The organism is Hyphomicrobium sp. GJ21 (assembly GCF_001006785.1).
Taxonomy (GTDB): Bacteria; Pseudomonadota; Alphaproteobacteria; order Rhizobiales; family Hyphomicrobiaceae; genus Hyphomicrobium_B.
Window position 1 is genome coordinate 114081 of the sequence record NZ_CDHO01000001.1, and the last position, 110074, is coordinate 224154.

General features: G+C 61.5%; 117 protein-coding genes (2 of these 117 only partly in view). 45 read left to right on the top strand and 72 right to left on the bottom strand.

The genetic code is table 11. From position 1 onward, the window contains the following. A protein-coding gene (locus HYPGJ_RS00530; RefSeq protein WP_046845404.1) for a carbonic anhydrase crosses the window boundary here: on the top strand, nt 1-330 show its 3' portion. The gene continues 309 nt to the left of window position 1, outside the view; the window shows 330 of its 639 coding nt (coding positions 310-639); its start codon lies beyond the left edge, outside the window; the stop codon is at nt 328-330. Nucleotides 331-362: 32 nt separating this feature from the next. On the opposite strand, the gene HYPGJ_RS00535 is transcribed toward HYPGJ_RS00530, so the two are convergent. The 5 genes from HYPGJ_RS00535 to ccmA form a co-directional block, all read right to left on the bottom strand. Further along, nucleotides 363-953, bottom strand: coding sequence for a DsbE family thiol:disulfide interchange protein (locus HYPGJ_RS00535; RefSeq protein ID WP_083983984.1), 591 nt, complete (start codon nt 951-953; stop codon nt 363-365). A gap of 4 nt (nt 954-957) precedes the next feature. After that, nucleotides 958-1128: a heme exporter protein CcmD gene (gene ccmD, locus HYPGJ_RS00540; RefSeq protein WP_046845406.1), complete on the bottom strand. Its 171-nt coding sequence runs from the start codon at nt 1126-1128 to the stop codon at nt 958-960. 1 nt (nt 1129) lies between these two features. Next, nucleotides 1130-1885, bottom strand: a complete 756-nt coding sequence (locus HYPGJ_RS00545; protein ID WP_046845407.1) for a heme ABC transporter permease — start codon at nt 1883-1885, stop codon at nt 1130-1132. A gap of 296 nt (nt 1886-2181) precedes the next feature. After that, nucleotides 2182-2847, bottom strand: coding sequence for a heme exporter protein CcmB (ccmB, locus tag HYPGJ_RS00550; RefSeq protein WP_013217203.1), 666 nt, complete (start codon nt 2845-2847; stop codon nt 2182-2184). Continuing rightward, nucleotides 2844-3467, bottom strand: a complete 624-nt coding sequence (gene ccmA, locus HYPGJ_RS00555) for a heme ABC exporter ATP-binding protein CcmA (protein WP_046845408.1) — start codon at nt 3465-3467, stop codon at nt 2844-2846. Before ccmA ends, ccmB begins: the two co-directional genes overlap by 4 nt. 234 nt (nt 3468-3701) lie before the next feature. Between ccmA and acnA the strand changes: the two genes are divergently transcribed. Together acnA and HYPGJ_RS00565 are read left to right on the top strand one after the other, a co-directional pair. Further along, nucleotides 3702-6416, top strand: a complete 2715-nt coding sequence (acnA, locus tag HYPGJ_RS00560; protein WP_046845771.1) for an aconitate hydratase AcnA — start codon at nt 3702-3704, stop codon at nt 6414-6416. 262 nt (nt 6417-6678) lie between these two features. Further along, a complete protein-coding gene (locus HYPGJ_RS00565; protein WP_052750745.1) occupies nt 6679-7452 on the top strand; it encodes a DUF1223 domain-containing protein in 774 nt (257 codons plus the stop codon). Nucleotides 7453-7473: 21 nt separating this feature from the next. Here HYPGJ_RS00565 and HYPGJ_RS00570 read toward each other — a convergent pair whose 3' ends face one another. After that, nucleotides 7474-9555 carry a M3 family metallopeptidase gene (locus HYPGJ_RS00570; RefSeq protein WP_046845409.1) on the bottom strand — a complete coding sequence of 694 codons (2082 nt, stop codon included), beginning with the start codon at nt 9553-9555 and terminating at the stop codon, nt 7474-7476. A 471-nt stretch (nt 9556-10026) separates the two neighbouring features. On the opposite strand from HYPGJ_RS00570, the gene HYPGJ_RS00575 reads away from it, so the two are divergent. After that, entirely contained in the window at nt 10027-10392 is a 366-nt protein-coding gene (locus HYPGJ_RS00575; RefSeq protein WP_244465988.1) for a DUF2794 domain-containing protein, read from the top strand. Nucleotides 10393-10464: 72 nt separating this feature from the next. Here the strand turns inward: HYPGJ_RS00575 and HYPGJ_RS00580 are convergent, their stop codons facing one another. From HYPGJ_RS00580 to HYPGJ_RS00590, 3 genes are all read right to left on the bottom strand, one after another. Beyond that, complete coding sequence (locus tag HYPGJ_RS00580) at nt 10465-11232, bottom strand: Bax inhibitor-1/YccA family protein (protein WP_046845410.1); 768 nt, start codon at nt 11230-11232, stop codon at nt 10465-10467. 107 nt (nt 11233-11339) lie between these two features. After that, on the bottom strand, nt 11340-13922 hold the full coding sequence (locus tag HYPGJ_RS00585) for an FtsX-like permease family protein (RefSeq protein ID WP_046845411.1): 2583 nt from the start codon (nt 13920-13922) through the stop codon (nt 11340-11342). Then, complete coding sequence (locus HYPGJ_RS00590) at nt 13919-14674, bottom strand: ATP-binding cassette domain-containing protein (protein ID WP_046845412.1); 756 nt, start codon at nt 14672-14674, stop codon at nt 13919-13921. The genes HYPGJ_RS00585 and HYPGJ_RS00590 overlap by 4 nt, the downstream gene beginning before the upstream one ends. A 74-nt stretch (nt 14675-14748) precedes the next feature. Between HYPGJ_RS00590 and HYPGJ_RS00595 the strand changes: the two genes are divergently transcribed. Next, nucleotides 14749-15450, top strand: a complete 702-nt coding sequence (locus tag HYPGJ_RS00595) for an arylesterase (protein ID WP_046845413.1) — start codon at nt 14749-14751, stop codon at nt 15448-15450. 43 nt (nt 15451-15493) lie between these two features. Beyond that, nucleotides 15494-16066 (top strand): RNA 2',3'-cyclic phosphodiesterase, encoded by a 573-nt coding sequence (gene thpR / locus HYPGJ_RS00600; protein WP_046845414.1) that lies wholly within the window; start codon nt 15494-15496, stop codon nt 16064-16066. Nucleotides 16067-16091: 25 nt separating this feature from the next. On the opposite strand, the gene HYPGJ_RS00605 is transcribed toward thpR, so the two are convergent. Then, nucleotides 16092-17069, bottom strand: a complete 978-nt coding sequence (locus HYPGJ_RS00605; RefSeq protein WP_046845415.1) for an NADPH:quinone oxidoreductase family protein — start codon at nt 17067-17069, stop codon at nt 16092-16094. Between the two features lie 152 nt (nt 17070-17221). Here HYPGJ_RS00605 and HYPGJ_RS00610 point away from each other — a divergent pair, with 152 nt between their 5' ends. Then, entirely contained in the window at nt 17222-17728 is a 507-nt protein-coding gene (locus tag HYPGJ_RS00610; protein WP_046845416.1) for an RNA methyltransferase, read from the top strand. Continuing rightward, nucleotides 17728-18237 carry an invasion associated locus B family protein gene (locus HYPGJ_RS00615; RefSeq protein WP_046845417.1) on the top strand — a complete coding sequence of 170 codons (510 nt, stop codon included), beginning with the start codon at nt 17728-17730 and terminating at the stop codon, nt 18235-18237. The genes HYPGJ_RS00610 and HYPGJ_RS00615 overlap by 1 nt, the downstream gene beginning before the upstream one ends. A gap of 42 nt (nt 18238-18279) precedes the next feature. Here the strand turns inward: HYPGJ_RS00615 and HYPGJ_RS00620 are convergent, their stop codons facing one another. The 3 genes from HYPGJ_RS00620 to HYPGJ_RS00630 form a co-directional block, all read right to left on the bottom strand. Then, the gene (locus HYPGJ_RS00620) at nt 18280-18918 is read right to left on the bottom strand and encodes a Smr/MutS family protein (protein WP_046845418.1); all 639 of its coding nucleotides are present in this window, start codon (nt 18916-18918) and stop codon (nt 18280-18282) included. Further along, nucleotides 18915-20075, bottom strand: coding sequence for an MltA domain-containing protein (locus HYPGJ_RS00625; protein ID WP_046845419.1), 1161 nt, complete (start codon nt 20073-20075; stop codon nt 18915-18917). The genes HYPGJ_RS00620 and HYPGJ_RS00625 overlap by 4 nt, the downstream gene beginning before the upstream one ends. Nucleotides 20076-20266: 191 nt before the next feature. After that, a complete protein-coding gene (locus HYPGJ_RS00630; protein ID WP_046845420.1) occupies nt 20267-21022 on the bottom strand; it encodes a Tim44/TimA family putative adaptor protein in 756 nt (251 codons plus the stop codon). A gap of 289 nt (nt 21023-21311) precedes the next feature. Here HYPGJ_RS00630 and HYPGJ_RS00635 point away from each other — a divergent pair, with 289 nt between their 5' ends. Both HYPGJ_RS00635 and secB read left to right on the top strand, forming a co-directional pair. Next, nucleotides 21312-21842, top strand: a complete 531-nt coding sequence (locus tag HYPGJ_RS00635; protein WP_052750746.1) for an FxsA family protein — start codon at nt 21312-21314, stop codon at nt 21840-21842. Between the two features lie 108 nt (nt 21843-21950). Beyond that, nucleotides 21951-22457: a protein-export chaperone SecB gene (gene secB / locus HYPGJ_RS00640; RefSeq protein ID WP_013217221.1), complete on the top strand. Its 507-nt coding sequence runs from the start codon at nt 21951-21953 to the stop codon at nt 22455-22457. A 21-nt stretch (nt 22458-22478) separates the two neighbouring features. On the opposite strand, the gene dnaQ is transcribed toward secB, so the two are convergent. Genes dnaQ through HYPGJ_RS00665 form a run of 5 tightly spaced genes read right to left on the bottom strand, consistent with a single transcriptional unit; the run spans nt 22479 to nt 26130 of the window. Then, nucleotides 22479-23192: a DNA polymerase III subunit epsilon gene (gene dnaQ / locus HYPGJ_RS00645; protein ID WP_046845421.1), complete on the bottom strand. Its 714-nt coding sequence runs from the start codon at nt 23190-23192 to the stop codon at nt 22479-22481. Between the two features lie 38 nt (nt 23193-23230). Next, entirely contained in the window at nt 23231-23848 is a 618-nt protein-coding gene (gene coaE / locus HYPGJ_RS00650; protein ID WP_046845422.1) for a dephospho-CoA kinase, read from the bottom strand. Further along, on the bottom strand, nt 23842-24678 hold the full coding sequence (locus tag HYPGJ_RS00655; protein ID WP_046845423.1) for a shikimate dehydrogenase: 837 nt from the start codon (nt 24676-24678) through the stop codon (nt 23842-23844). Before HYPGJ_RS00655 ends, coaE begins: the two co-directional genes overlap by 7 nt. Further along, complete coding sequence (locus HYPGJ_RS00660; RefSeq protein ID WP_046845424.1) at nt 24675-25286, bottom strand: Maf family protein; 612 nt, start codon at nt 25284-25286, stop codon at nt 24675-24677. The genes HYPGJ_RS00655 and HYPGJ_RS00660 overlap by 4 nt, the downstream gene beginning before the upstream one ends. Next, nucleotides 25279-26130, bottom strand: coding sequence for a pyruvate, water dikinase regulatory protein (locus HYPGJ_RS00665; RefSeq protein WP_013217226.1), 852 nt, complete (start codon nt 26128-26130; stop codon nt 25279-25281). Before HYPGJ_RS00665 ends, HYPGJ_RS00660 begins: the two co-directional genes overlap by 8 nt. 432 nt (nt 26131-26562) lie before the next feature. Here HYPGJ_RS00665 and hemE point away from each other — a divergent pair, with 432 nt between their 5' ends. The 3 genes from hemE to rho all read left to right on the top strand — a co-directional run bounded on the left by hemE (nt 26563) and on the right by rho (nt 29635). Then, nucleotides 26563-27633 carry a uroporphyrinogen decarboxylase gene (gene hemE / locus HYPGJ_RS00670; RefSeq protein ID WP_083983985.1) on the top strand — a complete coding sequence of 357 codons (1071 nt, stop codon included), beginning with the start codon at nt 26563-26565 and terminating at the stop codon, nt 27631-27633. A gap of 16 nt (nt 27634-27649) precedes the next feature. Beyond that, nucleotides 27650-28159, top strand: coding sequence for a protoporphyrinogen oxidase HemJ (hemJ, locus tag HYPGJ_RS00675; protein ID WP_046845425.1), 510 nt, complete (start codon nt 27650-27652; stop codon nt 28157-28159). 210 nt (nt 28160-28369) lie between these two features. Continuing rightward, nucleotides 28370-29635 carry a transcription termination factor Rho gene (gene rho, locus HYPGJ_RS00680; protein WP_013217229.1) on the top strand — a complete coding sequence of 422 codons (1266 nt, stop codon included), beginning with the start codon at nt 28370-28372 and terminating at the stop codon, nt 29633-29635. Nucleotides 29636-29736: 101 nt separating this feature from the next. Here rho and HYPGJ_RS00685 read toward each other — a convergent pair whose 3' ends face one another. Both HYPGJ_RS00685 and HYPGJ_RS00690 read right to left on the bottom strand, forming a co-directional pair. Then, complete coding sequence (locus HYPGJ_RS00685; RefSeq protein WP_046845776.1) at nt 29737-30699, bottom strand: sterol desaturase family protein; 963 nt, start codon at nt 30697-30699, stop codon at nt 29737-29739. Nucleotides 30700-30772: 73 nt separating this feature from the next. Further along, nucleotides 30773-32809: a thioredoxin domain-containing protein gene (locus HYPGJ_RS00690; protein WP_046845426.1), complete on the bottom strand. Its 2037-nt coding sequence runs from the start codon at nt 32807-32809 to the stop codon at nt 30773-30775. Between the two features lie 74 nt (nt 32810-32883). Between HYPGJ_RS00690 and mnmE the strand changes: the two genes are divergently transcribed. From mnmE to coaA, 7 genes are all read left to right on the top strand, one after another. Further along, a complete protein-coding gene (gene mnmE, locus HYPGJ_RS00695) occupies nt 32884-34197 on the top strand; it encodes a tRNA uridine-5-carboxymethylaminomethyl(34) synthesis GTPase MnmE (RefSeq protein ID WP_244465959.1) in 1314 nt (437 codons plus the stop codon). A 191-nt stretch (nt 34198-34388) separates the two neighbouring features. After that, nucleotides 34389-36260: a tRNA uridine-5-carboxymethylaminomethyl(34) synthesis enzyme MnmG gene (gene mnmG / locus HYPGJ_RS00700; RefSeq protein WP_046845427.1), complete on the top strand. Its 1872-nt coding sequence runs from the start codon at nt 34389-34391 to the stop codon at nt 36258-36260. Continuing rightward, nucleotides 36260-36919, top strand: a complete 660-nt coding sequence (gene rsmG, locus HYPGJ_RS00705) for a 16S rRNA (guanine(527)-N(7))-methyltransferase RsmG (RefSeq protein ID WP_046845428.1) — start codon at nt 36260-36262, stop codon at nt 36917-36919. The genes mnmG and rsmG overlap by 1 nt, the downstream gene beginning before the upstream one ends. Nucleotides 36920-36923: 4 nt before the next feature. Continuing rightward, nucleotides 36924-37772 (top strand): ParA family protein, encoded by an 849-nt coding sequence (locus tag HYPGJ_RS00710; RefSeq protein WP_013217235.1) that lies wholly within the window; start codon nt 36924-36926, stop codon nt 37770-37772. Between the two features lie 60 nt (nt 37773-37832). Further along, nucleotides 37833-38711, top strand: coding sequence for a ParB/RepB/Spo0J family partition protein (locus HYPGJ_RS00715; RefSeq protein WP_013217236.1), 879 nt, complete (start codon nt 37833-37835; stop codon nt 38709-38711). A 110-nt stretch (nt 38712-38821) separates the two neighbouring features. Continuing rightward, entirely contained in the window at nt 38822-39154 is a 333-nt protein-coding gene (locus HYPGJ_RS00720) for a phosphoribosyl-ATP diphosphatase (protein ID WP_046845778.1), read from the top strand. Next, nucleotides 39151-40158 (top strand): type I pantothenate kinase, encoded by a 1008-nt coding sequence (coaA, locus tag HYPGJ_RS00725; RefSeq protein WP_046845429.1) that lies wholly within the window; start codon nt 39151-39153, stop codon nt 40156-40158. The genes HYPGJ_RS00720 and coaA overlap by 4 nt, the downstream gene beginning before the upstream one ends. A 162-nt stretch (nt 40159-40320) precedes the next feature. On the opposite strand, the gene HYPGJ_RS00730 is transcribed toward coaA, so the two are convergent. The 5 genes from HYPGJ_RS00730 to leuS all read right to left on the bottom strand — a co-directional run bounded on the left by HYPGJ_RS00730 (nt 40321) and on the right by leuS (nt 46121). Further along, nucleotides 40321-40596 carry a hypothetical protein gene (locus HYPGJ_RS00730; protein WP_013217239.1) on the bottom strand — a complete coding sequence of 92 codons (276 nt, stop codon included), beginning with the start codon at nt 40594-40596 and terminating at the stop codon, nt 40321-40323. A gap of 194 nt (nt 40597-40790) precedes the next feature. After that, a complete protein-coding gene (locus HYPGJ_RS00735) occupies nt 40791-41786 on the bottom strand; it encodes an adenosine kinase (protein WP_046845779.1) in 996 nt (331 codons plus the stop codon). A 64-nt stretch (nt 41787-41850) separates the two neighbouring features. After that, nucleotides 41851-42894 carry a DNA polymerase III subunit delta gene (gene holA / locus HYPGJ_RS00740; RefSeq protein ID WP_046845430.1) on the bottom strand — a complete coding sequence of 348 codons (1044 nt, stop codon included), beginning with the start codon at nt 42892-42894 and terminating at the stop codon, nt 41851-41853. Nucleotides 42895-42937: 43 nt separating this feature from the next. Beyond that, entirely contained in the window at nt 42938-43492 is a 555-nt protein-coding gene (locus HYPGJ_RS00745; protein WP_244465960.1) for a hypothetical protein, read from the bottom strand. 4 nt (nt 43493-43496) lie between these two features. Continuing rightward, nucleotides 43497-46121, bottom strand: a complete 2625-nt coding sequence (leuS, locus tag HYPGJ_RS00750) for a leucine--tRNA ligase (RefSeq protein ID WP_046845780.1) — start codon at nt 46119-46121, stop codon at nt 43497-43499. A gap of 261 nt (nt 46122-46382) precedes the next feature. Here leuS and HYPGJ_RS00755 point away from each other — a divergent pair, with 261 nt between their 5' ends. Further along, nucleotides 46383-47531, top strand: coding sequence for a Fic family protein (locus HYPGJ_RS00755; RefSeq protein WP_046845432.1), 1149 nt, complete (start codon nt 46383-46385; stop codon nt 47529-47531). A 58-nt stretch (nt 47532-47589) separates the two neighbouring features. Here the strand turns inward: HYPGJ_RS00755 and HYPGJ_RS00760 are convergent, their stop codons facing one another. After that, nucleotides 47590-47994 (bottom strand): heme-binding protein, encoded by a 405-nt coding sequence (locus HYPGJ_RS00760; RefSeq protein ID WP_013217245.1) that lies wholly within the window; start codon nt 47992-47994, stop codon nt 47590-47592. 129 nt (nt 47995-48123) lie between these two features. On the opposite strand from HYPGJ_RS00760, the gene HYPGJ_RS00765 reads away from it, so the two are divergent. Beyond that, nucleotides 48124-48804: a YggS family pyridoxal phosphate-dependent enzyme gene (locus HYPGJ_RS00765; protein WP_083983986.1), complete on the top strand. Its 681-nt coding sequence runs from the start codon at nt 48124-48126 to the stop codon at nt 48802-48804. 133 nt (nt 48805-48937) lie between these two features. Further along, nucleotides 48938-49870 carry a hypothetical protein gene (locus HYPGJ_RS00770; protein ID WP_046845433.1) on the top strand — a complete coding sequence of 311 codons (933 nt, stop codon included), beginning with the start codon at nt 48938-48940 and terminating at the stop codon, nt 49868-49870. 100 nt (nt 49871-49970) lie between these two features. Here the strand turns inward: HYPGJ_RS00770 and ppk2 are convergent, their stop codons facing one another. Further along, complete coding sequence (gene ppk2 / locus HYPGJ_RS00775) at nt 49971-50894, bottom strand: polyphosphate kinase 2 (RefSeq protein ID WP_046845782.1); 924 nt, start codon at nt 50892-50894, stop codon at nt 49971-49973. A gap of 109 nt (nt 50895-51003) precedes the next feature. Beyond that, on the bottom strand, nt 51004-52029 hold the full coding sequence (locus HYPGJ_RS00780; RefSeq protein ID WP_046845434.1) for an aldo/keto reductase: 1026 nt from the start codon (nt 52027-52029) through the stop codon (nt 51004-51006). Nucleotides 52030-52374: 345 nt separating this feature from the next. Between HYPGJ_RS00780 and HYPGJ_RS18595 the strand changes: the two genes are divergently transcribed. Continuing rightward, nucleotides 52375-52950: a hypothetical protein gene (locus HYPGJ_RS18595; RefSeq protein WP_083983987.1), complete on the top strand. Its 576-nt coding sequence runs from the start codon at nt 52375-52377 to the stop codon at nt 52948-52950. A gap of 57 nt (nt 52951-53007) precedes the next feature. On the opposite strand, the gene HYPGJ_RS00790 is transcribed toward HYPGJ_RS18595, so the two are convergent. After that, nucleotides 53008-54024 (bottom strand): MBL fold metallo-hydrolase, encoded by a 1017-nt coding sequence (locus HYPGJ_RS00790; RefSeq protein ID WP_046845436.1) that lies wholly within the window; start codon nt 54022-54024, stop codon nt 53008-53010. 78 nt (nt 54025-54102) lie between these two features. On the opposite strand from HYPGJ_RS00790, the gene HYPGJ_RS00795 reads away from it, so the two are divergent. From HYPGJ_RS00795 to HYPGJ_RS00805, 3 genes are all read left to right on the top strand, one after another. Continuing rightward, a complete protein-coding gene (locus tag HYPGJ_RS00795; protein WP_046845437.1) occupies nt 54103-54897 on the top strand; it encodes an AraC family transcriptional regulator in 795 nt (264 codons plus the stop codon). A 250-nt stretch (nt 54898-55147) separates the two neighbouring features. After that, the gene (locus HYPGJ_RS00800; RefSeq protein ID WP_052750748.1) at nt 55148-57886 is read left to right on the top strand and encodes a DNA translocase FtsK 4TM domain-containing protein; all 2739 of its coding nucleotides are present in this window, start codon (nt 55148-55150) and stop codon (nt 57884-57886) included. 178 nt (nt 57887-58064) lie between these two features. Next, nucleotides 58065-58808 (top strand): outer-membrane lipoprotein carrier protein LolA, encoded by a 744-nt coding sequence (locus tag HYPGJ_RS00805; protein WP_244465961.1) that lies wholly within the window; start codon nt 58065-58067, stop codon nt 58806-58808. Between the two features lie 325 nt (nt 58809-59133). Here the strand turns inward: HYPGJ_RS00805 and HYPGJ_RS00810 are convergent, their stop codons facing one another. Both HYPGJ_RS00810 and HYPGJ_RS00815 read right to left on the bottom strand, forming a co-directional pair. Continuing rightward, complete coding sequence (locus HYPGJ_RS00810) at nt 59134-59658, bottom strand: cyclic nucleotide-binding domain-containing protein (RefSeq protein WP_046845439.1); 525 nt, start codon at nt 59656-59658, stop codon at nt 59134-59136. 183 nt (nt 59659-59841) lie between these two features. Beyond that, complete coding sequence (locus tag HYPGJ_RS00815) at nt 59842-60528, bottom strand: response regulator transcription factor (RefSeq protein WP_013217256.1); 687 nt, start codon at nt 60526-60528, stop codon at nt 59842-59844. Nucleotides 60529-60748: 220 nt separating this feature from the next. Here HYPGJ_RS00815 and HYPGJ_RS00820 point away from each other — a divergent pair, with 220 nt between their 5' ends. Continuing rightward, complete coding sequence (locus HYPGJ_RS00820) at nt 60749-61195, top strand: L,D-transpeptidase family protein (RefSeq protein WP_244465962.1); 447 nt, start codon at nt 60749-60751, stop codon at nt 61193-61195. A gap of 130 nt (nt 61196-61325) precedes the next feature. Here HYPGJ_RS00820 and HYPGJ_RS00825 read toward each other — a convergent pair whose 3' ends face one another. The 3 genes from HYPGJ_RS00825 to tesB form a co-directional block, all read right to left on the bottom strand. Further along, entirely contained in the window at nt 61326-62807 is a 1482-nt protein-coding gene (locus HYPGJ_RS00825) for an ammonium transporter (protein ID WP_046845440.1), read from the bottom strand. Nucleotides 62808-62857: 50 nt separating this feature from the next. Continuing rightward, nucleotides 62858-63196, bottom strand: a complete 339-nt coding sequence (locus HYPGJ_RS00830) for a P-II family nitrogen regulator (RefSeq protein ID WP_013217259.1) — start codon at nt 63194-63196, stop codon at nt 62858-62860. A gap of 216 nt (nt 63197-63412) precedes the next feature. After that, nucleotides 63413-64309, bottom strand: coding sequence for an acyl-CoA thioesterase II (gene tesB, locus HYPGJ_RS00835; RefSeq protein ID WP_046845441.1), 897 nt, complete (start codon nt 64307-64309; stop codon nt 63413-63415). A 114-nt stretch (nt 64310-64423) separates the two neighbouring features. Between tesB and HYPGJ_RS00840 the strand changes: the two genes are divergently transcribed. After that, on the top strand, nt 64424-65668 hold the full coding sequence (locus tag HYPGJ_RS00840) for an FAD-dependent monooxygenase (protein WP_046845442.1): 1245 nt from the start codon (nt 64424-64426) through the stop codon (nt 65666-65668). A 1-nt stretch (nt 65669) separates the two neighbouring features. On the opposite strand, the gene rimM is transcribed toward HYPGJ_RS00840, so the two are convergent. The 5 genes from rimM to HYPGJ_RS00865 all read right to left on the bottom strand — a co-directional run bounded on the left by rimM (nt 65670) and on the right by HYPGJ_RS00865 (nt 69657). Beyond that, nucleotides 65670-66227 carry a ribosome maturation factor RimM gene (gene rimM, locus HYPGJ_RS00845; protein ID WP_046845443.1) on the bottom strand — a complete coding sequence of 186 codons (558 nt, stop codon included), beginning with the start codon at nt 66225-66227 and terminating at the stop codon, nt 65670-65672. Between the two features lie 26 nt (nt 66228-66253). Next, a complete protein-coding gene (locus HYPGJ_RS00850) occupies nt 66254-66613 on the bottom strand; it encodes a hypothetical protein (RefSeq protein ID WP_046845444.1) in 360 nt (119 codons plus the stop codon). A 133-nt stretch (nt 66614-66746) separates the two neighbouring features. Further along, complete coding sequence (gene rpsP, locus HYPGJ_RS00855) at nt 66747-67115, bottom strand: 30S ribosomal protein S16 (protein ID WP_046845445.1); 369 nt, start codon at nt 67113-67115, stop codon at nt 66747-66749. 41 nt (nt 67116-67156) lie between these two features. Then, nucleotides 67157-68737: a signal recognition particle protein gene (ffh, locus tag HYPGJ_RS00860; protein ID WP_046845446.1), complete on the bottom strand. Its 1581-nt coding sequence runs from the start codon at nt 68735-68737 to the stop codon at nt 67157-67159. Between the two features lie 359 nt (nt 68738-69096). Next, nucleotides 69097-69657, bottom strand: coding sequence for an acyloxyacyl hydrolase (locus HYPGJ_RS00865; protein WP_046845447.1), 561 nt, complete (start codon nt 69655-69657; stop codon nt 69097-69099). Between the two features lie 510 nt (nt 69658-70167). Between HYPGJ_RS00865 and dapF the strand changes: the two genes are divergently transcribed. The 6 genes from dapF (at nt 70168) to HYPGJ_RS00895 (ending at nt 75529) form a co-directional block, all read left to right on the top strand. Further along, entirely contained in the window at nt 70168-71037 is an 870-nt protein-coding gene (dapF, locus tag HYPGJ_RS00870) for a diaminopimelate epimerase (protein ID WP_046845448.1), read from the top strand. Nucleotides 71038-71093: 56 nt separating this feature from the next. Beyond that, on the top strand, nt 71094-72353 hold the full coding sequence (gene mtaB, locus HYPGJ_RS00875; protein ID WP_046845785.1) for a tRNA (N(6)-L-threonylcarbamoyladenosine(37)-C(2))-methylthiotransferase MtaB: 1260 nt from the start codon (nt 71094-71096) through the stop codon (nt 72351-72353). After that, the gene (gene ftsY / locus HYPGJ_RS00880) at nt 72350-73516 is read left to right on the top strand and encodes a signal recognition particle-docking protein FtsY (RefSeq protein WP_046845449.1); all 1167 of its coding nucleotides are present in this window, start codon (nt 72350-72352) and stop codon (nt 73514-73516) included. Before mtaB ends, ftsY begins: the two co-directional genes overlap by 4 nt. Nucleotides 73517-73537: 21 nt before the next feature. Beyond that, the gene (locus HYPGJ_RS00885) at nt 73538-74200 is read left to right on the top strand and encodes a septation protein IspZ (protein ID WP_013217270.1); all 663 of its coding nucleotides are present in this window, start codon (nt 73538-73540) and stop codon (nt 74198-74200) included. Between the two features lie 9 nt (nt 74201-74209). Further along, nucleotides 74210-74812, top strand: a complete 603-nt coding sequence (locus tag HYPGJ_RS00890) for a septation protein A (RefSeq protein WP_046845450.1) — start codon at nt 74210-74212, stop codon at nt 74810-74812. A 324-nt stretch (nt 74813-75136) separates the two neighbouring features. Further along, nucleotides 75137-75529 (top strand): MarR family transcriptional regulator, encoded by a 393-nt coding sequence (locus HYPGJ_RS00895; protein ID WP_244465963.1) that lies wholly within the window; start codon nt 75137-75139, stop codon nt 75527-75529. Between the two features lie 57 nt (nt 75530-75586). Here the strand turns inward: HYPGJ_RS00895 and HYPGJ_RS00900 are convergent, their stop codons facing one another. After that, on the bottom strand, nt 75587-76615 hold the full coding sequence (locus tag HYPGJ_RS00900; protein WP_046845452.1) for an aspartate-semialdehyde dehydrogenase: 1029 nt from the start codon (nt 76613-76615) through the stop codon (nt 75587-75589). Nucleotides 76616-76801: 186 nt separating this feature from the next. Between HYPGJ_RS00900 and HYPGJ_RS00905 the strand changes: the two genes are divergently transcribed. After that, nucleotides 76802-77260, top strand: coding sequence for a hypothetical protein (locus tag HYPGJ_RS00905; RefSeq protein WP_046845786.1), 459 nt, complete (start codon nt 76802-76804; stop codon nt 77258-77260). Nucleotides 77261-77319: 59 nt separating this feature from the next. Here HYPGJ_RS00905 and leuB read toward each other — a convergent pair whose 3' ends face one another. The 18 genes from leuB to HYPGJ_RS00995 all read right to left on the bottom strand — a co-directional run bounded on the left by leuB (nt 77320) and on the right by HYPGJ_RS00995 (nt 92694). Then, nucleotides 77320-78435, bottom strand: coding sequence for a 3-isopropylmalate dehydrogenase (gene leuB / locus HYPGJ_RS00910; RefSeq protein WP_046845453.1), 1116 nt, complete (start codon nt 78433-78435; stop codon nt 77320-77322). A gap of 158 nt (nt 78436-78593) precedes the next feature. Continuing rightward, complete coding sequence (locus tag HYPGJ_RS00915; protein ID WP_046845454.1) at nt 78594-79190, bottom strand: DUF4337 domain-containing protein; 597 nt, start codon at nt 79188-79190, stop codon at nt 78594-78596. 30 nt (nt 79191-79220) lie between these two features. Then, nucleotides 79221-79883: a 2,3-bisphosphoglycerate-dependent phosphoglycerate mutase gene (locus tag HYPGJ_RS00920; RefSeq protein WP_244465989.1), complete on the bottom strand. Its 663-nt coding sequence runs from the start codon at nt 79881-79883 to the stop codon at nt 79221-79223. Nucleotides 79884-79936: 53 nt separating this feature from the next. After that, on the bottom strand, nt 79937-80737 hold the full coding sequence (gene dapB, locus HYPGJ_RS00925; protein ID WP_046845456.1) for a 4-hydroxy-tetrahydrodipicolinate reductase: 801 nt from the start codon (nt 80735-80737) through the stop codon (nt 79937-79939). Nucleotides 80738-80880: 143 nt separating this feature from the next. Beyond that, nucleotides 80881-81408 (bottom strand): inorganic diphosphatase, encoded by a 528-nt coding sequence (gene ppa, locus HYPGJ_RS00930; RefSeq protein WP_046845457.1) that lies wholly within the window; start codon nt 81406-81408, stop codon nt 80881-80883. Between the two features lie 119 nt (nt 81409-81527). After that, on the bottom strand, nt 81528-82007 hold the full coding sequence (locus tag HYPGJ_RS00935) for a GNAT family N-acetyltransferase (protein WP_244465964.1): 480 nt from the start codon (nt 82005-82007) through the stop codon (nt 81528-81530). A gap of 164 nt (nt 82008-82171) precedes the next feature. Then, on the bottom strand, nt 82172-82648 hold the full coding sequence (locus tag HYPGJ_RS00940; RefSeq protein WP_013217281.1) for a phasin family protein: 477 nt from the start codon (nt 82646-82648) through the stop codon (nt 82172-82174). Between the two features lie 248 nt (nt 82649-82896). Further along, nucleotides 82897-84201, bottom strand: coding sequence for an AAA family ATPase (locus HYPGJ_RS00945; protein WP_046845459.1), 1305 nt, complete (start codon nt 84199-84201; stop codon nt 82897-82899). A 133-nt stretch (nt 84202-84334) separates the two neighbouring features. Beyond that, nucleotides 84335-84592 (bottom strand): PepSY domain-containing protein, encoded by a 258-nt coding sequence (locus HYPGJ_RS00950; protein WP_046845460.1) that lies wholly within the window; start codon nt 84590-84592, stop codon nt 84335-84337. Between the two features lie 93 nt (nt 84593-84685). Next, complete coding sequence (typA, locus tag HYPGJ_RS00955; protein ID WP_046845461.1) at nt 84686-86524, bottom strand: translational GTPase TypA; 1839 nt, start codon at nt 86522-86524, stop codon at nt 84686-84688. A 141-nt stretch (nt 86525-86665) separates the two neighbouring features. Further along, on the bottom strand, nt 86666-87445 hold the full coding sequence (locus HYPGJ_RS00960; protein ID WP_046845462.1) for a hypothetical protein: 780 nt from the start codon (nt 87443-87445) through the stop codon (nt 86666-86668). A gap of 164 nt (nt 87446-87609) precedes the next feature. Then, nucleotides 87610-88344: a site-2 protease family protein gene (locus HYPGJ_RS00965; protein ID WP_046845463.1), complete on the bottom strand. Its 735-nt coding sequence runs from the start codon at nt 88342-88344 to the stop codon at nt 87610-87612. Between the two features lie 56 nt (nt 88345-88400). Continuing rightward, entirely contained in the window at nt 88401-88928 is a 528-nt protein-coding gene (locus tag HYPGJ_RS00970) for a hypothetical protein (protein WP_046845464.1), read from the bottom strand. A gap of 2 nt (nt 88929-88930) precedes the next feature. Beyond that, entirely contained in the window at nt 88931-89137 is a 207-nt protein-coding gene (locus tag HYPGJ_RS00975) for a TOBE domain-containing protein (protein WP_013217288.1), read from the bottom strand. 32 nt (nt 89138-89169) lie between these two features. Continuing rightward, the gene (gene aguB / locus HYPGJ_RS00980; protein ID WP_046845465.1) at nt 89170-90030 is read right to left on the bottom strand and encodes an N-carbamoylputrescine amidase; all 861 of its coding nucleotides are present in this window, start codon (nt 90028-90030) and stop codon (nt 89170-89172) included. Next, nucleotides 90030-91058 carry an agmatine deiminase family protein gene (locus HYPGJ_RS00985; protein WP_046845466.1) on the bottom strand — a complete coding sequence of 343 codons (1029 nt, stop codon included), beginning with the start codon at nt 91056-91058 and terminating at the stop codon, nt 90030-90032. The genes aguB and HYPGJ_RS00985 overlap by 1 nt, the downstream gene beginning before the upstream one ends. 148 nt (nt 91059-91206) lie before the next feature. Next, entirely contained in the window at nt 91207-91422 is a 216-nt protein-coding gene (locus HYPGJ_RS00990) for a hypothetical protein (RefSeq protein ID WP_046845467.1), read from the bottom strand. Between the two features lie 42 nt (nt 91423-91464). Next, nucleotides 91465-92694, bottom strand: a complete 1230-nt coding sequence (locus tag HYPGJ_RS00995; RefSeq protein ID WP_013217292.1) for an argininosuccinate synthase — start codon at nt 92692-92694, stop codon at nt 91465-91467. 442 nt (nt 92695-93136) lie between these two features. Between HYPGJ_RS00995 and HYPGJ_RS01000 the strand changes: the two genes are divergently transcribed. Beyond that, a complete protein-coding gene (locus HYPGJ_RS01000; RefSeq protein WP_046845468.1) occupies nt 93137-93916 on the top strand; it encodes a hypothetical protein in 780 nt (259 codons plus the stop codon). A gap of 39 nt (nt 93917-93955) precedes the next feature. On the opposite strand, the gene HYPGJ_RS01005 is transcribed toward HYPGJ_RS01000, so the two are convergent. The 6 genes from HYPGJ_RS01005 to hslV form a co-directional block, all read right to left on the bottom strand. Continuing rightward, complete coding sequence (locus HYPGJ_RS01005) at nt 93956-94465, bottom strand: hypothetical protein (RefSeq protein WP_244465965.1); 510 nt, start codon at nt 94463-94465, stop codon at nt 93956-93958. 220 nt (nt 94466-94685) lie between these two features. Next, entirely contained in the window at nt 94686-95345 is a 660-nt protein-coding gene (locus HYPGJ_RS01010) for a hypothetical protein (protein WP_046845470.1), read from the bottom strand. Nucleotides 95346-95445: 100 nt separating this feature from the next. Further along, entirely contained in the window at nt 95446-96651 is a 1206-nt protein-coding gene (gene rlmN, locus HYPGJ_RS01015; protein ID WP_046845471.1) for a 23S rRNA (adenine(2503)-C(2))-methyltransferase RlmN, read from the bottom strand. A 239-nt stretch (nt 96652-96890) separates the two neighbouring features. After that, entirely contained in the window at nt 96891-98198 is a 1308-nt protein-coding gene (hslU, locus tag HYPGJ_RS01020) for an ATP-dependent protease ATPase subunit HslU (protein ID WP_046845472.1), read from the bottom strand. After that, on the bottom strand, nt 98195-99283 hold the full coding sequence (locus tag HYPGJ_RS01025) for a hypothetical protein (protein ID WP_046845473.1): 1089 nt from the start codon (nt 99281-99283) through the stop codon (nt 98195-98197). Before HYPGJ_RS01025 ends, hslU begins: the two co-directional genes overlap by 4 nt. Nucleotides 99284-99302: 19 nt before the next feature. Continuing rightward, nucleotides 99303-99875, bottom strand: coding sequence for an ATP-dependent protease subunit HslV (gene hslV / locus HYPGJ_RS01030; protein WP_046845474.1), 573 nt, complete (start codon nt 99873-99875; stop codon nt 99303-99305). 237 nt (nt 99876-100112) lie between these two features. Between hslV and hisB the strand changes: the two genes are divergently transcribed. From hisB to hisH, 3 genes are read left to right on the top strand one after another with little or no spacing between them, the layout of a single operon-like run. Then, nucleotides 100113-100703 carry an imidazoleglycerol-phosphate dehydratase HisB gene (gene hisB, locus HYPGJ_RS01035; RefSeq protein ID WP_244465966.1) on the top strand — a complete coding sequence of 197 codons (591 nt, stop codon included), beginning with the start codon at nt 100113-100115 and terminating at the stop codon, nt 100701-100703. A gap of 54 nt (nt 100704-100757) precedes the next feature. Beyond that, complete coding sequence (locus tag HYPGJ_RS01040) at nt 100758-101246, top strand: DUF2628 domain-containing protein (RefSeq protein WP_046845475.1); 489 nt, start codon at nt 100758-100760, stop codon at nt 101244-101246. Between the two features lie 12 nt (nt 101247-101258). Continuing rightward, nucleotides 101259-101912, top strand: a complete 654-nt coding sequence (hisH, locus tag HYPGJ_RS01045; protein ID WP_046845476.1) for an imidazole glycerol phosphate synthase subunit HisH — start codon at nt 101259-101261, stop codon at nt 101910-101912. Nucleotides 101913-102079: 167 nt separating this feature from the next. On the opposite strand, the gene HYPGJ_RS01050 is transcribed toward hisH, so the two are convergent. From HYPGJ_RS01050 to HYPGJ_RS01060, 3 genes are all read right to left on the bottom strand, one after another. Further along, the gene (locus HYPGJ_RS01050) at nt 102080-102436 is read right to left on the bottom strand and encodes a hypothetical protein (protein WP_046845477.1); all 357 of its coding nucleotides are present in this window, start codon (nt 102434-102436) and stop codon (nt 102080-102082) included. A gap of 214 nt (nt 102437-102650) precedes the next feature. Next, complete coding sequence (locus HYPGJ_RS01055; protein ID WP_046845478.1) at nt 102651-103019, bottom strand: hypothetical protein; 369 nt, start codon at nt 103017-103019, stop codon at nt 102651-102653. Nucleotides 103020-103208: 189 nt separating this feature from the next. Further along, nucleotides 103209-103523 carry a hypothetical protein gene (locus HYPGJ_RS01060; protein WP_046845479.1) on the bottom strand — a complete coding sequence of 105 codons (315 nt, stop codon included), beginning with the start codon at nt 103521-103523 and terminating at the stop codon, nt 103209-103211. Between the two features lie 291 nt (nt 103524-103814). Between HYPGJ_RS01060 and hisA the strand changes: the two genes are divergently transcribed. From hisA to HYPGJ_RS01075, 3 genes are read left to right on the top strand one after another with little or no spacing between them, the layout of a single operon-like run. Beyond that, nucleotides 103815-104543, top strand: coding sequence for a 1-(5-phosphoribosyl)-5-[(5-phosphoribosylamino)methylideneamino]imidazole-4-carboxamide isomerase (gene hisA, locus HYPGJ_RS01065; protein WP_046845480.1), 729 nt, complete (start codon nt 103815-103817; stop codon nt 104541-104543). After that, entirely contained in the window at nt 104540-104764 is a 225-nt protein-coding gene (locus HYPGJ_RS01070) for a hypothetical protein (protein WP_013217307.1), read from the top strand. The genes hisA and HYPGJ_RS01070 overlap by 4 nt, the downstream gene beginning before the upstream one ends. A gap of 51 nt (nt 104765-104815) precedes the next feature. Then, entirely contained in the window at nt 104816-106399 is a 1584-nt protein-coding gene (locus HYPGJ_RS01075; RefSeq protein WP_013217308.1) for a peptide chain release factor 3, read from the top strand. Between the two features lie 22 nt (nt 106400-106421). Here HYPGJ_RS01075 and HYPGJ_RS01080 read toward each other — a convergent pair whose 3' ends face one another. After that, nucleotides 106422-106733 (bottom strand): hypothetical protein, encoded by a 312-nt coding sequence (locus HYPGJ_RS01080; protein WP_046845481.1) that lies wholly within the window; start codon nt 106731-106733, stop codon nt 106422-106424. Nucleotides 106734-106906: 173 nt separating this feature from the next. Between HYPGJ_RS01080 and hisF the strand changes: the two genes are divergently transcribed. Next, nucleotides 106907-107683, top strand: a complete 777-nt coding sequence (hisF, locus tag HYPGJ_RS01085) for an imidazole glycerol phosphate synthase subunit HisF (RefSeq protein WP_046845482.1) — start codon at nt 106907-106909, stop codon at nt 107681-107683. Between the two features lie 146 nt (nt 107684-107829). On the opposite strand, the gene nth is transcribed toward hisF, so the two are convergent. After that, the gene (gene nth / locus HYPGJ_RS01090; RefSeq protein WP_046845483.1) at nt 107830-108591 is read right to left on the bottom strand and encodes an endonuclease III; all 762 of its coding nucleotides are present in this window, start codon (nt 108589-108591) and stop codon (nt 107830-107832) included. A 60-nt stretch (nt 108592-108651) separates the two neighbouring features. Between nth and HYPGJ_RS01095 the strand changes: the two genes are divergently transcribed. Continuing rightward, nucleotides 108652-109149, top strand: a complete 498-nt coding sequence (locus tag HYPGJ_RS01095) for a DUF2244 domain-containing protein (protein WP_013217312.1) — start codon at nt 108652-108654, stop codon at nt 109147-109149. Between the two features lies 1 nt (nt 109150). Here HYPGJ_RS01095 and HYPGJ_RS01100 read toward each other — a convergent pair whose 3' ends face one another. From HYPGJ_RS01100 to leuD, 3 genes are all read right to left on the bottom strand, one after another. Next, nucleotides 109151-109363, bottom strand: a complete 213-nt coding sequence (locus HYPGJ_RS01100; protein WP_013217313.1) for a hypothetical protein — start codon at nt 109361-109363, stop codon at nt 109151-109153. 4 nt (nt 109364-109367) lie between these two features. After that, nucleotides 109368-109763: a VOC family protein gene (locus tag HYPGJ_RS01105; protein WP_046845787.1), complete on the bottom strand. Its 396-nt coding sequence runs from the start codon at nt 109761-109763 to the stop codon at nt 109368-109370. A 91-nt stretch (nt 109764-109854) separates the two neighbouring features. Beyond that, nucleotides 109855-110074: the end of a 3-isopropylmalate dehydratase small subunit gene (gene leuD / locus HYPGJ_RS01110; protein ID WP_046845484.1), read on the bottom strand. It continues 389 nt past the right edge of the window; only the last 220 of its 609 coding nucleotides appear in the window; its start codon lies beyond the right edge, outside the window — the gene reads right to left on this strand; its stop codon occupies nt 109855-109857.

A 110074-nucleotide genomic window follows, 5' to 3' on the forward strand; every position in this document is an offset into this window, starting at 1 on the left:
GGGCATTCCGGCTGCGGTGGCATCAAGGCGGCCTGGGACGAGAAAGCCGCCGTGCAGACGGAAGCTCATTTCGTCTCGCGCTGGATGTCGATGCTGGACGAAGCGCGTTTGGCCGTTCAGCGCAACAATCCGGATGCCTCGCCTGAGTTCAAACAGCGTGCGCTCGAGCAAGAAGGCGTCATGCAGTCGCTGAAAAATCTGCGGACGTTTCCGTTCGTGCGCGAGCGCGAGGAGAAGGGCTTGCTGCAGCTGCACGGCGCGCACTTCGACATCGCGACGGGCATGCTCACCGTCTATGACAACGAGACGAAGAAATTCCAGTCGCTCTGAGTTGAGTTTTTCGTCGGACGGCGCCCGGTCGATCAGGACCCGGACGCTGTCGAGCCCGCCTCCGCGCGGGCTTTTTCTATTGCGGGAAGCAATTTCGACGTCAACGCGCCTTCGGAAATCGGACCGACGTGCTTATAGACGATCTGGCCTTTGCCGTTCACGACGAATGTCTCGGGCGTTCCGTAGACGCCCCAGTCGATGGCGGCCCGGCCCGAAGCGTCCGTGCCGACGGCCGTATAGGGATTGCCGAAGCGGCCGATAAACCGGCGCGCCGCGTCCGCGCGATCCTTATAGTTGATGCCGTAAATGTCGACGTTCGCCATGCTTTTCAGCTTTTCGAGGAACGGATGCTCCTCGATGCAGGGCACGCACCACGATGCCCAATAGTTGACGACGGAAACCTTGCCCTTGGCGAGGTCGGCGCTGGCGAAGCCGCCTTCAGGTTGCCCGTTCGCGGATTCCAAACCCTCGATGGGCGGGAAGACGCCCTGCGGAACCTGCCGGCCGACAAGCGTCGAGGGAAGAAGCGACGGATCGCCGGTGCGCAGCGCGATCGCGAAAAAACCCGCGACAGCGGCAAAAAGCAAAACCGGCAACAGACGTAGAAATTTCGATCGGTTCACAGTCTTACTCCACGGCGCCTGCCGAGCGGCGTCTCGCGCCACGCTTTTCGAGTTCCTCCATCGCGGCGGCTTGCCTTTTGCCATCGAAGACGAGCCAGGCGATGAGGGCCGCGACGACGACGGTCACGGCGGCATAGGAAATCCAGATGAAGGCGGCGTGCGGTCCGAGGTCCATGCTAGGTCGCGGACCCCGATGATGCGAGCCGGTCACGGCCGGCGACGACCTGCGCGCGCATCGCCTTCACGCGGCGGCGCATAATCTCGTTACGCATGGCCTTAAGATGCATGGCGAAGAACAGCAGCGTAAATCCCAGCGCCATGATGATCAGCGGCCAGCGCATGCTCGGATCGACGGTCGATGTGAAATCGGTCGATGGCTGATGCAGCGTGTTCCACCAGTTGACCGAAAATTTGATGATCGGAAGGATCGTGACGCCGACGAGCGCGAGCACCGCCGTCAGCTTGGCGGCGGCCGATTCATCTTCGAGCGCGGCGCGGAGCGCCATCAATCCGAGATAGAGGAAGAACAGGATCAGCACTGACGTCAGGCGCGCGTCCCAGACCCAATAGGTGCCCCACATCGGCTTGCCCCAGAGCGACCCCGTCAGCAGCGCCAGGAACGTAAAGGCGGCGCCGATCGGCGCGGCGGCCTTGGCGGAAACGTCGGCGAGCGGATGCCTGAACACGAGAAGCCCGAAGCTCGATACGGCGATCAGGCCGTAGATCATCATCGAGAGCCACGCGCAGGGCACGTGGATGTACATGATGCGCACCGTCTCGCCCTGCTGATAGTCGGCGGGCGAGTCGAAAAATGACAGGTAAAATCCGACGGCAATCAAGACGGCGGCCGCGGCCCACGCCCACGGAAGCACTCTCGCGGAGAGCCCCATGAAACGGGTCGGGTTGGCCAGTTGCTGCGTCAGCGTTTGCATGATCGGGGATGTAAGCCTTTCACCATTTTTAAGCAATGAATGGCTGGCCTAGCGAGACTTAAAAATCTGAAACATTGCTATGTGAGCAGAGATCAGAAATAGCACAGTCAGGTGCCAGGGTAGTCCGGCGTTTATCAACGCGATAGCGACCTCGGCGTACACCGTAAAGCCCAAGCAATTCGACATCGGAAGCCTCCATCTAGCCCTCGGTGGATCCCAGGTTAAGGGACGGACCGAGGTGTCAACCGGAGGCGAGCCTGCGGCCGAGATGGTTGCCGGCCAAAACGTGCCGACAATTATTGAAGTTGTATGCGGAGGGCGGCGGCGGCGGCGATGGGTCCGAGGACGACGGCGGCGAGCGATATCGCCGTCAGGATCAGAAACGCCGCGCCGATACCGGAAGGTCCCATCGTGGCGCTGACGGCCGATATGCCGAAAATCAGGGTCGGGACATAAAGCGGCAGCACGACGAGCGCCAGCAGCAAGCCTCCGCGCCGGGCCTTCACCGTCAATGCGGCGCCGATGGCTCCGAGGAAACTGACCGCCGGGGTTCCGGCGAGCGTCGTTGCAACGAGGACCGGATAGGCCCCAAGGTCGAGGTTGAGCAAAATCCCAAGCACCGGCGCGAGCAGTGCCAGCGGGATGCCGGTCGTCAGCCAATGCGCCAACGCTTTTGCGGCGGCGACGAGTTCGAGCGGCAGGCGTCCGGTTGCGAGGACGTCGAGTGTGCCGTCCTCATAGTCGGCTTCGAAAATGCGGTTGAGCGACAGCAGCGCTGCCAGCAGCAGCGCGATCCACAGAATGCCGGCCGCAATGCGCGCCAGCAGATTGAGGTCCGGCCCGAGGCCCAGCGGCATCAGCGAGACGACGACGAGAAAGAATCCCAGCGCCGTGCCGATCGCACCGCCTTCGCGGACGGCCAATCGCAGGTCGCGGCGAACGAGTGCCCAGAAGCTCGTCACGCGGCCATCCTTTGGGAAGCGATTGTCAACGTGCGGGCGCGCTCCAGCGCCAGCGGCACGTGCGTCGCGACGATCGCTAGGCCACCCGCGCGCGTATGATCGTTGACTGCGGCCACGAGCCGGTCGGACGACGCGATATCGAGCGATACGGTCGGCTCGTCGAGAAGCCAGAGGGCACGCGGCGCGAGCAAAAGACGCGCGAGGCCGAGCCGCCGCCGTTGTCCGGCCGAAAGATAAGCCGCCGGAAATTCCACGAGATCTTCCAAACCGAAGTGATGAAGCGCGCGCTCGATCCGCTCGGTCTTGGCCGCTTGTTCGCCGAGATACTCCGCCCAGAAGGCAGCGTTTTCGAAAACCGTCATGCTCGACTTGATGGCGTTGGCGTGACCGACGACGTGCGCCTGCTCCGTGATCGTCAGTTCACCGTCGCCGCCGTCGAGCCGGACCGTGCCGCTCGCGGGGCGGATGAAGCCTGCGATCGTTCGGAGCAAGGTCGTCTTGCCCGCGCCGTTGGCTCCCGCAAGGACCAGAGTTTCTCCCTCGGAAACCGAGAACGACAGGCCATCGATAACGATGCGGCCGCCCCGCTCTATGACCAAGTCTTCGGCAATGAGTTGCACAGGGACGGTTTCCGTGACTGCAAAATGAACAAGGGCTGCCGCATTTTGCCTGCGACGCCATCGCCAAAACGTGAAGGGGTTCACTTTTTTGAAGGATTATATAAAAGGCACGTTGTATCCTTCGCTAGCGCAAAAGCGGGGATCGCGCGGCATCGTCAGCGATGTCGCGGGATGTCCTCGATCCGCCGGCACTCCGGCGGCGCAGCCCTTCGTCCTAACTTCGGAGGCCTGACCTTGAGCGCACTCACACCTACATCCAACGACAGCTTCAACTGCCGCAAGACCCTCACTGTCGAGGGCAAGCCCTACGTTTACTATTCGTTGCCCGATGCCGAGGCCAACGGCCTCAAGGGCATTTCCAAGCTCCCTTACTCAATGAAGGTTCTGCTCGAGAACCTGTTGCGTCATGAGGACGGACGCACGGTTACGAAAGCCGACATCGCGGCCATGGCCGATTGGCTCGATAACAAGGGCAAAAAGGAAAAAGAGATTGGCTTCCGTCCGGCACGGGTCCTGATGCAGGACTTCACCGGCGTTCCGGCCGTCGTCGATCTCGCGGCGATGCGCGACGGCATGACGAAGCTCGGCGGCGATCCGTCCAAGATCAACCCGCTGGTGCCGGTCGATCTCATCATCGACCATTCGGTCATCGTCGATGAGTTCGGGACACCGAAGGCGCTCGCCGACAACGTGGCGCTGGAATACGCGCGCAACGGCGAACGCTATAACTTCCTGAAATGGGGCCAGGGCGCGTTTCATAATTTCCGCGTCGTGCCGCCCGGCACCGGCATCTGCCATCAGGTCAATCTCGAATACCTGGCGCAGACGGTGTGGACGAAGCAGTTGCCCGACGGCTCGACGGTTGCCTATCCCGACACACTCGTCGGCACCGACAGCCATACGACGATGGTCAACGGCCTTGCCGTGCTCGGCTGGGGCGTCGGCGGCATCGAAGCGGAAGCTGCGATGCTCGGTCAAGCGCAGTCGATGCTCATTCCGGAAGTCATCGGCTTTCGTCTGACCGGCAAGCTCAACGAAGGCGTGACAGCGACGGACCTCGTCCTGACCGTTACGCAGATGCTGCGCAAGAAAGGTGTCGTCGGCAAGTTCGTCGAGTTCTACGGGCCCGGCCTCGACAGCATGACGCTCGCCGACCGGGCGACGATCGGCAACATGGCGCCGGAATACGGCGCGACGTGCGGGTTCTTCCCGGTCGATTCCGAGACGATCAACTATCTCACGATCTCCGGTCGCGATGCGCATCGCATTGCGCTCGTCGAAGCCTACTCGAAGGCGCAGGGCCTATTCCGCGAGTCGGGCTCTGCCGATCCGGTGTTCAGCGATACGCTGGCGCTCGATCTCGGCGACGTGGTGCCGTCGATGGCAGGACCGAAACGGCCCGAAGGCCGGCTCGCGCTCGGCGACATCAAGAGCGGGTTCGAGACCGCGCTGGCGTCGGAATACAAGAAGCCGGGCGAGCTCGAGAAGCGCATTCCGGTCGAAGGCAAAGCCTACGACATCGGGCATGGCGACGTCGTCATCGCCGCGATCACGAGCTGCACGAACACGTCGAACCCCAGCGTTCTGATTGCAGCCGGGCTTCTCGCCCGCAATGCCGTCGCGCGCGGATTGACGAGCAAGCCGTGGGTGAAAACATCGCTCGCGCCAGGGTCGCAGGTCGTCGCCGCCTATCTCGCGCAGTCGGGGTTGCAGACCTATCTCGACAAGATCGGTTTCAATCTCGTCGGCTTCGGCTGCACCACCTGCATCGGGAACTCGGGGCCGCTGGCGCCGGAGTTGTCGAAGGCGATCAACGATAACGGCATCGTCGCCGCTGCGGTTCTTTCGGGCAACCGCAACTTCGAGGGACGCGTCAGCCCCGACGTGCAGGCGAACTATCTCGCCTCGCCGCCGCTCGTCGTCGCACATGCGCTGGCGGGGACCGTGCTCAAGGATCTGACGAAAGATCCGATCGGAACGGGTAGCGACGGCAAGGCCGTCTATCTCAAGGAGATCTGGCCGACGACGCAGGAAATCCAGAAGTTCATCGCCGAGAACATCACGCGCGACATGTTCAAGGCGCGATACGCGGACGTGTTCAAGGGTGACACAAACTGGCAGTCGATCGCGATCGGCGGCGGGCTCACCTACGGCTGGAACGGCGAGTCGACCTACGTTCAGAACCCGCCCTACTTCCAGAGCATCGCGCGCGATGCGAAGCCGGTCGGAGATGTCGTGAATGCGCGCATCCTCGGGCTGTTCGGCGACAAGATCACCACCGACCACATCTCGCCCGCGGGATCGATCAAGACGTCCAGCCCGGCCGGACGCTATCTGCTCGATCACGGCGTGCAGCCCGTCGACTTCAACCAGTACGGTACGCGGCGCGGCAACCACGAAGTCATGATGCGCGGCACGTTCGCCAACATCCGCATCAAGAATGCGATGGTGAAAGACGCCAACGGCAACGTGAAGGAAGGCGGCCTGACGATCCATTATCCGTCGGGCAAGGAGATGGCGATCTACGATGCCGCCATGCTCTACGAGCAGGAGAACGTGCCGCTGGTCGTGTTCGCCGGTATCGAATACGGCAACGGCTCCTCGCGCGACTGGGCGGCGAAGGGAACGAACCTGCTCGGCGTGCGCGCCGTCGTTGCGCAGTCGTTCGAGCGCATCCATCGTTCGAACCTCGTCGGCATGGGTGTCGCGCCGTTCACGTTCCAGGATGGCACCTCGTGGCAGACGCTCGGGCTCAAGGGCGACGAGACGGTCACGATCCGGGGCCTCGCCAAAGTGAAGCCGCGCGAGACCGTCAATCTGTCGATCACGCGGGCCGATGGAACGTCGTTCGACGTGCCGGTGCTCTGCCGTATCGATACGCTGGACGAGATCGAGTACTTCAAGAACGGCGGTATTCTGCATTACGTGCTGCGCAATCTGGCGGCGTAAGCAGGTTTTCACCGACAACGATAAACAAAGGGGCGCGCCGCGCCCCTTTTTGCTGCCAGCGCCGCCGCGTTAAGATGAATACCGTGCTCCTCACCCGTTCGTGACAGGGCTTTCCGGGCTTTCACTTTCTGGCCGTCACGCTAGAGAGTAAGAAAGATCAGGGGTGACAGCATCACCTCGCTGGGGTTTTCCGATTGCGGAAAGGCTTCAGCTCTTTGTTTTGTCGTGCTTCCCGTACGAAGCACGATTAGGGCGAGCAGAAATGCGTTTTCGCGATAGTCTTCTGGCAGCAATCCTGGCGCCCGTGTTCGCCATCGCCACCGCGTCGTCTCTCGCAGCTCAACCCGCTGGCGAGGAGGGGCAGACCGCCACGCCCGTGCGAGCTGTCGTCGAGCTGTACACGAGCCAAGGTTGCTCATCGTGCCCGCCGGCGGATGCGCTACTCGACAAGCTTGCGGCTGACCCGTCGATCATCGCGCTGACGTTCCCCGTCGATTACTGGAATTATCTCGGCTGGAAAGACACGTTCGGTTCGCCGCGCAACAGTGAGCGGCAGCGCAACTATGCCCGCGCCCGTGGCGACGGCGCCATCTATACGCCGCAAGCGATCGTCAACGGCGAAGTTCACGTCAACGGCGCATCGGAAGCCGAAATTCAGAGCGCGATCGAGCGGACGTCGGACAAGGTCGGACCGCGGCACATTCCGATCCGTTTCTGGCAGGAGCGGAACACGCTGAACTTCGCGCTCGGCGGAGAGGAAGCCGGGCACGGACCGCGCGAGGCGACGATCTGGCTTGGCGTCGTGCAATCGTCCGGCACGGTCGACGTCAAGGACGGCGAGAACCAGGGCAAGCAGCTTACCTACAAGAACATCGTGCGCGAGCTGACGCCGATCGGAATCTGGAAGGGACAGCCGCTTGCGATCCAGCTTCCGCGCGCTGCATTGATGCAGGCCGAAGTGCAGAAGATCGTGGTGCTTCTGCAGGAGGACCGCAGCGGCCCGATCATCGGCGGAACGCTCGCGGGCCTCTGGTGATCACGATCGGCGGCGGGCGACCTAGGCCGCCAAGCCGCGCTTTTTCAACAGCCCATCGATCTTCGGCGGACGCCCACGGAACGCGACATAAGCCGCATGCGGATCGCGGCGATTGCCCGCTGAATAAATAAACTCATAAAGCTTTTTCGCGGTCGGACGATGGAACACGTCGCCTGCTTCCTCGAATGCTGCGAACGCATCGGCGTCCATCACTTCCGACCACAGATAGCTGTAATAGCCTGCCGCATAGCCGGACATGATGTGCATGAAATGCGGGATGCGGTGGCGCATCACGATCTCGTCCGGCATGCCGATGTCTTTCAGCGTTTCGCGCTCGAAGCCTTCGACGTCGCCGATCGGATTGCCGTTGGCCGAATAGAGCGCCATGTCGACCAGCGCCGACGACGTATATTCGACCGTCGCAAAACCCTGATTGAAATTGCGCGCGGCGAACAGGCGATTGCGCAGCGCTTTCGGCATCGGTTTGCCGGTCTTGTAGTGCAGCGCGTGCTTTTCGAGCACTTCCGGCGTCGACAGCCAATGCTCGTAAAGCTGCGAAGGCAGTTCGACGAAATCGCGCGAGACGGCGGTTCCGGAGATCGACGGATAGCTGACGTCCGACAACAGGCCGTGCAGGGCGTGGCCGAATTCGTGAAACAGCGTGCGCGCGTCATCGAATGACAGCAGAGCAGGTTCGCCGTCGGCGCCCTTGGCGAAGTTCAGAACGTTGATGATGACCGGCGACTGGCCTTTCGCCAGCTTATGCTGCGAGCGGAACGCCGACATCCAGGCGCCAGACCGCTTCGAGGGTCGCGCGAAATAATCGCCCATGAAGATGCCGACGTGATCGCCGGACTTGTCCAGGACTTCCCACACCCGGACTTCGGGATGATAGCGCGGCAGGTCGGTCCGTTCCTTAAATCGCAGGCCGAACAGCCGCGTCGCGCAATCGAATGCGGCGCGGATCATGTTGTCGAGCTGCAGGTACGGCCGGAGCTTCGACTCGTCGAAATCGAATTTGGCTTTGCGGACCTTCTCGGCGTAGTAGCGCCAGTCCCACGGCATGATCAGCGAGTTATCGCCGCTCGCGCGGGCTTCGGCGAGAAGCGCATCGTGTTCTTCGCCTGCGCGCTTGACGGCTTTGCGCCAGACACCTTGCAGCAGATCGTCGACCGCGTCCGGCGTTTTCGCCATCGTGTCCTGCAGGCTGAACTCGGCGAAGGATTTGAATCCCATCAGCCGCGCATATTCGCTGCGGAGCGCGACGGCCTCGGCGACGATCTGACGGTTGTCGGTATCGCCGTCATGGGCGCCGCGCTTGACCCAGGCTTCGAAGGCCTGCTCGCGCAGATCGCGCCGGCTGGAAAACGTCAGAAAGCCTTCGACGCTGGAGCGCGCCAGCGTAATCATTCCCTTGCCTTCGACCTTGGCATCGGCGGCGGCACGTTCGGCGCTTTCCTGCAGCGTCGACGGAAGGCCTGCGAGATCGGTTTCGTCTTCGAGAACGAGCCGCCAGGACTGCTCGTCCTTCAGAACGTTCTGCATGAACTGCGTGACGAGCGTCGCGAGGCGGGCGTTGATTTCCTTGACGCGCGATTTTTGCGCTGGCGACAGGCGCGCTCCGGCGCGAACGAATTCGAGATGATGGCGTTCCAGCACGCGGCGATCTTCGTCGCTGAGCTTCAGCGACTCACGGCGCTCGTAAAGGTCGGCGATCCGCTTGAACAGACGCTTGTCGAGGAGAATGCGCGTTTCATGCGCCGCGAACCGCGGAGCCATGTCGCGCGCGACTTCCTGCAATTCGGGCGTCGAGTCGGAGCCTTCGATATTCCAGAAAACGGAAGCAACGCTGGAGAGCTGCCAGCCGCTTTTCTCAAGGGCCAGAATCGTATTTGCGAATGTCGGCTTGGCCGGATTCGACGCGATCTTTTCGATCTCTTCCTTGTGCTGACGAAAGGCGGCTTCGAGCGCGGGCTTGAAGTGGCGAGCTTCGATTTTGTCGAATGGCGGAAGCCCGAACTCGCTATTCCATTTGGCCGTCAACGGGTTGATTGCAGACTTGGGCGGCGCCTTGGCGGCCGGTTTCCGTGCACGTGCTATCATCCTGCGATCGCTATCCATTTTCGCTTCAGCGTAACTTGATATAATCACAGTTTTTCTCGTTATCTCAAATAACGATCCTGTAATGGGACACGAAAAAAGGGCCGGATCGATCCGGCCCTTGAGGGGTATCTGGCAGGGATTGTCTTGGACGGGGAAGCCAAGACAGGAGAAGGTCATCAGGAGGGTTGCCGAGACCTAGCTCCGAAACTGTGGCCCCGGGGGGCTGGGGGGCTGAGTGTCCAGAGCCGGTCGTGAAGCAAGGTCTCGGTCAACCGTTATCTCTATCGCGTTTTAATACGGCGGATTGTGGCCAGTTGGTCGTCGCGAATTTGTCGGATGCGAGGTAATTCGGTGCAAAGGAGTCTCTACAAGCTGTCGCAATAAGCTGGCTCTTGCTTTCGCCAGGTATTGGGGCGATCCTCAGAAAAGGTCAGCAACGGACGACTCGATTTGAGCGAGACAACCGATCCGATAGTTTTCCGCCCGCGACGCGCGGGGCATCACGCGGCTCCGGAAACGCACGGTTCCGAGCCAAACCGGCCGACTTCCTTCGACAGGCATGAGCTTGCCGCCATCCTTGACCTTTACGGGCGCAAGGTCGCGTCCGGCGCATGGCGCGATTACGCGATCGATCTGTTGCGCGACAAAGCCGTTTTTTCCGTCTACCGGCGCTCGTGCGAATATCCGCTCTACCGGATCGAGAAGGATTTGCGTCTCGCGCGCAAGCAGGGCGCCTATAGCGTCATCGCGGCGGGCGGCCTGATCATGAAGCGCGGACACGATCTCAAACGCGTGCTCAGCGTGCTCGAAGACAGACTTGATCTCGTCAATTCCTGAGCGGCGACAGAGACCGGATACAAAAAAGGCCCCGAAAATCGGGGCCTTTCGCATTCTATATCTCGTCTGACGTTAGTTGCTGTTGCTGTTCATCAGACCCAGGATGTTCAGGATGTGGATGAACATCGTGATGAACGAACCGTACAGCATGAACGCACCGAAGATCGAAGAGCGCTTCAGGGCATCCTCGCTGCCGTAGGACGCGTTCTCAATGTACATCGACTTGATCGCCTGCGTCTCAAACGCCGTCATGACCGAGAAGAGCAGCACGACGACCGACGAGATGAGCAGGCTGACGGTCTTGCTCGTGCCGGGGTCGGTGACGAAGAAGAAGCTCACCAGCATCGCGATGATCAGGCCGATCGACGCCATCGACAGGAAGCCGCTCCAGCCGGTCATGTCCTTCTTGGTCGTGTAGCCGATGAGGCTCGTCGCCGCGAACGTTGCCGCCGCGATGAAGAAGGCCTGACCGATCAAGCCCGAAAGGCCGCGCGCGACGAACATTTCGATCATCGGCGAGATCAGGACGCCCCAGAGTGCGCAGTAGGCCCAGAAGGCGCCGTGCGCGAGCGCAGTGCTACCCGAGAAGAACAGGCGGGGGGCAAACCAGCCCAGGCCCAGAAGCGCGGCGAAGATCACCCACTTCATCGGTCCAAGCGCGATTGCCTGCATGACGGCCGGGTTGGCCATCAACAGCATCACGACGACAGCGGTGCCGGCCACGCCGAGAGCCATGTAGTTGTAGGTGCCGAGCATGAAGGAGCGCAGCCCCTGGTCTAATGCGCCGGATGTTCTCGCGCCGCCGATTGGCCCAGTCGGACGCGTAAAAACTTCAGCCATTGTCGTAAAATCCTCGTTTGAAGCGGCGCAAATCCGCCGCACCTGCGCAAGATATGATCTCAGTAGGCCAAGCTTTCAAGGCCTATGAAAACCGAGAGTTTAATTTTTTACTCCGTCCGGAGATATGGCACGGGAGGTGCCCTCAGCACGGCCCAGGTGCCGATGCCGCCGAACGCCGTAATCATCAGGGCGGCGACGGCGAGCGTCTCCAAAACGGCATTCACCGAGAAAACGAAGTCGATCTCCATGATCCAGGTGACCGCGACCCACGCGATCAGGCCGCCGAGAGCGATGGCGACGAGTGCCGCAAGCAGCGCCAGCAGCGCATATTCAAACGCGTGCGCCTTCAGAATCTGGCGCCGGCGAGCGCCGATCGTCTTCAAGATCACGGCTTCCAGGATGCGGCGGCGCTGAGCCGTCGCGAGGGCTCCCGCGAGCACCAAAGCGCCCGCCGCCAGAGTCACGCTGCCTGCCGCCTGGACGGCAATCATGACTTTGGCGAGGATCTTGTTGAACTGGTCGATGGCGTCGCGCACGCGGATCGCGGTGACGGATGGATAGGCTTTGCCCATGTCGCGCACCATTGCGGTTTCCGCCGATCGCGACGTTCCTGCCGGCAGCCGCACGGTCGCCAGCATGTTGTGCGGAGCGCCCTGCAGCGTGTTGGGCGAAAAGACCATGATGAAGTTGAGCGCCAGGCTCTCCCAATTGACTTCGCGCAGGTTGGCGACTTTCGCCTCGACGTTGCGGCCGAGGACGTTGACCGTCACGCCGTCGCCGATTTCGAGGCCAAGCTTTTTGGCGAGATCGCGTTCGAACGAAACCAGCGGCGGGCCTTGATAGTCCTTCGCCCACCATGTGCCAGCGGTCAGCGTCGAGCCCTCGGGAATTGCGTCGGCGTAACTCAGGCCGCGGTCGCCATTGAGCACCCACTGGGCGTCGGCCGGGACTTTCGCCTGTTCGACCGGCGTTCCTTTGATCGCGACGAGGCGGCCGCGCAGCATCGGTGCATCGATGAGCTTCGTGCCGGAAATGTCGCTAAGGATTTTGGCTTTCACCGCATCGAACTCGTCGGGCGGGATGTCGAGCAGGAAGTAATCCGGTGCTTGCTCGGGAAGGCGATCATTGAGATCCGACACGAGCGAAGCATTCGCCAACGCAACGGCGACCAGCAAGGACAGGCCTGTTCCGAGCGATAGAATGACGGAGCGCGTCAGGCCATCGGGGGCGGCGATGTTGCGCAAGGCCAGCGCGAGCTCCGGCGACTTCGGCCGTGGAACCCGTCTGACGAGACGCGCGATGGCGCCGCCAAGCCATCCGAAAACCGAGAGCATCACCACAAGGCTGATCGCAATGTAGACGGCGATGTAATGCGGCTCGGACGTCGCGACGGCAACGGCGAACAACAGGGCTGCCAATGATACGGTCGCGACGACGATCGAACGGCGCGGCCAGCCGGTGACCGCGTTGATCGAGTCCCGGAAAAGAACGGCGGCGCGGACGTTTTCGACGCGGCCCAACGGCCAAAGCGCAAAGATGAGCGCCACCAGCAAGCCATAGAGCGCCGCGAGGCCGAGGCTCTGGGGCGAAACTTCGATTCCGGTGCGGACGGGCAGCAGGTCGCCATAGAAGTTCTCGACCAGCGGCGGGACGGCGACGCCGAGCGCGAGTCCAATGGCGATACCGATCGCGCTCATCAGGATGATCTGCACCAGAAAGATGCCGATGATCTGCGTGCCGGACGCTCCGAGGCTGCGCAGCGTGGCGACAACCTTCACGCGTTTGTCGATGAAGGTTGCGACGGCGCTGGCGATGCCGACGCCGCCGACCAGAAGCGAGGCCAGCCCGATCAGAATCAGGAACTGGCGCAGGCGATCCAGCGTGCGCGTGATCTGGGGAGAGGGATCGTAACGGTCGAGACTTGTAAAGCCAGCCGCCGGCATTTTCTGCTCGACGGACTTGCGCAGGTTCGCAAGCGTTTCCTTGTCCGACGGCGCATCGGGCGGAAGTTTGACCGCGTAGCGCCAGCGGATGAGCGTTCCGGGTTTCACGAGCGCGGTTTTATCGAGCGTCGCGAGCGAAACGAATATGCGCGGGCCGTACGTCAGGCGATCCGCAACGGCATCGGGCTCGGCTTGCAACACGCCCGTAACGTCGATCTCGGCTTGCCCGACGCGAAAACGATCCCCGACCTTCAGGCCCAGGCGTTCGAGAAGCATTGGGTCGACGACGGCGCCGTTGTCGACGATGGCTTCGCGGAAGGATTTGCCGCCTTCGATCGTCGTCTCGCCAGAGAGCGGATAGGCGGCGTCGACGGCTTTCAGCTCCGCCAGAGCCTGATCCGATCCATCGAGACGGCGCGCCATCGTGCGCAATGTCGACGTTTCGCTGACGCGACCGAGATTTTGGAAGTTCGACCGCTCGTCGGGCGTGGCGCGGATGTGCATGCGCGCGAACGTGACATCGCCGCCGAGAATGGTTTCGCCCTGGCTTGCAAGGCCCGCGCGCAAGGCGTCGGCAAGGGCTCCGACGGCTGCGATCACCATTACACCTAGCGCGAGGCAGGCGATGAAGATGCGAAAGCCCTTGAGCCCGCCGCGCAACTCGCGCACGCCGAGTTTCAGGACGGTTTTCAAGCTTGCCCAGCGAGACGGTGCGAGGGTTGCGCGCGGATCCAAAACAAGCGTCACGGCGACACCGCGCGAACGGCCGCGGACCGAGTCGATTCATCAGACGCAACGGACCCGTCGGACATGCGGACGATGCGGTCGGCCATGTGCGCCAGGCGATCATCGTGCGTGACGATCACCAGCGTTGCGTTGCGACGGCGACGCAGACCAAACAGAAGATCGACGATCTGGCGACCAGTGCCGCCGTCGAGATTGCCGGTCGGCTCGTCGGCGAAAATGATGCGCGGTTCGCGGACCAAAGCGCGGGCGATGGCGACACGCTGTTGTTCGCCGCCCGAAAGCTCGGCGGGATAATGTTCCATGCGTGCCGCGAGGCCGACTTCCTTCAAAAGCTCGCGCGCGTTCTTATAAGCATCCGCTTCGCCCGCCAACTCCATCGGCAAGGCGACGTTCTCGAGGGCGGTCATCGTCGGTACGAGATGGAACGACTGGAAGATGATGCCCATCTCGGCGCCGCGAAGCACGGCGAGATCGTCCTCCGACAATCGCGTCAGCTCACGCCCTGCAATCGCGACCGAGCCGCTGCTCGCGCGTTCGAGGCCCGCCATCACCATCAGGAGCGAGGTTTTTCCGGAGCCCGAAGGACCGACGATCGCCGCCGGCTGCCCGGCCGGAATATCCAATGAAACGCCGCGCAGGATGTGTACCGGGCCGGCTTTGCTCGTCAGCGTCAGATGCACATTGTCGAGTTGAATAATGGAATCGCTCAAATTCTGGTCGCCTTGCTCAATGCGCATGCTGGATTTTGTCATTATCCGGGACTTGTCACTCGGAAATCGAAGCTCTACGTCAGATCAATGATTTGCGTGAACGGTGGGGCCGAAAAATGAACGTGCGCCACAGGCTTCGAACGGCTCCGGCGTTGGTCGTGACATTTGCCCTCTCAATTCTGGTGGCTGTTGGCGTGGCGGCGATCGTCGCGCCGTTTTCGGTGTCGGCCGACGAGGCGCAACCCATCACCCTCGTCGCGTTCGGCGATAGCCTTATGGCAGGCTACGGCGTCAAGGCCAGCGAGTCGTTTCCGGCGCAGCTTCAAATGGCGCTTCAGGCGAAGGGCTACAAGGTCACCGTCGTCAATGCTGGCGTTTCGGGCGACACGACGGCGGATGGCCTTCGCCGATTCGACTGGGCGATGCAGCCGAAGCCGGACGGCGTCATCCTCGAACTCGGCGCCAACGATGCGTTGCGCGGGATCGATCCCAAGGAACCCAGCGCCAATCTCGACAAGATGCTCGCTTCGCTCAAGTTGCTCGACGTGCCCGTTCTTCTCACCGGCATGAAGGCGCCGAACAATTGGGGCGATGATTACGTCAAAGCGTTCGACGCGATCTATACCGGCCTCGCCTCCAAATACGATGTCCCGCTGTATCCGTTCTTCCTCGACGGCGTGGCGCTGGACCCGGGGTTTTCCCAGCCGGACGGGCTGCACCCGACGGCGAGCGGCATCGGCGAAGTCGTCAAACGCATTCTGCCCGACGTGGAAGCGCTGGTTCAGCGTATCTCGCAGCGGAAGACGGCGGCAAAATAGCCGTCACCGTTCTTTCGCTATTCTGCAGCTAAGGAGGTTCCCGATGCCTCGCCTTTTCACCGCCATCGAGATCCCCGACGAAATTCGTGACGAGCTTCATCGTCTGCGTTTGCCATTGCCCGGCGCGCGATGGATTTCGCCTGAAAACTATCACATCACGCTCAGATTCGCGGGCGACATCGATAATGCCAAGGCGCGCGAGTTCATCGCCAATCTCGCGAGTATCGACGTCGATGGTTTCGAGCTTCGGATTACCGGGCTCGGCGCATTCGGCGGCGATGATCCGCATTCGATCTGGGCCGGCATCGAGCCCAATGCGAAACTCGACGATCTTGCGCGGGCACATGAGAAGGCCGCGCGCAACGCTGGTCTTGCGCCCGAAACGCGGACCTTCCGTCCGCATGTGACGCTGGCGCGCCTCAAGCATTCGAACGCGGAGGCGGTGGCGCGGTTTCTGTCGCGGTACAGCGGATACCGGTCCGAGCCGTTCTTCGTGACGCGCACATTGTTGATGTCGTCGCGGCCGAGCGTCGGCGGCGGGCCGTATGGGATCGAAGATCGCTTTCCCGTGCGCGGAATGGAATTTCTGAGCGAGGACGGCGAAGCGAACTGGTGATCGCGATAATTAGCGTGCGTGTTGCTTAGTCGATCGTCAGCACGACTTTGCCCGTTGCTTCGCGACGCTCCAGCACGCCCAGCGCTTCGATGATCTGCTCGAGCGGGTAGGTCGCGTGGATGCGCGGCGAAAGCTGGCCCGCCGCGACCCAGTCGAGAAGCTGGCGCATGTTGGCGCGGTGGCGATCCGGATCGCGGCGCACCGACTCGCCCCAGAACACGCCCGCCATCTCCGCGCCGCGCAACAGAAGGAGATTGAGCGGTATCTTCGGAATTTCTCCCGCCGCGAAACCGACGACGAGGAAACGTCCCTGCCAAGCGAGTGCGCGAACCATCGGTTCGGCGGCTTCGCCTCCGATGCAATCGTAGATGACATCGGCACCGTTTCCGGCCGTCCGCGTGCGGATTTCCGATTTCAGGTCGCTGCCGGGAAAAATGATGGCTTCGTCGGCACCGGCCCGCATTGCGATTTCGCATTTCTCAGCAGACGAGGCGACGGCAATGACGCGGGCGTTCATGAGCTTGGCGATTTCGATGGCCGCCTGTCCGGCGCCGCCGGCCGCGCCGGTGACGACGACGGTCTCACCATCCGACAAGCGGCCGCGATCGCGCAGGCCATGCATCGCCGTGCCGTAGGTGACGGAAAGCCCAGCCGCGACCGCCAAGGGCACATCGTCGGGAACGGGAATGAGCGCCTGCGCGTCGACCGCGATTTTCTCCGCAGCCCCGCCCCAGTTCACATACGCCATCACACGTTGACCGGGCGCGACGCCCGAAGAGCGATCGGCCACAGCCTCGACCACGCCCGCGATTTCGGCGCCGGGCGCGAACGGCAGCTCGGGCTTGAACTGGTACTTGCCGCGCGTGATGAGCGTATCGGCGAAGTTCAGCCCGACAGCTTTGACGTTGACCAGTGCCTGGCCCGGTTTAAGCACAGGCTCCGGCAGTTTTTCGATGACGAGGCTCTGCGGACCATCAAGGCTCTTGCAAAGAGCTGCCTTCATATGTGACGTCCCTTGCCGCTAGAGCCTTCCGCGTTTCGTTGAAACGCTGCTCGACTCTAGCTTTTTGTTTGTCGTGCTTCTTTTCGGAAAACCGGTTCCCGCTTTTCCGGAAGCACTCTAGACACATCTCTGACACACACGAGCGCGAGGCAATGTCAAGAAACGCAACGACTTGGCCACCGCATCCGAAGGGCTATTTCGCCATCGGAGCCGAACGCATGTCAAAGTCGCTCAATCTTGGCAACCTGATGCGATCGGCACATGCGTTCGGGGCGAGTTTTACCTTCACCGTCGGCGCGACCTACAAGGCCGTGGAGGCGCACGCCGATACGTCCAAGAGCCAATTGCATCTGCCGCATTACAACTGGGGGACGCTCGACGACATGGCGCTGCCGGGCGGCTGCAAGCTGGTCGGGATCGAGCTTCTGGACGGTGCAATCGACTTGCCGAGTTTCCGGCATCCGTTGCGCGCCGCTTATGTGCTCGGGCCCGAACTCGGATCGCTGTCGGAGCCGCTGGTCGAACGCTGCGACTATGTCATCAAAATCCCCACGCGCTTTTGCATCAATGTTGCGATGGCCGGTGCCATCGTGATGTATGACCGCGTTAAATCTCTGGCACGTTTCGCCGATCGTCCCATCGGCGAAGGGGGACCTTGATGCACGGACCGCGGAGCATTCTCGCGGCTTTATGCTTTTTCGTCGCCGCCGCATCGTCGCAGCTTCAGGCCGGGACGATGGCGCGCGTCGACACGTTCGGAGATTGGGAGCTGCTCACGGATACCGAGACGCCGCATCTCTTTTGTTTCGTCACGAGCGAGGCGAAGTCGAGTACGTCCGATAATGCTCAACGCGAGACGCCGCGCGCGTATATCTCCGCATGGCCGAAGGATGGAATCCGAAGCGAAGTCAGCTTCCGCATGGGATTTCAGATCAAGAAGAGCGCGCAGGGGACGGCGTCCGTCGGCGCAGGTGGATTTACGCTATTCGGATCGAACGACCGCGCCTTCGTCTCGGACTCGACACAGGAATTGAAGCTCATCGAAGCGATGCGCAAGGGCAGCTCGATGACCGTCATGATCGCATCCGATCAAGGAACGGTGACGGATACGTATTCGCTGTCAGGTGTCGGCGTCGCGCTGCAGAAGCTGCAGGAAACGTGTTTCTGACACGATCGCGCTAGATCTTTGTTCCACTTTTTCGGAGGTGCTCTAGACGCGGTGCCGGGCGCGGAGATGCACGTAGATCGCGCCTTCGCCGCCGTGCTGGATCGCGGCCGTCGTGTAGCTGACGACGATGGTGCGAACGTCCGGCTCTTCCAGCCAGCGGGGAACATTGCGTTTCAACACGCCGCGTTCATTCTCCGGATTGTGATAGCCCGCCTCGGCCGCCGAGCCGGGCTTGCCCTTGCCGGTGATGACGAGCACGAAGCGCAGACCCCGGCTCTGACAGCGGAACAGAAATGCGCGGAGCGCGGCGTGCGCCTCGCTTTGGCGGAGACCGTGAAGATCGACACGCGCCTCGATCTCGGTACGGCCGCCGCGTATCTTACGCACGTGTTTGCGGTCGAAGTCCGAAAGATCCGGCGCAACTCGGCGCGCGGGCGCGATGGGAGCAGCCGGTGCAGGCTTGACGTTTTCGTGCTTCAAGACCTGCGATTTGTGCGCGTGGTCCTGTTTCGGCGGCGCCTTGGCTTTCGGAGGCTCGGTGGTCGCGCGTTCGCTGACATGCAAGCGACCCTTGGCGCGTTTCAGCGGCTCGATCGTGGCGGCTGCGTATTTCCAAACGGCGTCATCGTCGTCGTCGGATGCGTGGTCTTTGCGGCCGCCTTTGCCGTGCGGCTTCTTCACGGCGCGCTGCCCGCGGCTTGAGGTTTCGCGGCGTCGCTGACCGGCAATAAAACGATGAAATGGCCTTTCTGCTTGGTCACGCCCGCGAGACGGCCCGCCTCATCACCCGAGCCGAAATAGATGTCGCCTCGCTCCGGTCCCTTGATCGCGGAGCCGACGTCGTGGGCGATCATCAGCCGGTGGAAGCCGCCGGTTTTCGTTGCGTGCGTCAGCTCCGGAGCATCGACGAAAATCGGAGTTCCGAGCGCGTAGAAGGACGTATCGACCGCAAGACTGCGCCGGGGCTGCAACGGAATGTTGTTTGCGCCGATCGGACCTTTGCCATCGTCGCCGGTCAGCTCGCGGAAGAAGACATACGATTCATTCTTCCACATCACGGAGCGGGCGCGTTCGACGTTGGCGCGCAGCCATTGCTTCAGAGCCTGTAGCGACATGACCTCGGCGCTGATTTCGCGCGATGCGATCAGCGCGCGGCCGATCGACGTGTAGGGGTATCCGTTCTTGCCATCGTAGGACACGCGCACCTTCTCGCCGCCGGGCAACTCAACGCGTCCTGAGCCTTGCACCTGCATGAAGAACACGTCGACGGGGTCTTTGAAGTACATCAGCTCGAGGTCTTGGCCCGCGAGCCCGCCCTGCTCGATCTCGGCGCGGGTCGGAAAGGGTTCGAGCCCGCGTTCCGTTTTGCGCATATGCGTCGGCGCAGAGGACTTGGCTCCGCGCTCGCTTTCCGCGACCATGTTCACGAGATCGGGCGGGCGGCGGTAGATCGGGATGGGGAATTCGGCTGTGCGGACGCGCGAGCCCTTGAGCAGCGGTTCGTAATAACCGGTCAGCAGGCCCGCGCCTTTTGCGCCGGCGACGCGATGTGGACGGAAGTGGCGTTCAAAGAAGGCGCGCGCTGCCTTGCGCGTGCGAATGCCGGCAGCCTCGTCCTGGGCAAGAGCCAGTCTGCAGACCTCTAGGAGATGCTGCTTGTAGGCGGGTTCGCCGGCTTTCGGGCCGGATGCCGACGTGCTCAACACCGGACCACACGAGGCGATAAAGGCCTTCCAGGCAGCAAGATGATCGTCATCCGCCCAACCGGGGATGTCGCTGAACGCTATAGGATCGAAGTTCACCGCGTTCGTCTGCATGGGAATCGATGTTCCGGCCATCGCGGGCTCGGCGCCAGGATGAAATCCGGCTGAGCTTATCAGAATTGCGGCCGCGGACGGGAGACCGGCGCGCCTCCACCGGGGCGATTGGCACCTTGCGATGGTCATGACGCGCCCCCAGTGTCCGCGCCGCTATGCCCAATAAAACTTGGGCGGCTCACTGAGTGCGCCGCCCAGAGTTCGATTCTGATCTAATTCGGGGCCTGTGTCGCGACCAATCGCCAGTTTGGATTGCCGCGCGCCTTTGCAGACGAGATGTCCCGGCTGAAAATCCAGATGTCGGTCACGTCCTTGATCTTCTGCGCATCGCCCGCGATGACCTCGCCGGCCTTGTCGCGCGTCGCGGAGATCAGTTCGCTGATGAAGCGCACGGTCAACGCGGCAGTGCCGTTCTTGACTTCGGCGTCGACAATGTCGGCCTTTTTGATGCCGACGAACTGCTGATCCAGCACCTCGCCGCGCGCTTCCCGATCCGCGATCGCAGAGCTGAACCCGTCAAAGACGTCCTTGCTCAGCAAATCCTTCAGCATACGGCGATTGCCCTCGGCAAACGCGGACACGATCATTTCGTAGGCGCGGCCGGCGCCGGTCACGAAGGATTCCGGATCAAATTCGGGGTCCAGCTTAGCCACTTCGAGGAGGCCAGCGGTGACATCCGGATTGCTGACAGGATAGGCATTGATGCGCGTTTCGGCCGAAGGCCCTGCTGCTTCGGCGGCAGGCGCGGCCGGGGCCGCATCGCGATCGCGCCGCGGCATCGTAATGACGTCGGCTGACGGGGCGTCGGCTCCAGCGCGCTGGCTGGCCTCCCGTTCGCGGGCGCGCAGACGCTCAACGCGCTGCTCATCGTCGTCCGTACGGTGGCCGAGCACGCTTCTCAGCTTGATGATCGCCGCAACCGCCACAATAAGCGCGATCAGCGTGATAAGGTCAAATTGGCCAGACATTCTTAAGGCTTGAGCCTCCGGTATCGTGGCGGGCTAAAGTGTCACGTCGAACTGCCCGAGTATGGCTTCGTATCTAAGGCCTCGCGGCCGACTTTTGAAGGTTTGACTCTATAACAGTTGTCGAGCGTGAAGTCTCGCAGGGGGACTTTGCTCGGATCTTTTACCGCTTGGCAGCCACTTATGGCGAATGTGGTGAATAGCGTTGAAAACGCGCAGGTCGCCCCCAGGTCAGACAGTGGCTCGGCCGCCCCATCCGCGCTAAGGTGCCGCAATGTATTGGCGAGAGCTGATGTCTCAACCCTTTAAAATTGCGATCATCCTACTTTTTGCGGCCTTTCCCCTTGTGGAGATCGGCCTGCTCATCCGGCTTGGCCGCGTCATCGGGATCGGCTGGCTCGCCGTCATCATCATCGGCACGGCACTGCTCGGGACGTATGTGATCCGCAGGGTCGGGCTGTCGGTGTTCGAGCGGGCGCTGTCGCGGCTCGGTTCGGAGCGCAAAGGCGTGTCGCCGCTGTTCGACGGCTTCGTCCAGGTTCTGGCGGGCGTGTTGCTCATCTTTCCCGGCGTGATCTCCGACGCGATCGGACTGACGCTGCTGGTGCCGCCGGTTCGCAGGGCGTTGATCCGCACCGGTTTGCTGAAGCTCGTCACGCTTTTTCATTATCAGGCCGAGGTCGATCGCGGCTCGTTTCACGCCGCCGAGGGCGACGCTCAGGAAGAACCGGACGGAATCGTGATCGAAGGCGAGTACGAACGCCTCAGCGAGAAACCGCTCAGGCAAGGGCGCTCAGTGCAGCAACGACGCTATCGCTCGTGAGATCCGATCCGACGTTTTGTTGGCGCGACTGTAAAAGCACGCGTTGCGCGCGTGGGGCCAGCGTGCTAGCCAGCCGCCTTTGACGGGCGGGAAGCATAAGAGGACAACATGGCTGAAAACGGTAGCTCAGGAAACGGCTCGGCCGAAGCAGTTGCGGCGGAAGGCCAGCAGCCGATTCAAGCCAAGATCGTCAGCCAGTACATCAAGGATCTGTCGTTCGAGAACCCGAACTTCCGCAAGCTCATCACGAGCCCGGGCGATCAGCCGAACCTCAAGGTCGAGGTCAACGTCGGCGCCCAGCGCATCGAAAACGATCTTTTCGAGTCGGCGATCGAGTTCAAAGCGACGGCGTCGAACAATCTCGGCACGATTTATGTTCTCGAGACCGTCTATGCGGGCGTTCTGAAAATCGAGAGCATTCCGGAGCAGGCGCTCGAGCCGTTCCTGCTGATCTCCGGCCCGACCATGATCTTCCCGTTCCTGCGCCGTCTGGTGGCCGACATCACGCGCGAAGGCGGCTTCCCGCCGCTGCTGCTCGATCCGATCGATTTCGGCGGGCTCTATGTGCGCCGCCAGCAGCAGCTCGCGCAGTCGGCAGGAAAGACGGTGGCTTAAGGCCACCGCTTTTTTCAAAATTCAGGACGTCACCGCTCCCCAGAAGCGGTTCCAGATCGCTTTCGCACCCATCTTTTCGATGAAGCTGCGATGCGCGACGAGGTCCGCTTCGGTCAGCCGGGACGGCAGAGGTTCGGGCCGCGGTTTCGCGGCCGCGCGTTTGCCGTTACGCCGTTCGCTGGTCGCCGCGCCGCTGCCGATCGTCTGCAGCCCGAACGTCGCCTGACGCTCGCCAAGCAGTTCGACGTAGACTTCCGCAAGAAGCAGACTGTCGACGATGGCGCCGTGCTTCGTGCGCTGGGAAGTGTCGATGCCGTAACGCTTGCAGAGCGCGTCGAGCGAATTCGGTCCGGCCGGATGACGGCGGCGCGCCAAGGCCAGCGTGTCAACGACGCGATCGAAGCTCAGCGGTTTCTCGCCGACAAGACCCAGCTCGTGATTGAGGAAGTTGACGTCGAACTGAGCGTTGTGAATGACGAGGATGTCGTCGCCGATAAACGCCAGGAAATCGCGATAGACTTCGCGGAACAGCGGCTTGCCGATCAGGAATTCGGTCGAGATGCCGTGGACGTTCTGCGCCTCCATCGGCACATTGCGTTCGGGATTGATGAAGCGGTGAAACTCGACGCCCGTCGGGATGCGATTGATGATCTCGATGCCGCCGATTTCGATCAGGCGGTCGCCGGTTTTCGGATCGAGACCCGTCGTTTCGGTATCGAGCACGATTTCGCGCATGAGAGCGTCAGTCCCCCGGGAATTTCAGTCGTGGAATTTCAGTCTCGCCAATAGCGATCGAAGGCATCGCCGTCGCGGCCTCTCAGCTTATCGATAACGGCATCGATTTGGCTGTTGCAGCTCTCGACGGTTCCGGCTGTTTCCACAACGAAATCCGCGAGAGCGCGCTTTTTTTCTTCCGAGAGCTGGCGGCTGCGGATCGTCGCGAATTTCGATTCCGTCATTCCCGGACGGGACAGCACGCGGGCGCGTTGCGTCGCCTCGTCTGCGCTCACCACCACGATGACGTCGACTGCGCCATAGCCGCCGGCTTCAAAAAGCAGAGGCACTTCGAGGACGGCGGTCGGGGCGCCCTTGGCGTGCTCGGCTTGAATGAAGCGCCGTTCGCCGGCGCGGATTCTCGGATGCACGATCCGTTCAAGGTCAGCGAATTTTTCCGGCTTGCCGAGGAGCAGCGCCGATAATTTCGCGCGATCGACTTTGCCATCTGTCGTCGCGCCCGGAAACGCCTGCTCGATCTCGTCGGCCAGCGGTCCGGCATAAAGCCGGTGCACTTCTCGGTCGGCGTCGAAAACCGGGATGCCACGTTCGAGAAACCGAGCGGCGGCCGTGGACTTTCCCATGCCGATCGAGCCCGTCAGGCCGACGATCAGCATTTGGCACCGCCGATATCGCGCGCGATGATCTGATAGAGCTCGGACGTCACGACGGGGCGCACGCCGAACCATTTTTCAAAGCCGGGAACGGCCTGGTGAAGCAACATGCCGAGACCATCGACGCCGATCAGTCCGTTGGCGCGCGCCGATTTCAGGAATTCCGTTTCGAGCGGCACGTAAACGAGATCAGCGGCGACGGCACCTGACTGTGCGCGCGTGAAATCGATGCCCACGGTGCCGGTGCCGTTCATGCCCAACGTCGTCGTATTGACGATGACGGAAGCTTCCGGGACGTGCTCGTTTCTGTCGTCCCAGGCATGGGCCGAGACGCGCGCGCCGAAATGACGGACAAGGTCCTGTGCACGATCAAGCGTGCGATTGAAGACGCGAATATCGCCGATACCCGCTTCAAGAAATCCATAAACGACGGCGCGCGCCGAGCCGCCCGCGCCAAGGATTAGAACCGGCCCGGCTCGTTTTTGCCAATCGGGCGCAGCGGCATCGAGATTGGCCATGAACCCGTAGGTATCGGTGTTCGCGCACGCCAAACGACCATCCTCGAGCCAAAGCGTATTCGCGGCGTTGACGGCGACGGCTGAGGGATCACGAACCGCGGCAAGTGTGAATGCCGTCTCCTTGTGCGGGACCGTGACGTTGCAGCCCGCGAGTCCCAGCGCTTTCAATGACTGCAAAAAGGTTTGCAGATCTCCGGGCTTCACCGGCTCGCGCGTATAGGAGCCATCAATCCCGTATTGGCGCAGCCAGTGATTGTGAATGAGCGGCGAGCGCGAGTGCGCGATCGGCCAGCCGATGACACAGGCGCGCGTCATGCCGTGACCATGCCTTCGTGACGAAGCCGTGCCAGAAGTTCCAGCAGCGGGATGCCGAGGATCGTGAAATAATCGCCGTCGATGTCCTCGAACAGCTGCACGCCCGGACCTTCAAGCTCGTAGCAGCCGACGATGTGAAGCGCCCGCTCTCCCATTTTTTCGAGGTAGCAGCCGAGAAACTCGTCGGAGAACGAGCGCATCGTCATCTCGGCCGTCGCGCTCGTTTGCCAATGGACTTCGCCATTGCGCGCCAGTGCAACCGCCGAGACGAGTTCATGCGTCCGGCCGCGCAGCATCGACAGAATTTCGCGGGCTTCAGCGAGATTTTCAGCTTTGGAGAAAAATTTACCGCCCAGCGTCAGGACCTGATCGGCGCCCACGACGAGAGCATTCGGATGCTCGATCGAAACAAGGCGGGCTTTTTCCGCCGCGAGAACGCCGGCGATGTCGCTGCCTTCGACGTTTGCGGTCGCGCCAACGATAGCCTCGCGAATTTTGCCTTCATCGATGTTTGCCGGGATGACATCGAAATTCAGGCCCGCTGCTTCGAGGAGGGTTCGGCGCGCCGCGCTGCCGGACGCCAGAATCAAACGCGTCGCTTCAGGCACGAGGTGACTCCGATTCCGATTTCAGGCCGGATTTGCGATCCTGCAAAAGCTTCAAGATCATCGTCGCGGCTTCTTCGATCGAGCGGCGCGTGACGTCGATGATGGGCCAGCTGTACTGCGCCGCCAGCTTCCGGGTGTAGGCGATTTCGGCGGAGATTAGATCGCGGTCGACATAGGACTCGAGATCGCGATCGGCCATCAGCACGGCGCGATTGCGACGCACGTCGGCGATGCGATCGACATTGGCGATCAGGCACACGATGAATGCGGAGTGCGGTTCGAGCAGTTGTTCCGGCAATGGCACCTGCGGGACGAGCGGCAGGTTGGTCGTCTTGTAGCCGCGCTGGGCGAGATAGAGACTGGTCGGCGTTTTCGAGGTGCGCGAAATGCCGAGCAGCACGATGTCGGCATCGCTCAGATTGTCCGGCAGGCGGCCGTCGTCGTGCGCCATCGTGAAATTCATCGCATCAATGCGGCGGAAATAATCGGCATCGAGCACATGCTGGCCGGCGACGGTCGGCGTTTGCGGCGCGCCGAGATAACTCTCGAACACCTGCATGATCGGTTGCAGAACTGCGAGGCAGGGAATTTTGAGTTGCTGGCAATGCGTCTCGAGTTCATCCGCCAGCGCCTTGTTGACCACGGTGTAGAGAACGATGCCCGGTTCCTGCGCAATGTCGCTCAGCACGCGCTTCAGCTGGCGTTGCGTCCGCACGAGCGGATGCACATGCTCGATGGCGCGGATGTTCTGATACTGGACCGTCGCGGCCTTCGCGATCGCAACCAATGTCTCTCCGGTCGCGTCCGAAACGAGGTGCATGTGGAACATGCTCGGCAATGCCATCGACGGTGCCTGTCTCTAAAAATTCGAACGGAGCCTGTTTAAAAGTCGGGCGTTATGCACGCCAGGGGGCGAGACGGAGAAGGTTGAGATAACAACCGCCGTTTCACCCACGGCGATACCCACATCTCGGCGAAAACGGAAGAGATTGTTCGACGAAACGTCATCCCTATGGACAATCGATCTGTCCAATGCCCATACGCGGGTTGTCAACAAGGCCTGCAATCGTTGCCGATGCGCAGAGGGCTGGCAAGCCGTTGATTAACGTGAGGCTTATCGGTCTATTGCTTTGGGAAGCGAAAACGCACTATCGATCGTAGGGAGATCGGACGTGTGTTGGCAGGCTGTTGATCGGCGGAGGATGAAGGTCTGATCCCCGATTACCCCAGCGCTAAGAGTCTTAAAAATAACTCTCAAGAAATTCTGGATTTCTAAGTGAAGGGAAGTGACGTGGTGCGTGAGGCAGATGGCGGCGTTTCAGAACGGCGCTTTCTCGAACCGTTTGCGGGGAAGGCGGTTTCACCGCCACCCGTGTGGCTGATGCGTCAAGCTGGCCGCTATCTTCCCGAATACCGGCAGGTGCGCGCCGAAGCCGGGAGTTTTCTCAAGCTGTGCTACACGCCGCGCCTCGCGGCCGAGGTCACGCTGCAGCCGATCCGGCGCTACGGTTTCGATGCTGCGATTTTGTTTTCCGATATTCTGGTCGTTCCCGACGCGCTCGGACAGACGGTGCGGTTCGAGGAAGGCGAAGGCCCGCGCCTCGATCCGATTCAGACGCTTGCTGACCTCGACCGACTCGCCCTATCGAACACCCCGACGAAGTTTTCGCTGGTTTGCGAAACGGTCGAGCGGCTCCGGCGAGAGTTGCCGCGTGAAACGGCATTGATTGGATTTTGCGGGGCTCCGTGGACGGTTGCGACGTATGTGGCGGAAGGCAGGGGATCGTCGGATCAGAGCGCGGCGCGGCAGTGGGCGTATCGCGATCCGGATGGCTTTCAGCGGCTGATTGCGCTGCTGACGGATGCGTCGATCGAATATTTGTCGGGGCAGGTGCGCGCTGGCGCCGATGCGCTGCAGATTTTCGATAGCTGGGCCGGAAGTCTCGCCGAAGATCAATTTCAGCGCTGGGTGATCGCTCCGACGGCGAAGATTGTTCGCGAAGTTCGCGCCCGGCATCCGGGCGTGCCGATCATCGGATTTCCACGCGGCTCAGCGGCTTTGCTCGACAGCTATCTCGAGGGAACGGGCGTCGACGGTGTGAGCTGCGATACATCGTGTCCCCTGGGCTTGATGCAGGAGACAGCGCGCAAGGGCCGGGTGGTGCAGGGCAACCTCGATCCGTTGCTGCTGGCGGCCGGCGGCGAAGCTCTCGACAAGCGGGTCGATGACATTCGCGATGCGATGACCGGTCTGCCGTTCGTATTCAATCTTGGGCACGGGATCGTCCCGCACACGCCGCCTGAGAACGTTGCGCGCCTGGTCGAACGGTTGCGCAGGAGCCGTTGAAACGAAGGGAACTGCGATGGCCTCACCGATGGTTCGAGCGGTGCTCTCGCTGGTCATAACGGCGGTCGCTGCCGGCGTGCTGATCTTTGCGGGCGGTGACGCGCTCTATCCGTGGGTCAAGGCTTTTCACGTCATCGCGGTGATCGCGTGGATGGCGGGCATGCTCTATCTCCCGCGACTTTTTGTCTACCATGCCGACGCGCCGGTCGGTTCCGCTCAGTCCGAGACCTTCAAGGTGATGGAGGGGCGGCTGCTCAATGTCATCACGTCGCCGGCGATGATCGTTGCCTGGGTGCTCGGCATCTGGCTTGTATGGCAAAGCGGTTATTGGGCGGCGCCCTGGTTCCACGCCAAGCTCACCTGCGTGCTGTTACTCTCGGGTGTGCACGGGTACCTCTCGGCCGCGACGCGGGCTTTCCGGGAAGACCGCAACACCAAATCGGCCCGGCATTGGCGGATCATCAACGAGATTCCCACTGTGCTCATGATCGTCATCGTGATCATGGTGATCGTGAAGCCGTTTTGACACTCTAGGCAGGATCGCGGCGACCTGCTATAAGCGTGCGTCCTCATATGGATTTTGGCAGACGGCACGTTCTGACGTGGTCATGAAACCCGTTGACGTCCGCAGCATTATGACAGAGCGCCCGCTCTGTCGCCGTCGGGCCATCTCATTCACCTCACCACATCCACGATGCCACCGCCCGAGTGGCGCCCCCCGCGGAGTTCTTTTTCAATGAAACAAATGAAGCTCGAGGACCTGAAGCGGAAATCTCCCGCCGAGCTTGTCACGTTTGCCGAAGAAACCGGGGTCGAGAACGCTTCGACCCTGCGGAAGCAGGAACTGATGTTCGCGACGCTGAAACAGCTCGCGACGCAGGAGACCGAAATCACGGCGACCGGAGTCGTCGAGGTTCTGCAGGACGGTTTCGGCTTTTTGCGATCGCCGGAAGCGAACTATCTTCCCGGTCCCGACGATATCTATGTGTCGCCGTCGCAGATCCGGCGATTTGCGCTTCGGACCGGTGATACGGTCGAAGGCCAGATCCGGTCGCCGAAGGATGGCGAGCGCTATTTCGCGCTGCTCAAAGTCTCGAACATCAACTTCGAAGACCCTGAGAAGGCCAAGCATAAGAGCCATTTCGACAACCTGACGCCGCTCTATCCGACCAAGTGGCTGAAGCTCGAGATCGAAGATCCGACGATCAAGGATTTCTCTTCGCGCGTCATCGATATCGTGTCGCCGCTCGGCAAAGGCCAGCGCGCCCTGATCGTGGCGCCGCCGCGCACCGGTAAGACCGTGCTGTTGCAGAACATCGCGCACTCGATCACGGCCAATCATCCCGAGTGCTACCTGATCGTGCTGCTGATCGACGAGCGGCCGGAAGAAGTCACCGACATGCAGCGCAACGTCAAAGGCGAGGTGATTTCCTCGACCTTCGACGAGCCGCCGTCACGTCACGTGCAAGTGTCGGAAATGGTCATCGAGAAGGCTAAGCGTCTCGTTGAGCATAAGAGGGACGTCGTCATTCTGCTCGACTCGATCACGCGTCTCGGTCGTGCCTACAACACTGTTGTTCCGTCATCCGGCAAGGTTTTGACCGGCGGTGTCGACTCGAATGCGTTGCAGCGGCCGAAGCGGTTCTTCGGTGCGGCCCGCAATATCGAGGAAGGCGGTTCGCTGACCATCATCGCGACGGCACTGATCGACACCGGCTCGCGCATGGACGAAGTGATCTTCGAAGAGTTCAAGGGTACAGGCAACTCGGAAATCATTCTGGACCGCAAGGTCTCGGACAAGCGCGTGTTCCCGGCGATCGACGTGGCGCGCTCCGGCACGCGCAAAGAGGATCTGCTGGTGCCGCGCGATCAGCTCAAGAAGGTCTACGTCCTGCGCCGCATCCTCAATCCGATGGGCACGATGGACGCGATCGAGTTCCTGATCGACAAGCTGCGTTCGACGAAGACCAACGGCGAGTTCTTCCAGTCGATGAATACGTGAGGCGATCGTTTCACGGGAAAATCAAAAGGCCGCCCGTTCGAGGCGGCCTTTTTTGTATCGAATGCTTTGGAGAGCATTGAGCAGAGTTGTAGCGCGGAATCTTACTCCGCGGCGTCGAGGATGCGGCGGGCTTCCTGGGCCGGGGTCTCGCCCTTCGGCTTATACCGCTCAGGCTCGCCGGCGCCGGGCTTGTAGACGAACGGAAGCACCATTTGTTCGACAAAGCCTTTGGGGAAGTGCGGCAGCTCGTCGACACCCATGTCCTTCGAGGTGATGGGGCGCGGCGGCTTCTCATGGAATGTGCCGAGCAGGCGGTCCCAGACCGTCAGCAGCAGACCGAAGTTGCAATCGCCCTCGGTGCCCCAGTTCACGTGATGGAGGTGGTGCACGCGGCCAATCGAAAGATGGCGTGCCAGCGGTCCGAGGCGGGTATCGACGTTGGAGTGCTGCACGATCAGCGTCACCGAGATCAGGAAGCCCAGCACGACGGCGACCGGCACCGGCATGCCGATGATGACGAGCGGCATGTTGCCGACGACCATGTCGATCGCCTGATGCAGCGGATGACGGATCACGCCGTTGAGACCGTAGAGACGGCCCACACCGTGATGCACGGAGTGCAGGCGCCAAAGTACCGGCAGGCGATGGCTCAGGTAGTGCATCGCCATGAAGGCGAAATCGGCGACCAGGAAGGCGATCAGCACCTGGCTCCACATCGGCCATTCGGTGGGCCACAAACCCTGGAACGGGAACAGCCAGCAGATGACCGGGATCAGGAACACGCCGTTGATGGCGGAGGTCTCATAAGCGATGATGTGCAGGATATTGGTCTGCGTGTCGCCGTGGGCGTGGTGATCGTTCCAGTCCTCGAAGAAAGGCGCGATCTTTTCGGCACCGAAGGCGCAGAGATACGCGATGCCGAGCAGGGGGACGATCAGCAGGTACGCCCAAGTGAGCCCGCGCGCGACGACAAGCTCGGACACGACCCAATAGGCAGCGCCCGTCAATCCGAACATCATAAACGGCGCGTAGCCGTATCGGACGATCTCACGGAGAGTTTTCATAGCGCTTGTATAGTCCTCAGGCCGGATCATCGCCAAGCACATGATCCGCGCAGGTTTTCAATCCGGTAAACGATCAGGCTGCGACTCCGGCTCCTGTTCTCGCCCCGCGCAAAGCCTGGCGCAGTTTTTCGGGCTCCTGGATGGGCGCGCTGCAGACCGGGCCAACGCAAACATAAGCGGTTGATTTTCCGTCGATCATCGTCTTCCCGCCGAGCAGTGAACTTTGCCCCGACTGGGTTTCGGTCAAACCCACAAATTCCAAGGCTCCAGGGATGGACAACCGCTGCAGTTCGCCGCGGAGGTCGCAGGCTCCCGGGGGCGCCTGTATCGCGACTTGAACCACACGATCCGCGTCGAGTTCCGCCGCGAGGAGCGCGCAGTGGCTGATCGGCGTATGTGCCACGGCGGATGCAAACGCCTGCGAGAGGCGGCGTGCCCTATCGTCGTATGCCGCATCTCCCGTCAAAGCCGCGAGCGCGATGAGGTTTGAGAGTTGTATGGCGTTTGCGTTGGGGGCGGCATCGTCGGTCGCGGATTTCAAGCGGACGACGACGTCCAAGGTGTCATCGGCGGCGGTGAAGTAGCCGCCGCGATCCTCGTCCCAATAGTGCTTGTCCAGAATGCGGGTCCATTGCCGAGCCTGGTCGAGATAGCGTTCGGAGCCCGTAGCGGTGAACAGGCGGATCGCGGCCCAGGTCATGTTGGCGTAGTCGGATGCCGTCGCCGGCGCCTTGGCGAGGCCGCTGCGATAGGCGTGGAACAGGCGGCCGTCCGAGGCGGCGAGCTTGGCAGTGATGGCGGAGAATGCGCGTTCGGCTAGTGCGAGCCACTCAGGCTGTTCGAACACGATTGCGGCTCGCGAGATCGCGGCGATCGCGAGACCATTCCAATCGGCGAGGATCTTGTCGTCCCATCCGGGACGGATGCGCGCGGCGCGGCGCTCCAGCAATTTCGAGCGCAGACTCGTGAGACGCGCTTCGTCTTCCTCCGACAGGAATGCGAGAGAGCCCAGTCGATTGAGAATCGTGTGCCCTTCGAAGTTGCCACCGGGGACGACGCCGTACACACGTGAAAAGAACGCAGCGTCCTCCGCGCCCAATATGTCTTCGATTTCGTCTGCGTTCCAGACGTAGAACTTGCCTTCCTCGCCTTCGCTATCGGCGTCGAGTGAAGCGGCAAAGCCTCCAGCCTCGCCGATCATCTCGCGTTCGATCCAGGCGATCGTCTCGGCGACGCGTGTCTTGAAGAGAGGGTCCTGCGTTTCGCGCCAGACCTCGGTCATCAGATCGATCAGAAGCGCGTTGTCGTAGAGCATCTTTTCGAAGTGCGGGACGAGCCAGTACTCATCGACCGAATAGCGCGCGAACCCGCCGCCGAGATGATCGTAGATGCCGCCCTGGCAGATATGGCGCAAGGTCGTGATGACACCGTTCTTGGCGTCTGCATTGTCATCGCGAATGCCGACGCGCCAGAGCAGCCAGAAGATGCTCCACTGCGGGAACTTCGGCGCACCGGACAGTCCGCCATACTCGCGATCGACGGCGCGCGAGATGGCGGCGGCCACATCCTCGGTGGCAGGTCGCGGTTGCCGGGGCGCGTTATCTCCCGGGGCCGTCTTCAACGCGGCGAGCAGAGCTTCCGTGTTGTTGCGCACGTCGTCGCGCTGGTTGGCGTAGGCTTCCGCGATCCGCAGCAGCACCGTCACGAATGCGGGACGGCCGTAGCGTGCTTCACGTGGAAAATAGGTACCGCCCCAGAACGGTTTCGCATCGCTGTCGAGGAACATCGTCAGCGGCCAGCCGCCTTGCTCACCGAGCTGATGCAGCGCGCCCATGTAGATCGCGTCGATGTCGGGACGCTCCTCGCGATCGACTTTGATGTTGATGAAGAACTCATTCATGACCTCGGCGGTGCCGGGATCTTCGAAGCTCTCGTGCGCCATCACGTGGCACCAGTGACAGGCCGCATAACCGACGGACAGAAGGATCGGTTTGCCGGTGCGTTTGGCTTCCGCGAGCGCTTCCGGGCCCCAGGCCCACCAGTGCACCGGGTTGTCCTTGTGCTGAAGAAGATAGGGGCTTGTCTCGTACTGCAGTCGGTTTTCGCTCATGTCGGACTGTCTGCTCGGCGGTCTGAAGGGTGGATCATGTTGCGAAGGCGCGGATGTACGAGTACGCGAATGCCATGACTGATGCTTCAACTATCTTTGCGCTTTCGAGCGCACCGGGGCGTGCGGCGCTATCCGTCATTCGTATTTCTGGTCCGTCCGTCCGGAACGTACTGGAGACGATGACGGCACCGGTTCCGAAACCGCGCGTCGCAGCATTCCGGACCATTCGGCATCCGGACACCGGGGAAGCGCTCGATCGCGCGGTTGTGTTGTGGTTCGCGGCACCCAACAGCGAAACAGGAGAAGACGTCGCCGAGTTCCAGGGGCATGGGAGCCGGGCTGCGGTCGCTGCGATCCTCGGCGCGCTGGGAACAGTCAAAGGATGCCGCCTGGCGGAACCCGGCGAATTCGCGCGGCGCGGCTTCGAGAATGGCAAGATGGATTTGGCCGAGATCGAAGGTCTTGGCGATCTCATCGAAGCGGAGACGGAAGCCCAGCGCCGGCAGGCTTTGGCGCAATCTTCGGGGACGCTATCGAAGCTCTATGAGAGCTGGCGGACGCGGTTGATCGAGATTGCCGCGCTGACCGAGGCGGCGATCGACTTTTCCGATGAAGGGGACGTTTCGGCGTCGTCGTTTGCAGAGGCGCGAAAGCGGGCAGATGCGCTGTCGGCGGAAATCAGCGCGCATCTCGATGATGGGCATCGGGGCGAGATCGTGCGCGACGGGTTTCGCGTGGCGCTTCTCGGAGCTCCGAATGCAGGCAAGTCGAGCCTGCTGAACGCGCTGGCGAAGCGCGACGCCGCGATCGTATCGGAGGAAGCCGGGACCACGCGCGACGTGATCGAGGTTCGGCTGGATCTGGCCGGTTTGCCGGTGGTCGTCTCGGACACCGCCGGAATTCGCGAAGCGGAGAGCTTGGTCGAGCAGGAGGGCATCCGGCGCAGTCTTGCCGCCGCCCGCGATGCCGATCTCGTCGTGTGGTTGAGCGAGGCGGGCGACTCAACGCCTCCCGAACCAATTTCACGTGAAACAAGCCTTGCAATTCGTTCCAAAGCTGATCTTTGCCGGGAATCAACAGCAGATTTGCTGGCGGTCTCTGCTGTGACGGGCGAAGGCTTGGATCGGCTGGTGGCTGAGATTGCCCGGCGTGCCAGCGAGGCTGTCGGGACGCGGGCGGACCCAGTATTGACGCGAGTGAGGCACCGGCAAAGCCTCGAAGCGGCCAGGGACGAGATCACGGCGTTTCTGATTGGGGATTCTGAAGCGGTCGAGCTCCGGGCTGAGGACGTTCGGCGGGCGGCTCATGCCGTCGGGCGAATTACGGGGCGGGTCGACGTCGAGGACGTGCTGGATCAGGTTTTCAGCCGGTTCTGCATCGGGAAATAGCGTGGTTAACAGAGTGTTTCACGTGAATCAGCTTGACGGGACTCAGTCCGGCTGAACCGTTTTGTTTCACGTGAATCAGAGTTTGTTAACCAACTCGAACGCTCCGGGCGGTGTTTTTGAGGCCTCGCCGGGCGTTGTGGTGCGAAGAAGCGCCCTTTTGCGCCGTTTGGGGATGAGGTAGGCATCTGCCCATGACTTCTCGAACCTACGACGTGATTGTTGTCGGCGGCGGGCACGCCGGGACCGAGGCAGCGGCCGCTGCAGCGCGGATGGGTGCGCGCACGGCACTGGTGACCCATTCGTTCGCGACCGTTGGCGAGATGTCGTGCAATCCGGCGATCGGCGGGCTCGGGAAAGGGCACCTCGTCCGGGAAATCGATGCGCTGGACGGTCTGATGGGCCGGGTCGCGGACGTGGCTGGCATCCAGTTCCGGCTGCTCAACCGTTCAAAGGGGCCGGCGGTACATGGTCCGAGGACGCAGGCCGACCGGAAGCTTTACCGCCAGGCCATGCAGGCAGAAATCGCCGCCATTCCGGGACTCGACGTGGTCGAGGGCGGAGTCGAGGACCTGATCGTCGAGGATGGCCGTGTCGCGGGTGTCGTTACGGGCGACGGCCGGGCTTTGAGTGCCGGGGCGGTCGTGCTCACGACGGGCACGTTTCTCAACGGCCTCATTCATATGGGCGAGCAGAAGATCCCGGCCGGTCGCGCCGGGGAAGCGCCTGCCTTGAAGCTGTCGGATCGTCTTTATGCGCTGGGTCTGAAGCTCGGGCGCCTGAAGACTGGAACGCCCGCACGGCTGGATGGAAAGTCGATCGACTGGTCAGGCCTCGAGATGCAGAAGGCCGACGACGAACCGGTGCCGTTCTCGTTTCTCACCGAGCGGGTGACGACGCCGCAGATCGCCTGCGGGATCACATACACGACGGCAGAAACGCACGACATCATCCGTGCTAACCTCGCGCGTTCGCCGATGTTTTCAGGCCAAATCGAGAGTATTGGGCCGCGCTACTGCCCCTCGATCGAGGACAAGGTCGTGCGTTTCGCGGACCGCTCCTCGCATCAGATTTTCCTCGAGCCGGAAGGGCTCGACGACGACACGATTTATCCGAACGGCGTTTCAACATCGCTGCCCGTTGAGGTGCAGGACGCGTTTCTGAGGACGATGCCGGGTCTCGCCAATGTCGTCATCAAGCGGCCGGGCTATGCGATCGAATACGACTATGTCGATCCGCGGGAGCTGACGTCCGGGCTCGAAGTGAAGCGTCTACCGCGGCTGTTTCTCGCCGGGCAGATCAACGGCACGACGGGGTACGAGGAAGCCGGCGCGCAGGGGCTGCTCGCCGGCATCAACGCGGCGCTGGCAGCGGGCGGCGGGGGCGATCCGTTCGTCGTCTCGCGGACGGACGGGTATCTCGGCGTCATGGTCGACGATCTCGTGACGCGCGGGGTTTCGGAGCCCTATCGCATGTTTACGTCGCGCGCCGAGTTCCGCTTGAAGCTCCGGGCGGACAATGCCGATCAGCGGCTGACGGCTGCGGGAATCGCGCTGGGATGTGTCGGGCGCGCGCGTCAGGCGCATTTCGAAGCGAAAACGAAGGCACTCAGCGAAGGCCTGAGCTTGTTGAACCAACTCTCGCTGACGCCGACCAAAGCGGCGCGGCACGGGTTGACGGTCAATCGTGACGGCCGGCGGCGCACGGCGTTCGAGCTTTTGTCGTTCCCGGATATCTCGTTCGAGCACCTCATGCCGATTTGGCCGGAGCTTGGGAGCCTTGCGCCGCAGATCGCCGCGCAATTGGGGGTGGACGCCCGTTACGCCGCCTATCTGCGGCGGCAGGATGAAGACGTGGCGCAGCTCAAGCGGGATGAAGCCGTGAGTATTCCGGTGGACTTCGATTACGCCGCTATTCCAAGCCTTTCGGCCGAAGTTCGTCAGAAATTGGTTCAGCACCGGCCCGGGACGATCGCGCAGGCGGGACGGATCGAGGGCGTTACCCCGGCGGCGTTGCTGACGCTGCTGGCGCGCGTCAAGGCGGGTCGCGCCCGCAAGTCCGCGTAATGGCGCCTCTCAAGCGGATCGATGGCCCCGAATCGTTTCAGGCCGAGTTCGGAATTTCACGTGAAACGCTAGATCGTCTAACAACTTATGCGCAAATTCTGACGCGCTGGCAGGCAACGATCAATCTGGTGGCGCCGAGCACGCTCGGCGATATCTGGCACCGGCATTTCGCCGACAGCGCCCAGCTCTGGCGATTTCGGCCGCGGGACGCCCGGAATTGCCTCGACATCGGCTCGGGCGCCGGATTTCCCGGACTTGTGCTCGCAATCATTGGTGCCGAAACCGGGGCGACTCACCATATCTTGATCGAAAGCGACGCGCGTAAAGCCGCTTTCTTGCGGGAAGTGGCCCGTGCGACCGGCATCACTGTGGACATCCTGTGCATGCGAATCGAAAATTCCGAGACTCGCGCTAAAGTAAAGTCGGTCGACTGCCTGACGGCGCGCGCACTCGCACCGCTTCCGCGCCTGCTTGAAATGTCGGCTCCTTATTTTACGTCCGCGACGCTCGGGTTGTTTCTAAAAGGCAAGGATGCAGCGGCCGAAGTCGAGCAAGCCGCGCAGGGCTGGCAGTTCGATTGTGAACTGAAGCCGAGCATGACGGATGCGGATGCCCGTATCGTGTTGCTCAACGCGTTGAAGCCCAAGAGGGAGGGGTAGTCCCGTGGCCGGCTACGTTTCAGGCGCGGGTGGCGCCAGCGCAGGTCCGCGCGTGGTGGCGATCGCCAATCAGAAGGGCGGCGTCGGCAAAACGACGACGGCCATCAATCTTGGTACGGCGCTCGCGGCCGTGGGTGAGCGCGTGCTCGTTCTCGACCTCGACTCGCAAGGCAACGCGTCGACCGGCCTCGGCATCGATCCCGAGTCGCGCTTCAAGACATCCTTCGACATTCTGACCGGTGCGGCGTCGATCCTAGACACCGTGCTGAAAACCGCGGTTCCGAACCTTTTCGTCGTTCCGGCGAACAGCGATCTCGTCGGCATTGACACGGCGCTCGCGGGCGATCCGCAGACGCGGCCGTTCAAGCTGCGCGATGCGGTGACCGCGCTGGTCGGGCAGCAACGCAACCGCCCGGCCGATACGCATTTCAGCTACGTGCTGATCGATTGTCCGCCGTCGCTCAACGTATTGACGCTCAACGCCATGACAGCGGCGCATGCGGTGCTTGTTCCTGTGCAATGCGAATTCTTCGCGCTCGAAGGTATTTCGCAGCTCAAGGATTCGATCGAGCAGATCCGGGCCAGCCTCAATCCGCGTTTGGAAATTCAAGGCGTCGTGCTGACGATGCACGATCAACGCACGTCGCTGTCGCGCGAGGTTGCCGACAACGTGCGCGCGTTCTTCGGGCCGAAGGTCTACGAGACGGTGATCCCACGCAACACGCGCGTCGCGGAAGCGCCGTCGCACGGCAAGCCGCTGCTGCTCTACGATTACGATTGTGCGGGAAGCCAAGCCTACATTCGGCTCGCGACCGAAATTATCGAACGGGAAAAGCGCTTCAAGGCCGCGTAAGGCGAATCGAATTGTGCTTATTGTGAAACCGAGACTTTGTGAGCAGGGGGCAGTCCGAAAATGAACTCCGTCGTACCGAAGAGCCGACTTGGCCGCGGCCTGGCCTCTTTGATCGGAGAACCGGCGCCCCTCGGACATCGTCTGCCGCCGGAAGGCGAGCAGCGCATGGTGTCGATCGCTGAAGTAAAATCGAGCCCGCTCAACCCGCGCAAGGATTTTCGCGACGAGGATCTGGCGGAGCTTGCGGAGTCGATCCGTACGAAAGGTCTTGTTCAGCCGATCGTCGTCCGGCCGAACGGCATGGCGGGCGGCTATGAGATCGTGGCGGGTGAACGCCGCTGGCGCGCGGCGCAAAAGGCTGGCGTTCATACCATCCCAGTCATCATCCGTGAGCTGACGGATCGTGAGCTGCTCGAACTCGCGATCATCGAGAACGTGCAGCGACAGGATTTGAACGCGATCGAAGAGGCGACCGGTTACAGGGAGCTCGTCGAGCGCTTCGATTACAGCCAGGAGCAGCTTTCGGAAATCATCGGTAAGAGCCGAAGTCACGTCGCCAATACGCTGCGGCTTCTGAAGCTGCCGACCGGCGTTCAGTCGCTGGTACAACAGGGGCAGCTGACGGCGGGTCACGCGCGGGCGCTGATCGGGCGCGATGACGCCGAGGTGCTGGCACAGAAGATCATCAGCGACAGCCTCAACGTTCGCGACGTCGAGGCGATGGTTCACGGGCTCGGCAGCGAAACCGGCACGGCGGGCGGTATCCGCAAGCTGCGCGACAAGGACGCCGATACCAAAGCCTTCGAGAAGGAACTCACGGATCTTCTGGGCCTTAAGGTCGAAATCCGGAAGGGTTCGGGCGAAAGCGGCACACTGGTCGTCAAGTACGGCAACTACGACCAGCTCGATTATATCCGCCAGCGGCTCGGCGGCGGCTGAGTTTTAAGGTTTTCGCGGTAATCCTCCTTTCGACCGCTTGACGTTCGGGCGGCGGGTTGATGGTGTGCGGTCGCATGGCGTCGCGCGCGCCGCCGCGAGATAAAGAGTTCATGAGTGATACGCATACATTGACGAAGCTGGCGGCGCTGATCCGTTCGCGCCGCTCCGATAGCGCCGACAAATCGTATACGGCCCAACTGTTGAACGCGGGGCCAGAACGGTGTGCAAAGAAGTTCGGCGAAGAAGCGGTCGAAACGGTCATCGCCGCGCTCGGTTCAGACGCGTCGGCGCTAAGAGCCGAGGCCGCCGATACCCTCTATCATCTCTTGGTTCTGCTTGAATCGCGTCATGTCGCCTTCGACGATGTTTTGCGCGTTCTCGAAGGGCGCATGGGCATGTCTGGCATCGAGGAGAAGGCGTCACGTCCACAGAGCACATCGTGAAGGGCCGCGTCAGCTTTGAGGTGCTTAAGACTTCGAAAGCCGATGACGCCAGCGGAGAGATCGAGGGCAAGCCTTTCTCTCCGTATCGCGTTTTCACGCGCGCGGAATGGGCGCGGCTTCGCGCCGATACGCCGATGCCCTTGCAGCGGCATGAACTCGAACAGCTGTCGGGTATCATCGAAGACGTTTCCGTCGAGGAAGTCGAAGCGATTTATCTACCGCTGTCGCGTTTGCTCAATCTCTACGTAGCAGCGGCGCAAAAGCTTTATTCCGTCAGCTCGGAATTCCTCGGCCGCAAGGACACGAAGGTTCCGTTCGTGATCGGCGTTGCCGGCTCCGTGGCCGTCGGCAAGAGCACGACGGCGCGTATTTTGAAAGCGCTGCTGGCGCGCTGGCCGGATCATCCGCGGGTCGATCTGATGACCACGGATGGTTTTCTTTATCCCAATGCCGAGCTTGAACGGCGCGGGCTGATGGATCGGAAGGGCTTTCCTGAAAGCTTCGATACCGAGCGGCTGTTGCGCTTCCTCGGCAATATCAAATCGGGCGTCGCGCAGGTCTCGGCGCCGGTCTATTCGCACTTTCAATACGACGTGCTTCCGGGGCAGGAAATCACGATCGAGCAGCCTGATATTCTGATTATCGAGGGGCTTAATATTCTGCAGCCCGCTGAAATGCCCAAGGACGGAACGACTGTTCCGTTCGTCTCCGATTTCATCGATTTCGCGATCTATATCGACGCCGATATTGCGACGATCGAGAAGTGGTATCTGGCGCGGTTCATGCGTTTGCGCAGCACGGCGTTTCGCGATCCCGGCGCTTATTTTCACAAATACGCGGCGATGGCGCCCGACGAAGTGCGGCGCACGGCGCTCAGCCTTTGGCGCAACATCAATTTGAAGAACCTCGAGCAGAATATTTTGCCGACGCGCCGGCGCGCGCAGCTCATTTTGCAAAAGGGCGAAAATCATCGCGTAAAGGCGGCGCTGCTCCGCAAGCTCTGATCTTCGATGCGCCAAAGCGTGCGCAAAAAAATGGGCCGCTTGGGGTAGCGGCCCTCGGAGATATCACAGGAGTATAAAGTGCAGGCAGGAATCGCGATCAGCGAGCCTTTGTCTGGTTGTGCTTCCTATCGGAAAACCGGTTTCCACTTTTCCGGAAGCACTCTAGCGGGCGACTGATTGCGCATGTTTCGCGTCGTTCGAAGCGTTGGCCGATACGACCAGGTCTTTGAACGAAGCGTGAGTACCCAATGCGAAGACCTTGTATTTGTCGCGCAGCCGCCGAATGGCGGACGGGTCGGAATAACCCATTTGCCGGATTGCCGTCGTCGGGCGCAGGTCCGGCCGAATTCTCAAGAGTTCGGCAAGCTGTGCGAGACGCTGGTTATCGTCAATGCCAGTGCCTTTCGGACGGCCGCGACGAATGGGAGTGTGGAGCATCAGGCGAACCTCAAAACGAAGCGATTCGTTGATTCCGACATTGCTCGAAGAATTCCCCTATTTCCAGGGAGAATAATTAATTCGCCAAATTGGACACGAAATACCCCCTAAAGATTCTCTTTTTGAACGCCGTTCATCGCGAATAGTATATGAAATGCGGACGGCGCGATTGCCTTTCCGGGATTCAGACACCGCTAAATGGCACCGCGCTGCTGAGCCAATTGATTGAGCGGAATTTCGGGGCGGGCGCCGATATGGCTGATAATCTCGGCCGCAGCGAGGCTGGCCAAACGGCCGCAAATTTCGAGGCTATATCCCTTCGAATATCCGAATAGGAAACCGGCCGCGTAGAGATCGCCGGCGCCCGTCGTGTCGATCAATTCGGAAATGGGTTCGGGCGAAATTTCAATCGCATTGCCGTCGGAAAAAATAACCGAACCTTTTGCGCTGCGTGTCAGCACGGCGAGCTTGGCATCCTTACTCGCGTTCTTCGAAGCGAGTTCGAATGACTCTGTTTGATAGAGCGATTTGATCTCGGATTCGTTTGCGAAAATAATGTCGATGCCGGAACGAATGAGTTCGAGAAATTCGGCGCGATGACGATCGACGCAGAAACCATCGGAGAGAGTCAGCGCGACTTTGCGACCTGCTGCTTTCGCGGTTTGCAGTGCTTTTCGAAATGCCTGTTTCGCTTGCGGTTCATCGAAGAGATAACCTTCGAGATAAAGAATCGCGGAGTCGCGAATTAAATCGAGATTCAATTGCGATTCATCGAGGCTCGTCGAGATTCCGAGAAACGTATTCATCGTGCGTTCGCCGTCCGGCGTAACGAGAATGAGAGAGCGCGACGTCGGCGCGCCGTTTGCGATCGGCGCAACATCGAATTCGACGCCGATGGAACGAATGTCGTGCGTGAATATTTTTCCGAACTCGTCATTCGCAATGGTGCCGATGAATGCGGCTTTGCCGCCGAAGGACGCAACGCCTGCGATTGTGTTGGCCGCCGAGCCGCCGGAGATTTCGACGGCGCTTCCCATCGTGGCGTAAATGTTTTTGACGTCGTCGGCACCGACGAGGCGCATGCTGCCTTTGCTTGCGCCGATGGTTGCAAGATAGGCTTCGTCGCAGCGGCCGATGATGTCGACGATCGCGTTGCCAATTCCGATGACGTCAAAGCGTGCCGCTGTCATGAAGATCCCCTGAATGAATTTGCGCGGCACTATAGAAGGGGGAGGATGTGCCGCAAGGCTGGGCTTAGCGGCGAGGGGACGCGGCAAGGCCGGCGGCGGCCATCGAGGCGAGGGCCAGGAGCAGGCGTTCGGCGTAAAGATCTTCGTACCGGCTCGAAAGACGCGCGGATTTGGCCGTTTCGGCAATCCGGCGCAGCGCCTGGTCGAGCTGCGGCCTCGGCCAGTTGCGGATCTGGCGCGCAAACGCATCGCGCTGCTTGAAGAAGATCGGCGGCCGCACGGCTTTGAGCGCGTCGTCGAGGCGTTGCCCGGCGTCGACGTCGCTGCGAACCTTGTGGAGCTTCAGGAAGTAGCGCTGGGTCACGAGAATGATCGCCTGTGCGCTTTCGCCAGACGCCAGCGCGCGGCCGAAGTCGGTCATGGCGGTTGCGGTCTGGCCTTCGGCGGCGGACTCCGCGATGCGCTCAAGCGCGAGGTCGGCGGCGTCACCGACGACGTTCTCGACGTCTTCGAGCGTAATCATCTTCTTGCCGAGGCTATGCAGCGCAAGTTTTTCGATCTCGGCGCGCGAGAGCGCCCGGTCGGCGCCGAGGCGGGACTGCAACAGCGCCCGCGCGTCGCCTTCGATCGACAGAGAAAACGACGAGAGCACTTCGGCGATGAGGCCGTCGATGTCGGCGGCGGCGTCGGGATAGCAGGCGACGGCGAAGCAGTTTTCGGTCTTCTCGAACAGCGCGCGCAGGGTGTCGTCGGTTTTGAGATTGCCGGCTTCGACGATCAGCAGGCCTTCGAATGGGGAGGCCAAAATCGGCTTCAGGAGCTGTGCGGAGATGCGGCGTCCGGCGGTGGCGCGAACGATGCGGCGCGAGGCGAACATCGGGCGCATTTGCAGTTCGGTTTCGAGGCGGCCCGTATCTTCGTCGAGTTCGGAGTCATCGAGCCGCAGAATTTCGCCGGGCGGGGTTTCGCGCGCCGCAAGGGTGCGCGCCAAAGCTGTCGAACGCTCGCTGACAAGTCCCGGATCGGAGCCGAAGAACAGTGCCGCCGCCAATTGCTTAGGCGGCGACTTCATGAACGACTCGGCCTGATGAGCCTTGATGGCGACCATGCGGGAAGCTCACGAATAAACGGCGCTTGCCTTAGGCGCGCGATCAGGCGGTCGAAGACAGGATCGCGAGCAGGCGCGTGCGCAATTCTTCGCCGACCGACGAGGCCGCCCGATTTTCAGCGTCCTGGCGTGCTTCGACGTTGGCGAAGATCGACGTGACGCGATCGAACGAGGCGCGGCCGTAGCTCTTGCCCGAGGCGACGACGCTCTTATCGCTCAGCCGGATCAGATTGTACGAGGCTTCGATGCTGTAGATCTGTCCGCCCGCGTTGCCATTGGTCATGACGAGCGTCGAGACTACGGATTCGCGGATTGCGATGTCGAGCCGGAATTGCGGCGATTGAGCTTTGCCGCCACCGGTCGTCTGGAAGATCAGCTCGTTGCGAATTCTTTGGCCGACGCGGCCCGGGATCGGCGCGATGTCGACCGTTGCGAGCTTTTCCTGGGTCGCGGCGCCGCCGAGCGCCGCCGAGCCATAGAGCGGGCGAAAGCTGGCACCGTCGCTGCAGCCGGCGAGGGCGCAGATTACGGCAATGCCAAACGTCGACAGCAGCCCGGTCCGGTACATCGACCGGCGAGCCTCTGTCTGCCCCCTCATCCCGTCACCCAACGACATTCACGATCCTTTGCGGGACAACGATGACTTTTTTCGGGGCGCGGCCGTCAAGGGCACGGACCACCGAATCCAGCTTCAACGCTGCCGCTTCCACCTCCTCGGATTTCGCAGTGCGCGAAACCACGAGCTCGTCCCGTCGCTTACCATTCACCTGTACGGCAATGGTCACTTGATCGTCAACGAGTAGGTCCGGTTCGACGGCCGGCCACGGTTGGTTCGCGAGCAGCGTGTTGTAACCGAGCCGCGCCCAGCATTCCTCCGCCAAATGCGGCATCATGGGGCCGATCATCGAAACCAACAGTGCCCCAGCCTCGTGCGCGGCCCAGGCGAGGCCCGGCTCGCTCTTGGTTAGAACGGTCTGGAGAACATTCGAGAACTCGTGGATGTTGGCGACGGCCACGTTGAAGCGCAGGGCCTCAATGGCCTTGCCGACGTTGTCGAGCGCACGATGGCCAGCCTTGCGAAGCTCCAGCGCATCCGGTCCGAACGTGTCAGGACGTTTGTCCGGCTTCTGAGGATAAGCTTCGATGATGTCGTCCATCAGGCGCCAGACGCGCTGGATGAAACGGCTCGCGCCCGCAACGCCCGCTTCCGTCCAGATCACGTCGCGTTCCGGCGGACTGTCGGACAGCATGAACCAGCGGGCGCAGTCGGCGCCGTAATGGGCGATGATGTCGTCAGGGTCGACAAGGTTCTTTTTCGACTTCGACATCTTTTCGATGGGGCCGATGGCGGCGAGACGTCCGGTCGCGATCTCGATCGCCTGGCGGCTGGCGCCTTCGCCCTCGAGACGAACATCGTTCGGCAATAGCCAGAAACCGTCCTGAGACTTGTACGTCTCGTGCGTCACCATGCCTTGCGTGAACAGGGCCGAGAACGGCTCGCGGACGTTCGACGCAAATTTCAGGTGGCCGGTGTCGCACATGGCGCGCGCGAAAAAGCGCGAATAGAGCAGATGCAAAATCGCGTGCTCGATGCCGCCGATGTACTGGTCGACCGGCAGCCAATAATGCGCGGCGTCCTTGTCGACAGGCGTCTTCGCTTCCGGCGCCGTGAAGCGCACGAAATACCAGGAGGAATCGACGAAGGTGTCCATCGTGTCGGTTTCGCGCGTCGCGTCGCCGCCGCAGGTCGGGCATTTGACATGCTTCCACGTCGGGTGCCGTTCGAGCGGATTGCCCGGCTTATCGAAGGTCGCGTCTTCCGGCAGCGTCACCGGCAGGTCCTGTTCCGGAACGCCGACGACACCGCATTTTTCGCAATGGATAACGGGGATCGGACAGCCCCAATAGCGCTGACGCGAGATGCCCCAGTCGCGCAGGCGGAAATTGACCTTGCGCGCGCCCTGTGGCCGGTTCGCCAGTTTCTGCTGTTCGAGAATATCGGCAGCTTTGTCGAAGGCTGCCTTGGTCGTGAGGCCGTCGAGAAAGCGCGAATTGATCATCGTGCCGTCTTCGGAATAGGCCTTGTTCTTGATCTCGAACGTGTCCTTGTTTTCACCCGGCGGCAGGATGACGGGCACGACCGGCAGCTCGTAGCGGCGCGCGAAATCCATGTCGCGCTGATCGCCTGACGGGCAGCCGAAGATGGCGCCGGTGCCGTAGTCCATCAAGATGAAGTTCGCGACGTAGACCGGCAATTGCCAGGACTTGTCGAGCGGATGAACGGCGCGAATGCCGGTATCGAAGCCACGCTTCTCGGCGGCCTCGATTTCGGCGACCGAGGTTCCGAGACGGCGGCACTCGTCGCAGAACGCGGCGAGATCGGGATTGTTCTCAGCGGCGGCGCGCGCGATCGGATGATCGGCGGCGACCGCCAGGAACGATGCGCCGAACAGCGTGTCGGGCCGCGTCGTGTAGACTTCCAGCTCGGAGAAGCCCTTGGGCGCAGTGTCCTTGTCCAGTGCCCAGCGGATCAGCATGCCTTCGGAGCGTCCGATCCAGTTCGCCTGCATCAGGCGCACCTTCTCCGGCCAGTTGGTGAGCGTATCGAGGTCGCTCAGCAATTCCTCGGCGTAGTCAGTGATCTTGAAGAACCACTGCGTCAGCTCGCGCTGTTCGACCAGCGCGCCGGAGCGCCAACCGCGTCCGTCGATCACCTGCTCGTTGGCGAGAACGGTGTGGTCGACCGGGTCCCAGTTGACCTTCGAGGACTTGCGGTAGGCGAGGCCCTTTTTCAGCAGGTCCAGGAACAGCTTCTGCTGATGACGATAGTAGTTCGGCGAGCAGGTCGCGATCTCGCGTGACCAGTCGAGCGACAGGCCCATCGACTTCAGCTGGCCGCGCATCGTGTCGATGTTGGCGTAGGTCCATGTGCCCGGGTGGACCTTGCGCTCCATCGCGGCGTTCTCGGCCGGCATGCCGAACGCGTCCCAGCCCATCGGGTGCAGGACGTTGAACCCCTTCGCCCGCTTGAAGCGAGCAAAGACATCGCCCATCGCATAGTTGCGGACGTGGCCCATATGGATGCGTCCCGAGGGGTAGGGAAACATCTCGAGCACGTAGCATTTGGGCTGCTTGTGATCTTCGGAGGCGCGGAAAATCTGGTTTTTGTCCCAGATATGCTGCCAATAACGTTCGCGGTCGGGTGCGTTGTAGCGTTCAGTGGCCATGGGGCCCATTCTTTCTGGGATTTTGAATTGGTTAGCGCCGTAAAAAGCCCGAAAGGTCGAGAGGGTCAAGTCGTCGGCTTCGCCGGCTGACATGTCGTAATAATTCGTTTTTTACGACATATAGGGAGAACGTGTCGTGGCCTACGACATATCCCCTACAATATGTCGTATAAATATTGTTTTCACGACATGTATTGAACATATGTCGTTGCCGCCGACATGTCGGACTGATGTGTCGGCTAGCACCGGAATTGCCGACATATGAAAACTTTCGATCCGACGAGTCCTTATAATGCTTTGCCCAAGCTGCCGCCTCCCGGCGACTTGGAGACGAAAGCCGTCCTGAAAAAATGCGCGTCGGTCCACGCCGCGCTTGCCGCGCTCAAGGAGCGGGGCCGCCGCATTCCGGATCAAAGCGTTCTCATCAATGCGATCCCGATCATGGAAGCCAAGGACAGCTCGGCGATCGAAAACATCGTCACGACGAGCGATGCGCTGTTCCGCGACGCCAGTTTGAAAGACGACAGCGACGCGGACCCGGCCACCAAGGAAGCGTCGCGCTACCGGTCGGCGCTGCAGCTCGGCTTTCAGACGTTGGCGCATCGGCCGATCACGACGCGCACCGCTGTCGATATCTGTTCCGACCTCAAAGGCGTCGATCTCGATGTTCGGAGCGTGCCAGGCACGAAGCTTCGCAACACGAATACCGGCGACGTGATCTACACGCCGCCCGAGGGCGAGATTCTGCTGCGCGAGCTGCTCGCGAATTGGGAGCGCTTCTTGAATGACGCGACGGAACTCGATCCCGTCGTGCGCATGGCCGTCGGACATTATCAGTTCGAGGCCATCCATCCCTTTATCGACGGCAACGGTCGCACGGGACGCGTCATCAATATTCTGTTTCTGATCGAGCAGGGTTTGCTCGACCTGCCGACGCTGTATCTCAGCCGGTATATTCTCGCGAACAGGGCGGACTACTATCGGCTGCTTCTCGACGTAACGACGAAGCAGGCTTGGGAAGCCTGGATTCTCTATATGCTCGACGGCATCGAGAACACCGCGCGATGGACGGCTGCAAAGATCGGCGCGATCTACGATCTCATCGATGCGACGGTTACTTATGTCCGCGACGCGGCGCCGAAAATTTATACGCGCGAACTCGTCGACGTCATTTTCATGCAGCCCTACAGCCGAATTCAGAATGTCGTCGAACGCGGACTTGCGCATCGGGAAAAGGCATCGCGGGATCTGAAGCATCTCGTCGCCATCGGTGTGCTGCGCGAAATCAAAGTCGGGCGTGAGAAGCTTTTTCTCAACGTGCGCTATGCGGCGCTTCTCAGCGGCGACGCCAATACATTCGACGCTTTTGCGAAGATCGAACCGGTGGCACCGGCGCAGTCGAAGAAATGAGAACGGGCCGCACGTGACGTGCGACCCGCAGCAATCCTTCAACTTATAAAGCCAAGCGTCAGCAGGTGTGCGCCGCGGCTCCGGCCTCGGCGACGGTCTGGTCCTGAACACCGCTGCCGCCCGAGACGCCGATGGCGCCGATCACGACACCGTTCTGATCTTTGAGCGGGATGCCGCCCGCGAAGATCATGACGCGGTCGTGGTTGGAAACGTGGATGCCGTAAAACTGATCGCCCGGCTGGCTGTTGTCGGCGAGTTCCTTGGTCGAGATGTTGAACGCCCGCGCGGTAAATGCCTTGTTGATCGCGATGTTGATCGAGCCGATCCAGGCTTTGTCCATGCGGATGTGGGAGATGAGGTTGGCGCCTTCGTCCACCACAGCGATATTCATCGGCTGGCCGATCTCGATTGCCTTCTTCTCGGCGGCGTCAATGATGCGGCGGGCGTCTTCGAGTTTCAGCATGGGGGCTCCTGTAGTCGATCCAAAGATGACGATGCGCATATATGCGTTGGCTCTCCGCACACCATTGCGACACTTGTTCTTGAAGCGGCGGAGGCGTTATGGAGAGGGCGAGCAGTTCAGGGACAGAGCGTGACAGACGACACCTACCACGATACCGCGCCGGAGAGGTTAAAGCGCGTAAGGCATGAGATCGTCACGGCCGCAGAGGCGGTCAAGCGCTCGCCAGCGGACATCGAACTGGTTGCAGTTTCAAAGACTTTCGATGCCGACGCCGTACGGCCGGTGCTGGCTGCGGGGCAACGCGTGTTCGGCGAAAATCGCGTGCAGGAAGCCGAGCGCAAGTGGCCGGAGCTGAAACGCGAGTTCGCGGACGTCGAATTGCATCTGATCGGGCCGCTGCAATCGAACAAGGCCAAGGACGCGGTCGCGCTGTTCGACGTCATTCATACCATCGATCGCGAGAAGATCGCGCGTGCGGTTGCGGAAGAAATTTCGCGGGAGGGGCGGGCGCTCAAATTTTTCGTGCAGGTCAACACCGGCGAAGAGCCGCAAAAGGCCGGGGTGCCGCCGCGCGAGGCGAAAGCGTTCGTCGATTTTTGCACGTCGGATCTCAAGCTGCCGATCGTCGGGCTGATGTGCATTCCGCCGGTGGACGAAGAGCCGGCGGTGCATTTCGCATTCCTCGCGAAGCTCGCGAAAGAAGCCGGTCTCAAAAGCCTCAGCATGGGCATGAGTAGCGATTTCGAGACGGCGATTGCCTTTGGCGCCACGCATGTCCGTGTCGGAAGCGCGATTTTTGGGGGACGGTAAAGCGGGCCTGCGCGGCACGCCTGTTGTTTCCCACTGCATTTTTTGTGGCCGCCGCATCGATCTCGAGTCGCGGTGCTAGGCTCCGTCGCTGATTCGGCTGCGTATTTGGGCCGGTGCGCGATAGGGGCTCAACATGACCGCGTCTTCTCAGAAGAAAGATCCGATCGAAGCTGAGGCTAATGCGTCGGCGGCGGAAGCCGCCCGTGACGCGCGAGCGGAAATTCTCGAGAAGAGCAAGGATGCCAACGCCAGTAAGGCCGCCGTTTCGAAGCTGAAGAAAGCTGAAAAAGACGCGACGACCGATGCGCGCAAGAAGTGGTACGATTTCGAGGTCAACGTCTGGATCACGAACTTCAACTCGATCGAGTTCGGCCCGTGGAAGCGCGAGCGCAATCGCGGCAAGTCGCGCCAGTTTACGACCGACATGGATATCTTCGCCGAGATCATCGAGAACGGTACGCGGACCGGCGTGCTTGGCTATCGCAAGGAGATTTGGAAAGACGCGTCGGGCATGGATAAGCGGCTTGTGTTCAAGCTGTTCTCCGACACGCTGAACTGGAAAGCGAGCATGGACATGATGCTCGGCCGTTCGATTCAACAGACGCTTGGTGCGCGCGGCGTTCCGGTTACGACGTATTCGATCAACACCAGCGAAGACGACTATCTCGTCTATCTCGAGCGATCGGCAAACAAATGGCCGCTGATGCCGGAGAACTTCTCATTTTTTCTGATGGAGGGCGGTGAGCCGAAATTCTATCGGTTCCGGCGGGATTTCATCAATCTCGGCGGCGATTACACTCTCATCAACCAGCATGGCGAGCATGTGGGCCATATCGACGGCGCCATTCTGACGATCGGCGGCAGATGGCGCTGCAAAGTGCGCGGAGATCATGCCGATCCGCGTCTCATTCAGGTGATGAAACTGTTCACGGGCATGATCGTCTTCAATCGCCAGGCACGGCGCCACGTGAAAGCGTTGGCGCATGATATTCGCGACGGGCGCATCAAGCCCGATATCCAGCGTCAGGAAGCGGATCTCTATATGAATCCGCGGCGCGTCCGCTGAGCATCGCCTTTCGGCGAAGGCTCGACGAGGTTCGCATAAAGTATCGGCGGGGATGCTTGGCATCGCCCGCCGAATTGTTTTTCAAAGCACTGTTTCGCGGTCAATAGATAGCCGGGACGTACATGTCGTCCGGCACGGGCTCGCGCAGATAATCGGGATTGTGCACGCGATCCGGAAGCACGATCGGCGCGCGTAGGACTTCCTGATAGGGAATTTGCGTCAAGAGATGGCTGATGCAGTTGAGGCGCGCGCGCTTCTTGTCGTCGGCGTGCACGATCCACCACGGCGCTTCTGGAATGTGCGTGCGTTCGAGCATCGCTTCCTTGGCTTTGGTATAGGCTTCCCAGCGTCGGCGGGATTCGAGATCCATCGGCGACAGCTTCCACTGCTTGATCGGATCGTGGATGCGCATCTGGAAGCGCAAATGCTGTTCGTCGTCGGAGATCGAAAACCAGTACTTGATGAGCGTGATGCCGGAGCGCACGAGCATCTTTTCGAATTCAGGCACAGTGCGGAAAAACTCTTCCACATCCGAGTCCGAGCAGAAGCCCATGACGCGTTCGACACCGGCGCGATTGTACCAGGAGCGATCGAACAGTACCATTTCGCCAGCCGCCGGAAGATGCGGAACGTAGCGTTGAAAATACCATTGCGAACGTTCGCGTTCGCTTGGCGCCGGGAGCGCCACGACGCGCACGACGCGCGGATTGAGGCGCTGGGTGATGCGCTTGATGACGCCGCCTTTGCCCGCAGCATCGCGACCTTCGAAGAGCACGACGACTTTCAGTTTCTGCGTTACGACCCAATCCTGCAATTTGATCAGCTCGCGCTGCAGGCGGAACAGTTCCTGGAAATAGACTTTGCGATCGAGCGCGCTGTCGCTGTCGGATTGCTCTTTTCCGTCGATGAGCTTTTGCAGGCGGTCGTCGTCCATCTCCATCTCGAGTTCTTCATCGAGGCTGTCGGCGATCTCAGCTTCGATGCGCGCTGACATGCCGTCGTACTTCTCGCGTTCGTCAATCATGTTTCGTCCTGTGGCGGTCTCTTCGGCGATACCGGCCATAGACACGCGAACCCGATGACAGGCTTATGACAGTGTTAGCCTTTGGCGCGGCTCGAAAATCCTGTTCGTCTCAGACCGGAGAGGGATTGCGTTCGCTGAAGCCGGACTGATGCCAATATGGGTACGGTTTCGTCGTCTCGCTTGCGGCGTCGAGCTTGGCGACCTGTTCCGGCGTCAGGTTCCAGCCGATGGCGCCGAGATTGTCCTTGAGCTGCTTCTCGTCACGGGCGCCGATAATGACACTCGAAACGGTGGGGCGCTGGAACAGCCAGTTGAGCGCGATCTGCGGTATCGACTTGCCGGTTTCCTTCGCGATTTCATCGAGCACATCGACAATATGAAAAAGACGCTCATCATCGATGGGCGGTCCTTTGTCGGCCGTCTGATGCAGGCGGCTCGTCTCGGGCAGCGGCTGACCGCGGCGGATTTTTCCGGTCAAACGTCCCCAGCCGAGAGGACTCCAAATGAGAGCGCCGACGCCCTGATCGAGTCCGAGCGGCATCAGCTCCCACTCATAATCGCGGCCGAGCAGCGAATAATATGTCTGATTGGCGACGTAGCGCGGGTAGCCGTAGCGGTCGGCGACGGCGAGCGATTTCATCAGATGCCAGCCGGAAAAATTGGAAACGCCGACGTAACGGATTTTGCCGGCGCGCACCAATTGATCGAGTGTCGAGAGTACTTCCTCGGGCGGCGTCATCGCGTCGAAGCCGTGCAACTGGAAAATGTCGATATGATCCGTCTGCAAGCGCTTCAGGGCTTCGTCACAGGATTTCAAAAGGTGAAGGCGCGAGGAGCCGACGTCGTTGGGAGCGTCGCTGAAACGAAACGTGGCTTTCGTCGAGATGAGGACCTTGTCGCGGCGGCCTTTGAGGGATTCGCCGAGAACCTGTTCCGAAACGCCGTCGGAATAGATGTCGGCGGTATCGAATAATGTGACGCCGGCGTCGAGGCAGAGATCGATCATCCGGCGGGCTGCCGTGACGTCCGTCGAACCCCAGGCGCGAAAGAATTCGCTCGCGCCGCCGAACGTGGCCGCGCCAAAAGAAAGGAGTGGAACAGTCAATCCGGACGAGCCGAGGCGGCGATATTCCATTATGAGTTCCTCGAATGCTGGCAATTGCCTTTTTCAGGGCGGGCGAATGCGGAACATCGCCACACCGGCACACATCAAATAGGCATGTAAATTAGAAACAATTGCGATCACGGAATTGCCAATTCCGTTCGTAATCTTCACAATTTTTTCGCTTATTGGTAGCGATCGGACCATCTGGATACTGATTAATAGCCGTTAAGGTCCGAAAAAACCGCGAAAAATATCGACACGCGTGCCAGTTGCAAACGTCCACGACGATATGTCGCGCGGCGAATCCTCCCTTGTTTCCGCCGCATTACGACGCTGGATGCGCGCCGTTTGTTAAGACAAGTGAGGAGAGTAACCATGCGATTGAGCTTGTTCGCAGTGGCGGCGCTGCTGGCAATTCTTGTTGGCGTACCGTCGGTCGAGGCTCATCCGTACAAGGGCTATAATAGTCATCGGATTGAGCGGACCCATGCGAAATGGTCGGGGAAGCAGCGGTATTCAAACCGCGGCTATTCGCAACGGCGGGGCCACAGATACGCAAGTCATTCCTACCGCGGTTCTTACGGACAGCGCGTGAATAGTCAGCATTCCAGATATGCATATCGGCAGGGCGTAAGCCGCCGTTATGCGCAGCGGCACACGGGCCGCCGGTACGCGTCGGCTGGAGCCGGCGGTCGTCCGCGTGCGTGGTGCGGCTGGTGGATGCGTACCCAGCTCGGGGGCGGTCCAGAATTTAATCTCGCAGCCAACTGGCGCCGTTATGGCCGCTCGAGCGGTCCGCAGGTCGGCGCCGTGGTCGTGTGGCCGCATCACGTCGGCATCATCACGGGGCGGGCCTCGAACGGTCAGTGGATCGTGAAGTCCGGCAACGACGGCAATGCCGTGCGCGAGCGTGCACGCTCGGTCGCGGGCGCGGTCTTCCGCGTCGGTTAATCGAAGTCGCGTTGGGCAGACCGAGGCTTCGGTCTGCCCAGGCGCTTGCTGTTCGGCTCAGAGGTTGAGCTGATAGGTGTGTGCGAGCCAGCCGTAGCTCTCGGGGGCAGTTCGCTCGACGAAACCGATCGACGGGAACGGCATGTGATAGCCGATCACCGGAAGACGATCGGTGGCGGCCATGTCGAACACGCGACGGCGCGTAGCGGCGGCTTGCGGTTTGTCGGCGTCGAAGACGCAATGCCAGTCGGGACGTGCGAGCGACGCGACTTGGTGATGCGCGCAGTCTCCCCACCAGAGAAGCGATTTGCCTCCGCTTTCGATCATGAAGGCGAGGTGGCCAGGTGTGTGGCCGTAGGCTTCCACCGCGCGAATGCCGGTCACGACGTCGTCGCCCGGCTTGATGAGGTTTATCTTCTCCATCACCGGTTTTGAGTTGGCGCGATAAACCTGCGCGAACTTTTCCAGGTCATCCGGCAGCTTGCCTTCCGGCGTCCAGAAATCGTGCTCTATCTGGCCGATGACGTAGCGGGCGTTGGGAAAGAGCGGCTTTCCGTTTTCAATGATGCCGCCGACGTGGTCCGGGTGGCCGTGGCTCAGCGCCACCACGTCGATGTCTTCCGGTTTGAAGCCTGCCGGTCCGAGCTGAGCCGCAAGCCATCCGCCGTTGGGGCGCGGCACGAACCCGTTGGCGCCATTGCCGGCGTCGAGCAAGATCAGCTGTTTGCCGGTGTTGACGATTGTCGGCGTGAAGCCCGGCTGATATTTGCGTTCGGGCAAGAGATTGTCGCGCATCAGCGCGTGCACGTCGGGCTCGCTGGCGTTGGCGCCGATGAGCGGAAACGGGCCGTCGATGAAAACGTCCGAGTCGGAGATCGTCGTGATCTCGAATTCTCCGAGCTTGAAGCGGTAGAACTTCGGCTGCGCAGCTCCGAGGAGCGCCGCTGAGGCGCGTGCGTTCGAACTCGTTGCGAGAGCTAGCGCGGGCGCGGCGGCAAGTCCGAGGCTCGCCGCGAGAAGCTGTCTGCGATCGAGGTTGAAGGGTTGCTTTATCGGCTCTGACGTATCGCTCATAGTTTGTGGCCTCCGGACCGTTCGGACGTTAGACTGTCGTGCGAAGGTCTAAGGTAAACCGGGGGCGGAGAACTGCGCTTGTATCAATCTGCTGCAACTGGCGATCAGGAGTTGAAGCCGTTGTGGCATGTCGGGACCTCGCGCATGCTGTTTGCGGGATGTCTCGGGCGCAATACGCTGCACAGCCACAGCACTTCGGTTCTGCTCGCCGGTCTCTATGATGATTTCGAGCTGAGGGTCGGCAAAGAGCGCTGGGTCACGTGCCGTATGGCCGTCGTCCGCGCCGGCATACCTTATGAATTCGATGCCGGAGGTCGTCCGCTCGCCGTCATTTATGGCGAGCCGAATGTTGTTTCCGCCGAGGGCTTCGCGACGTTGATGCGCGATGTCGAGGAGCTTCCCGGCGCATCGATCAGCCGGCACGGTGAAGTCGCGGCTCTTCGCGCGATCTATGAAGACCCGGACAGCGCGACATGGGTCGCTCCGGCGATTGCTGACCTCGTCGATTTTTCGAACGCGCGGGCGCGGCGGCAGATTGATCCCCGCATCGCTCGCGCCGTCGATGCGCTCGCCGGTCGCGACAGCCTCGTGCGCGATGGAGACGACCTGCCGTCGGTTTCAACGGCCGCCGTCGACGCGGGAATCTCGACGTCGCGGTTTCAGCATGTCTTCAAGGCGGAGGTTGGCGTCCCCTATCGCCGCTACCTCTGCTGGCTCAGAATGCGGGCGGCGGTGCGCGATGTCGTGGGCGGCTCCAATCTGACGACGGCGGCGCATGCTGCGGGCTACTGCGACCAAGCCCACTTCGCGCACGAGTTCCGCCGCATCTTCGGCGCGCCCGCCTCTCGCAGCCTCGCGAACGTCCGGCGCTGACCGCCATGCGGTATGTTTGCTGCTGCAACTAATGTCCCCGCGAATTCAATGGCTCAATCCGAGTCGAATGCGCGGCGGTGGTAACCATATGGCAACCCGGCGGCGTCAAGGTTACTGCGGCGGCCTTTGGCGTTGTTCCAAGACTGTACCCGGCGTGCGCGTGAGCAGCGAAGGCGAAGTCTAGCGACAATTCCAGATATCGCTCGAACGCACGATTTCCGTGCTGCGTCAAAGAAGTACGTTCGCTGAGATGTCGCTGGATACGAGAGGGATCGATCCTCGTAGACTGCTGCCGCAGTCGTTGGAGGACCGGCTTTTAGGCTGGATGGGCCGCTTCGGCGGAGCCTTCCTGCTTGCCTCGACGCTCGTGGTCTGGGCGAGCCTCGCGTCCTGGTCGGTTCTCGATCCGAGCCTCACGCATACGACGACGGTCCAAGCACGCAATTTCGCCGGGCCGGTCGGCGCGATCATTTCCGATCTTCTGTTTCAGACGCTCGGCTTCGGGGCAGTCGTCGCGCTGATTGCGCCGTTCGTCTGGAGCATCGAACTGCTCCGCACCGAACAGGTCGCAGGCGGACGTTCGAAGCTCGGCTTCTATCCAATCTCCATTCTGACATTTGCGGGCTCCATCTCGGCGCTCCCTGTTTTTGACGGCTGGCCGCTGCGGCACGGCTATGGCGGATTGCTCGGAGATTCGTTGCTGCATCTCGCAACCAAGGTTTTCAGCATCCTGAGCGATGAGCGCGCGCCGATCGCGGCGGGCCTCGTCCTGGCTGCTGCTGCTTTTCAGACTGCCGGCAAAGCGATGGGCTTCGAGGCCGAAGCCATCGTTCGCACGTTCTTCAAATCGATCGGCGCCGCATTCCATCAGGCGATGACGAAACCGCGCGCGGACATCATCCGAACGGCGCCCGCTGTTGCGGTGACATCTGCGACGGGATTGTGGGCGCGTTTCCGAGGCGCCGCGGCCGACGATCAGTCGTACACCTCTCTTGAAGCTTACGGCGCGCCGCATCCGGCCGAGCCAAGCCTCAGCCATGCTCCCGATGCGTTCGGACGTCTCGAGATCGATAGCCTGCATGACGATCCGCGCAGCGGGCCGACGGAATTCGCAGCCCATACGCTTGCGATGCCGGGAGCGGCGGCTGTATCGCCGGCTCGCGAGCGGCATCAGGGGGCACCGGCCGTGCCGCACGCCGCCGTTTCGCATGCGGCAGCTTCTCATGGTGTCGAGGAAGTTCCGGTCGATGATCTGAACGATCCGATGTACGCGTTCGACGACAATATCGAAGACTCGAGTCGCGCGATTGCTGCGCGCTTTGCTCCGGCGTCCGCGAAGGGTCGCGTCGCGCCGTCCGCGCCTCCGCCTCCAGCTTCCCGACCACAAGCGCCGGTTCCGCAGCCAGCCGCGCCGGAGCCTGTGGCGGCTCCGAAAGCCGCAGGTGGTCTGCTCGGCGGTCTCAAAAATCGCGCGGCCCCGCAATGGAAGCGGCCGTCGCTCAACATGTTCAAGCGTCCGACCGCGGCGAAACCAAATCCCGAGCTGTCGCAAACGGTCATGCGCGGCAACGCGCGGCTGCTGGAAGACGTGCTTGCTGACTTCGGCGTCAAAGGCGAGGTCAAGGATATTCGGCCGGGTCCTGTCGTGACGTTGTATGAATTCGAGCCATCGCGCGGGACGAAGTCGTCGCGCATCATCGGGCTTGCGGAAGACATTGCGCGCTCGATGAGTCTCGCCAGCGTGCGCGCCGCCGTGGTTCCCGGACGCAATGCGATCGGGCTCGAATTACCGAACGCGCGGCGCGAAACGGTTTTGCTGCGTGAGATCCTCGAAGCCGATCCGTTCAAATCCGACGCGCTGACGTTGCCGATCGGGCTTGGCAAATCCATTGGCGGCGAGCCGGTGGTCGCCGATCTCGCGCGCATGCCGCATCTGCTCGTCGCGGGCACGACGGGCTCCGGCAAGTCGGTCGGCATCAACGCGATGGTGCTGTCGCTGCTTTATCGTCATTCGCCCGACGACTGCCGCTTGCTGATGATCGATCCGAAGATGCTGGAGCTGTCGGTTTACAACGGCATTCCGCATCTTTTGACGCCGGTCATCACCGATCCGCATAAAGCCGTTGCCGCCTTGAATTGGGCGGTGCGCGAAATGGAAGAGCGCTACAAGCAGATGGCGGCGCTTTCGGTTCGCAACATCGACGTGTTCAACAATCGCGTCCGCAATGCGAAGAAGCGCGGCGAAATCCTGTCGCGTCGTGTGCAGACGGGTTTCGACACGTCGGGCCAGGCGCGTTTCGAAACGCAGAAGATGGATCTCGAGGCGTTGCCGCGCATCGTGCTGATCGTCGACGAGTTCGCCGATCTGATGATCGTCGCGGGCAAAGAGGTCGAAGCGTCGGTTCAGCGTCTCGCGCAGATGGCGCGCGCAGCCGGCATCCATCTGATCATGGCGACGCAGCGTCCGTCGGTCGATATCATCACCGGCACGATCAAGGCGAATTTCCCGACGCGTGTATCGTTCAAGGTTACGTCGAAGATCGACAGCCGCACGATCCTGAACGAGCAGGGCGCGGAGCAACTGCTCGGACAGGGCGACATGCTCTATTCGACGGGCGCCGGACAGTGCGTGCGCGTGCACGGCGCTTATGTTTCGGATGAAGAAGTCGTCGCGTTCGCCGACGTTCTGAGGCAAGAAGCCGCCCCCAAATATGTCGAAGGCATCACAGATACGCCTTCGGCTGCCGAGCCTGCACTCGGCGGGTCGGGCACGGGCGAAGAAGATCTTTACGATCGCGCGGTCGCGATCGTCATGCGGGATGGCAAGGCTTCGACGAGCTACATTCAGCGCCGTCTGTCGATCGGGTATAATCGTGCTGCGGATCTCATCGAACGGATGGAGCGCGACGGGCTCATTTCACCCGCGAACGGCGTCGGCAAACGCGAAATCCTGATGTCGCGTGGAAGCGGCGCGGATGCCGCTGCGTAACATTTGAACTCATCTCACAATCACATGCGCATTGCATGCTTGCGATTCTCATGGCGGGCGCTTTAGGCATAGCGCGGCAGCGATTCGCCAAGTTCTGGACGCAATCTTTGTCGAAACGAGTAATCTGCGATTGGAGCCCGTTGGGCTCAGGGCCGTGGGGGCCGCTATGGGGAGCTACATGAGGGATTTCCAGCGCCTGCTGGCTGCTACGGCAGTTTTTGCGCTTGCATTCGGGGGCCACGCTTTCGGACAGGACCCGAACGGACCGGCTGAAACCCTGGCCAACCCGGTTGCGGCGAAAGACAAGACGGCCGTCAAAGGCTGGACGGGTCAGGTTGAGGCCGCGAAAAACGATGGCAGCGTGGTGCTCGACGCCGAGCAGACCAAGCTCGTGAAGCAGGTGAGCGATTATTTCGGCTCCGTGCAGGGGCTCAAGGGTGCATTCGTTCAGGTCGACGCCGACAACAAGCGGATGAAGGGCAAGTTCTTCGTCAAACGTCCCGGCCGTTTCCGGTTCGACTACTCGCTTCCCTCCAAGCAGGTCATCATTTCAGACGGCGAGAACCTCGCGATCCAGGATCTCGACTTGAACAACGAAGACCGGGTGTCGCTCGATCAGACGCCGTTCCGGATGCTGCTGCGCAAGGATGTCGATCTGCTGCGCGATGCAAAGATCACGGAAGTCCAGCAGGCGGACGATCTGATCGTGTTAGGCCTCGAAGACAAAGATCCCGACGCTCCAGGCAAGATCAAACTCTATCTCGCGACCAAGCCCAACATCGAATTGAAAGAATGGGTGACCACCGACGCGCAGGGTCTGAACACCCGGGTGGAGCTGCAGGGTCTGGAAAAAAGCAACGACCTCGACAGTAATTTGTTTAAAATTCAATCACTTGGGCCGCACCGTACAACGCCGAACTGAAGATTTTCCCGGTGAATCAATGTGTTGCGCATTTGCCCGAAGCAATGCGCAACCTGGGGATATTTTTTTAAGACAATTCACATTTTCGTGATTGGCTCTCGAGGGCTCTATTGAATTTCCCGGCTTTGCGCTTAACTCATGGACATGCAGGTGGCGTCACCCTGTATTCGGTAGTGCCCCCCGTCTAGCCGAAGACGCCGCCTCTGGTATCGGTTTCCCTCCCGATACCGAGCGCGTAAATGCGCATCGCGCCCAGTCCCTCCCCCCGGGACTGGGCGCACTCTTTTGTGGCCCATATTTTTTCACGTCATCTAGAGCAACGCCGTCATTGCATGGCGCGCGCTCGATCTCCTTGCGAAAACTCAAGTCGCGATTCCGAAGAGACTGCGGCGGTGACTGAACCCGAGAGCAATGTCTCGACGGCGAGCAAATCGGTCGCAAGTGTGTGCAGACGTTTTAGTATCAATGATGAGAAGTGCGACGCCAGATCAACATCCTGGCTCATCAGCTCGTGCATCTTCTCGCGCGAAATCCTGAGTGCTCTGACCTGATCGCGCGCAACGATCGTCGTCGGATGAGCGATTTCGATCATCATCGCCAACTCCGCCACGAGTGATCCCTCGGGAAGAATTTCTTCGCGTGACTGCTTGCGATCGACGGCGCGCCGAACGCAGGTTCCCGAGACGATGAGAATAGCTGCGTCAGCGATCTGGCCTTCGGCAGTTACGACGTCGCCGTTGCGGTAGACGATGCGCTCGGCATGGCGCGCGATTTCGCTGATCTGCAGCGGTTTGAGATCGCGAAAGAGAGGCAGCGCCAGAAACGGTTTAACGAGGGCGTCGATGGCCATCGGTCCAATTCACAGGATGAACACTTCATTTTGGGACCGATATGCGACGCGCCCATGCCGCCGATGTCGGCAGCAACAGCTTTCAATACACGAGTCCGCCTGTGGCTGAACGTGGATAAGTCATCCGCAGGCATGAGTCTGTGGATGGGTGTGATCGTGCAACGGAAATGCTGAGAAGCGGTGTTAGGGCGCGAGCTTGTAACCGCCGCTTTCGGTGATCAAAAGCTCGGCGTTCGAGGGATCTTTTTCGATTTTCTGACGCAGTCGATAGATGTGCGTTTCGAGCGTGTGCGTCGTAACGCCGGCGTTGTAGCCCCAGACTTCGTGCAGAAGCACGTCACGCGAAACGACCTTGTCTCCCGAACGATAGAGATACTTCAAAATCGACGTTTCCTTTTCGGTCAGGCGGATTTTGCTGCCCGACTGGTCGATGAGAAGTTTGGAGGCCGGTTTGAAGGTGTAAGGTCCAATGGTGAAAACGGCGTCTTCACTTTGCTCGTGCTGGCGGAGCTGAGCGCGAATGCGCGCGAGGAAGACGGCGAATTTGAAGGGTTTCAAAACGTAGTCGTTGGCGCCGGCGTCGAGTCCCAAGATCTGATCTGCGTCAGATGTATTTCCGGTGAGCATCACGATCGGCGTTTTGTAGCCGGAGCGGCGCAGAAGCTTCACGGCTTCGCGGCCGTCCATGTCGGGCAATCCGACGTCGAAGACGACGAGATCGAAACGTCCGTTGCGTGCGGCTTCCATGCCCTTGCTGGCCGTTCCGGCCTCGTACACCTCGAACTCGTCGTGAAGGACGAGCTGATCTTTTAAGGAGGTGCGCAAATCATCATCGTCGTCGACGAGGAGGACCTTTCGGGCCGTGCTCATGGAGATTGGCTCCAGCATTATTGGACTGTCACGCGAGCCAGAAGACTAGCATCGCGCGCTGGGGCAACATAGGCTTTGGTGGCAAACAGACAAGAGGAATGGCTAGTTCCCCATGTTCCCGGTACGGCCGATACAACGGCATGGCGCATCAACCAAACTCGTTGTCAGAGCTTTGAATGCGGCGGCGCAGCGTGGGTGTCTCGCGGTCGGATCGTTTCGCATGCCATGCGCGCTCGGGCGTTCCGGAATCAAAGCGCTCAAGCGCGAGCGAGACTTGGCAACACCGCGAGGAAGGTTCGTGTTGCGTGGAGTTTTGTACAATCCCGCACGATGCGCTCGTCCGCGAACACAGTTAGCTCTGCGCGCTCTCCGCAAGATCGACGGTTGGTGCGATTGCCCGTCCGACAGAAATTATAATCGCAGAGTTTCGCTGCCTTATCGAGCCAGCGCGGAACGCCTCTGGCGCGACGACAATCTTTACGATCTCGTCGTCGTCCTAGGCCACAATGACGCACCACGTATCCGGCATCGCGGCAGCGCCGTGTTCATGCATATCGCCCGACCGGGGTTTGCCGCGACGGAGGGATGCGTCGCACTGAGGGCATCTGATCTCAGGCGCGTGCTGCAGGTGATCAAGCAGAACAGCCAAATCATCATCGAAGTCTAGCAGCTGAAACAAAAAAGGCTCGGCAGCGAGGGCGCCGAGCCAAGTCGGAGCACGATAAAGCGGGGACCGTGCTCGGGAGAGGTTGCTGATCGCTCGCAGCCCGTGGAGCCGCGAGCGATCTCTTGCTCACTTAGTAGTGGTAGGCGCGTTCGCCGTGGTCGGTGATGTCGAGGCCTTCGCGCTCGCGCTCTTCCGACGGACGCAGCCCGATGATGATGTCGACCAGCTTGAAGAGGATCGCCGAACCGATGCCGCTCCAGAGCAGGGTCAACCCGACGGCCTTGAACTGCGCGACCATCTGCGAGGCCATATCGTAAGTGCCAGCGACCATCTCGCCGGGCTTCGATACGTAGTCGGCGATGCCGGCGCCGCCCCAATCGGGGTTGACCAGCAGGCCGGTTGCGAGCGCGCCGACGATGCCGCCGATGCAGTGGACGCCGAAGACGTCCAGGCTGTCGTCATAGCCGAGCGCAGTCTTGATCGCCGAGCAGAAGAGGAAGCAGATCGGGCTGACGATGAGGCCGAGCACGATCGAGCCCATCACGCCTGCAAATCCGCAGGCTGGCGTGATCGCGACAAGACCCGCGACGACGCCCGATGCAAGGCCGAGAGCCGAAGGCTTACCCTTCGAGGTCCACTCGATGATCATCCATGAGAGCGCCGCAGCCGCGGTGGCGACGAAGGTGTTGATGAACACCTGGCCGGCGAACGCGTTTGCCTCGAGGCCAGAGCCGACGTTGAAGCCGAACCAGCCAACCCACAGAAGCGAGGCGCCGATCATGCAGTTGACCAGCGAGTGCGGAGGCATCTGCTCCTTGCCGTAGCCAATGCGGCGGCCAAGGATGAGAGCGCCGACGAGGCCTGCGATACCGGCGTTGATGTGGACGACCGTGCCGCCAGCGAAGTCGAGCGCGCCCCACTTGAAGGAAATGCCGGCGTCATTCATCACCGCGTCATAGGCGGCCTGAGCCTGTGCCTTCGCTTCGGGAGCCGCCGAAGCGAGCGCCTTTGCGGCGGATGCGAAGGCATCCGGGCCACCCCAGTACCAGACCATGTGTGCGATCGGGAAGTAAATGAAGGTCACCCAAAGGCCCATGAAAACGAGCATGGCGGAGAACTTCAGGCGTTCGGCGACGGCGCCGAGGATCAGGCCTGGCGTGATGCAGGCGAAGGTCATCTGGAAGACGATGTAGACGTATTCCGGAATGTAGACGCCGTTGGAGAAGGTTCCTGCGACGGTCGTCGCATCGACGCCCTTCAGGAAGGCTTTCGAGAAGCCGCCGACGAAGTCGTTCAGCGCGCCGCCGTTCGTGAAGGCGAGCGAGTAGCCGTAGAACACCCAGAGCAACGCCACGAGGCAGAGCGTGGCGAGAACCTGCATGAACATCGACAGCATGTTCTTCGTGCGAACGAGGCCGCCGTAAAACAGGGCGAGGCCTGGAACCGTCATCAGCAGCACGAGGATCGCTGCCGTGTACATGAACGCCGTGTCGGCCTTGTTCGGCACGGGCGTTGGAGCCGCGGTCTGGGCGAGCGCCGGATCAATGAGGAGCGCGGTCGCGCCAAGGGCTGCAAAGGCCCCTGCGTACCGCGCCAAGTTTCGAAACTTCATGTTGTGTGCTCCCTGATTGAAGGAAAACAAGTGCAGGTTCTGAAAATCGCCTAGAGCGCGTCTTCGTCGGCTTCGCCGGTTCGGATGCGGACCGTGTGCTCGATGGGAGAGACGAAGATTTTTCCGTCGCCGATCTGGCCCGTCTTGGCGGAGCGCTGAATGGCGGCGATGGCCTTGTCCACCTGAGCGGCGGGCACGACGACTTCGATTTTGATTTTCGGCAGGAAGCTCACGGCGTACTCGGCGCCGCGATAGATCTCGGTGTGACCCTTCTGGCGTCCGTAGCCTTTGACTTCAGTGACCGTCATGCCTTGCAACGCCAGGTCCGTTAATGCCGAACGGACCTCCTCGAGCTTGAACGGTTTGATGACAGCAGTAATGAGTTTCATGGGTGCGCCCCCTCCTCTCCAACCGGATGTCCACGACTGCGCTTTCGGCCTTTGCCGAAGCGAGATGGGGAAAGAGGGAGTCAAGACGCGTGCCAATTTGGACGCGAATGCTCAATGTTTTGATATTGTTATATAAAAATGATCTTCGCTGGCGCAGCAGCCGGTCGCGGCGCGATCAATGAGCACAGAAATTGTGCACTGAATGCCGTTTGCCTGTTATTTAATCTGAAAGGCAGTCTCGCGCGGCCGCATCAGGCCTTCCTGAACCGTCGACGCCACCAGATGGCCCTGACGATCGAAGATGGAGCCGCGGCAGTAGCCGCGCGCACCGGAGGCGCTAGGGCTGTCCTGGACGTAAAGCAGCCAGTCGTCTGCCCGGAACGGGCGATGGAACCACATCGCGTGGTCGAGGCTCGCAAGCTGGATGTCGCTGTCGAACAGAACCTTGCCGTGTGCGATCAGGGCTGTGTCGAGGAGGGTGAAATCCGAGGCATAGGCGAGGATCGCCTGGTGCAGGTGGGGGCTGTCGGGGAGCTCGCCATTGGCGCGCAGCCAGATCGATTGCGCGGGTGTTTGGGGTTTGCGGCTCGCATAGCGGGAGGCGTCGACGATGCGTACGTCGATCGGATGCTCGCGATTCCAGTACTTGCGCATGTTCTCGGGCAGGTTGCCCAACACGCCGCGCATCAATTCCTGGGCGCTTGGAAGCTTATCCGGCGGCGGCACGTCCGGCATCGCCGATTGATGGTCGTAGCCGTCTTCGGCCTTATGGAAGGAGGCACTCATCGAGAAGATGGCGCGGCCATGCTGGACGGCGCGCACGCGACGGGTCGTGAAGCTACCGCCGTCGCGGATGCGTTCGACGTCATAGATGATTTCGCGTTCCGGATCGCCGGCGAGAAGAAAATAGCCATGCAGCGAATGAATTGGTCGTGACGGATCGACGGTTAACGCCGCCGACGCGAGCGATTGTCCGAGCACGAGGCCGCCGTAGACCCGTTGCCAGCCTTCGCTGGAGCGCGGGCCGCGGAAGAGGTTGTCCTCCAGCGGCTCCGGCGTCAGCGTCGCGATCAGGCTTTCGAGAGCCGTTGGAGCAGCGGACTTGGCTGTCATGGAGCGATTTTCCGGAACGTTTGCTAAGATGCAGGCGGCAGCAGACAAGCGGGCCTCGGCTGGCCTAAGGTCTCACGCTTAGCCTGAAAAGCAAGTTGGGGTAATTGCGGCGCGATGGACGGCCGGACAACAGAACAGAAATTCGATATCGCAGTCGCTGGCGGCAGCTTCGCCGGGCTCGCTCTCGTTCGCGGACTGGTGCAGGCGCTGGGTTCCGATTTGCGGATCGCGATCATCGACCGGGCGGCGAAACCCGGCGTCGCGCCAAATGACGGCCGCGCGTTTGCGATCTGGGCTGGCGCGAAAGCGGTCCTTACCAACCTCGGCGTCTGGGATGCGATCGCGCCGGACGCGCAGCCGATGACGTCGATCGAGATTTCGGATTCAGCCTTGTCGGACGGCATCCGGCCGACGCGCCTCACATACGACGCGCTGACGGATGATGGTGCGCCGGCGGCTTACATGGTGCCTGCCGCGGCGCTGGCTTCTGCTCTGTTTGCTTCCATCGAGGACGAGCCGTCCGTGACGTGGATTGCGCCGGCGGAGGCCGAAAGCCTGAGCCTCGGCACGCACTCGGCGGACGTTGCGTTGCGCGACGGGTCGCATATCAGCGCATCTCTCGTCGTTGCGGCCGATGGCCGGACATCGAAACTTCGCGACGCAGCCGGGATCACGACGCTCCGGCGCGGCTACGATCAGACCGGCATCGTCGCGACGGTCAAGTTCGGCGAGCCGCACAACGGCGTTGCGATCCAGCACTTCCTGCCGGGCGGGCCGTTCGCAATTCTGCCGCTCAAAGACAATCGTGCGTGCATCACGTGGAGCGCCGCGCGCGAAGAAGCAGCACGCGTCACGGCGCTCGACGATGAAGGGTTCCTTGCCGAACTCGATCTCAGGATTGGCGGCCGGTTCGGATCAATCGCTCTCGATGGACCACGGCAGTCGTGGCCGCTCGATATCGTCGTTCCGCGCGAGTTGATCGCGCCGCGTTTCGCGCTCATCGGCGATGCCGCGCATGGCGTTCATCCGGTTGCCGGTCAGGGTGTTAATCTCGCGTTTCGTGATGCGGCGGCACTGATCGAGGTGATCGCGGACGCGGCCCGTCTTGGGCTCGACATCGGTTCAGGTCCGCATCTCGAGATCTATCAGCGCTGGCGGCGGTTCGACTCGCTGATGTCGGCGTCGCTCTACGACGGCATCAATCGGATCTTCTCCGTCGATGGCATTGTGCTGCGCGCGGGCCGCGGCGCGGCGCTCGGTGCGCTCGATCACGTCGGCAGCATCAAGAAGCTCATTCTTGCGGAAGCCGCAGGGCTGACAGGCGAGCTTCCGAAGCTCGCGCGCGGCGAGGCGGTTTGATTTAGGTTTGCTCCGGTTCGTCCGTTTCGGCGTCTTCGCTTTCGTCGCCGGTCGACGGCGGCCGTCTGATCACGACGGTGCGCGTCGATAGATCGACCTTCGGCACCCATTGGTCCTCGAACGGGACGAACTCGCTCGCGCCTTCGGGCGGCTGCAATTCGAGAAGGTCGCCGGCGCCGAAATTCTGAACGGATACGATTTTGCCGATCGGCGTGTTGTCTTCTGCGAAGGCGTTAAGGCCGATCAGATCGGAATGATAAAATTCCGAAGCGCCGGTCTCGGGAAGTTTCTCGCGCGCAATGAAAAGCTTCGTGCCGCGCAGAGCTTCAGCCGTGGTGCGGTCCGAAATTCCCGCGATACGCGCGACCACGCCTTTGTCGGTCACGCGCACGATCTTGAGCGAAAAGGTTTTCGTGTCGGCTGCATCGGTCAGTGGACCGTAGCTCGCAATGGCATCGGGTGTCGCCGTGTAGGTACGCACCAGGATGTCGCCGCGAATGCCGTGTACGCCCGAGATTTCGCCGAGCAAAATGCGTTTTGAATGTTCGTCTTTTGTCATCGGCCTCTGATGCCGTGCCCAACGCGTTACGGCAAGGGGCCGATGTACGTTATCTTCACGGCGACGGTTTTGCGGCCGACAAGAAGTTTGGTCAGCTGGATTCGAGCCATCGGGTCGATCTCGCCGGTGACCGAAACGCTGCTCTGCATATCGGCCGTTGTCCCGCGACGAGGCTTCACGCGCGGTGGCGTCTCGTAAATGGCGTCGAGGAAGCCTTTGCGGACCGCGTGCTTCGCGTATAGCCGCAGCCGCCCTTTATAGATGCGACCGCGCGCGTCGGCTCCAAACAGACGGCCGGATCGGCAAACGAGAAGCGCATGGCCTGCCGAAGCGACAGGTTTTCGATGCCGGCATAAAGCAATCTCATAGAGTCCGTCCGCGTGCATGGCTCTTACGGATTTGTATCATTTCAAGTTCGACGCCAGCGCACGTCCAAGACTCGGGCCAGTGAGATCGGCAACACAAAGCCTTCCGGTCGGATAACCGGAAGGCTTTGAAAACTGCGTTGATGTTAATGGTTTAAGCGGCGTCGCCCTGCGCGCCTTCAGCGGCTTTCGCCTTTTCGGCGGCGGCGGCTGCGCGCTCCTGGGCCTTCTTCTTCGGCTTGGCTTTTTCCGGGTTGTTCGACGCGGTGCGCTTCGCGAGACCCTTCGCATCGAGCAGGCGGAGCACACGGTCGGTCGGCTGAGCGCCAACGCCGAGCCAATGCTTCACGCGTTCGTCGTTCAGCTTAACGCGGTTGGGATCGTCCTTCTTCAGCATCGGATCGAACGTGCCGATCTGCTCGATGTAGCGGCCGTCACGCGGGCTGACGCTGTGGGCGACGACGACGTAGTAGTAAGGACGCTTCTTGGCGCCACCGCGCGAGAGGCGAATTTTGACCGACATGCTTTCGTTCTCCTATGTGTTCGAAAAAGTGTGTTCGCAGATCAACGTTTCTTTCCGGGGAGCCCCGGGAATTTCGGCATTCCACCACCCAAGCCCGGAAGACCTTTCGGAAGGCCGCCGCCAAGGCCCGGCAGCCCGCGCGCAAGGCCGGGCAGGGAACCGCCGGACACTGCCGGCGCGCCTTTGGCGATCTGTTCTTTGAGATCGTCCGGCAATTGTTCGAGGGCTTTGGGATCGAGCTTCGCGAGCTCGGCTTGCATGGATTGAAGGTCGGCTTCGGACGGCCCGCCGCCCGTACGGCCAAGGAATTTGTTCAGCATGCCGCCGTTGCGGCCCATGGTCTTCATCATGTCCGCCATCTGGCGGTGCATCTTGATGAGCTTGTTGATGTCTTCCGGCTTGGTTCCGGAACCGGCCGCGATCCGGCGCTTTCTCTTGGCGTCGAGAATCTTTGGGTTGCGGCGTTCCTTCGGAGTCATCGACGAGATGATGGCGCGCTGATGCACGAGGCTTTTATCGAGGCCGGCTTCGTTGATCTGGCCTTTGATCTTGGCGACGCCGGGCAACATGCCGAGCACGCCGCCCATGCCGCCGAGCTTCTGCATCTGCTTCAATTGTTCGGAAAGATCTTCGAGGTCGAACGACCCCTTCTTCATCTTTTCCGCGATCTTCGTCGCTTTTTCGACGTCGATCGTTTGAGCGGCCTTCTCGACGAGCGAGACGACGTCGCCCATGCCGAGGATGCGCGACGCAATGCGGCCGGGATGGAAGTCTTCGAGCGCGTCCCACTTTTCGCCGACGCCGATGAGCTTGATCGGCTTGCCCGTGACGGCGCGCATCGACAGCGCGGCGCCGCCGCGGCCGTCGCCGTCAGCGCGCGTCAAGACGATGCCGGTGACGCCGATGCGGCCGTCGAAGGCCTTCGCGGTATTGACGGCGTCCTGGCCGGTCAGAGAGTCGGCGACGAGCAGCGTTTCATGCGGATGGATCGCGGCTTTGACGTCGCGGACTTCGTCCATCAGCTCTTCGTCGACGGTGACGCGGCCGGCGGTGTCGTAAATAATGACGTCGAAGCCGCCGAGCTTGGCGGCGTCCTCGGCGCGGCGTGCGATCTGCAGCGGCGTCTGTCCGGCGACGATCGGAAGCGTCGCGACGCTGGTCTGCTCGCCCAGCACGCGGAGCTGTTCCTGGGCTGCCGGGCGGCGCGTATCGAGCGACGCCATCAGAACTTTTTTGCGATCGCGGTTGGTCAGCCGGTAGGCGATCTTGGCGGTGGTCGTCGTTTTGCCGGAGCCCTGCAAGCCGACCATCAGGATGCCGACCGGGGGCGCTGCGTGCAGATCGATCGGCTGCGCGTCGGAACCGAGCATCGCGACCAGTTCGTCGTTGACGATCTTGACGACCATCTGGCCAGGCGTGACCGAGCGCAGAACTTCGGCGCCGACAGCTTTCGCTTTGACCTTCTCGGTGAAGTCCTTGACGACATCGAGCGCGACGTCGGCCTCGAGCAGTGCGCGGCGAACCTCGCGCATCGCCTCGACGACGTCGCTTTCGGTCAGCGCGCCGCGGCGGGTGAGCTTATCGAGGACGCCTGAAAGGCGGTCTGAGAGACTTTGAAACATTCAGCCGTGCGTACCCACGTTTCTAATTCGTTTCGGACGTCATCTCCGCGGAGGCGGGGATCCGCCCAAGCTTTCGACCTGGATGGATCCCGGCCTTCGCCGGGATGACGATGGATGTGGGAACGCTTGTGCGTTGCCCAAAACACAAACGCACCCGGGGGCGCAACGCGCTGCCGGATGTTAACCCCCCTGCCTCCCGGACCTTTTCGAATAGGAAATGGCCATGTGCAGGGCGGCGGCTCTGAGGTCAGGGCCGTCGGAATTGGGCGTGTATGGGGGAAAGGGGTCGGCAAGTCAACTAAGCCTGCCGATTTCAGGCCAGCCCGCCAGGCAACGCGACACGCTGCGGCAACCGGTCGCTAGAAGCGGTAGCCGTACCGGACGCCGATGCGGTCGAGGCCCTCATTGTACTTCTGCGTGTAGGCATTCGAGGTGTGCTCGAAATAGACCGAGAGGTCGTTGTGGGCGTCGATGTGGTAGCCGACTTCCAACGGGATGTGGAACAGGACGCGCGAGCCGAGCCATTTCATGTCGGGGTCCGATCCCGCGCCGCCGGTTTCGCCGTCATGGATCGCCGCTCCGAGACCCACTCCGAAGAAGATGCCGGACGGCAGGTCACCCTGCCAGCGGGCGTCGATGTAGGCGTGGCTGGTGTCGCCGCGGGTGTTGATCGTGCCGCCGACGACGGGGCGGATGGCGCCCCAGGGCAGCGCCCAGGCGGCCGCGAATTGGGCTTCGATGTTGATGTCGGCGGCGTCGTGCTCGACTTGAAAGCCGCTCCAAAGATCCGGCACGTCGTGAGCCAAGACACCGATTTTCAAGGCATAAAGCAGATCGTCAGCGAGCGCAGCGTTTGCTGCGCCGACGGCCAGGACCGCTGCAAAACCGCATATCGTGGCAGCACGGATCAAAGCATTCATGAGCCAACATGTCCCCAAGGGCGGCTCAATGCTCTGCTCCGTTTCATGACCGCCGGCAAGCAGGCGGCTGCGAAATTTACGACGCGCTGCGCCGGGGTCACAGAGGATGGGTGTTAGTCTGCTTTATGGGCAAAACGCTCAAGAGCCTGCCTCCGGCGTTCTTTCTTCAGGTAATGGCCCCAGGCGCGGGCCAGTCTGAACACCCGTCGCTCATAGGCGCGCTCCTCCGGCGTCAGGCATATGCAGCCGTAGCAGTAGCAGGGGCGGGCTCTCGCGAAAGCGATGCGGAACAGGAGCCGGTTCGGGCGCTGGCGGGGGCGTGTACGTCGGACTGTGGTATGCGTCATGCGGTCTAATCGGCGGGATTGGCTTACATGCCGAGGTTAATGCCTCTCGGCGGGTTCTTGTTCCGCCCGAGAGAATATCTCCGCGCGGCGCGATCTGTTGAATAAGTGTCCCTGACCCGCTGCCGAATTGTCAATTCGCACGCTTCTCGCCATATAAGGCCCTATGAACGCCGCCTCTTCCCTCCCTTTCGTCAAAATGAACGGCCTCGGCAACGAGATCGTCGTCGTCGATTTGCGGGAGAGCGCGAAGGTTTTTACGGCGGATGAGGCTGCGGCGATCGCGGCCGACGGGAAATCGCATTTCGACCAGATGATGGTGCTGCATCCGGCCAAGACCCCCGGAACGGAGTCGCTGGTTCGCATCTATAATGCCGACGGTTCGGAAGCCGGCGCCTGCGGCAACGGCATGCGCTGCGTCGGCTGGGTTCTCGCGAACGACATCGGCCGGAAGCAATTCAAGGTCGAGACGCGGGCGGGCGTGCTCGATACCGTCGTCAGGGACCAAACGTCCATCACGGTCGATATGGGCGAGCCGAAGTTCGGCTGGCAGGATATTCCGCTGGCGGAAGAATTTCGCGACACGCGCGCCATCGAATTGCAGATCGGTCCGATCGACCGGCCGGTCCTGCATTCGCCGTCCGTCGTCAATGTCGGCAATCCGCATGCGATCTTCTGGGTCGATGATGTCGAAGCCTACGACCTCGGACGTCTCGGTCCGATGCTGGAGTGCCATCCGGTTTTTCCGGAGCGCGCGAACATTTCGCTGGCGCAGGTGACGTCGCCGCGCTCGTTGCGGCTCAGGACGTGGGAACGCGGCGCAGGTCTGACGCGGGCGTGCGGATCGGCAGCGTGCGCAGCGGCGGTGTCGGCGGCGCGCAAACGTCTGACTGAGCGGACGGTCGATGTGACGCTTCCCGGCGGCGTTCTCAATGTCGCCTGGGCGGACAACAATCATATTTTGATGACGGGCCCCGTCGAATTCGAATACGAGGGCGTCATCGATCTCTCGAAACTCACTCACGCGCCGGCCTGACGAGCACTCACGCTCGGTTGTGCCAGCGCATTTGCGGAATGTGCGATCCACGCCTGATGTCTGAACCCGAAGTCATAACGCTCGGTTGCCGGCTCAATGCCTACGAATCCGAGGTGATGCGGCGGCATGCGCAGGACGCCGGGCTCGACGACGCAATCATCGTCAACACCTGCGCCGTCACGGGCGAGGCCGTGCGGCAAGCATCACAAACGATCCGCCGTCTTCGCCGCGACAGGCCCAATGCGCGCATTATCGTGACCGGGTGTGCGGCGCAGACCGAAGCACAGCGCTTCGCCGACATGCCGGAAGTCGACCACGTCGTTGGCAACGGCGAGAAGATGCTGGCCGAAACGTTCGCCGGGCTTTCGATCGCCTCGAGCGCACGCGTGCAGGTCAACGACATCATGGCGGTGCGCGAGCAGGCGTCGCATATGATCGAAGGCTTCGGATCGCGCACGCGGGCTTACGTCGCGATACAAAACGGCTGCGATCATCGCTGTACGTTCTGCATCATTCCCTTTGGCCGGGGTCCGTCGCGTTCGGTTCCGGCGGGAGAGGTCGTGATGCAGGTCCGTCGTCTCGTTGCGAACGGTTATGCTGAAATCGTGCTCACGGGTGTTGACATTACGTCTTACGGACGCGACCTGCCCGGTGTCGCAACGCTCGGCAAACTCGTGCGGCAAGTTCTGAAGCATGTGCCCGATCTGGCTCGTCTCAGACTGTCGTCGATCGATCAGGTCGAAGCGGACGAAGATCTGATGATCGCGCTGGGCGAAGAAGAGCGGCTGATGCCGCATTTGCATCTGTCGATGCAGGCCGGAGACGACATGACGCTCAAGCGCATGAAGCGGCGGCACAGCCGCGCCGACGCGATCGCGTTTTGCGAGCGGGCACGGGCGCTGCGTCCCGATGTTGTTTTCGGCGCCGATTTAATTGCGGGATTTCCAACTGAAACCGATGCGATGTTCGAGAACTCTCTGAAAATCGTCGACGAGTGCGGGCTCACCTATCTGCACGTATTTCCGTTCTCGCCGCGGCGTGGAACACCGGCGGCGCGCATGCCGCAGGTTCCGGGGAATATCGTCAAGGAACGTGCCGCCGAGTTAAGGGCGAGAGGGCAGGCTGTGCTGTCATCTTATCTCGCCGCGCAACAAGGCCGGGCTGTCGATGTTCTTCTGGAAAGCAACGGCATGGGACGAACGCCGCAGTTTGCGGAAGTCGATATGCGCAGCAGTGGTGCGGAGGCAGGCGAGATCGTTCATGCCGTCATTACCGGCGCCAGTTCTACACGTTTGATCGGTGAGGTTCGCGCGTGAGTGAGCAACGCGAAAAAGGCAAGGGTTTCTTCGCGCGGCTTCTCGGCGGTTCGCAACCTCAGCCGCAACCGCAACAGCAACAGCCTGAGAAGCCGGTCGAAGAGACGGAAGCGAACGCGCCGCCTGCACTTCAATCCGCTCCTGAGCCTGAAGCCGTTGACGTGCCAGTGCCAGTGCCAGTCGCTGCACCCGTCGAAGACCCTGTCGCGGCGCCTGTGCCGGTGCCCGCAGCCGAGGTGGAGCCTCAGCCGCGCGGCTGGTTTCAAAAGCTGAAATCTGGGCTTGGCAAAACGTCCGCCAAGCTCACGTCGGGCATCACGGATCTCTTTTCCAAGCGCAAGCTCGATGCGGCGACGCTCGATGATCTCGAGGATCTTCTCATTCAAGCGGACCTCGGCATCGCAACGACGGGCCGCATCACGGACGCCATCGGCAAGGGCCGCTTCGAGAAAGGCATCTCGGCGGACGAGGTTCGCGCCATTCTCGGCAGCGAAGTCGAGCGCGTCCTGAAACCGGTTGCCAAGCCGCTTGAGGTCGATGCCTCGCGCAAGCCGCACGTCATCATGATGGTCGGCGTCAACGGCACCGGCAAGACGACCACGATCGGCAAGCTGGCGCAGAAGTTGAAGGCGGAGGGCAAGTCGGTTGTGCTCGCAGCCGGCGACACATTTCGCGCTGCCGCAATCGATCAGCTGAAGGTTTGGGGCGAGCGCACGGGGTGTCCTGTTGTCGCGCGCCAGGTTGGCGAAGATGCGTCGGGCTTGGCGTTCGACGCGTTGAAGCAAGCACAAGCAACTGGCGCCGATGTGCTTTTGCTCGATACCGCGGGCCGTTTGCAGAACAAACAAGCCTTGATGGAAGAACTTGAAAAAGTCATACGCGTTTTAAAAAAGCTCGATTCGACTGCTCCACACGATGTCATCCTCGTGCTGGACGCAACGACCGGGCAAAATGCATTGCAGCAAGTTGAAGTTTTTCGTGACCGCGCAGGCGTCACGGGGTTGGTTATGACGAAGCTCGACGGCACCGCGCGCGGAGGCATTCTGGTGGCGATCGCCGACAAGTTCGGTTTGCCCGTGCATGCGATCGGCGTTGGGGAAGGGGCCGACGATCTGCAGCCGTTCGAGGCCGCGGAATTCGCGCGCGCCATCGCCGGGACATAGAATCAGGAATTGAGGTCGGGAATGACGCAAGACGCGAACGTAGGGAACGAGGTCCGGACGCGCCCGGGCAAGCGCCTCTTTCCGTTCAACGCGGAGCAGACGATCAATCTGCTGAGCGAGTTCGGCCCGCTCGTCACGATGTTCGTCGTCAATGCCATCTACGGCATCAACGTCGGGACGTGGGCGCTGATCATCACGACCGGCATGGCGATCGTCGCGATGCTGTACATGTTCCACCGGCCGCCGATTTTTCCGTTGATCGCGTCGACGGTGACCGTCGTTTTCGGAGCGCTGACGATCATCACCGGCGACCCGATGTGGGTTCAGATCAAGGTGACGATCTTTAATGCTCTGTTCGCGCTGTTTCTTGTCGGCGGGCTTTGGGTCAAGCACAACTTCTTCAAGTACGTGTTCGACAAGACGTTCCATTACACCGACGAGGGTTGGAACAAGTTCACGTGGAGCTTCGCGATCTTCTTTTTGCTGACGGCGGTCGCGAACGAGTATGTGCGTCGCGTGTACCACGACGAGGAATTCTATCGCATTTTCGGCTACTCGATGAGCGGCGTGAACGTGTGGATCCTGTTCAAGGTGGCGATCGTGCTGCCGGTGTCAGGCATCTACGCTTGGGTTGTCACGCGCCTCATGCAAAAATATCGCCTGCCGGATCCGGTTCACGACTGAAGGATTGCCATGTCGGACGAGAATAAGGTCGTTGCAGCCGAGAACGCGCAGCTTTTCGACCGCAAGCAGCTTATCAAACTTGTCGTCGAATTCGGGCCGCTGCTGGTCTTCTTCGTCGCCAATAGCCGCTATGGCATCTACACCGGCACGGGCGCGTTTATGGTCGCGACGGTGGTTTCGTTGATCGCGTCGCGGACGCTGCTCGGGCGCATCGCCGTGATGCCGCTGATCACAAGCGTCTTTGTTCTCGTCTTCGGCGGTCTGACGTTGTGGCTGCAGGACGACCATTTCATCAAAATCAAGCCGACGATGGTCAACGGCCTGTTCGCGGCGATCCTGTTCGTAGGCCTAGCGACAGGGCGACTGTTCCTGAAGATCGTGTTCGGCGAAGTGATGCGGCTCACCGATCAGGGATGGCGTATCCTGACGTTTCGCTGGGCATTTTTCTTCGTGTTTCTCGCCGGGCTCAACGAGGTGATGTGGCGGTTCTTTTCGACCGACACCTGGGTCGCGTTCAAAGTCTTCGGCATTATGCCGATCACCTTCATATTCGCTCTCTGCCAGATCGGCATATTGAAGAAGTACGAGGACACAACCTCTGAGAGCACTTAATCGGATCAAGCAATCCTGTAGTATTTTTTGATCGATCATCAGTATACGTCAGTTGAAGCACTGCTTTACGATTTGTTTTCCAGTTGAAAATTATTTTTGCTGGACGCGATGCTGTTGCTCGTGGTTTAGGGCGGCTACTTAAACTTCTCAAACACAACGCACGCGGCCTCGAAACTTGTGTCCATCTTATGCGGCGCAACGAGGCTTGCCGTTTTCCAAAAACGGGCGGGCATCAGGATGCGAATGGCACGGGAACCTGCACATAACCGTCTTGAACGGTCTCCTCTTCATCTTCTTCACAGAGCTGGCCAGAGCGCGGCCGAGATGTTTCAGATCGAGCTCGGGGCCGACGGGCTGACGCCGCGGCAGTACGCTGTTCTGCTCACGGTTGCGCAGAATGAGGGATTGAATCAGACGCAGCTCGTCGAGCTGACGGGCATCGATCGGTCGACGCTGGCGGACATCATCCGGCGCATGCTGAAGAAGGGCATGCTGCAACGGCGGCGGACGCGCAACGACGCCCGGGCCTATTCCGTCAAGATCACCGAGCAGGGTACGCGCATTCTGAAAGCGCACGATCCGCTGGCGCGCCGTGTCGACGAACGCATTCTCGCGAGTCTCGCCGTTGCGCAGCGCGAGCGCTTTTTGCAGGATCTGAATGCGATCGTTCAGACTCTGGCCCGGCTCAAGGCCAAGGAAGCCGCCGCCAAGCAATAAAAAAGGCTGGCGTTTCCGCCAGCCTGTTTACGTCGCCCTATTTGACCTGCAGGCGGCTTAAGCTGCCTGACGCACCAGCCGCTGATGGATGAGCGTTTCCGCGATCTGCACCGCGTTGAGCGCGGCGCCCTTCAGTAGGTTGTCGGACACGATCCACATCGTCAGGCCGTTCTCGACGGTCGCGTCTTCGCGGATGCGGGAGACGAACGTCGAGAATTCGCCGGCGGCTTCGACGGGCGTGACGTAGCCGCCCGGCTCGCGCTTATCGACGACCATGATGCCGGGCGCGGCGCGCAGAATTTCGCGCGCTTCATCGGGGCTGATCGGCTTTTCGAACTCGATGTTGACGGCTTCCGAGTGACCGACGAACACCGGCACGCGCACGCATGTGGCGGTGAGACGGATCTTCGGGTCGAGAATCTTCTTCGTCTCGGCCAGCATCTTCCATTCCTCTTTCGTGTAGCCGTCTTCCATGAAGACGTCGATCTGAGGAATGCAGTTGAAGGCGATCTGCTTCGGAAACTTCTTCGGCTCGACTTCCTGGCCCGGAACGTACTTGCCCTTGGTCTGGTGCCAGAGTTCGTCCATCGCGTCTTTGCCGGCGCCCGACACGGACTGATAAGTCGAGACGACGACACGCGTGATGCCGGCCGCATCGTGCAGCGGCTTCAACGCGACCACGAGCTGGGCCGTCGAGCAGTTCGGATTGGCGATGATGTTCTTCTTCGTGAAGCCGCGCACGGCGTCGCCGTTGACTTCGGGGACGATGAGCGGCACGTCCTGGTCGTACCGCCAGCACGACGAGTTATCGATGACGATGGTGCCCTGCGCGCCGATGCGTGGCGACCAGTCCTTCGACACGGACGAGCCAGCCGACATCAGGCAGAAGTCGACGCCCTTGAAGTCGAACGTTTCAAGGTCGCGGCATTTAAGGACGGAGTCGCCGAACGAGACTTCGGTGCCGATCGAGCGGCGCGATGCCAGCGGGTAAAGCTCGCTGATCGGGAATTTCCGCTCCGCGAGCACGTTCAGCATTTCGCGGCCCACATTGCCGGTGGCGCCAACGATGGCGACCTTGTAGCCCATCATCCATGTCCTTGAGTTTGCCGGTGCGCGCGATTGGCTCGGCCAGCGCGGCAGATGGTTTATACGGAAAATCACATACGCGGGAGGGCCACGAGTTTCAAGTTTGTTCGCAATTTTGGACCTTCGTGGCATGCTCGGGTCACAATCTGCCGGTCCTTTACGGACACTCAGTTGCAGGACGGCGTCATGCGTCTCACATACCCAGCTTTGCTTGCCGGTTTCAGCGTAGCCGCGGCCCTGTTCGCGTCAGGACCGCTTGGAGCCGTTCCGTCGCAGCCCGTTTGGCTCGACGGCGGAGAAATCCTCAATCGCTTCGGCGATCAGACGATCGACGGCCGCTATGCGAGCGGGAAGGCGTTTACGGAGCGATACGCCGCGGATGGCCGGGTCACCTATAGGGAGCCCGGAATGTCGCTCGCGGGGCGCTGGTCGGTGACCGAGGGGACCTTGTGCACGATTTACGATGGTGATGCGTCAGGCGGGTGCTATCGCGTCGCGCGCGTCGATAGCAACTGCTACGAATTCTATTTCGTATCGCGAACCGAGGCAGCGGCTCCCGGTCCGGCTGACGGCAAACCGGCCTGGACGGCGCGCGGCGCGCTGCAAGGCCAAGCCAGCTCGTGTCACGATCAGCCGAGCGTGTGAAAGTTTTTGGTTGGCGCCCTGCGACTCCCCTGCGGGGAGCCGGCCGCAGGGCGCGGGAGTTATGCCGCGAGAGCTTTGAGTTCGGTTTCGACCGCCTTGCCCATGTCGCTCGTTCCGACCTTCGTCATGCCGGGCTGCATGATGTCGCCGGTGCGCAGTCCCTTGTCGAGAACGCGCGCGATCGCCTGATCGACGAGATCGGCTTCCTTGCCCATGTCGAAGGAATAACGCAACGCCATGCCGAACGACGCGATCGTCGCGATCGGATTGGCGAGGCCCTGTCCGGCGATATCGGGCGCCGAGCCGTGCACGGGCTCGTAGAGGGCTTTGCGGCGTCCGGTCTTGGGATCGGGCGCGCCGAGTGAGGCCGACGGAAGCATGCCGAGCGAGCCGGTCATCATCGCGGCTTCATCCGACAGCACGTCGCCAAAGAGGTTGTCGGTGACGATGACGTCGAACTGCTTTGGATTGCGGATGAGCTGCATGGCGCAGTTGTCGGCCAGAATGTGCTCGAGCTTGACGTCCGGCGCGTACGACTTGTGCACGTCGGTCGTGACCTGTTTCCAGAGCACGCCGGTCCGCATGACGTTATGCTTTTCCGCCGAATGGACGAGGTTGCGGCGCTTCTTTGCGAGATCGAACGCGACCTTGGTGATGCGCTCGATTTCATGCGTCGTGTAGAGCTGTGTGTCGACGGCGCGTTTTTCGCCGTTCTCGAGCGTCACGATTTCCTTCGGCTCGCCGAAGTAGACGCCGCCCGTCAGCTCGCGGACGATCATGATGTCGAGGCCTTCGACGAGTTCGCGCTTCAGGCTCGATGCATCCGCCAGCGCCGGATAGCAGATGGCGGGGCGAAGGTTGGCGAAGAGATCGAGATCCTTGCGCAGGCGGAGAAGGCCCGCTTCGGGGCGATGCTGGTAGGGAACGCCGGCCCATTTCGGTCCGCCGACGGCGCCGAACATCACGGCGTCCGCTTTCTGAGCCTTGTCCATGGCTTCGTCGGTGACGGCGACGCCGTGCGCGTCATAGGCCGCGCCGCCGACGAGATCGCGCTCGACGTGAAAGCGCGCCGTGTTGCTTTTGGCGTTGAAGAAGGCGATCAGCCGTTCGACCTCGGCGATCGTCTCGACGCCGATCCCGTCGCCGGGCAGAAGCAAAAGCGAATGCGTGGTCATGGCGGCCGTCCTTGCAGCATATGTCAGGGGAAATCAGTCGCCGGAGTGCTAGCGTTCCGGACGCTAAGGAGCAAGCGTCCGGCCGCAAAAAGGCACTTTGGCGCAGAATTCGCCCGTTAACGGTGCAGTGGCGATTGCCGGTCGGTCAGGCTTCGTCGTCAGCCGGCGAACGGCAGCGGGAACGCAAGCGTAAAGCCGCCGATCGTTGCCAAGCTGCCAAGAGCGCCGAGGAAGAAGCTTGCCGCTAGGACCAGGTTTCCGCCGGAAATGATCGCGACGGAGGCGAGGACGATCGCGATCTGCAACAGTGCCTGTCCGTAGTCGAAGTAGGGTCCGCGCTGCAGAGATTTATCGCGATCGGCTTCGAGTGATTTACCCTTGTTGAACAGCTCGTCCAAACCCTCGCCGCTTTTCGGGTCGCTCGTCAGAGATTTGTCCTGCTCTTTGTAGCCGGCAATCTTTTCTTCGATGGATTTTCTGGCGTCATCCGGTATGGCGGGCGTCGCTTTCAGCATCACCTCGAATTCGTCGGTGTGCAGTCTGAGCGCCTGACGGCGTGCGTTCTTCGCCTGGAAGAAGGCCCAGACATTCGATGCGGCGATGTTCTGCTGGGTCGCATCCTGCTGGGCGTTGCTGCCGCCGAGGCTGCAGATCGCAAGGATGACGGCGAGGATGGCGATATAGACGCCGACGAGCTTGTCGCGGCCCTTTGAGTTCTCGCGATCGGCATCCCGCCCGAGTTCTTCAAACGCCATGACTACCCCCGATATGCGACTAGATGCTTGTCAGACGATACGATCTTCCGGCGGGGCGGCGAGCGATCGCGCCGGCAAAAGATCCTTGCGATCGATGGCCCTGCCGTCTGCTCCGAGGCGATAAAGAATTGGCGCGCCGGTCGCAAGCTCGCGCTGAAGGATTTCGTCGCCGTTGAGCCCTTCGAGTATCATGATGAGCGAGCGCAACGAATTGCCATGCGCGACGATGATGACGTTCTTGCTCTGTGTAATTTGCGGCCAGATCGCGCTGTCGTAGTAGGGCCGCACGCGTGCCAGCGTATCTTTCAGGCTTTCGCCGCCGGGCGGCGGGATGTCGTAGGAGCGGCGCCAATCGCGGACTTGCGCCTCGCCCCATTTCTTGCGGGCTTCGTCTTTGTTCAGTCCCGACAGCTCACCGTAGTCGCGTTCATTCAGGGCAGCATCGCGCACGATCGGAACGTCGGGCTGATCAAGCTCGGAGAGGATGATGTCGAGCGTGTGCTGGGCGCGCTTCAAAACGCTGGTGAATGCGATGTCGAACTTCACGCCGTTGTCGCGGATCATGCGGCCGGCGACGCGGGCTTCAATCACGCCTTTCTCGGTCAGGTCCGGATTGCGCCACCCGGTGAACAGATTGAGCCGGTTCCATTCGCTCTCTCCGTGGCGCACGAGCACGAGAATATTGTCTGTCAGCGCGTCTGTCATAGCCTCGTCAATACGTTTGCGATGATGCGGTCGTCAGAAGGTCAGGAAATGCCGAGCACGTCGGTCATGGCGTAGAGCCCGGGCGGCTTGTCTTTGGTCCAAAGTGCCGCTTTCACCGCGCCTCTCGCGAATATCCCGCGGTCGGCCGCGCGGTGGGTGAGTTCGATGCGTTCGCCGTCGCCCGCGAAGATCACGGTGTGATCGCCGACGACTGTGCCGCCGCGAAGCGTGGCAAAGCCGATGTCGCCGGTATGGCGTGGTCCTGTATGTCCATCGCGCGTGCGTACCGAGTGCTCTTCCAGATCAAGGTCGCGTCCCTGGGCGGCGGCGTCTCCAAGCATCAACGCGGTTCCCGACGGCGCGTCGATCTTCATGCGGTGATGCATTTCAACAATTTCGATATCGAAGTCGTTCCCCAGTGCAGCGGCGACCTGGCGCGTCAATGCAGCGAGCAGGTTGACGCCGAGGCTCATGTTCCCGGCTTTGACGATAGCGATTTTGGTTGCGGCCTCCGCGATCGCGGCCTCCGCGGCTTTGTCGAAGCCCGTGGTTCCGATGATGTGCGCCGTACCCGACTGCGCGGCGAGGCTCGCGAATTCGACGGTCGCTTTCGGCACTGTGAAATCGATGATCGCGTCGGCTGCGGCAATCACGGCTGCGACATCGCTCGAGACGGCGATGCCGAGACGCTCAATGCCGGCCAGTTCGCCGATGTCCTTGCCGAGAGCGGGCGAACCAATGGGCTCCGTCGCGCCGCTTATCATAGTTTGGGGTTCGGCTGCGATCGCGGCGATCAGCTGACGGCCCATGCGGCCCGCTGCGCCCATGACTGCGATCTTCATCTCGTCTCCTAGCGGTTATGAGAACGCGACCCCCACGCGGCGGGGTATAGCAACGTCGCTAGGAGAGAGGAAGTGCGCAGGGGCGGGAAATCGCCGCGGTTGCCGGCATGGTCAACGTAAATCGCGCCTGCAATTCGTTTTACCTAGTCCTCGGCACGTTTTAGCGCTGCGATGATCAGGGCCTTGGCTTCGTCGGCGTGACCCCAGTGGTCGATCTTGGCCCATTTGTTGGGCTCGAGGTCCTTATAGTGCGCGAAGAAGTGCTCGATCTGCTCGATCGAAATCGCGGGTAAGTCGGTGTAGGTCTTCACCGACTCGTAGCGCTTGGTCAGCTTGCTGGAAGGGACCGCGATGATCTTTTCGTCGCCGCCGCCGTCGTCTTCCATCACCAGAACGCCGACCGGGCGGCAGTTGATGATCGCGCCGGGAACGAGCGCACGCGTGTTGCAGACGAGAACGTCGATCGGATCGCCGTCGCGCGATAGCGTGTGCGGAACGAAGCCGTAGTTTCCGGGATAGCGCATCGGCGTGTAGAGGAAGCGGTCGACGACAAGGGCGCCCGACGCCTTGTCCATTTCGTATTTGATGGGCTCGCCGCCCACGGGAACTTCGACGACGACGTTGATGTCTTCCGGCGGCGTGTTGCCGGGCTTGATTGCGTCAAGACGCATGGGCGACCTTCCGATTGAAGCAGGACTAGCGGGATTACTTTTGACGCGAATGGACGAGCGAGACAACGCCGCTAAGGTCGAATGCGCGGTCAAAATGAAAAGGCGAGGCGGTCGTCATATCACCATTCGTAGGCGATCCGAGCGTTAACCGCATTCCCGAAGCGGACGCAAGCCTTGCGGGTCGCGCGGCCGCCGCAGCGAACGTAGAAGGCGCGGGCCCGTTCGTTTTCGACAAGCGCCCAGACGATCAAGCGTTCGAGACCGAGGCGGTCGAGCGTCGCCCGGCAGGCCTCGAACAGGTATTCCCCGATGCCGATACCCTGATAGATGGGCGCCAGGTAGAGTTCGTAGATTTCGCCGGTATCACGGCGTCCGCCGCGGGCGCGTCCGCACGTGGCATAGCCCGCGATATGCTCGCCATGTTCGATGACGAGCAGATTATGTTCGGCGGCAATCGCGCGGCGCCACCACGTTGCGTCGCGCCGCTGAATTTCGTGTTCGAGATGGTGCGCCGGTAGAATGCCGGTATAGGCAAGGCGCCAGGATTCGCGAAAAATACGGGCCAGCGCCGGAGCATCGCTCGGACGGGCGTTACGCACAGTCACTTCCAGACGCTGGTTCAACATGAGCGCAGTCTAGCGCGGCGCGCGGAAAAACGCATCAGTGTCACATGGGCAATTGCAAATAAAAAACGCGAGGCAGGAGCCTCGCGTTCATGCGTCTCAAAGTGCCCCGATACGTCCGCCCGAAGGCAGCCGCGTGATCAGCCGGCGGTTTTGAACTGCTCGAAAGACTTCGTCGTGGCGGCGCCAACCGTCTCGAGAGCCTGCTTCGTAACTTTGTTCGAAAGCTCGAAGAGTTCCTTCGACTGCGAACCGGCGACCGCGAACTGCTGCTGCCAGTAGTTGGCCTGCAGGCGTGCGATTTCCGGGAAGGTGCGCGCACGGGCGATGGCCTGAGCGGCTTCGAAAGCAGCTTCCGTGTTGGCGAGCGTGTTGGCGACGATCTTCTCGCCGATCGACTTCGCGCCAGCCTGGGTCGTCAGGAGGACTTCCTCGGCAACCTTGGCGTTGTCCTTCGCGAGGGCAGCGAACTTATGGTACGCGTCGCGCGACTTCGCGATCGCATCTTCAGCGAATGCCGAGATGTTTTCCGGAACCTTGGCGTCCTTGCCAGCCGTAAACATTTCCTGGGCCTGACGGGTGAAGTCCTGGACTTGACGTGTGAAGACATCGTTCATTGGGGACACTCCTCAGAAATTTGAAACGTTCTCTCAAAATGCGGTCGACGCTCGACGGCGAAACCTTGTCCAAGTATATAGATGATCGTTTTGTGCACCGCAATATCTTTTTTGCAGCGCGTCTGCAAAATTGGGTCGTTTAGTCTCGATTACGACTGGTTACTGCCTACTAAAGTAGGTTACCTTAACCCTCGCAGGTAGGTAAATACCTATCCACCATTTCGCACGTGCGAAACGGATTCGCCGACTCAAGGTTCCGTCGGAAGTTGAGGAAAAACCTCGCGATAGCCTAGAGCGGCTGAGTCGAAGATGATGTCGCGGCGAGTCAGCGGCCGGGCCAGGGCGAGGCCCTGCATCGTCCGGCATCGCGACAAAGCGACATAGGTCTGGCCGTGCGCGAACGTGCCGGTCCCGAGGTCAATGTAGACCTTATCCAGGGTCAACCCCTGCGCTTTATGGATCGTCAGCGCCCAGGCCAGGCGAAGCGGAAACTGTTTGAAGGTGCCCGCGACCGTTTCGACGATCTTTTCCGCCGACTGGTCGAAGGCATAGCGGCGGTGCTCCCAAGCGACAGGCTCGACCTCGTATTCGCGGCCGTTGACTTCAACGAAGACCTGCTTGTCGGTAAGCCGAGAAATGCGGGCGATCGTGCCGTTGACCCAGCGTTTGTCCGGATCGTTTCGCAGCATCATGACCTTCGCGCCGGGCTTCAATTCGAGCGCCGGGTCAGCGGGCTCGATGTTGGCGTTGAAGTCGCCGGTGATCGTCGCGTTGAAGCGAACGGCGCGCTCGGGCAGCGCTTCGAGGTAGCGGTTGTTGATGCGTTTGGCGGCGGCGTTGGTGGTCGTCAGGATGACGTAGGGTTCGCCTTCGGCAAGGGTGCGGATCGGGCGCACGCAGGTGTTGATGAATGCGAGATCGCTGTCGCTGACATTGCCTTCGCGGACCGCATTCAGGACGCGGATCAAATCGTCGTCGGTCTGGCGGAAGATTTGCGTCAGTTCGAGCAGCGACGTGCCGGCGCCTTCTCGCAGCGCATCGATGAGGAAAAAGAACGGACTGCCGTGAGCCTCGGTGAGGTGCACGAGCACCTCGGGTTCCTGGATCACGGGCGGCAGCTGATGAAGATCAGCGAACAGAAGCACGCGGGCGCCGCCGAAGGCTTCGCGCGGACGGCCGCGGTTCACGCGCATCGCGCGGTCGATGCCCCACATCAGATCCGAGCGCACCATCGAGGCTTCGTCGATGACGAGGAACTCGAGCTTGCGCATCACGCGGCCGTTGCGGCTGCGCTTGATGTCGCTTTCCTGAATCAGGCGCGGCGGAAAACCGAAGAATGAGTGAATTGTCTGACCGCCAATGTTGATGGCGGCCAGACCCGTCGGGGCCAGTACAACCATGCGGTCGGCGTACACGTCGCGCAGCGCTTTCAGAAGCGTGGATTTTCCGGTGCCGGCGCGGCCAGTCACGAAAAGATTGCCGCCAGGCTGTTCCAGGAAGCTGGCCGCGCGTTCAAAGGCAGGGGTCGGCGTAACGCCTTTGGGCCAGATCACGGCGAATCATCTTCCAGGCGATTTCGGGATCGAATCCACAATCGGAAAGCTCGCCATTCAAGTCAACGGAAACAAAAACGCACGAGGCCCGCTGAGGTCTCGTGCGCTGACCAAGTCCAGGGAGGAAAATTGATCAGTCGGCGGTGATGCTGCGCAGCTTGAAGTCCTTATCGAACTTCAAGTCGTAGGCCGCGCCGTCCTTGCACTTGGCGTCGTCGAGTTCGTAGACGCCGGAGGCTTCAGTTTCCTTTTCCCATTTGCCGCCTTCACAGCCCCAGGCTGCGGCGGCTGCAGTCGCCTGCTTTTGTTCTTCTGCGCTCAAAGGCGCATCCGCCAGAGCTGGCAACGAAAGTGCGCAGACAAGGGAGGCAGCCAAAAGCATGCGTTTCATCGGGAATCTCCTGTGATTGCTGGAATAACCCCGAGTATGTGGGGTTCCGAATTATCCCAAGCAATCCGGGATTTTTTCCCGATCGCCGCTCTATTATGCCGCGCCGCTCGCCCGTTCCGCTTCGCTCTTGCGGCTCTGGCGCTTGCGCTCGTTGGGATCGAGCCAGCGCTTGCGCAGGCGGATGGATTTCGGCGTCACTTCGACGAGTTCTTCGTCGGTGATGTAGCTCATGGCCTTTTCGAGCGTCAGACGCATCGGCGGGGTCAGCAGCACCGCGTCGTCCTTGCCGGAGGCGCGGACGTTGGTCAGCTTCTTGCCCTTGATGACGTTGACTTCGAGGTCGTTGTCGCGCGTGTGTTCGCCGACGATCATGCCTTCGTAAACCCGATCCTGCGGGTTGATCATGAAGGGACCGCGATCCTGCAAATTGAAGATTGCGTAGGCGACCGCTTCACCCGGACTGTTCGAGATCAGAACGCCCGTCCGGCGTCCGGCGATCTCGCCCTTGAACGGTTTGTAGGAGTGGAACAGCTTGTTCATGATGCCGGTGCCGCGCGTGTCGGAGAGAAGCTCCGACTGATAGCCGAGAAGGCCGCGCGTCGGGACGTGGAACACCATGCGCGTGCGTCCGCCGCCCGACGGCTTCATCTCCAGGAGATCGCCTTTGCGCTCGGCAAGCTTCTGCACGACGACGCCGGTGTAGTTGTCGTCGACGTCGATGATGACTTCCTCGATCGGTTCGAGGCGCTGTTTGGTTTCGGGGTCGATCTCGAACACGACCTTCGGCCGCGACACGGTGAGCTCGAAGCCTTCGCGGCGCATGTTTTCGATCAGGATGGCGAGCTGCAATTCGCCCCGGCCTGAGACGGTGAAGCTGTCCTTGTCCTCGTTTTCGAGAACGCGGATGGCGATGTTGCGCTCGGCTTCCTTGAGCAGACGATCGCGGATGACACGGCTTTGCACCTTGTCGCCTTCCTGTCCGGCGAACGGTCCGTCGTTGATACGGAAGTTCATCGACAACGTCGGCGGATCGACCGGCTGCGCGGGCAGCGGTTCCTCGACGGAGGGATCGACCAAGGAGTCGGCGACGTTCGCGAGGCTCATGCCTGCCAGCGCGATGATGTCACCGGCGCCAGCTTGCTCGACCGGTGTGCGTTCCAGGCCGTGAAACGCCAGAACCTTTTGCACGCGGAACTGTTCGAGCACCTTGCCGTCGCGATCGAGCGCCTTCAAAGCCTGGTTCGGCTTGACGGTGCCGGAGGTGATGCGGCCCGTCAGAATACGGCCGAGGAACGGATCGGCGTCGAGTGTCGTCGCCAACATGCGGAATGGGCCGTCGTCGACGGCGGGCGGCGGCACATGCTCGAGGATCAGGTCGAACATCGGCGCGAGATTTTCTTTCGGGCCCGAGGGGTCGCGGGCCATCCAGCCGCTGCGGCCTGAGCCGTAGAGCACGGGGAAGTCGAGCTGCTCGTCGGTTGCGTCGAGATTGGCAAAGAGATCGAAGACTTCGTTCAGCACGTCGAGGTGGCGTTCGTCGGGGCGGTCGATCTTGTTGATCGCAACGATCGGGCGGAGGCCGCGCTTCAGCGCTTTGGAGACGACGAACTTGGTCTGCGGCAGCGGGCCTTCGGAAGCGTCGACGAGAACGATCACGCCGTCGACCATGTTCAGGATGCGCTCGACCTCACCGCCGAAGTCGGCGTGGCCTGGCGTATCCACGATGTTGATGTGCGTGCCCTTCCACTCGACGCTGGTGCACTTCGCGAGAATGGTGATGCCGCGTTCGCGCTCGATGTCGTTGGAATCCATGGCGCGTTCCGCAACCTTCTGGTTCTCGCGGAAGGAGCCGGATTGCTTCAAAAGCTCGTCGACCAGTGTCGTCTTGCCATGGTCGACGTGCGCGATGATCGCGATATTGCGAAGGGCCATTGGAAACCTAGAGTTGAATCGGGGTGGGCGCCGCACTGCGGCGCAATATCGCCCGCACCTAGCATGATCGGCCGCCCTGCCGCTAGGGCAGCGGGTTTAAGGCTGGGTGCGGCTTATCAGTCGGCGGGAATACTGCCGGTTCTATAAAGGTTTTTCGGCCTGCGGTCGCTCGTTTTCCTCTTCGCGCGTTCGCAGAGCCGTCAGGAAGGCGTCGACCTCGGGCTTCTGCGCCGGTTCCCGCTCCAGGCGGCGGCGCTGATGATCCTGCATGATCCGTGCGGCCATGTCGGCGCCCGGAACCTTCAGGCGGCGTGCTCCGGAAATTAATAAGGGGCTTTGCGGTTCCTCTAGATCGAGTTCTTCGAGGAAGGTTTCGCGGAGCGCGAAGAAGGATTGCAGGATCGCCTCACGGACGAGGGTTTTCTGGTCCGCCGTCGCCTCCGGATTGATGCGCGGGTCGAGCGTCTGCAGCGCGCGGCGCATATCGTGCAGCGGGGCGTAGGGATAGAGCCCGACCAGCGTGCTGGTTTCGCCGGAGTTTTTGTACACGATGCGCATCGTGTCGATGGTCTCGCTGATCCTGTAGAAGGCGGCGAGATAATCGTCGGTGGCGAGATAAGGCTTCTCGCACGTCGACAGCAGAGCCGACTTGGTGCGCACGATGTTGCGCCATTCCTCTTCCAGGCTTTCGACGAATTTCGAGCGCTTCTGGAAAATGTTCGAGAGATAGGCCACGCCGCCGGTCGCGATCAGCAGGGACATGTCGCGCATGAAGTCATAGACTTTATTGGCGGCGGACACGACGAACGGCGGAAGGCCGGAAGCGTCGTCGGCGAATTTCGAGGCGAGCAGAAGCAACAGCACGGCGGTCAGGAGCCAGTAGAGGCGTTTGAGCGTGCGGTTGACGGAAACGCGGGTCATCGGTCAGGCGTTCGATGTTGGGTGCCGGGCGGCGCGGGGGTTGGGAGAGTGTTCCGGACATTCTTGACCGGATCGCGACGGAGCGTTCGTAGAGGTGCTTGAGTTATGGCCGGGCAGCGCGCGTCTGGCAAATCGGCGAGAGTGGCGTGTGGATAGCCGAGGGGCTAAAGCTGCTCGGCATCGTCCGGCCGCTTCAGAATGGCCCAGTTCATGATGGCGATCTGGGCTCCGATCAGCATCAGCACGATATCGATGCGCAGGCCCGTCACGGCCGCCCAGAGCCCGACGATGACGCCGAGGCCGGCGATGATCTTGGCGGCAGTCGCGCGCGACGCAATCGTCGCGATGATGTCGCGATAGATGCGACCGCCGTCGAGCGGGAACGCCGGCAGAAGATTGAATATCGCCATCGCGAGATTGACGCGCGCGAGCGTAACGGTCGCATACGCCAGCCACGGTGTCTCGCTCATCCAGTCGGGCCGATCGGTTAAGTGGAAGTAACCGGCGCCAGAGATTTCCGGCGAGCCGAGCAGCCGCCAGAGCGCGAAAAAGATCGCGGCGTTTGCCAATGGTCCCGCGAACAGAATGATGACGTTCGCCAGCGTCGAGCGCGGCACGTCGAGCATGCGCGCGTAGCCGTAAAATCCGCCGACGAGAATTTCACCCACGGGAACGCCGAATAACCGCGCCAGCGCCGCGTGACCAAGTTCGTGAAACAGCACCGACAGGAAGACGCCGACGATGATGGCAGCGAACGCTGGCCCTGCAATTGCCAGGGGCGCCTGTTGCAGGATCCCTAGCAGCAACAGCGGCACGAAGACGAACGTGACGTCGATCCGGACCGGAATGCCGCCGATCCGGAACAACTCGAGGCGCGGCGTATCGTCGATGAAGTTCATGGCGACAAGCCTCCGGCAAGACGCATCGTTTCGTCAAGCCGAGGCGGCAAGTTTTGTCACTCGCCGCGGCGGATGACGAATTTGACCGAGTCCGTCGGGATGCCGCTGATCTCGACCGTGACCGGGCCTTCGCCCATCGGGAAACGGATGCTTTTGCGGACGCCGTCGCAATCGGTCTTGCTCGTGTGTGCGGCGGATTTCAGAGTCTTGCCGCCTTGCACGACGTCAACCCAGCTGCGGACGGGAAGAGAGATCTGATAAATGCCCGGCTCGCCGACGCTTTCAAACGTCACAGCGCCGCCGAACTGGCTATTGTCGGCTTCCTTGCGGCGGCGGCTCTGATCGGCTGTGAATTTGACCTCGTCCATCGGCAGCAGCGACAGCTGGATGGCTTTTGCAGGCGGCTGCTTCAGCGAGCCGCCGGACGCCACGGGTTCGCTGTCGGCGGCTTTCAGCCATTGCAATTCGGTTGCGACCGGCCAGGCGAAAGTTTCGCAGCCACCCGGCTCGGCGGCATAGGCGTTCAACGGCACCAGGCATGCCATCGCCGCAGCGGCGATCCAGATCGATCTCTGCATTTTCATGTCTAGTCTATCGCAACCATGACGTCGGAGGATTTGATGACCGCTGATGCCGTCATGCCTTTGACGAGGCCGAGATCGTCAACGGACTCGTTCGTGATCGAGGCGGTGACAATCGTGCCGCCGACATCGATGCGGACGTGAGCGGTCGTCACGCCTTTGACGATGTCGACGATTTTACCCTTGAGGACGTTCCTGGCGCTGATCTTCATGGCGGCTCCGGCGTTGTCGCGCTGATCTATCTTTAGACGATGCTTTTCGCGTAGAGATCCGTCCGGCGATCCCGGAAAAATCCCCAGTCGGCACGATAGCTTTCGATCAGATCGAGGTCAAAGGCATGGATCAATACGCCTTCGTCTGACGATCCGAAGCTTTCCACCAGTTCGCCACGGTGATCGCTGATGAAGGAATGGCCGTAGAACTTTTGCTGCACGCCGTCGTTGTCTTCGAGGCCGATGCGATTGGCGGCGACGATCGGCACCGCGTTCGAGACGGCGTGGCCCTGCATCGCGCGCTGCCACTGGAGATGCGTGTCAAGCGCCGCATCGTAGGGCTCCGAGCCGATGGCGGTCGGGTAAAAAAGAATTTCCGCGCCTTGCAGCACCATGGCGCGGGCGCTTTCGGGATACCATTGGTCCCAGCAGATGCCGACGCCGATGCGGCCGAACTTCGTCGCCCAGGTTTTGAAGCCTGTGTCGCCGGGGCGGAAATAATACTTTTCCTGATAGCCCGGGCCGTCCGGAATGTGGCTCTTGCGATAGACGCCGAGGATCTCGCCGTCGGCATCGGCGATCGCGATGCTGTTGTAATAGCGCGGGCCGTCCTTCTCGAAGAACGAGATCGGGATGACGACGCCGAGTTCTTTCGCGAGCTTCTGAAGCGCGAGCACGCAGGGATGTTCGTTCACGGGATGCGCCGTCTCGAACCATTTCGGGTCCTGACGCGTGCAGAAGTAGATGCCTTCGAAAAGCTCCGACGGCAAAATCACTTGCGCACCCTTGCGCGCGGCTTCGCGCACGAAGGCTTCCGTCTTCGCGATATTGGTTTTGATGTCGTGACCGTACGACGTCTGAATTGCGCCGACGGTGATCGATCGTTTCGACATCAGGCCGGCTCCTGTTGGGTGATGCAGTGGAACGAGCCGCCGCCCGCTTCGCCACAGCCGAGCAGGCCGCGCGACGACACGCCGACGACGGCGCGATCCGGGAATACGGTTTGCAGGGCCTGCAGTGCGTCGGCTTCGGTCGCCGTTCCGTAGATCGGCACGACGACGACGCCGTTGGCGATGATGAAGTTCATGTGCGACGCGGGCGAAACTTCGCCGAGCGCGTTGTGATAAAGGCCGACACCCGGAATGCGGATGACGTCGAGCTTGCGGCCCGCGGCGTCGGTTTCGCGCGCGAGCGTCGCGGCTATGGCGTCGAGCGTCGCGGCGTTCGGATCGTCGGGTCCGGCGGGCGCCTGACAGACGACGCGGCCCGGCGCCACGAAGCGCGCGATGTTGTCGACGTGGCCGTCGGTGTGATCGTTTTTCAGACCTTCGTCGATCCAGATGACTTTCTTAGCCCCGAAAGCTTCGCGCAGCGCGGCCTCGGCTGCTTCCTTCGACCAGCCGTTGCGGTTCGGGTTCAGAAGCGTCTGCCGCGTCGTCAGGATCGTGCCTTCGCCGTCGTGATCGACCGCGCCGCCTTCGAGCACGAAGTCGAAACGACGGATGGGCGTCCTGGCGATGCTGGCAACGTGATCGCCAACGGTTGCGTCGTCGGGCAGATCGTACTTGCCGCCCCAGCTGTTCGTCCTGAAGCGTAGCGCGACGACGCCTTCAGGCGTCTGAGCAAAGATCGGTCCGGTATCGCGCAGCCAGATGTCGCCGTACTTCGCCGGGATGATTTCCGCGACGTCGATCGGCAGTGCTGCGCGCGCGGTCGCCTCGGCTTCATCGCCGTTGGCAAGCACGCGGACCTTGTTGCCGGCGATGCTCAGCGCGCGGACCAGCGCGGCCACGTCGCGGCGCGGCGCTTCGAGATCGTCGTTCCACTCGGCCGGATCGGCGGGCCATGCCGTCCAGATCGCTTTCTGCGGCGCCCATTCCGAAGGCGTTACGATGGGGGTGTTGGCAGGGGCCGTCGTCATATCTGTCCCTAAGTTTTTGCCGCAAGGCTTTGCAGGACGTGCGCTGACGCTCATCCTGCGCGAGACCGCCATGTCGTGGACCGGGCCGCGGGTGTCAAGAGTTAGCGTATCGTCACGGATCTGTCGCGCGCGGGGCTGCCGCGCAGCGTTAATGTTTTGCGAACATCGAGCCGAGCAGCGCGACGACGATTGCGGCCGGAATGGCGATCATCAGGACCGCGCCAAGCGTCACCGCCAGTCCAAGCATGAGGAACACGACAGCAGCGAGCAGCAGAAGCGTCACAACGAAGACGACGGCGCGAACGATCCATTCGCGCCATCCGTCGATGACCGTTGTCTTTCCGTTTCTGGTGATGACGATCATGGTTTTGTTCCGCTTGGCTGACGCCGAGGACAGGCGTGGAATTTACTTCCGCTTGCGGCTTCCGAGGGTGCGGAGACGCAGCGCGTTGAGCTTGATGAAGCCTTGCGCGTCCTTCTGATCGTAGGCGCCCTTGTCGTCCTCGAAGGTGACCAGCGTCGGCGAATAGAGCGACTTCGGGCTCTCGCGGCCGACGGTGATGACGTTGCCTTTGTAGAGCTCGAGCGTCACCTCGCCTTCGACATGCTCCTGCGATTTGTCGATCAGGGCCTGCAGCATCTCGCGCTCGGGCGCGAACCAGAAGCCGTTATAGATCAGCTCGGCGTAGCGCGGCATGATCTCGTCTTTCAAGTGCGCGGCGCCGCGATCGAGCGTGATGCTCTCGATGGCGCGGTGGGCTGCGAGCAGGATCGTGCCGCCGGGTGTTTCGTAGACGCCGCGCGATTTCATGCCGACGAAGCGGTTTTCGACGAGGTCGATGCGGCCGATGCCGTTGTCGCGGCCGAGATCGTTCAGGGCTTTGAGCAGCGTCGCCGGAGAGAGCTTCTTGCCGTCGAGCGAGACGGCATCGCCTTTTTCGAAGCCGATCTTGATCGTCGTCACCTTATCGGGGGCGGCCATCGGCGAAATCGTGCGTTGATAGACGAGTTCGGGCGCTTTCACGGCCGGGTCTTCGAGGACCTTGCCTTCGGAGGACGAGTGCAGAAGGTTGGCGTCGACCGAGAATGGCGCTTCGCCTTCCTTGTCCTTGGCGACGGGGATCTGATGGTCGCGCGCGAACTTCAGAAGCTCTTCGCGGCCCTTGAAGGCCCATTCGCGCCAGGGAGCGATGATCTTGATGCCCGGCTGCAGAGCGTAATAGCCAAGCTCGAAGCGGACCTGATCGTTGCCCTTGCCCGTCGCGCCGTGGCAGACGGCGTCGGCGCCGACCTTCTTCGCGATCTCGATCTGCTTTTTGGAGATGAGCGGGCGGGCGATCGACGTGCCGAGCAGGTAGATGCCTTCATAAACGGCATTGGCGCGGAACATCGGGAAAACGTAGTCGCGGACGAATTCCTCGCGCAGGTCCTCGATGAAAATGTTCTCGGGCTTGATGCCGAGCATCAGAGCCTTATTGCGCGCCGGCTCGAGTTCTTCGCCCTGGCCGAGATCGGCGGTGAACGTCACGACTTCGGCGTTATAGGTTTCCTGCAGCCATTTCAGAATGATCGACGTATCGAGGCCGCCCGAGTAGGCGAGGACGACTTTCTTCACGGCTTTGGGTGCGGCGGTCATGCGAGCTGACTTTCGATTGATTTTCGGGTGAGGAACGCGCGGCACTATAGGGGCGACGGTGTCGGTCGCAAGTGCGGGCGAAGCGGCAACGCGACACGCCGCGAGCGCGACGGAATATGACGCTTTAACGAATGCGAGTGTCGACGAAGCGCGGCGCGTGCGTTCGAAATGCGATTCGCGGCGGCGGATTTGCCGTACGCGGGGTGCGCGCGAACACTCCTTGTCCGTGTCTGAGGCCCGCTTGCGGAAATGCGCCATCGGGACAGATATTATCGCGTCGCATTATTTTTCGCGAAATCCGTAGGTTAGGTTCCCCGCATTGCGATTGCGCATCGCATCATTGCCGTGAACATAAATTTGTCGTTGGCGCGCTGATTGGCGTAGGTCGCAGCGGTCTGAAATGCTAAGGAACGGGGAAGTTTTCTGTCGGGGGAGAGCGGCTTTGTCCAGACTGAGCGGATACCTTGCAGTGCTGGTTTTGGCCGGAAGCGTATTGGCGCTTCCGTTAGCGGCGGAAGAGATCACGGTCACGGTTCCGGCCGATCCGCCCGCGCAAACTGTTGTCGAAGATAATTCTGCACCCGCGCCGGTGGCAGAGGACACGACGGCACCGCCGCCCGAAACGCAGCAGGAAGCGGCTCCCGTCGCCGCACCCGAACCGCCTCAAGCCGAAAGCGCACCTGCTCCCGCAGCAGAGCCAGTCGCTCCGAAGCCTGCGGCCAAAACGAAGAAAGCGGCGGCGCCTGCGCCAGCAGCGGGTGCATCCGAAACGCCCGCTCATGCGGACGCTGCTCCGGCGAAGCCCAAGGTCAAGAAGGCGAGCGCGGCTGCCTCTTGCAAAAAGCTCGATGAAACGGCGTGCGGCACTAATTCGGCGTGCATCTGGGTGGTCGGTACGCCTGCCGAAGGCACGAGCAAGGGTACGACAGCCGGATGCCGGTCGCTGGCGGCGATGAAGAAGGAAGCGGAAAAGGCCCAGAAAGCCGCCAAATCGAGCGAGCCCGAAACTCTGCCGTGGGCATCGCATACGGGCAGCATTCCTGCGAATGGCGCTGCCGCCTCGACGGGTGATGGCGCCGCGAAACCCGCTGGAGAGAAGAAGACGAAGACCGCAACTGCCAAGAAGACGGCTAAGCCGAAGGCGGCTGCACCCGCTGCTTCAGAGAGCGGAGATCAGGCGGCTCCGCCGGCCGACGCGCCCGCGGCATCCGGCTCGGATTGATTTTAGGGCTTTCGCGGACTTCGCGCCGCTCGCGTCACGTCAGTGAAGATACGTCGGGCGCCGCCGTCTGCGCATCTCTTGATTGGTGTGCGGAGTGTTGTCGTTGAAGATCGAGCGCCATTGCGCGCAAGCTGCGTCGGCGGCATCCATTGCGCACGTGCTTGCGCGCGCCGTTGGGGCGGCGACCGAGTACGGCACGCCGTAGCTCAGCATCATCGCCGTCAGCGGGCCTTGGTAGAAGCTCCAGGGCGTCGCGTTAAGAAAAGCATTTGCGGTGAGCGACGGCCAAGCCGAAGCGCCTGCGACCATTGCCGTCGATGCGGGCGTCGCCCACGCCTGCCACATGTTTGCGATCGAGTTCGAGTTCGAATTCGAGCGGGGCGGAGCGCCGACGTTCGTCCAACACTCGAGCCAGCTCTGCCATAGCGAGAACGGGTCGATGTTGGCCTCGGTCGCCGGGCTGGGCGTCGCTGCGTGAATCGTATTAACCAACTCGTCGTTGAGCTTGCTCTGCCACGCGATCTGGGCAGCAAGCGTCGCCTGACCCATTTCAAAAAGGGCTTCGGTTGCCTTTTGCAGGCATCGAAAATGGAGCGCAAAATCGAACACGGGCGAGTCCCCCGAAAAGGCGACCTTAGCATATGTGTTGCATCGCAGCAATCATGATGCGCCACGGTAAGACAGCGTCAGAAGCGTTGGAAATTGCTGCCTAGTTGAGCAATCAACGTTTCCGGACCCAAAAATTTTTGTTGCTGATGGGACGCGGAGCCTATCGCTCCTCGGTGCTCACAGGGCCTTTGGTCCCGGCTTCGGCGTCGTGGTTGGCCGTCTCGTCCGCTCCGAAGCTCAGGCGCTTCAGCAGCGTGCGATAGGTCGGACGCGGGGTGACCAGAACTGCCGGTTGGCGGACGGAAGCAGGCTCGGCGGTCAACGTATCGCTGGGCGGTTGATCGATGACGTCGGCGGAAGATGGGGGACGGGCTGTCGCGGCTGGCGCGCGACCTGCGAACTGGCCTGCGGCGAGCCAATAAACGAAGCCTGCGACGAAGCCCGTCGTCAAAAATGCCTTCAGCGCATAGTTGTTGAAGATCGTTGGCTCGCCCTGAACCTCGCTCGCGTATTGAGCGACGAAGCCGAGAAACGCGATCGCGACACCGCTGATCAGATAAAACGGAAGGCGGCGCAGCGAGAAGATTTCGCCGATGCCTCCGACGATCAGCGCGAAGATACAGGCGAAGATCGCCACATGCGTCGCCGTCAGCAGCGCCAGCTCGAAGGTTTCCCCGGCGGTGCGCGGCAAGCGGCTCATCGGCTGATTCAGGACTTCGCTCGGGGTGTTGACGAACAACATCGTCACGAACCCCGCCGCGATGCTCGCGAGGATGAACCCGAACGCCACCCGGGCGACCGATCCCAGGAACTTCAACACTCGACCCTGCCCTGACCCGTCTTACACAAGGGATCAATTTACAGGGGCTAAGCTCAAGGTCTCAATAGAATTATCGGCGCCGGGCGGCGGAAGGTCCGGCTTATGCCTTCTCGGCACCACTGCGGCGTTCGCTGGCGCTGAGGCGCAGGCTTTCCGAACGCAATTGTCCGCAGGCGGCGAGGATATCGCGGCCGCGCGGCGTACGAACAGGGCTGGCGTAGCCCGCCCGGTTCACGACTTCGGCGAAGCGTTCGATCGTTTCCCAATCCGAGCATTCGTAGCGCGTGTTCGGCCACGGATTGAACGGGATCAGGTTGATCTTCGCCGGGATGCCAGCGAGTAGCTTAACCAGGGCGCGGGCCTCGGCGAGGCTGTCGTTGACGCCTTTCAGCATCACGTATTCGAACGTGATGCGGCGGGCGTTCGACAGGCCCGGATAATCGCGGCACGCCTGCATCAGCTCGGCGATCGGATACTTGCGATTGATCGGCACCAGCTCGTCGCGCAGTGCGTCGTTGGTGGCGTGCAGCGAGATCGCGAGCATGGTGTCGGCTTCTTCGCCCCACCGCGGAATTTCTGGGACGACGCCCGAAGTCGACAGCGTGATGCGCCGTTTCGAGAGCGCGAGGCCGTCGCCGTCGGACGCGACTTCCATCGCGGCTTTGACGTTGTCGAAATTGTAGAGCGGTTCGCCCATGCCCATCAGCACGACGTTGGTGATCTTGCGTTCGCTGGCGGGAAGCAGGCGGCCGTCGTCTGGGCCTTTCGCACCGGGCCAGTCGCCGATGCGGTCGCGCGCCAGCATGATCTGGGCAACGATTTCCTGGGCTTCGAGATTGCGCACGAGGCGCTGCGTTCCGGTATGGCAGAACGAGCACGTCAGCGTGCAGCCGACCTGGCTCGAAATGCAGAGCGTGCCGCGATCGCTTTCGGGAATGTAGACGGTCTCGACTTCCGGCGGGCGGGCTTCGTGACCAAGCTTGGCGAGACGCAGCAGCCACTTGCGCGTGCCGTCGACGGAAATCTGCTCCGAGATGATCTCCGGGCGATCGAGCGTGTAGATGGCATCGAGCTGACGGCGCAGGTCTTTCGAGACGTCGGTCATGTCCTCGAAGCGCGTGATGCCGCGCACGTACATCCAGCTCCACAGCTGGTTAACGCGCATGTTGAGCTGCTTTTCCGGAACGCCGCCGGCGGCGAGCGCTTCTTTCAGACGCGCGCGCGTCAGGCCCGCGAGCGAGCGCTTCTCAGCCGCGGGCTCGGCCGGGGCGTTGGCGTCGATTTTAACGAGTGGGGCAGCGGTCATAACGAAAATGGCTTCGCGCTTCGGGGAATGCGCACTTTTACAGGCGTTCGCGGGGAATGGATAGCGGGCACAATTGTCGTCACTAGAGCCGTCATCCTCGAACGGACGAGCAGCGCGAGGACGTTCAGGGATCCAGCGTAAAGTGTGCCGCAGGCTCCATTTTTTGTGTCTTTGACGAGCCCTATGCTGGATCCCCGACCTTCGACATGGCTGCGCCATGCTCGGTCGAGGATGACGAATTACAGGATAAATCGGCTGAGATCGGCGTTTTTCGAGAGCTGGCCGACGCGTTGCGTCACATAGGCGCCGTCGATCGCGAGCGTCTGGCCGTTGCGGTCGGAGGCTTCGAACGAGATGTCGTCGAGGACGCGTTCGAGGACGGTCTGCAGGCGGCGGGCGCCGATGTTCTCGACGGTCGAGTTCACTTCGACCGCGGCATCGGCGATGGCGTCGATCGCGTCGGGTTTGAATTCGAGTGTGACGCCTTCCGTTTCCATCAGCGCGACGTACTGCTTGATGAGGCTCGCGTGCGGCTCGGTCAGGATGCGCTTCATGTCGTCCCGCGTCAGCGCGTTGAGCTCGACGCGGATCGGCAGGCGGCCCTGCAGTTCGGGAAGCAGGTCCGACGGCTTCGATACGTGGAACGCGCCGGATGCGATGAACAGGATGTGGTCGGTTTTCACCGGACCGTACTTGGTCGAGACCGTCGTGCCTTCGATGAGCGGGAGGAGATCGCGCTGCACGCCTTCGCGCGAGACGTCGGCGCCGCCGCGCGTGCCATCGCCGCGCGAGCAGATCTTGTCGATCTCGTCGAGGAAGACGATGCCGTCGTTCTGGACTGCGGCGACGGCTTCGGCCGTAATCTGATCGTTGTCGATCAGCTTGTCGCTTTCGTCCGCGATCAGAATTTCGAAACTGTCCTTCACGGTGACGCGGCGCGGCTTGGTTCGCTGGCCGAGCGCCTTGCCGAGCATGTCGCCGAGATTGATCGTCGACATCGACGCGCCGCCGGGCAGGTCGAACATCGGCAGTTGCGGCGCAGTGTCGGCGACGAGGATGTCGATTTCTTTGTCGTTCAGTTCGTTGTTGCGCAGCTTCTTACGGAAGCTCTCGCGCGTCGCGGGCGACGAGCCGCTGCCGACGAGCGCATCGATGACGCGTTCCTCGGCGGCCTTTTCGGCGCGGGCGCGCACGTCCTGGCGCTTGACGTTCTTGACGAGGGCGATGCCGACTTCGACGAGGTCGCGAATGATGCTGTCGACGTCGCGGCCGACGTAGCCGACCTCGGTGAATTTCGTGGCTTCGACTTTGAGGAACGGCGCGCCGGCGAGCTTCGCAAGTCGGCGCGAGATTTCGGTTTTGCCGACGCCGGTCGGGCCGATCATCAGAATGTTTTTCGGCAGGACTTCGTCGCGCAATTCGCCGGTCAGCTGCTGGCGGCGCCAACGGTTGCGTAAGGCGATGGCGACGGCGCGCTTGGCGTCCTGCTGGCCGACGATATAGCGATCGAGTTCGGAGACGATTTCACGGGGAGAAAAGTTGGTCATTGCCTTGCCGGTGGAAGATTGCGCGCGAACGGCATGCTCTGGAGAAACGGCAGCAAGCGTTGCCGCAGCGGATGCCAGAAGACGCCAAGGAGAAGGACGAAGCCGCCGACGAGGGCGAGCGTCAGGATAAAGGATATCGGGATGCCGCCGCGATCCGGCAAGCCGACGCCGCCGCTCAGGATGTCGTAGACCGCAACGGTGAACGAGGCGAGCGAGGAGACGAGAAGCGCACGGCGGTCGATCGCGAGCGCGAAAATCGCGAGCAGCAGGACGGTCAGCAAAACGATCGCGGAGGTCGCGCCGCTGTTCGTCGCGTGCTTGATCAGCATGAGGGCGGGCGACACGATCAGAGGCGCGGCGACGAGATGCAGCCAGAAGGCGCAGTCGGAGAGCCGTGTCACGCGCTGCGGATCGCGGGCGTCGTAGGCGAGCGCCACGGCGAGCACGAGCAGGCCGTAACCGATGGCGGTGACCGAAAAACCGACGCCGATGTCGTAAAGGCTTCGCGCGGCGACTGCGTAGCCGAAGCAGGCGATCAGCGCGAGCGCGAACGGCAGGCGGAAGCGGAGATAGTAGACGAGCGCCGCGACCAAAGCGGGAATGCCGAAGACGAGTGTCGGATTGCGCCAGAAGGCAAGCTCGGAAGCGACATCCCAGTTCGACGTTTTCAAGTTGTCCCAATGCAGCTGAATGACGACGGCAGCCGCCGCGAACACGACGAACAGAATCGACAGCACCATGCCGGGCAGGACGGCGCGCAGGCGGCCGACAAGAATTTCGCTTAGCGCCCAGAACACGGCCGCGCCGACGGCCATCGTTGCTGCCCAGCCGAGACCGAAGAAGGTTGTCGATGTGGCGGCGAGCACGGCGCCTGCGACCAGCAGCACGCCGATGGTCAGGAAAACGTCGTTGAAGCCGTTGAGGAAACGAAAACGTTCTTCGTCAGCGAGAGCCGGGACGCCGTCCGGGCCGATCGCGGGCGTCGAACCGCCGCGCATGGCGCGGAGTTTTTCGGCCTGCGCTGCGTCGATGACACCGGCATCGACGGCGGCCTGGAGGTCGTCAGGGGATCGTCCGTTGGCCATGTTGGGGCTCTGGTTCGGCTCAGGAAGTTCGCGCGTCGAGGGTTTCGACCACGATGTTGCTGTTGGTGTACACGCAGATTTCGGCGGCAATGGACATTGCCTTGCGGGCGATCGCCTCGGCGTCGAGCGGCTGGTCGAGGAGAGCGCGTGCTGCCGCGAGGGCGTAGTTGCCGCCGGAGCCGATGCCCGCGATGGCGTTTTCGGGCTCCAGAACGTCGCCGGTGCCGGTCAGGACGAGCGTCGTCGTTGCGTCGGCAACGATCATCATGGCTTCGAGGCGGCGGAGGAAGCGGTCGGTACGCCAGTCCTTGGCGAGTTCGACGCAGGCGCGGGTCAATTGTCCGGGGTACTGCTCGAGCTTGGCTTCCAGGCGCTCGAACAGGGTGAAGGCGTCGGCGGTGGCGCCCGCGAAGCCGCCGATCACGTCGCCCTTGCCGAGGCGGCGGACCTTCCGGGCGTTGGATTTGATGACCGTCTGGCCGAGGCTGACCTGGCCGTCGCCGGCAACTACAACCTTACCATCCTTGCGAACCGTGAGGATCGTGGTGGCGTGCCAGCTCGAACTACCGGAATTTTGCGTTTCATGCGTCATATGTATCGCGTCAGTTAAGCTCTTGCTGTCAGGATGCAAGGAAAGAGAGTTTAGGTTTGCCTCGGCGACTCCCCTTCGGGGAGCCGGCCGCCGAGGCTGTAGGTTTGGCGGGTCTTGGCCTGCCGGGCCTCAAGCTGATAAACGCTCGGGCGGCCTCCGGCAACGAAAGGCTTGTTGCCGGTCAGGGCGGCCTCCTGCGGGCGCCGGCCACAAGGCCAGGATTGGAGAATGATTCACGTGAAGCGCCAAGCGACGATCACGCGCAAGACGAAGGAAACCGAAATCTCCGCGACCGTCCACCTGGACGGAACCGGCGCGTACGACATTTCGACCGGGATCGGCTTTCTCGACCATATGCTCGAGCAGCTGGCGCGGCATTCGCTGATCGACATCACGCTCCGGGCCAAGGGCGATCTGCACATCGATTTTCATCACACGGTCGAGGACTCGGGCATCGTTCTCGGACAGGCGATCGCGCAGGCGCTCGGCGACAAGGCGGGCATCGTTCGCTATGCCGACGTGCACCTGCCGATGGACGAGACGCTGACGCGGGTGGCGATCGACGTTTCTGGGCGGCCGTTCCTGATCTGGAAGGCGGAGTTCTCGCGGCCCAAGATCGGCGAGATGGACACCGAGCTTTTCCGCGAGTGGTTCCAGGCGTTCGCGCAGAATGCCGGCATCACGCTGCACCTCGAAAACCTTTACGGCGAGAACAACCACCATATCGCAGAGACCTGCTATAAGGGGCTGGCGCGCGCTCTCAAGGCTGCGATCGCCGTCGATCCGCGCCAGGCCGGCCGCGTGCCGTCGACGAAGGGCACGCTTTAAGCGTTGGCTGCGGAACGGAGTTTTGCTTTGAGGGGGTCAAGGAGTTTGTCTTCCGTGGTGACTTACACAGTGCATGAGCCGCCGCACGCCGGTTCCGATCGCGTCGATCGCGGCGTTGACCTCGAGTTCGTCAAGGACGGGTTCTCGTGGCTGACGGCGATTTGTCCGCCGCTTGGGCTGCTCGCGAACGGACTTTGGCTTTTCACGATCGCGTATCTCGTCGGCGCAGTTTTGCTGGCCTGGGCGCTCGCGGCGTTGAAGCTCGGTCCGCAGATGACCGGGTTCGTCTTCCTGCTGATCAATATCTATCTCGGCTTCGAGGTTTCGACGCTGAAACGCTGGATGCTGGAGCGAACCGGTTGGCAGGCGCTGGGCGTCGTCACCGGCAAATCGATCGCGGAGTGCGAGCGGCGATTTTTCGAAAGCTGGCTGCCCGTGCAGCCGATCATCGCTGCCGAGACGGCTGGGCCGATGGGGACGTCGGTGCCGCCGGTCGCGCCGCGCCGTGGCTCGCGGTTCTGGCCGTTCAGCGCGCGGCACTGATTTCGAGTAGCAATGCAAAACGTCGTCATCATCGATTACGGTTCGGGGAACCTTCACTCCGCCGCGAAGGCTTTCGAGAGCGCCGCGCGCACGAGTTCCGTGGCCTCGAACATCATCGTCAGTCCGCGTCCGGAAGACGTGCTGGCGGCCGACCGGATTGTGCTGCCGGGCGTCGGCGCCTATGCCGACTGCAAGGCCGGGCTCGAGCGCGTTCCGGGCTTGATTTCAGCGCTTGAAGAGGCGGTTCACGCAAAAGCGCGGCCGTTTCTCGGCATTTGCGTCGGAATGCAGCTTCTGAGCGAACGCGGGCTCGAATTCTCCGAAACACCGGGGCTTGGGTGGATCAAGGGCGAAGTGCGTGCGATCGAGCCCAAGGACCCGTCGCTCAAAATTCCGCACATGGGCTGGAACACGCTGAATGTCGTCAATGCGCACGCGCTGCTCGATGGCATTCCGACGGGCCCTGACGGATGGCATGCGTATTTCGTGCACTCGTTCGCGCTTGCGCCGAAAGAGCGCCGCGTCGTCGTCGCCGAAACGGACTACGGCGGGCCGATCACGGCGCTCGTTGCGGACGCGAACATTGCGGGCACGCAGTTTCATCCTGAGAAGAGCCAGAAGCTCGGCCTCAAGCTGATCGCGAACTTCCTCAGCTGGAAACCGTGACGACTGGCGGCTGAAGTTCTTTCAGACATCGCGGCACGCTTCGCCGTCAGGCTGACTGGTGGGACGGTCGCCATTCGAGGCGTCGTGGATGGCCGCCTGTGCGGCCATGACGTTGCGTGCCATGCGTCGATAAACGTTGGGATGCGCGTCAGGCTATCGCCAACGTTTCAATGAGAAGGGCGGGCGACGCCGCCCACCGCTGACTGAAACGCTGTCCAGACGCCGCGCGGCAATTGCCACGACGCGGCCGGTTCTTCGTCTTCGAGACGTCCCTGCATCCATTGCATGTGAGCGGCGACGCGCCGGTCGGCACGTCCGAGCTCGTGCACGGCGAGTTCATCGGGGTGATCGAACAGGATCGCGAGGCGGCGCTTGATCTGATCGGCGCTGAGCCAGGTGCGTACATACCAGACGCCGGTTCCGACGGGCGCGTATTCGGAGGCGATGTAAGGGAGCGAGAACGAAACGGTCCAGGTGTCCTGGTCGGGCGATTTCGGAGTGTGATGGACGAGATACGTTTTCATGGGTGTCTACCGGGGGCGTTGGGGGGCGAAGACAAGAACGCGGAACGCAACTCACTCACACGCAAGTCCGGCTTTTGGGTCTAGCCGGTTGGAGAAAAAAGGAGGCCCGGGATCGGGGGATGATCCCGAGGCGCTCCGTCCTGGTCTTTGAGCGGGACGGACCCATTGGACGACGAAGGGGGAGACGGTCCCGCCCCGCCCAAAGACCTGAAACTCAGCCTGCTCTGGCGAACGGCAGCTCGGGCTCGAGCGGCTCGGACGCGACGGCCGGCAGCGACGGGAAAGCGATGATGTTGCCATCGGGCGCGAGATCGAGTCCGGGGCGGCGCTGGCGGAACCAGCGGAGCGACGTGTTGGTCAGCACCGCGTCACGCTTTGTCGCCTGGATCAGCAATCCGTCGTCCTCACCGAGCAGCTCTCTGAGGTCGGACTCAAGCTCGACTTCTTCGCGATCCGACATCACGTACCAGGTGTTGACGAGAGGGCGGGCCCATTTGTCGCCGAGCCCCATGATGAGCTGAGCGATGACGTGCTGATTGCGGTTCGGCTTAGCGAGATCGTACGAGATCAGATAGGTGCGCATCGGGGGGCTCTCCTAACGTGCGAGGAAGGGTCGATACGCTACGGTGACCCGGGACGGCGTCTGATTTAGGGCGCCGTGAACATAGAAAGAACATGCCACGACTCATCGCGGTTGTCCAGCGCTTGTTCTAAAAATGTTCTTGTGAAGTTCTTAACGTTGTGGCATGTCCAACCGCACGTCAGCGTGCCATCAAGCCTCGGGAAACAGGCTGAGCTGGCTGGGAGAAATTGCGAGCGGAACGCGGCGGTGAGGGCCGGGGTCGAAGCGAGGTTCGAGACCTGGAAAGCGGACCTGAAATTCCTCCAGGGCTCGCGCGCGGCTGCCGGGAAATCGCGCCTCTTCCCAGATTTCATAGAGGCGGCGCGGATCGCAGGCGTAGCGCCGCTGCAGGTCGATCGGCCGGATGCGGAGCCAGCGTGCGATCCAAATGTCGACGGCATCGGCCTCCGTCAGCGGACGGCGTGCTACGGCAGGCGGAGGTTCGACAAGAAACGCGGTGACCATAAGCTGTACTCTTATCGCGTAATGAGCCGCCTGCGAGAAGCTGGCAATTTCGTGCGTTACGTGCTGCGACACCGCTGACGGGGAGCCGCCGCGGCGCGTGGGTCTTGACGCGGCGTGCGATACGCGATTGATCGCGCCCAGAAGATTTATAGACCGAACAAAGCAAACTGATGGCCGTTGCGTTCACCGAACGGCGGTCACCGTTTCGTTGCCCCTCATCCGGCCTATGGCCACCTTCTCCTAAGGGAGACGGAAAGAGCAACGCAACGCCCCGACCTCGAAAGGGCTGACTTGATCCTTTTTCCGGCGATTGATCTCAAGGACGGCAAGTGCGTGCGTCTCCGGCTCGGGGAAATGGACGCCGCGACGGTGTTCAATGACGACCCGGCGGCGCAGGCGCGCGCCTTCGAGCGTCAAGGTTTCAAATATCTGCACATCGTCGATCTCAATGGCGCGTTCGCGGGCAAGCCCGTCAACGGGGCGGCGGTCGAAGCGATCCTGAAGGCGATTTCGATGCCGGCGCAGCTCGGCGGCGGCATTCGCGATCTGGCGACCATCGAAGCCTGGCTCGACAAGGGCATCCGCCGCGTCATTCTCGGGACCGTTGCGGTTCGCGATCCGGCGCTCGTCAGGGAAGCTGCGAAGCGGTTTCCGGGGCGGGTTGCGGTCGGCATCGACGCGAAGGGCGGCAAGGTTGCTGTCGAGGGCTGGGCCGAGACGTCGGAACTCACGGCGGCGGACCTGGCGCGACGCTTCGAGGATGCGGGCGTCGCCGCGATCATTTATACGGACATCGAGCGCGACGGCATTCTCAAGGGACTCAATCTGCCCGCGACGGCGGCGCTCGCCGAAGCGACCCGCATTCCCGTCATCGCGTCGGGTGGGCTCGCTTCGATCGACGACGTGCGCGAACTCATGAAGCCCGAATATCGCATGCTCGAAGGTGCGATCACCGGCCGGGCGCTCTATGACGGGCGCATCGATGCAAAAGAAGCTCTCGAACTTTTGAGGACCGCATGAAGATTGGTGACAAGGTCCGGGTCGAGCGGATGCCGGATGGCGTGCCGCCCGACAACAAGCAATTGCAAACTCTGTTTCGGAGCTGCCTCGGCAAGACGTTTCCGATCGTCAAATTCGACGGTCCGCTCGTCGAGCTGCACGTCGGCGAGATCTTCGGAAAGCCGGCCGACTATCATCAGATCTGGCTCGAGCCGGATCGTGTCAAGCTGGTCGAGGCCTGAACGTTGAACGTCATGCCGCAATCTCAATCGGCCGCATCGGCGGCGCCTTCAATGCCGCCCGAGATCGCGCGTCGGCGCACGTTCGCGATCATCTCGCATCCCGACGCCGGTAAAACGACGCTGACGGAAAAGCTCCTTTATTTCGGCGGCGCCATTCAGATGGCGGGCGCGGTGAAGGCGCGCGGCGAACGGCGGCGCACGCGTTCCGACTGGATGCAGATCGAGCAGCAGCGCGGCATCTCGGTGACGTCGTCGGTGATGACGTTCGAGCGGAACGGCATCGTCTATAATCTGCTCGATACGCCCGGCCACTCCGACTTCAGCGAAGACACCTATCGCACGCTGTCGGCGGTCGACGCGGCGGTGATGGTGATGGATGCCGCGAAGGGCATCGAAAGCCAGACGCGAAAGCTGTTCGAGGTTTGCCGGCTGCGCGATATTCCGATCATCACCTTCATCAACAAGATCGACCGCGAGGCGGAAGATCCGCTGACGCTGCTCGATCAGATCGCGGCGGATCTGGCGCTCGATCTCGTGCCGATGGCGTGGCCGGTCGGCATGGGAACGGATTTCCGCGGCGTGCTCGATCTGATGAGCAACAGGATCCTGCTGCCGGAAAACGGCGAGCGCGGCGCGTCGTTCGGGCGCGTGGAGCCATTGAGTGATCTTGCCGATATCCGCAAGATCGAGGGGATCGACGAGCGCATCGCGGACCGGGCGCTCGAAGGCGTCGAGCTGGCGCAGGGTGCGCTGCCGACGTTCGATATCGAGGCCTTTCGCGAGGGGCATCTTTCGCCCGTGTTCTTCGGCAGCGCGTTGAAGAATTTCGGCGTCGAGCAGCTTCTCGATGCTCTGGCGCAGTGGGCGCCTGGACCGTTGCCGCGCAAGGCGACGCAGCGCACGGTCGAGCCCGGCGAAGATCAGGTCACCGGCTTCGTGTTCAAGGTGCAGGCGAATATGGACCCCAACCATCGCGACCGGGTGGCGTTCGTGCGGCTGTGCTCGGGGCGCTTCCGGCGCGGCATGAAGCTTTTGCATGTGCGCGACAACAAGCCGATGACCGTTTCATCGCCGACGTTCTTCTTCGGGCAAGGCCGGGAGACGGCGGACGAAGCTTATGCCGGAGACATCATTGGCGTGCCGAACCACGGCACGCTGCGCGTCGGCGATACGCTGACGGAAAAAGAGGGTCTGAAGTTCACAGGAATCCCGAACTTCGCGCCGGAGCTTTTGCGCCGCGTCGTCATTCAGGATGCGATGAAGGCGAAGCAGCTCAACCGCGCGCTCGACGATCTCGCGGAAGAGGGCATCGTGCAGGTGTTCACGCCGATCGCGGGTGGCCGTCAGATTCTCGGCGTCGTCGGGCAGCTGCAGTTCGAAGTTCTGCAATCGCGCGTCGCGAACGAGTACGGCGTACCGGTGACGCTGGAGCAATCGCCGTTCGAACTGGCGCGGTGGTTTTCAGCAGACGATCCGGCGAAGTTGCAGAAGTTCGTCGATGCGCATCGGGGCGAGATTGCAACGGATCGCGATGGTGCGATGGTGTTTCTCGCCGAGAGCGCCTGGATGCTGAAATATAAGGGTGAGAAATTTCCCGATATCAAATTCGCCGCGCTCAGAGAACGCGGCGAATGACGGTTGGTGGAACGCAATTCGTTCAGACGGAAATATTGGGGCCGCGCGGAGCAGGCTCGTTGTAGCGGTGCTCGATCGACTCTAGCCAGAGCTTGAGTTCCTTCTCGAGGCTGTCCGTCTGAACGGTCGCTTTGCTATGCTGCAATTCCGTTACGGTGCCCTCGCTGTCGAGCGAGCCGCGAATGGCGTCGTGCTGGGTTGCGAATTTCGTCAGCTCCTCGGAGTGCTCGCCGACGGCGCCGTGCGCTTCGAGTTTCGTGCGCGCCTCAGCAATCCGGTCTTGCAGCGCCGAAAGACGGGCGCGAAGGTTTAGCGGAGCAAAGTCTTCGACCATTTAGAGAATTCCCCTATGCAAGTGCAACTCCAGAGTTCCACGCAACTATGCAAAACTCCACAACACCGCCGGGCGTAAAGAGTTCCTCCGGAATTTGGTTTATATGCTCGACGGTCCCCGCACGCCCATGATAGCCGAATTCGGCCTAATCTCTGAGTGAAAAGAATTCCGTTATGCTGAAGGTCCGCATCATCCCGTGCCTCGACGTGAAAGACGGCCGCGTCGTTAAAGGCGTCAACTTCGTCGATCTCATCGATGCCGGTGATCCGGTTGAGGCCGCGGCGGCGTACGATGCGGCGGGCGCGGATGAGCTTTGCTTTCTCGACATCACTGCGAGTCATGAAAATCGCGACACGATCTTTGACGTCGTCGAGCGCACGGCGAACCGCTGCTTCATGCCGTTGACGGTGGGCGGCGGCGTACGCACCATCGACGACATTCGAAAGCTGCTGGAAGCCGGCGCCGACAAGGTGTCGATCAACACGGCCGCGGTCACCAATCGTGCGTTCGTCAAAGAGGCGAGCGAGAAGTTCGGCGCGCAGTGCATCGTCGTCGCCATCGATGCAAAGAAGGTTTCAGGCGAAGGCGAGCCCAATCGCTGGGAGATCTTCACGCATGGCGGACGCAAGCCGACGGGGATCGACGCCATCGCCTTCGCGCGCGAGGTCGCTGAGCTTGGAGCTGGTGAAATCCTGCTGACCTCGATGGATCGAGATGGCACGAAGTCCGGCTTCGACGTTGCGCTGACGCGTGCGGTATCGGATGCCGTTTCGATCCCGGTCATTGCTTCGGGCGGTGTCGGGACGTTGCAGCATCTCGTCGATGGTGTGCGGGACGGCCATGCGAGCGCTGTTCTCGCGGCGTCGATCTTTCACTTCGGCACGTATTCGATCCCGGAAGCGAAGGCGTTCATGGCGGACGCCGGACTTGCGATGCGGGTGGATATGTAAGATTTGCTGCCGTCTCTCATTGCCGTCATCCCCGCGTAGGCGGGGATCCGTTCAGGCTTCATGAGAGCCGGCGTATTTCCACTGCCATCGGCTTGGATGAAGATCCCGGCCTTCGCCGGGATGACGATGTGTGGGCGTTTTCGGCCTCACGGCGCGGGCGTCTTGTCGGGGTAAAGGCAGATGTCGTTGACCAGGCAGCGCCAGCATTCCGGCTTGCGCGCCTTGCAGACGTAACGGCCGTGCAGGATCAACCAATGATGTGCGTGCAGGGCGTACTCGGGCGGCACGACGCGGAGGAGATCGGCTTCAACCGCCAGCGGCGTCGTCCCTTGCGATAGTGCGAGCCGGTTGGCGACGCGGAACACGTGCGTGTCGACGGCCATCGTTGGATGCCCGAAGGCGATGTTCATCACGACGTTCGCCGTCTTGCGGCCAACGCCGGGAAGCGTTTCGAGGACATCGCGGTCGCCCGGCACCTCGCCGCCAAACTCGTCGACGAGGCGTTGTGACAGCGCGATCACGTTCTTGGCCTTGGTGCGATAGAGGCCGATCGTCTTGACCAGGTCGCGGACCTTGTCTTCGCCGAGTGCCAGCATTTTCTCAGGGCTGTCGGCGAGCCTGAACAGCGCGGGCGTCGCCTTGTTGACGCCGGCGTCGGTTGCCTGGGCCGAGAGTACGACGGCGACGAGCAGCGTGTAAGGATTAACGTAGAGCAGTTCTCCCTTGGGCTCGGGGCTGGCGGCGTGAAAGCGGCGGAAGACTTCGAAAATCTCCGCTTCCGTCAATAGGATGCGGCGGCTTCCTTTACGTGCCGATTTTTTCAGCGGCCGGAGGGTTTTTACGGGCTTGCCTCGGGGGCGGGAACTCGCGATGCTTGACGGACTTTTATCCCTCAGTGCTTTGGCCATCAGAAAGTCCGTATTTGAAATTGCGGTTGCGGACAACGATATGAGTCAGAGAAGCCGAAAATGACGGACAGTCTCGCAGAAAAGCAATCCGCAAACGTCACGCGGTTTGTGCTGCATCCTTACCGGTCGCTGACGCCGCGCGGCTTCACGATCCTGATGACTGTGCTCGGCCTCGTCAGCTTTGCCGTAGGGTCTGTATTTCTATTGATGGGCGCCTGGCCGGTTTTCGGATTCTTCGGCCTCGACGTCGCTCTGATCTATTACGCGTTCAAGCGCAATTACCGTTCGGGCCGACTTTATGAAATGGTGACGTTGTCGCCTGAGCTTTTGAAGCTGACGCGCATTCATCCGTCGGGCCGCTGCGAGGAATTCGACTTCAACCCGTATTGGGCGCGCGTTCGCGTTTCCATCGATCATCCGGACGGTCGGACGTCGATGCGGCTGATGGCTCAGGGCAAGGAAGTGCTGTTCGGTCAGTTTTTGACGGACGATGAGCGGCGCAACTTCGCCGATGCCTTGACTGGCGCGCTGGTGACGACGCGCGGATCGCTGTTCTAATTCAATCGTCGAGCATTGTGAGCGCGGCGCGGCGGTCGCCGGGCTTCAGGCGGAGAAATTGCGTGCGCGCCGCCTTGATGTCTTTTTCAGCGCCCGTTTCGGACGCGGTTTTCAGGGCTTTTGTTGCGGCGTGATCGGCGCCGACGATGAACGCCAGCGCGCCAGAAAGCCTGCCCATCATCGCCGCGTCGAATTTGAAGTCGTCGTCGGCCATGGGATTACTGGAACCTGCCGCCGCGCTGCAGAACCTCGATCTTGTAGCCGTCGGGATCTTCGATGAAGAAGAACTTGCCGAACGGCTTGCCATCGTGCGTCATCGTCTTGATGTCCTTCGGCTGATAGCCGGCAGCGGCGATGCGGGCGCGCTCGGCTTCAAGGTCATCGACGGCAAACGCGACATGCCCATAGCCGTTGCCGAGATCGTAGGCGTCGGCGCGGCCCTTGTTGACCGTCAGCTCCAGCTCGAAATCGTTCTCCGGGTTCTTCATGTAGATCAGCGTGAAATCGGGCCAGTCGCGGCGGTCCGAAATTTTGAGGCCGAAGCAATCCTCATAGAATTTCACCGAGCGGGCTTCGTCGAGCACGCGCACCATCATGTGGATCGCTTTGGCCATCGTCTCGGATCTCCGCTGTTTTTGTTTTCCGCTTTTTTCCTGGATGGCCGGGTCAAGCCCGGCCATGACGTGAAACGTTGGCTACGGCCTCTTACAGCCAAGGACGCGACGACGACGTCGAGGTTTCGAAGGACGAGATCGCCTTCGATTTTTCCAGCGTCAGGCCGATGTTGTCGAGGCCGTTCAAGAGGCAATGCTTGCGGAACGGATCGATGTCGAACTTGATGACGCCGCCGTCGGGACCGCGGATTTCCTGCTTCTCGAGATCGACGGTCAGCGTCGCGTTGGCGCCGCGTCCGGCGTCGTCCATC

Bases quoted from the DNA above. Each gene is read 5' to 3' on its own strand.
- HYPGJ_RS00970 (WP_046845464.1), bottom strand. From the start codon at position 88,928: ATGAAAATGCAGAGATCGATCTGGATCGCCGCTGCGGCGATGGCATGC.
- HYPGJ_RS00685 (WP_046845776.1), bottom strand. From the start codon at position 30,699: ATGAAAACTCTCCGTGAGATCGTCCGATACGGCTACGCGCCGTTTATG.
- HYPGJ_RS18595 (WP_083983987.1), top strand. From the start codon at position 52,375: ATGCGATTGAGCTTGTTCGCAGTGGCGGCGCTGCTGGCAATTCTTGTT.
- HYPGJ_RS00820 (WP_244465962.1), top strand. From the start codon at position 60,749: ATGCCATGCGCGCTCGGGCGTTCCGGAATCAAAGCGCTCAAGCGCGAG.
- hemJ (WP_046845425.1), top strand. From the start codon at position 27,650: ATGGCCTCACCGATGGTTCGAGCGGTGCTCTCGCTGGTCATAACGGCG.
- HYPGJ_RS00655 (WP_046845423.1), bottom strand. From the start codon at position 24,678: ATGACGCGCGCCTGTGTCATCGGCTGGCCGATCGCGCACTCGCGCTCG.
- hisF (WP_046845482.1), top strand. From the start codon at position 106,907: ATGCTGAAGGTCCGCATCATCCCGTGCCTCGACGTGAAAGACGGCCGC.
- HYPGJ_RS00810 (WP_046845439.1), bottom strand. From the start codon at position 59,658: ATGGCCATCGACGCCCTCGTTAAACCGTTTCTGGCGCTGCCTCTCTTT.
- HYPGJ_RS00755 (WP_046845432.1), top strand. From the start codon at position 46,383: ATGAAAACTTTCGATCCGACGAGTCCTTATAATGCTTTGCCCAAGCTG.
- hslV (WP_046845474.1), bottom strand. From the start codon at position 99,875: ATGACGCATGAAACGCAAAATTCCGGTAGTTCGAGCTGGCACGCCACC.
- HYPGJ_RS00950 (WP_046845460.1), bottom strand. From the start codon at position 84,592: ATGAAACGCATGCTTTTGGCTGCCTCCCTTGTCTGCGCACTTTCGTTG.
- HYPGJ_RS00975 (WP_013217288.1), bottom strand. From the start codon at position 89,137: ATGAAGATCAGCGCCAGGAACGTCCTCAAGGGTAAAATCGTCGACATC.
- mnmG (WP_046845427.1), top strand. From the start codon at position 34,389: ATGACTTCTCGAACCTACGACGTGATTGTTGTCGGCGGCGGGCACGCC.
- HYPGJ_RS00570 (WP_046845409.1), bottom strand. From the start codon at position 9,555: ATGATAGCACGTGCACGGAAACCGGCCGCCAAGGCGCCGCCCAAGTCT.
- aguB (WP_046845465.1), bottom strand. From the start codon at position 90,030: ATGTCGAAACGATCGATCACCGTCGGCGCAATTCAGACGTCGTACGGT.
- rsmG (WP_046845428.1), top strand. From the start codon at position 36,260: ATGGCGCCTCTCAAGCGGATCGATGGCCCCGAATCGTTTCAGGCCGAG.
- HYPGJ_RS00770 (WP_046845433.1), top strand. From the start codon at position 48,938: ATGACCGCGTCTTCTCAGAAGAAAGATCCGATCGAAGCTGAGGCTAAT.
- HYPGJ_RS00790 (WP_046845436.1), bottom strand. From the start codon at position 54,024: ATGAGCGATACGTCAGAGCCGATAAAGCAACCCTTCAACCTCGATCGC.
- ppa (WP_046845457.1), bottom strand. From the start codon at position 81,408: ATGCGTCTTGACGCAATCAAGCCCGGCAACACGCCGCCGGAAGACATC.
- HYPGJ_RS00815 (WP_013217256.1), bottom strand. From the start codon at position 60,528: ATGAGCACGGCCCGAAAGGTCCTCCTCGTCGACGACGATGATGATTTG.
- HYPGJ_RS01105 (WP_046845787.1), bottom strand. From the start codon at position 109,763: ATGGCCAAAGCGATCCACATGATGGTGCGCGTGCTCGACGAAGCCCGC.
- HYPGJ_RS00595 (WP_046845413.1), top strand. From the start codon at position 14,749: ATGAACGTGCGCCACAGGCTTCGAACGGCTCCGGCGTTGGTCGTGACA.
- ffh (WP_046845446.1), bottom strand. From the start codon at position 68,737: ATGTTTCAAAGTCTCTCAGACCGCCTTTCAGGCGTCCTCGATAAGCTC.
- HYPGJ_RS01055 (WP_046845478.1), bottom strand. From the start codon at position 103,019: ATGCGCACCTATCTGATCTCGTACGATCTCGCTAAGCCGAACCGCAAT.
- HYPGJ_RS00610 (WP_046845416.1), top strand. From the start codon at position 17,222: ATGTCAAGAAACGCAACGACTTGGCCACCGCATCCGAAGGGCTATTTC.
- HYPGJ_RS00800 (WP_052750748.1), top strand. From the start codon at position 55,148: ATGTCGCTGGATACGAGAGGGATCGATCCTCGTAGACTGCTGCCGCAG.
- HYPGJ_RS01050 (WP_046845477.1), bottom strand. From the start codon at position 102,436: ATGAAAACGTATCTCGTCCATCACACTCCGAAATCGCCCGACCAGGAC.
- rho (WP_013217229.1), top strand. From the start codon at position 28,370: ATGAAACAAATGAAGCTCGAGGACCTGAAGCGGAAATCTCCCGCCGAG.
- HYPGJ_RS00805 (WP_244465961.1), top strand. From the start codon at position 58,065: ATGAGGGATTTCCAGCGCCTGCTGGCTGCTACGGCAGTTTTTGCGCTT.
- HYPGJ_RS00940 (WP_013217281.1), bottom strand. From the start codon at position 82,648: ATGAACGATGTCTTCACACGTCAAGTCCAGGACTTCACCCGTCAGGCC.
- HYPGJ_RS00985 (WP_046845466.1), bottom strand. From the start codon at position 91,058: ATGACGACGGCCCCTGCCAACACCCCCATCGTAACGCCTTCGGAATGG.
- HYPGJ_RS00635 (WP_052750746.1), top strand. From the start codon at position 21,312: ATGTCTCAACCCTTTAAAATTGCGATCATCCTACTTTTTGCGGCCTTT.
- secB (WP_013217221.1), top strand. From the start codon at position 21,951: ATGGCTGAAAACGGTAGCTCAGGAAACGGCTCGGCCGAAGCAGTTGCG.
- leuB (WP_046845453.1), bottom strand. From the start codon at position 78,435: ATGACCACGCATTCGCTTTTGCTTCTGCCCGGCGACGGGATCGGCGTC.
- coaE (WP_046845422.1), bottom strand. From the start codon at position 23,848: ATGCTGATCGTCGGCCTGACGGGCTCGATCGGCATGGGAAAGTCCACG.
- HYPGJ_RS00885 (WP_013217270.1), top strand. From the start codon at position 73,538: ATGACGCAAGACGCGAACGTAGGGAACGAGGTCCGGACGCGCCCGGGC.
- HYPGJ_RS00630 (WP_046845420.1), bottom strand. From the start codon at position 21,022: ATGTCTGGCCAATTTGACCTTATCACGCTGATCGCGCTTATTGTGGCG.
- hslU (WP_046845472.1), bottom strand. From the start codon at position 98,198: ATGACCAACTTTTCTCCCCGTGAAATCGTCTCCGAACTCGATCGCTAT.
- HYPGJ_RS00735 (WP_046845779.1), bottom strand. From the start codon at position 41,786: ATGACAGCGGCACGCTTTGACGTCATCGGAATTGGCAACGCGATCGTC.
- rlmN (WP_046845471.1), bottom strand. From the start codon at position 96,651: ATGACCGCTGCCCCACTCGTTAAAATCGACGCCAACGCCCCGGCCGAG.
- HYPGJ_RS00730 (WP_013217239.1), bottom strand. From the start codon at position 40,596: ATGCTCCACACTCCCATTCGTCGCGGCCGTCCGAAAGGCACTGGCATT.
- nth (WP_046845483.1), bottom strand. From the start codon at position 108,591: ATGGCCAAAGCACTGAGGGATAAAAGTCCGTCAAGCATCGCGAGTTCC.
- HYPGJ_RS01095 (WP_013217312.1), top strand. From the start codon at position 108,652: ATGACGGACAGTCTCGCAGAAAAGCAATCCGCAAACGTCACGCGGTTT.
- mtaB (WP_046845785.1), top strand. From the start codon at position 71,094: ATGTCTGAACCCGAAGTCATAACGCTCGGTTGCCGGCTCAATGCCTAC.
- HYPGJ_RS00840 (WP_046845442.1), top strand. From the start codon at position 64,424: ATGGACGGCCGGACAACAGAACAGAAATTCGATATCGCAGTCGCTGGC.
- HYPGJ_RS00990 (WP_046845467.1), bottom strand. From the start codon at position 91,422: ATGATCGTCATCACCAGAAACGGAAAGACAACGGTCATCGACGGATGG.
- HYPGJ_RS01025 (WP_046845473.1), bottom strand. From the start codon at position 99,283: ATGGCCAACGGACGATCCCCTGACGACCTCCAGGCCGCCGTCGATGCC.
- HYPGJ_RS00780 (WP_046845434.1), bottom strand. From the start codon at position 52,029: ATGGAATATCGCCGCCTCGGCTCGTCCGGATTGACTGTTCCACTCCTT.
- dapF (WP_046845448.1), top strand. From the start codon at position 70,168: ATGAACGCCGCCTCTTCCCTCCCTTTCGTCAAAATGAACGGCCTCGGC.
- HYPGJ_RS00545 (WP_046845407.1), bottom strand. From the start codon at position 1,885: ATGCAAACGCTGACGCAGCAACTGGCCAACCCGACCCGTTTCATGGGG.
- HYPGJ_RS00715 (WP_013217236.1), top strand. From the start codon at position 37,833: ATGAACTCCGTCGTACCGAAGAGCCGACTTGGCCGCGGCCTGGCCTCT.
- HYPGJ_RS01060 (WP_046845479.1), bottom strand. From the start codon at position 103,523: ATGGTCACCGCGTTTCTTGTCGAACCTCCGCCTGCCGTAGCACGCCGT.
- HYPGJ_RS00720 (WP_046845778.1), top strand. From the start codon at position 38,822: ATGAGTGATACGCATACATTGACGAAGCTGGCGGCGCTGATCCGTTCG.
- HYPGJ_RS00915 (WP_046845454.1), bottom strand. From the start codon at position 79,190: ATGGCGTTTGAAGAACTCGGGCGGGATGCCGATCGCGAGAACTCAAAG.
- HYPGJ_RS00850 (WP_046845444.1), bottom strand. From the start codon at position 66,613: ATGCACGCGGACGGACTCTATGAGATTGCTTTATGCCGGCATCGAAAA.
- HYPGJ_RS00995 (WP_013217292.1), bottom strand. From the start codon at position 92,694: ATGACCGCCGCACCCAAAGCCGTGAAGAAAGTCGTCCTCGCCTACTCG.
- HYPGJ_RS00895 (WP_244465963.1), top strand. From the start codon at position 75,137: ATGTTTCAGATCGAGCTCGGGGCCGACGGGCTGACGCCGCGGCAGTAC.
- dapB (WP_046845456.1), bottom strand. From the start codon at position 80,737: ATGAAGATCGCAGTCATGGGCGCAGCGGGCCGCATGGGCCGTCAGCTG.
- typA (WP_046845461.1), bottom strand. From the start codon at position 86,524: ATGGCCCTTCGCAATATCGCGATCATCGCGCACGTCGACCATGGCAAG.
- thpR (WP_046845414.1), top strand. From the start codon at position 15,494: ATGCCTCGCCTTTTCACCGCCATCGAGATCCCCGACGAAATTCGTGAC.
- tesB (WP_046845441.1), bottom strand. From the start codon at position 64,309: ATGACAGCCAAGTCCGCTGCTCCAACGGCTCTCGAAAGCCTGATCGCG.
- HYPGJ_RS00665 (WP_013217226.1), bottom strand. From the start codon at position 26,130: ATGGCATTGCCGAGCATGTTCCACATGCACCTCGTTTCGGACGCGACC.
- HYPGJ_RS01070 (WP_013217307.1), top strand. From the start codon at position 104,540: ATGAAGATTGGTGACAAGGTCCGGGTCGAGCGGATGCCGGATGGCGTG.
- HYPGJ_RS00825 (WP_046845440.1), bottom strand. From the start codon at position 62,807: ATGAAGTTTCGAAACTTGGCGCGGTACGCAGGGGCCTTTGCAGCCCTT.
- HYPGJ_RS00965 (WP_046845463.1), bottom strand. From the start codon at position 88,344: ATGAACTTCATCGACGATACGCCGCGCCTCGAGTTGTTCCGGATCGGC.
- HYPGJ_RS01080 (WP_046845481.1), bottom strand. From the start codon at position 106,733: ATGGTCGAAGACTTTGCTCCGCTAAACCTTCGCGCCCGTCTTTCGGCG.
- holA (WP_046845430.1), bottom strand. From the start codon at position 42,894: ATGGTCGCCATCAAGGCTCATCAGGCCGAGTCGTTCATGAAGTCGCCG.
- HYPGJ_RS00615 (WP_046845417.1), top strand. From the start codon at position 17,728: ATGCACGGACCGCGGAGCATTCTCGCGGCTTTATGCTTTTTCGTCGCC.
- HYPGJ_RS00830 (WP_013217259.1), bottom strand. From the start codon at position 63,196: ATGAAACTCATTACTGCTGTCATCAAACCGTTCAAGCTCGAGGAGGTC.
- HYPGJ_RS00625 (WP_046845419.1), bottom strand. From the start codon at position 20,075: ATGGCCGGAACATCGATTCCCATGCAGACGAACGCGGTGAACTTCGAT.
- HYPGJ_RS01100 (WP_013217313.1), bottom strand. From the start codon at position 109,363: ATGGCCGACGACGACTTCAAATTCGACGCGGCGATGATGGGCAGGCTT.
- hisH (WP_046845476.1), top strand. From the start codon at position 101,259: ATGCAAAACGTCGTCATCATCGATTACGGTTCGGGGAACCTTCACTCC.
- HYPGJ_RS00590 (WP_046845412.1), bottom strand. From the start codon at position 14,674: ATGACAAAATCCAGCATGCGCATTGAGCAAGGCGACCAGAATTTGAGC.
- HYPGJ_RS00580 (WP_046845410.1), bottom strand. From the start codon at position 11,232: ATGGCTGAAGTTTTTACGCGTCCGACTGGGCCAATCGGCGGCGCGAGA.
- HYPGJ_RS00690 (WP_046845426.1), bottom strand. From the start codon at position 32,809: ATGAGCGAAAACCGACTGCAGTACGAGACAAGCCCCTATCTTCTTCAG.
- HYPGJ_RS00760 (WP_013217245.1), bottom strand. From the start codon at position 47,994: ATGCTGAAACTCGAAGACGCCCGCCGCATCATTGACGCCGCCGAGAAG.
- HYPGJ_RS00900 (WP_046845452.1), bottom strand. From the start codon at position 76,615: ATGGGCTACAAGGTCGCCATCGTTGGCGCCACCGGCAATGTGGGCCGC.
- HYPGJ_RS00605 (WP_046845415.1), bottom strand. From the start codon at position 17,069: ATGAAGGCAGCTCTTTGCAAGAGCCTTGATGGTCCGCAGAGCCTCGTC.
- HYPGJ_RS00565 (WP_052750745.1), top strand. From the start codon at position 6,679: ATGCGTTTTCGCGATAGTCTTCTGGCAGCAATCCTGGCGCCCGTGTTC.
- rpsP (WP_046845445.1), bottom strand. From the start codon at position 67,115: ATGTCGGTCAAAATTCGCCTCTCGCGCGGTGGCGCCAAGAAGCGTCCT.
- HYPGJ_RS00960 (WP_046845462.1), bottom strand. From the start codon at position 87,445: ATGACCCGCGTTTCCGTCAACCGCACGCTCAAACGCCTCTACTGGCTC.
- leuS (WP_046845780.1), bottom strand. From the start codon at position 46,121: ATGGCCACTGAACGCTACAACGCACCCGACCGCGAACGTTATTGGCAG.
- ccmD (WP_046845406.1), bottom strand. From the start codon at position 1,128: ATGGACCTCGGACCGCACGCCGCCTTCATCTGGATTTCCTATGCCGCC.
- rimM (WP_046845443.1), bottom strand. From the start codon at position 66,227: ATGACAAAAGACGAACATTCAAAACGCATTTTGCTCGGCGAAATCTCG.
- HYPGJ_RS01005 (WP_244465965.1), bottom strand. From the start codon at position 94,465: ATGGGTCAGGCGACGCTTGCTGCCCAGATCGCGTGGCAGAGCAAGCTC.
- mnmE (WP_244465959.1), top strand. From the start codon at position 32,884: ATGACTGATGCTTCAACTATCTTTGCGCTTTCGAGCGCACCGGGGCGT.
- HYPGJ_RS00905 (WP_046845786.1), top strand. From the start codon at position 76,802: ATGCGTCTCACATACCCAGCTTTGCTTGCCGGTTTCAGCGTAGCCGCG.
- HYPGJ_RS01075 (WP_013217308.1), top strand. From the start codon at position 104,816: ATGCCGCCCGAGATCGCGCGTCGGCGCACGTTCGCGATCATCTCGCAT.
- dnaQ (WP_046845421.1), bottom strand. From the start codon at position 23,192: ATGCGCGAAATCGTGCTCGATACCGAAACGACGGGTCTCGATCCGAAA.
- HYPGJ_RS00890 (WP_046845450.1), top strand. From the start codon at position 74,210: ATGTCGGACGAGAATAAGGTCGTTGCAGCCGAGAACGCGCAGCTTTTC.
- HYPGJ_RS00865 (WP_046845447.1), bottom strand. From the start codon at position 69,657: ATGAATGCTTTGATCCGTGCTGCCACGATATGCGGTTTTGCAGCGGTC.
- HYPGJ_RS00745 (WP_244465960.1), bottom strand. From the start codon at position 43,492: ATGAGGGGGCAGACAGAGGCTCGCCGGTCGATGTACCGGACCGGGCTG.
- ppk2 (WP_046845782.1), bottom strand. From the start codon at position 50,894: ATGATTGACGAACGCGAGAAGTACGACGGCATGTCAGCGCGCATCGAA.